We start from the raw sequence: 115,343 nt of genomic DNA on the forward strand, positions 1-115,343 counted from the left end.
AAAGAACTAACATGCTACTATTAACTTCCGCTTTGATTGCTTTCACAACGTCTTTTTCGGGTATTGCTAGCGTCTCAAACACCAATGTCGACTCTTTATCAACATGTGACTTAGAGAAGCCCCAATTCAATGCAGTGCCAAACTCACTTACCTCAGACTCATTAGAAGGTATATATGGGTATAGTAACCTATATTACCTTCCCAATAGTCCTTCCAGAAACGTAGTTTTAGTATCAAATGGTAAAGAGCTAGCAACAAAACAAGGAATGCTAGATGATATTGAAGGGATGGTTTCAATAGAGAGATACATTCAAAGCTGCACAGTAAAAGAGATAATTGTAGTCAGAGCTAGATATTTTGAATCAGGTTTAGAGTCGATCAACGAGTTAGGATATATATACTCCAAGGAGAATAACTCTAACCTACACTTTATCGGCAAATACGAGTTCGTCATTGGTGGATATAAAGAGTACGAGATGCTTATGAATGATGATTCCTTGCTCCCAAGTGACTTCAAGGATCTATTCTCTAAGTTAGACTTTAGAGTAGTAGATAGAGAACTTCATCTAAGTATTACCAACTTTCTACACACTAACACTCGAGTTGACACGTTCACATTGCTAAAACGTTAAACGGGCAAGTAAAAATTAACGACGATTATAAGGCAGAGTTTGCAGCATTTAACGAATGCCTTATAGCTGAGAGAAAAAAGATCCGTCAGTTCTTTGAATCAATGATTGCAATGCCTTATGCACTTTCCAGTATTCCTGTCGGAAGACGCAGGAAAACCCGATTGGAAAAGGTATTGATTGCCACTGCTGGTTGCTATCAGACACATAGAACGCAAAAAGCCCGCTGAAATCAGCGGGCTTTTCAAATGTGGCGGAGAGATAGGGATTTGAACCCTAGATACGCTATTAACGTATGCCGGTTTTCAAGACCGGTGCTTTCAACCACTCAGCCATCTCTCCGATGCGGTGCGTATATTAGGTATTGGTCTCTGGCTTGTAAAGCACTAATTTACCTTCTATGTTTCAAGTGTTGATAATCTATACAAGCATTTTACACATTTTCGTGATTTTAAGCGCACTGAATGAACGATTTATGGGTTAAGTACTCTAAATCATTAATGATAATAAAATAGTGTTTTATTTATATGCCACTGATATTAAAAAGAAATATTACTTTGATGCAACACGTGTACGCCCGAAAGTGATTGCACAATAGTGTGAACTAATTCAAAATTACGGAATTAACTGAGTAACATCGTCTATATCAGAGGTTTTTATGAAAGTCGCTGACTTATTTAAACATCGTGGTGAAACAATTACTAAGCAGCATTCTGAGTTTATGCAGTGGATGACTCCAACTGTAAAAGAGTACTGGGGAGAGATTGTTAACAAGGCTCATAACCGCCACCTGTTTACTCGTCTGCGTGATTTTCAGGCTCCTGCTGTTAATGATGAAGTTCAGCAGCCAAAGCCTATTGAGTTAAAGCCTGAAGCGCAAAAACTCTATCTAGAGCTGCAAGCAAAACTAGGTGAAGTGATCCATACTGGTGAGTGGTTAGACGTTTCTCAAGAACGAATTAACCAGTTTGGGCAAGTGACTGAAGACATGCAGTGGATCCATACCGATCCTGAGCGTGCAGAAGCAGAGTCTCCTTTCAAAACCACTATTGCTCACGGTTTCCTGACGTTAGCTTTATTACCAAAGCTGACTGATAGCGTTGATCCTGACAACAACCTATTCCCTACAGCGAAGATGGTCGTCAACATTGGCTTAAACCAAGTACGCTTCCCTTACCCTGTTAAGGCAGATAACAAAGTACGTGCGGTAAGCACTTTGTCTAAGGTAACGCCAATTCGTAAAGGCTTGGAAATCGAACGTGAAATCAAAGTAGAGATTGAAGGCGTTCGCCGTCCGGGTGCAGTGGTCACATCTGTAATTCAATTGCACTTCTAATCGATACACCGCCTTTAAAAGAAAAGGATACCTGTGGGTATCCTTTTTTTGTTTTACACAATCTCGATTATTTCATCGTATAGCAACACTCTAGTTGATAGTCTTCACCATTTTTAGCGGTGTACTCTTTTTCTTCAGTACAAGCTCTTGGCTTACCTTTTTCGTCGCCTTTTACTAGGCTAATCCAGTGGCGCATCGCCGACATTTCCGCCATTTCTTGCGGGAAGGTAGTACAAGTCTCTAATTGAATATCTTCGATATCTATCAGTTCAATACAACCCGTACCTTTATGGTTGCCAAAGGTCACCTCTACGTGGCTTCCTGTGCCATCTCTAAACAGAATTGACGTTGGGTCTTCTTTTTCGCCCATGTAAGCAACAAAGTGTTTTGGATGCTTAAGGCCGCTATGGCTGCCGTCTTTGAAGTAAGCCATTACATGGCGGTAATCGATAACATAAGCGGTAACTTCTTTATGAGAGCCGTTCTCTAGAGGGAACAAGCGATCAAGTAGCTGTTTAGCTTTTACTTGCTTCTCACTGGCTTGGTTTGCATTGATGGTTTCTACCGCGAAGACTGCTTCAGCGATAAATGGCTTATTTTGTTTTTGGATTTCAGTCTTATCGAATGTCAGCATGTTCATAGCGTTTCCCTCGCGGATATTTCACAACTTTTATGTCCTAGAGCAAAAATTCCAAACTGGCGTTTAATTGATTTGCGAATTTGTGACTTTGCTTACTTTGTATACTAGTGAATTTTTGACTACAATTTCACAACAAAAATTTTACAATGTGAATTTTACAAAATGCCAGTGTCAAAAAGCCTTATTCGCCAATCCCATTTTTTAGGTACTAAGATAAGAAATCTTAGGAAACGCAACCATTTAACTATGGAGGACCTCTCTGCACGCTGTATACGCGTCAACCCAGAGTATGCCCCTTCTGTCTCTTATCTATCCATGATAGAGCGGGGAAAGCGCGTTCCAAGCATTGATATGCTAGAGGTCATTGCAGAGGTGTTCCAAAAAGATCCAGCTTGGTTTTTGGATGATGAACCAGAGCAAGCAGACATCACTCCTGACAAAGGCAATAGAGGCGGCATCAGTGGTATGGCGCTCGAGCCAAGCTTTTTGTTCTCTAATGATATTCTGCAGATAGCGATACCCGAGATGTTGTCACAAACTGGCATTACTGGCCGCCAGTTTGCACACCTTCTTATTCGTGCTCATCAAGAAAGCAACCAAAACCACTTTCCAGATTTAGAGCGTGCAGCTGAAGAAGTAGGATTAAAAAGACTTAATCTTTCAGCCGAAGATTTGATGGATATTGCACGAAGTTTAGGGCTAACCATTCGCTGGATTTCTCGTCCACCTAAAGATGTCGTGGATGAACTAGGAGTAAGTGCAAAACAGATTGTCACCTCATTCTTTGAGCCTCCCGGTAGCATCTACCTAAATGAGGTACTTAAACAATACCCAACGCGCCTTAAATACGATCTGGCGGTCTATATAGGTCACTGCGTGTTACATAGTAAAGAAGGGCTTAAGAGCGTACTCTCCGTTGGGCACGCGAATAGCTGGGAAGAAAATAGCCAAGCCTCTCCTACATCTGAGCTTAATTCCCAAGACATTTTACAAGCATGGAGAGATTTCGAGTCGAGCTTTTTCGCTGGTGCCCTACTGTGCCCTAAAGTTCCTTTTAGGCAGTTACTCGATCGCAGTGGTTATGAAATCGATGTTCACCACAAAGCCGGTGTCTCTCCTTCTGTAGCAATGAGGCGTATGACGGTTGTCTCTCCTTACCCCCACTGGCACTACTTTGATGCTTACGGTCAGAATAAACTCAAAGCTGTATATCGTGGGAATGGTATTCCTCTACCTTGGGGGAACATGAGGAAAGTTAACGATCCTTGTCAGCATTGGGCTGTGTTTAGAAGGCTGTCGGAACCCCAGCAAGGTAGCTCGGCACAGATATCGATATTAAATGTAGGAGATGAGCCAAGGATTTACTGTTGTGAATCAGTCAATATGACTGACCCGGCAGGAAACAACCGTGTTCTTTGTGCTGGTATCGACTTAAACCCAGCTATCGATGCTCAGGGGGGAAATTCGATTGAATTGGCAGAAGAGCTTAAATCTTTATGTGTGAGTAATGGAGGCAGCGCCGCTATACCTCGCTACATGCAGAAAGAGTTTACGACCATTGCCAAAATTCTCAACATCAACTGGATCGAACGCGGAATACAAACCGATGCAAGAGTTATCTGTTCACGTGGGGCAGTGTGTCCTCGTAAACCAAGTTGTTACAACGGTTGCCAGGAGGCTTAGATTCAATCATACATTTACCTAGCCCGAAAAGAAAAAAAGCCAATCACAACAATCGTGATTGGCTACATATAAGTGTGAACAAATTAGGTTCACTAACAACGTCAGTTGGCTAGGTGACCCTCGGCTTAAGAAGGGTCACTAGTAATATAGCATTTACCGTGCCAACTTTAAAAAACACTCAAAACCCTCATTTATGGCTAATTAATAACCTATTTCACAAAAACTATGCGCATAAGGTGTTTTCATTTTGCAATTATGCGCATTATAAAAAACATCACAATTGCAAAATGCAATTATATACTCTCACCCATTTCGATTTGGTAGCCAAGATCTATACATTCTTCCCATGGTGTTTTCCCTTTCAGCCTGTCTATAAGCTGAGTAGCCGCGACACGTCCAATCTCCTCACGCGGTGTCACCACAGTCGCAAGTTTAGGAATCATCGCTTGACTGATGTCGTGACCATGGAAACCTGCAATCGCCATTTGCTCTGGAACCAGAATGCCTCTTCTCTGGCATTCATAAAGCGCCCCGATGGCTAAATCATCGTTCGTACACACTATGCCTTCGACCTCAGGATGGCGTTCTTTAAGCTCTCCCAGCAACTTAGCTCCAAGGGTAAATGAAGAAGCTTCTTCCGTTTGCAAACTGATAGGTTCAAAACCTGCACTCTCCATTGCATTTTGATAGCCCTGCATTTTTAGCCGAGTCCGTTCATCCATTCGCGCAGCAAAGTATGCAATCCGTTTGCGCCCTTTGGCCAAAATGGCCTCTGTCATCGCTTGTGATGCTTTTGCGTTATCGAAGCCGACGGCTTGTTCAATCCGAGGAGAAAAGCAGTCCATTATCTCTACGATGGGTATTGAAGCGGTTTCAAGCATCTTGCGTGCTTTGTCTGTGTGGAAATTTTCAGACAAGATGATTGCATCCACGTTATAGGACAGTAATGAAGCAATACTTTTTTCTTCAAGCTCTGCGCTGTAGCCATAGTGAGCAATCATAGTTTGATAGCCCGCTGGAGTAGTGACAGATTCAATACCTCGTATGACTTCAGCAAAGACTTGGTTGGTTAAAGAAGGCACCAAGACACCAATAGCATTCGATTTGGCATTTGACAGTATGTCTGGTGCTCGGTTTGGAATATAGCCAAGCTCTTCTACTGCTTGATTAATTTTATCTTTGATTGCTTCAGACACTTGGGAAGGATCTCGTAAGCAACGACTCACGGTCATTTTTGTCACTCCGACCCTGTCGGCAATATCTTGAAGCGTTGGTCTTTTTTTCTTATTCGCCATGAAGTGTTACTTTGCGTTGTTCTGATTTTGTTACTGGTAACATAGTACCGAGTATTTAATTCTATTTTATTGTTGAACCTAACAAAAAAGCGCTCACATTAGTGTGAGCGCTCTGATTTATACGGAAATCTGTTGTTTTTGCTCGCTGCTCCAAGTCAAATGGTAGCGAGATTCCTCTGGCTCATCGATTCTCGCATAACTGTGAGAACCAAAGTAATCTCGCTGGGCTTGGAGCAAATTCGCAGGCACTATCGCGCTGCGCAGTCCATCAAAATAGCTCAGCGCTGAGCTCATCGCTGGTACTGGTACTCCAGTTAGCGCTGATTTTGCAATGCACCCTCGCCAACCAGAAGAGCGCGAGTGTAGCTGTTCAACAAATTTTGGAGCAAGTAACAAATTCTCCAGCTGTTTATTCTCTTGATAAGCTTGCGTGATATCTTGCAAAAAGATTGCTCGGATAATGCATCCCGCTCGCCATATCTTTGCGATATTGGCAAAATCTAATGCCCATTGTTCTTTGTCTGAAGTCGTTTTAAGCAGATCAAAGCCCTGAGCATAAACGGTTAGTTTTGAGCAATAGAGCGCATCATGTAACTCTGCAAGTAACGACTCTTTATCCAACTCATTTTCTGAGTAGAGGTCTGTTTTGAGAACTCTAGAAGCTAAATCGCGAGTCCCTTTTTGGCTACTCTGAGCACGGGCAAATACGGCTTGAGCAATGGTTGGAGCTGGAGCCCCTTGTTGCAAAGCATCCACCGCGGTCCAAAGCCCCGTTCCTTTTTGGCCTGCTTTATCTAGAACAATTTCAACAAACGGTCGCCCTGTCACCGGATCATCCGTGCGCAGGATATCTGCACTGATTTCCATTAAGTAGCTATTGAGTACGCCTTGGTTCCACGCCTCAAATACATCGCCAATCTCGTGTGCAGGCATGTTTAACGCGCTCGACATAAAGTGGTACGCCTCACAGATCAGCTGCATGTCCGCATACTCAATACCGTTGTGCACCATTTTAACGTAATGTCCTGCCCCTGCTCTTCCTAGATAGGCTGCGCATGCCTCCCCAGATTCAAACTGTGCAACCGGGAGACCTTTTGCATCAACCTTTGCTGCAATCGCCTCCCACATCGGCTTCACATAATTCCACGCTTCGCGGTCTCCACTTGCCATTAATGACGGTCCAGTACGCGCCCCGACTTCACCACCTGAAACAGCGGTACTGAAGAATCGCAACTGACCCATGAACTGCTTTTCACGACGTTCACTGTCGGTCCATAAACTGTTGCCTGTATCGATGACAATATCTTCACGGCTTAAGCCTGCACTAAATAAATCTTCGATGACTGAATCAACGATCTCACCAGCAGGAACAGACAGAGCAATGACTCGTGGGCTCTCTAGGCTTTTCAACAACTCAGTTAAGTTTTCTACGATATGTAGTCGTCCTTTGCTTGGTTGCGTTGATAGCTGTTCACCTTCTTCATTGGCACGTTCACGGTTTTGTTGATTGATATCGAAACCAGTAACATTGAAACCATTATCAAGCAGGTTAAGTGCGAGGCTTTTCCCCATCACTCCAAGGCCAATCATGGCGATATTTGACTGAATCATGAGAGTGACTCCTCAATCGCCTGCAAAGCTTGTTCAACGACCTCTTCAACTGAATGGCGAATATCAATGTGTAGCGCTTCCTCCAATGTTGGCTCTCGAAGTGCTTCAAATTGACTCCTCAACATACTTTCACCGTTGAAGTAATGGTTATCGCGTTTTTGATGTCGAGACCAAATGGTGTCGAAATCGCCTTTGAGAAACACGATCACTAGATCTTGGTTATCTAGCCTTAAGATGTCGCGGTACTCAGGTTTTAGCGCGGAGCAAGCGATAACCGCAGCTTCATTCTCCACGTAAAGACGATTTAAAGTATGCAGCCAACCAATTCGGTCATCATCGGTGAGCGGCGTGCCTTGACGCATTTTATCAACGTTTGCTTGCGGGTGGTAATCATCACCATCATAAAACGGTAAATTGAGGGACTTCGCAATCTCGCTACCAATCAAGCTCTTACCGCAGCCTGATACGCCCATCACTAATATTTTCTTTGCTTTCATTGGACAATACTATCCTTAGCCTTCAACTCTCACCGAAGGCTGTGTACCAATTCAAAATGTGTAATCGTTCGCTTATGAGGTGGTTATTTCCACCACATCGCTAATTCCGGGAAAATAATCACTAAGCTAAGTACAAACACCTGCAATGCGATAAATGGCAGCAGTGAAGTGAAGATTTCTCCAAGGCTTATGTCCTTCGGCGCTACGGATTTTAAGTAGAATGCAGCAGGGCCAAACGGTGGTGACAAGAAAGAAACTTGCATGTTCAAACAGAACACGACACCGAACCATACTGGGTCAAAGCCTAGGCCAGTAATAATTGGCACAAAGATTGGCATGGTTAGTAGCGCTACGCCAACCCAGTCAAGAAACATACCCAAAACCAATAGAATCACCATCATGATCAATAGAGTGCCAATCGCGCTACCACCGCTCAGACCAAGAATCACCTCTTCGACAAAATCAATGCCACCCATTAGGTTGTAGATACCGACCAATGCACTTGCGCCGATACCAATCCACATAATCATGCCGCAGGTACGCATCGTCGCGATGGCACTTTCCTTAAGCATTTTGAAGTTCATTTCACCACGAATGATCGCAGAGAGCATGATACCGACTACGCCTAATGCCGACGCTTCAGTCACCGACGCCACACCGGTATAAATACTGCCTAATACAACCGCGACAGAGAGAAGAGGGAAAAACAACGCTTTAAAGTAGCTGACTTGAGGTTCATCCTCCTCGTCGCTATCACTGGGAATCGGCGCAAGAGAAGGGTTCAGCTTACAGCGAATCAAAACGTATGCGATGTAGCAGCCAGCTAAGATAAAGGCGGGCAAAAATGACGCTTTAAACAAGTCACCAATTGATACGCTAGCTGTCATACCATAGATGATCAATACGATGCTCGGAGGCAGCATGGTTCCCAACGCTCCACCAGCACAAGTAGTACCGATAGCGAGTTTACGGTCGTAGCCTAAACGCAACATTTGAGGCAGTGCTAGAATACCAAGTAGTACGGTTTCACCGCCGATAACACCAGACATAGAAGCAAGCAATACCGCAACCAATAGTGTCTGAACCGCAACGCCACCGCGCACCTTTCGACCGACTGATTTCATTGCATCAAACAGGTCTTTCGCGATACCAGAACGATCAAGCAGCGCCGCCATTAAGACAAACATCGGAACCGCTAAGAACACGTAACCAGAGGCGAAGCTATAGGTACGACTCGCGATAAGAGGTAGAGCATCTGGCCCAAACCAACATAAGGTGAAGAAGATGGCGACAAAACCTGTCACGAAAGCGAGCTGCATGCCGGTAAGCAGCAAGCCAATCATCATCACTAGCATGAGTACACTGCCCCATGCGATGCCAATTGAAGAGAGATCAAACATCGTCATTCTTCCTTAGCCCCATAATCTCTTGGATTAGGTGCAATACAAACTGGACAACAAGAATACTGAGAACAACAAAGATCAGACCTTTGAGTAATGCAGGGTAAGGGGCGTTGAGGACTGAGCCAGACGTTTCTAATCTAAGTTCCCCCCAAGGAGTAAACCAAGCTTCCTGCGCTAGGAAATACGCGGCATAGGCCAGCATCCCGGCGAAAGCTAGTCCTACAATATGGTGAACTAGATTAAGATACTTGCGGGTTTGAGAAGAGACCGCATCGTAGATTAACACCACACGAACATGCTTATTGGCGGCGAATGCGTATATACCCCCTACAATGAACAGAGACCCACCAATAAATGATGCCGTTTCGTGAACCCAAGTCGTTGGTGCATCAAATACATAACGCATCACAACTTCGTAAAATGAGATAAGTACTGTCGCGATAAAGAGCCAGCTCAACAGGTTGCTGATTTTTATAATGATTCTGTCCAAAACGTTTCTTGGCTGTTCATCAGGCTCTGGTGGCGTATGGGGTGTTATATCAGTCATAAAAAATGTTCCCAAAAAATTAGGAGGGCGCTAGCCCTCCCGAGAGAAGCTAAACAAGGACGGATAGCTTAAAGAAGACCATTGGTTTCTAAGAATGTTGTTACTGAGTCATACACTTTTTGTGCATTTGGAGAACGCTCTGCAAACACTTTCCATTGAGTCTTGGCAATTTCACGGAATTTCTTACGCTCTTCGTCAGACCAGTTGTGAATGGTGATGTTAGGGTTGGCTTGCGCTTCCTTCACTGCGGCTTGGTCAGCCATTTTTAGCTGAGTCGTCATATCGTAAGAGAAATCGCGTACCGAAGTCTGAAGAATGGTTTGCAAATCTTCCGGCATCTTGTCCCATTTCTTTTGCGAGATAGAGATATCAATTAGAGGCAAAGAGTGGAAACCAGGTTGAACTGGATGCGTTGCAATATCGTTCATACCCGCTTTTTGGTTGGTTGAGAAAACTGTGTAGTCTGCAGCATCGATAACCCCTTTGCTTAGGCCGGTAAAGACTTCAGAGCCTGGCAAGTTAACTGGCGTCGCACCCGCTGCCGCAAAGACTTGCTGAACCAGACCTTCTGGCGCGCGAAGCTTCAAACCTTTTAGATCATCAACACCATCAATCGGCTTCTTAGAAATAAAGGATTCAACGCCTGTGGTTGAAGCGCCAACAAACTTAACACCGTAAGGCGCATACAGCTCAGTCATCAACTCATTACCGCCGCCATAGTTCATGTATTGCAGTAGCTGTGTTGTATCTGACCAAGCACCTACCATGTTGCCGATAAGGCCGAACGCTGGATCTTTACCTGAGAAATAACCGGTAGCCGTCACTTGACCATCTAGGATACCCATTTTGATCGCGCCTAGGGTTTCGGTGTGTTTAACCACTGCACCTACTGGTAATAGGTCGATTTCGATGCGGCCGTTAGACATTTTCTCAACACGCTCTACCCAGTTTTGCTGAACCTTGTAGTTAAGATCGCCAGACGGATCTGATGATTGAATCTTTAGATTAAAATCTGCAGCGAACGCTGAGGCGGAGAAAAGACCGGTAATCGTGGCAGCAAGCAGAGTTTTAGTCATCGCTTTCATAGTAGGGGTATCCTTTATTTGTTTCAGTTTCCAATCTAGCCGATATGACCTAGGTAAACTACCGGTTCTAATTTTTATGTTACCGGTAACGTTGAGATTAATGTTACCGGTAACAAATGGCGTTTTACTATGACTATTGTCACATTTGTTATTTACTAACCCAAAAGAATTAACATCAAGATCAGACTCTGTGATCAAAGTCTCGCTTAGCTAGATCACGATCATCTGTTATCGCTTTCTGAACACCCAGATCGGGCCAATCAGTAGGAACTGAACGTCTTCGAAAAATGATGGCTTTTTCCCTTCGATTTTGTGACCTATAAACTGAAACAGCCACAGCACGGCAAACAGCACCAAAGAAACAAGCAAAACCGACAACTGCATGACTTCAATAGACCAAACCAGAGAGATACAAGCGAGGGTAAAACCCAACATCATAAGAAACACGCTGAGTGACAGTCGGAAATAGAACACCATTACAGGTAAAGCAGCCACCCAAACCCAGTTGAGTGTTAAACCAAACAATTCAAGCGGCGGTATTGACCAAATCAGCCCGACCACTGATAAAAAAATTCCGGGGACGGCAACTTTATGTATCTTTTGATTGATCGGGTTCTGATGGCTTTCACCATATTCAGCAAGCCACTGAGTGAGATCCTTCATGCTCTTTCACCTGTAAAATCATCCTATTATTTCTATAGCATGGCTTTACATCCCCTGCCTTCAATAAAGACTAATTTGTGATAGTTCTTTGCAACTGGCGACGTTTTTCTTGATACATACGAGAATCCGCCAACTTGAGCATATCGTCTATGTCATTGAATTCAGGCTTATAGATCGCGTAGCCGACACTCACTTGTAAGTTGATCAAGTGCTGTTCGAATATGACAGGGGTATGACAAATCGCTTTTTGCAATTCGATGTTGATTACGTCGATGTCATTGGAGTGTTCAATTCGTGGCAAAAGGATTAAGAATTCGTCCCCACCAATTCTCGCCACGACGTCGGATGTTCTCAACACGCTCTTTAAACGCTCTGCAGTGGCAATTAAGACCTTATCACCTGCCGCATGTCCATAGGTGTCGTTGATCGCTTTAAATTTATCAAGATCGATATTTAGAATCGCAAACCTATCAGGCTCATGGCGCTTCTTCACAGAATCAAAGTGTTCACGCAAGGTATACATAAAGTAACGTCGATTCGGTAGTAACGTTAACTCGTCTTGCAGCGAGCGCTTACTTGCCGCAGCGTAAAGGCGATACGTCAATGCAAACGCACCAAGTAGAATAAGTATCATTGGGTAGCCAAGCAGCCGAACTGCATGGACTTGATACCAAGGTTTACTCGCGAGTAAGTCTTTCTTCGTCGAAGCTGCGATCACCCAGTTTCCATAGGGAAAGTGAACCGATTCAATAGCAAATGCGTTATCGAAGGTTGATTGCAAGCCATAAAAAACTTCCCCATCTAAACCTGTACTGTCCCTTCCTCGAATTGCAATATTGTATCTGTGTTCAAATGATGAAACCCCAGCATCAAGAAACAACGATTCAAGCGAGATGACTACACTGCATACCCCCCAATATCTTGAGTTATATGGTGGATCTGAGAAGATCGGAACGCGGGCAATAAGAGCCAAGCCACCTTGCACTAAGTTGACTGGGCCCGCGATAAAGATTTCTTGTAGGTCTTGAGCTTTCTTAACCGTCCGCCATTGGCTTGGAATCGTTCGGTAATCCAAACCCAATGCTTTTTCATTGCCTTCTAAAGGGTAGATGTATTTAATCACATCATCTGGAGCTAAGCCCAGCAACTGCACATGGCTGCTTTTTCTGATAACGCTTGAAGCAATCAGATCCCAACCTGAAAACTCAAATTCAGGGTTAGCTGCGACTAATGCGGGCAAACTGTTAACAACGTAGATATCTGAAACAATGGCCGATTCTAATTCAGATCGAACAATAGAGACTTCTTCTTTGGCTCGGGCCAATAAACTATCGCGCAAGAAAGACTTTTGGCTGCGATCAAGTGATTCAACCAATCCGATAGAGATAACAAAAACAAACAAACATATGGCATTAAGATAGAAATGCCTGCCTGAACTTAAGGCCATTCGCCCCCCACAACTAGTCATGCAACAAAACACTCGGTAGCACCCGAGCAAAGTAAGCCTGTTATTTGTATTGTTATTATTTGTATTGGTTATATAAAAGTTACATTAAATCGACCTATTTTTCATCGACAATAGATAAAATTATCGACAATGAGGCCATTTTTCTCGAGTGTGACGACGAAAATCAGCATGTGATGGACCAATGATCATCTTTTGTAAGGCGATTATCTTATTGACCGGTTTTGCATCCAGCTCACGTTAATAACTTGTAGACTCCAATTCAATGCAATATTTGACCGAGAGATAACATCGACGTTTAAAATATCTGTTAACCTTAATGGTTATATTCATTGGGTTTTATCGGGCTTTTAGAATGCGCAGAAAGTTGATCGGATTATGTCTTGCTATTGTTTTTTCTAACTCGGCAATAGCTTCACCGCCACAAAGCTACAAAGACTCTGCGGATATTATTAAAAATACCTATGAAAGCCAGCTGTATACCCTTCCAGCCTTTAAGGAAGGGCACTATGGGTTGCGCATGTTCCGCCAAACGCTAGACCGCAAATATTCGGCCGCGGTGTGGACTGATATGGCCCGTGTTGCCAGTCGACTCAACAAGTTTGCAGCAGAAATAAATACACCAGAACAGATACTCCTTTACTCTGAAAAGCGCGTTTCTGGTTACATTGGTGAAACCGATGAACGCAGTGTAAGACGTTATACCGTCACAAAACATATGCCTGAATACCTCTACCTTGGTGTTGATCTGTTAGGCTCCATGGCAAGGGCAAATGAATATGGCCTAAAACACAAGCAAGACGATAAGTTGCGTTCTGTCATTCGCCGATATGATTTTGCTAAATATGCGACTGATCAAGAGATGATTAAAGCTTGGGCTGCACAACTTGCTAATCAAGTATACTGGCTCAGACAGCTAGGAGAGCAAGATGTTGTGGAGCCTTTCACAGAAGCTTTCAAAACTGCATACCCAGACAGTGAAGACAAAAAGCTTTCCAAACAGCAGTATGGCAATAAGCTTTATGGCATGACCCATATCATTTTCGGTGACTCGGAATACTATCAGCACAAAGTCAGCGAGAAACAGCATCAGTGGATTTACGACTATTTCCGCAAAAACATCGACACGATTCTGGTTCGAGCAAAAGAAGATGTGATCGCGGAAGTAGGCATTACTTTCTTGCTAGCCGGGCTTGAAGACGATCCCGTCGTCGAAAAAACCCGCAAGGCAATTCAAAGCTCAATTGACCCAGACAAAGGGATGATTCCTTCTGTCACTGGTGATTTCGATGTCACATATGGTGAACACCGCAATGTTCTTGCCATCATGTTGCTTGACTGGCAGCAAGTTAATGAAGCTCCAACAGTGAAAGATCAACCAAAGATGTTCTCTAACCCACCATATGGACTTATCCCACAATAAACTTCGCATAGCCCCGCAACCGCGGGGCTATTTGTTTAGGCCATAGATGCTTGTCTCTTGGCTAGAAGTCTTGGAGCAAAGACGACAAACATATTGGCAAGCACGATCAAAGTCAGTCCCATCACTTGTAAATAACTGTAGCTTTCTGCATAAAATAGCCACTGCCATATCGCGGTGAACAGCAAGTTAGTAAAGATTAGCGGAGCCAATTGCGACCCTGACTCTGCCAACTTGTATGCTTTGGAACGAAATACCTGCGTATTGATGATTAGGAACGAGACCCCTAGCATCGCAGCAAAAAGCAATTCTAGTTTAGTCCCTGACGTAGTGAGCATCTGTTCAGTCGTAAAGTAGCTAAAACCAACGTAAGGGGATAATACTATCGCCGCAAATAAAAACGTCCAGTAGTTGATTTCAAACGCGTTTAGGTCTGACTGACTAATGCGATATAAGCTAAGCTGCGAGCCCGCGTTGAATAGGCCGGACGCTAGCCCAACCAACAATTCTAGTCGTAGATTAATCCCTGAAACGTCTCCCGCGAGTAGAAGTACTCCCGTAAACGTCAGTAATAGCCCCCAAATTGATATCCACTTTAAGTGAGTATTAAATATTAGCCTTTCTAACAAAGGCAAAAACAGTGGACCTGTGCCAAATAAAACGACACTTTCAACTAGGCTCAAGTGATTCAGCGAATAGATAAAGCAGACTTGGCACGCGGCAATACATAACGCTCGAATCCAAATAGCCTGACATAATGGCCCTTTTGGTCGGCTGTATACCGTTCTTGTCATTAAAACAATGATGAGTGCAGGCACCATGAACCTTAGAAAGCTAAGTAAGCTTGGTTCAAGGTATTGGCCTAAGAATTTGGAAAGTAGCCCGGTTAATGACAGACTAAAGGTTGAGGCCAACATAAATAAAACTGGGTACAACTGGTTCGACATAACTCCCTCCCTTAAACTTAAGGGTAGGGCTAGAAGGCCGAAATAAATAACGAGTAATATTGACACCACCAGTAAGAAAAACTTACATATGAAACGTATCGTCCCAGCTCCAATTAAATCTCTCTATGCCTTCGTTGCGGTCGCCGAGACTGGTAGCATGACAGACGCAGCCTCTGCACTGCATGTCAGTCACTCCGCTATCAGCCAAGCAATCAAGTCTTTAGAGAGCCACATAGGGCAATCTCTGTTTAACCGCATCGGTCGCAACGTAACTCTCAATGCCACCGGACGCCAATACTATAAAAGTATTGCTCCTGCACTTGAGCAAATTACTCGCGCGACCCACCAGCTCATTGAAGACAAGCAATCCCACCGCTTGACTCTCAATATGGTCAACTCACTGGCAATGCACTGGTGGATCCCAAGAGTAAACCAGCTCAACCAATACGCTCCGAATCTAGATGTAAGAATCTCTACCCTCATTGGTACGTTTGTTATGGAAGATGAAGGGGTCGATGTTGCGGTGATACACGGTAAGGTAGAAGACTGGCAAGATTACTATTGTGAAAAGCTCTCAGATGACGAGCTGATCATGGTGGCGAGCCCAGAGTTAGCCGCTGACTATGACAGCCCAATAGCATTACTCGAAAACTACCCGGCGATAATTGCAGCCAACGATAGAAGAAAGCACGACTGGCAAGTGTGGTGCGAGGCGAACAATACTTCAATTCCTAATCCGGCTAACAATCTAAAATTTGGTGCTTCTATTCAAGCGGTTCAAGCTGCTATTCGCCATCTGGGTGTGTTTGTTACCCACCGAATTTTTGTTCGTGACGATGTACAACAGGGCTATTTAGTTGAAGTCGGAAAACCAGTATTGAATCCGTATCAAGAGTTCTACTTCGCTTGTCAGCCGGGCAAACTAAAAAACGAAAACGTACTGCTGCTTAGAAGTTGGATAAGACGTGAGTTCGGTAAAAACTCTCATCTAGAACAATAGATTCTTTTGTTATAAGAATCCTCAATTCCATACTCATTTAGTGTTACGACTATAGATTTTGTGAGCGTCAATAATCTACCGTATAAAAAATTTTGGAATTCAACACAGTGAGTTACCTATGCGTCAAAATTAACGTCATAGTTAAAAAAACACTCAATATACACCAATATTCATATAAGTTGCTGAAGTTACTAAATTCTTTATAATTCTTTCCTCGTTCAGACTTGAAAATTTCTTCTAGACTTTGCTTGAGGGACTGTAATTTTAGTAAAGGTAAGATATGCCACAGCCTGCTGGTCAGCAAATAGAAGAAATGGCAGACATCCGTGCTACTCGTAAGCGGAAAATTGTCTTGCTTTGCTCTGCAGTGTCTTTAATCATCATTTTTACTTTCAGCTTGGTTCGTTTTATTGAACAAAACTTCCTATTCGCATCTATTAACTTATTCACATCCGTTATCCTTGCTCTTAATATTGCCTATCTAGTTCGCCATCCTTCTCCAAAGTATTGTGATCTTGTGTTAAGTGGCGTGCTTCTTTTTCATGGCGTCATTCTGCTCTTCTATGGACAAAATCTAGGAGATAGACTTCTCTGGCTATACCCCATTACGGCCATCATCATATTCGCTAACGAATTTAAAGTAAGTGCTATTCTCAGTAGCGGTTTCTTCTTAGTTGTCTTAGCTTCGGTAATGTTGTCTGACGCTGCACTAGAAGCTTCTGGGAGTTCTCATGGAATCTTCTTAATTAGCCTATTCGCCTTGTATTTACTGTGTAACATTTACGCTTTTCAGTATTCAAGAGTGATGACTTACATCCAATCTCTTTATAAGGAAGGGATTGAAGATCTTGCCTATCTTGATCACCTTACCGGTCTGGCAAATCGTTGGAGTTTCGAAACCTGGGCACTCGGTAAACTAGAAGAGAAGAAAGATAGTGACGCTGTGACAGCGATGGTATTCCTCGATATCGATAACTTTAAGTTCATCAATGATAATTATGGCCACGATGTCGGTGACCGAGTTCTACAACATTTTGCAAGACGATTAAAAAATAACATTCGCAATAAAGACCGCAATACCGATAAACATGATTACTCCATCGCTCGATTCGCGGGAGATGAATTTGTTTTGCTGCTTTATGACGTCAAGTCGAAGCAAGACCTCGAAGGTATTCTTAAACGAATTTGCGGCTTATTCTCGCACAGTTATCAAGCGTCGGAACGAATCAACGAGCTAACTGTCAGCGTAGGAGTCGCCCTTTATCCAGACGACGCTGAAACGCTCTCAGAACTAACTCGATGCGCCGACAAAGCTATGTATGCCGCTAAACACGGAGGGAAAAATCAATACCGCTTCTATCGCGTTGACAATCCAGCGGGTATAAAGAAAGAAACGAAAGGAACACTAGCAAGTGTCACCTCACTAAAGCAAGGTTAACCACTCATATACATCAGCCATAAGCAAACAGCCATCACGACGAGCATCCAAGCTGCGTATCGTACCGTGTTGTGCTTTTCTCTTCTTGGAGTGACCACAGGTTTGAAAGCTGCATCTTTAGCTGCTCTTGCAACAGCAGACACTGTGCCTCTCTCAACTTCTTCTTTTCGTCTTTCACGTGCCTTTTGAGCAACTTTACCAAAACGATGAAGCTGGTCTGCGGTTAACTCCTGTTTTGGGTCGTATCGACCATGGGAGTCAGTGTGTTTTGGAACAACAGCCATAAGCACCTCCTCTCTTTTGACCGCCTTTATCTAAGTATAGCCAAGACTTACAATAACAATTTTGATTATAACTGTTGAAATCTTCGGCATTTCCGAAAGCTCACTAAGGAATCTATTCCTCAATAGGCTTACCTTATGCACAGCAATCCTCGTGCCAGTTATTGCACATATTGCTAACCATATGATTAAACAGGAGTCGCAAGCCTTTGACACATTAAGTGAATTTAATCTTTATCAAATCGACAATCAAAATGGGAAATCATCAAAATGTTGGATTAACTAAGCCAAGATTTCATCTTATCGACAAAAGACGTGTTCTTGCGCCATATCCAATATATCCCCTCTTCAAGCTCGTTCGGGGTCATTTTCTTGGGCAAATAGACTGCGTGGCTGCCATCATATTTCGACCAATCTTTGGTTAGAATTCTTCCTTCTTGATCCAGTTTCTTAAACGTTTCCGAACCAGGGAAAGGAATCATGTAGTGCGGGATCACCTTGTCGACTTTTATCTCTTATACAAACTGTTGAGTTTGCTCAAAAATTGACGTGTCGTGCTCGTCAAATCCGAATAGGAAGTCTCCCCACACTTCAATGCCATACTGCCTTATCTTGTTGATGTACTCCTTCATTTTTTCTGGTTTTACAAATCCTTTTTTCTGCGCTTTCAAAGCCGCTTCCGATGGTGTTTCTATTCCAAGCAAGACCGCTTTAAAGCCCGCTTTTTTGGCCGCTGAGAGTAGCTCTTCGTCACGTGCAATCAAAACCGTTGTCTCACCATAAAAACTCATTTTCAGTGGCGCAATGGCTTCGAATAGTTGAATAGCAAACTCTCGATTATGAGTGAGATTATCTGAATGTAGCTCGACCCATTCAACCCCAAGCGACTTTAGGTGCTTTAACTCATCAACAATATGACTAATCGGCCTTGTCTCGAACTTGTTAAAGAACCTAGGGACTAGGCAAAAATTACACTTAAACGGACATCCACGCGTCACCACTACTGACCATGTGTAGTGGTAAGTCGAAGGCGAAATGATATCTGTTGGGTAAGGGTTAATCTGACTAAGGTCAACCGGTTCCTTGCTTTCATACCTAGGTTTCAACTTACCAAGTTCGGCGTGATTGAGTAATTCCAGCCAATAGTTTTCAACCTCGCCAATGATAATCGCATCTGCATGGTCGGCTGCTTCGTCTTGATTGAACTTGGTATGTAATCCGCCCAGTACCACCAGCTTACCTTTCGCTCGGTAGTTTTTCGCCAGCTCATACGCTCTATATGCATCCGGTGTAGACATAAATATCACGATCAACTGCGCATCTGTCTTCAAGTCTGCCTTCATGCCGATGGTTTCATCAACCATATCTAAGCTATACCACTTAGGCGTTGCAGCTGCCGCTGCAAATATGTTTTGCGGCGGGCCGCCTGTCTGCGCTTTGTACTTTGAATAATCGCTTCCTGATGACGCTTTGATTAAATAAACCTTCATGTCACACCTCTTGATGGCTAAAGTGCATAGATAAACTGGAAGATACGGTCGTCCATATAGAAGTAGAGCGCGCCCATAAAGAACCAACTCAAAATGATACTGGTAAAGAGTACCGGGTTTTCGCTCAGTTTGACGCGCTCGACGAAGTAAGCCTCTTTGTTCCTCAGGTTCTCAAAACCCCAAAAGCAACAAAAGACACCCCAAATAACAAACAAGTTAAACTTCAAGGCAATCATGGCAAGCGACAGCGCTACCATTGTTTTCCATTTTTTAGGAACCGCTAACTTAAAATCGAATCGCACTGAGTGACCTTTCAATACCTTGTTACTTCAAGCAGCAACAGTAACAAGGTATTGGTTAACATTGGGTTACCAAGTGGTGTTGACGAAGAGAACTTTCAGGCACAAAAAAACCACGCCGCTGCGTGGTTTTGTCAGGTACTAAAATGATTATGATTACTCACTCAAGTATTCACATAAGTACGCGGTTGATTCTTTCACTTGCAGATCAAAAGATGAATCACCAGCAACATTAAAAGACTCACCGGCGCCATAAGTTACCCAATCTTGAGCACCCGCTAGTTTGACGGTCAACGCACCTTTAACTACCGTCATTTTTTCCGCTGCAACGGTACCAAATGTGTACTCGCCAGCAGCCATGACACCAACACTTGAGTCGCCATCTTTCTGTGTAAAACCGAGTGACTGAACATTGCCTTCAAAGTAACTGTTTACCTTGATCATTTATCTCTCCTTGAGCTTAACTACTTTCCATCAAAACATTTGTTTTATCGAATTTTTTTAAATCAGGCAACAACATTTATACCAATCGGGATAAATAGCTGATCAGATAATTGCGCAGGAAAAACCGCTTAGAGCAAGGCATAGATTGCGACTAGCTATTTGATCTACCTACACCATTCTTTGCAAACATAGCTATAACGAAGCTATCAGCGATTTTAACTAGCAAGAATGGCCAGATATTTATTCTGGTTGGTATTAGTCACTCGATGATAATACGGATGACTAAACAACACGGTAACCTTGATTTCAACAACGACGATCAATTCGTTAATTAGCTTGAAGTCGGCTAAAATAATATGTAGGACACATTCGTTACCTCAACAATTTTGGGCTGGAGTTCAAAGTTCTCTCAGGCGTTATTGCGCTGAGTTATAATCTCCGACAATCTATGTGTCCGCAGTAAATTCACCCCTATGACGAAGACAGCAGGTTGAAATGACTAAAAGTTCCGCTATCAGAACCGCCTTCGTGTTCATCTTCGTCACTCTGGCTATCGCGTTCAGTGCACTGCTTTATTTTAGCTATAAAGACTATACCCACCCTAAACATGTTTACGGCAGGTGGATAGAAATCGGTGCGCCGCCTTATCAGACTGAGGTGCTTACCTTGAATTCGCGCGGCGTCTATCGTAACGACCGATTAATAGCGACCCAATTTGATTTCGATGGCAAGCGCATTACCGTTCAGACAGGAGGTGGCGATTCCATCTATCAACTGGCGGGAACCTTCAAATCTCCTCAACTTAGGCGTTTAGAACCCAACAGCCCTACCCAGCGTTTTATCAAAGAGGGCTATGAAAATACTATCGATATGTCAGGAGGAGGCTCCGCTAAAAATCGTCGCGCAGCGCTCTCGGATCATTTCGGCAATAAGTGAGAATCAACGCTCGTCTCTTTGTCACACACTCCATTTCACGTTAGTCGGTTGATAACCTCTAGTTTGACTGTGATATAACACATATACTTGTGCCATACCGACCAAATTAGAATCGAAAAATGAACGAGTTACTCACGCAATTACCGCAACCACTCGCCAACATGCTGCAAACTTGGGATACCAATGTTTTGCTTATCACGTTGGCAAGTTTTCTAGTGTGGATCGTATGGCGCATCGTCTACAGCCGACTAGAGGTATTGGTTGGAAAAACCAGTTTTCATTGGGATGATCTAACGCTAGAAGCATTAAAGACCCCAGTAAGTGCATTGATATGGTGCTGGCCAGCAACTATCTCAGCAGGTTTTCTTCTCCAAGATTACATGGGCTCCAAGCTTAACTGGCTGAGTACTCTTAAGCTCATTTTAGTGATTGGTATTTTCGTTTGGATCACCATGCGTCTTATCAACAACATTGAAGAGTACGTACTAAAACAGAACAACAGAGACGAAACAACTGTACAGGCGGTTGCCAAAGTTGCTCGGTTGTTCTTTATCGTCATTGGTGCGCTAACTGTCATGCAGGCATTTGGTTTAAGCCTGTCTGGCCTACTTACGTTTGGTGGTGTCGGTGGTTTAATTGTTGGTCTCGCCGCCAAAGATCTGCTGTCTAACTTCTTCGGTGGAATGATGATCTACTTTGACCGACCATTTAAAGTTGGTGATTGGATTCGCTCTCCAGACAGACAGATAGAAGGAACGGTAGAACGCATCGGATGGCGTATGACGATCATTCGAACCTTCGACAAGAGACCCATCTACGTTCCTAACTCTGTTTTCAGCAACATTGTCGTAGAAAACCCGTCTCGCATGCTCAACCGACGTATTAACGAGAACATTGGTATTCGATACAAAGATGGAGCAAAAGTCGAAATCATCGTATCAGATATTAAAAGCATGCTAGAAAACCACCCAGATATCGATACACAGCAAACCCTGATTGTTAACTTTAATGGTTTTGCTCCATCCTCTCTGACCCTAATGGTTTATACCTTTACAAAAACCGTTAACTGGATTCGCTACCACGAAGTGAAGCAAGATGTACTGCTCAAAATCTACCAGATCATTCAGCAGCATGATGCCGATATCGCCTTCCCGACTCAAACGATACAACTTGATCCTCAGCGAGCCGGCGAAGAAGAGGTAATCGCGCGCTAAACATTCGATAAGTAGCCCAGACTTGGGCTACTGCATTGCAACCTCACGCTCTACAGTGTCTTCAATATTGGAGGCAACGTAATAAAGCCAAATCATTCCTAGACAGGCAACAAAACAGAGCGCGAATAACCAAGTGGCACCAAACCATTCAATCATTACCCCACCAAGCAGCGGCCCTATCGCGAAACCTAGCGTGTACAGCGCAGTGGCGCCAAAATAAGAACCGCGTAAATGGTCAGGTGCAAGACGATCAATCTGTACATTGATGGTTGGGAAAGTGATCACTTCACCGACACTAATAATAAAGCACGCGATAGCCCAACCAAGTGCAGAATCGTTTGGTGACACGATAAAGCCAACCTGCCCCATCGCTATCAGTACCATACCAATTCTAGTGCGACTAAACAGCGGCAGCTTCTCCATTAGCTTAAGCAATGGGAACTGGAAAATAACTATCGTTGCAGTATTAACGACCATCAGCATAGCAATGAGTTTAGCGGCATCTTCAATACCACTACGTACAATCACTTGAGGCACTGATGATTCCAATTGAGCGTAGACAAACATCAGCAGCAAGTTAGCAAATAGGAGCAAAACAAATATTTTGTCTTGGCTTATCACTTTTAGGGTTTGCCTAAAGTTTGGTAGTACAGAAGACTCCTTGCCTTTATCCGCTTTGTGGCTCTTTCTCTCAATACCAAACATAATCCAAAAGGCATACACAAGGTGGGTAATCCCTGTCACCAAAAATAGGCTTTGCGGATCAGCCAGTGCCAATGTAACGCCGATTAATGGCCCAACAGCACCACCTATGTTTAACAGGAAGTAACGTGTGTTAAGCGCCAATTCTCGGTCTTTCAAATCAGCCAAGGAGTCACCGAGTACCGCTTTTGCTGGACCATCAATCATTGGATGCATCAAACCGGTCAGTAATACTAATAGATGGAAATGCCACATTTCTGTCGCTAGAGCGATACCACAGTAGGCAAAGAATGCAATAAAGCAACCTGCTACCATCAACCATTTTCGACCGAACTTATCGGATAAGTACCCCGAGTAAAGACCTGTCGAAGATCCGATAAATGCAGACGCTGCTAGCATACCGCCGACTTCAATTGCCGACGCGCCGTAGTCTTGATACAGGAATACGACTAAGAATGGCCAAGCCATAAAGAAGCTGGTTCGCGCGATAAGAACACCTATAAGGACAGTCCAGACGGGAAGGTTAAATCGCTTCACCCTTTCCCATTGAAACAAGCTTTGTTCTCTTTCCATACCACTCTCCTCAAACCAACTTGTTGCATAATCGTTATTTAGCCAGTATACAAATAATCAATAAAAACAAAAGGCTTTATAGAGCGAGTAGAGAGAAAGCCTGCAAATTGTAGGAAAAACCGCAAAAGGCATTAAAAAATAAATAGTTAAAGATTCTAGTTTCGATAGCTAAGAGTCATTTTTTTCAGTTGAACTTCTTGCTCAAACCACCAATATCTTGTGTTAATCTCGTTTTTGACATTAAGCATCTATCTCACTAAGATTAATCACAATTATGAAGTAAACGATGGTGTATACTTTTAGCATCACCAATTATAAAGTAAGTGCCATCGTTTACTTGAAGTCTGTTGGATACTTTTCATGGTAAAAAGAAGCGATATAAAACAAGAAGATATCATTAGATCTGCCATCGACGTTTTTTCTCAAAAAGGCTTCGAACAAGCAAGTATGGAGGGTATTTCCAAGCATGCTGGCGTATCTAAGCGCACGCTTTACAAATACTACCCAAACAAAGAGGCTCTATTTGAAGTTATTGTGGATAAGCTTATGTGCCGCTTTGATGACCAATGTGAGGTGGCGTTTGAACCTTCTGTATCAATTGAAGAGCAATTAACCGAATTAACGTTGAAGCAGATGTGTTACATCAACAATGAGGATTACCAGATTACCGCAAGGCTTGTGATGGCCGAATGTATCCGCAGTCATGAAACCTCAAAGGTATTGGTGTCTAAGTTCGAGTCGGTTGGAGATTCATACGGCTTACAAACATGGGCGAAGCAAGGAATAAAAGCAGGCGCATTGGAAATATCCGATGTATCTATTGCCATAGAACAATATATTGGCAGCATTAAAGCGGTGATTTTCTGGCCACAATTAGTCGCTCATTTGCCTCCACCAAGCTGCGAAGAAGTTCAGCAAGCCATCGAGCACGCAGTCACGAGTTTTGTTGCAACCTACAAAGTGAAGTAACTATACAAGTTGAAGCAACTATCAATTAAAACAACGCCCCTCATCAGGGGCGTTGGTGTATTCATCGCTAACTAAGTGGTTCTAGTTGTTATCATGAACCATCACATGCTGCAGTAGTGAAGAAACCATATCTTCATGAGACATACCACTAAAACCACTATCAAGCTGAGGCACAAGATTCTCAACCAAGATACCTTGGTCTTGGGTTCCGTCTCCACCTGGGTGAACATGCAGTTCAACATTGTTACCATCGACTTTGACATCAAGATGCTCAAGCAACGTATCCATATCCAAAGAACCTGATTTCAGTTCAGGAAGCACCTCACGTAAATCGATCTTATCACCCTCACTGACACTGAAGTCTTTGATGGTATCAAGTGAACCATCGTCGATTTCACGCCAGACGAAAACATCCATTCCAGTGCCACCCACAAGAATATCAGAGCCCAGACCACCTTCTAAGGTATCGTTACCTTCGCCACCCATTAGTGTGTCGTCTCCCGCTCCACCGATGAGGGTATCATTGCCGGCTCCACCAACCAGTAAGTCATCGCCACTACCACCTGTTAGCGTACTATTCGAGCCACTGCCATCAAGGTGTACGGCTTCTGTTTGCGATGACTTGTTAATCTCTAACGCAGTGACGTTATCTACCACATTAAGGTCGATCGCGATATGGTTAACTGACTCTGCTCTATCTAGAGGTTGGCCATTGCCATCAAGCTCTTCCGACACAGCGGTAATATGCAAAGTATGATCGCCTACCGTCACACCTTTCACTGTCAATGTGTCAATCGCATCCTGCGACACATGCCAGACTCCGTTTTCGAAAGAAACTGTACCGTTGGTGCTTTCCAACGTCGCACCTGGAGGCACATCTTTAACTTCTAAGGTGAGTGCTTCTGTGGTGTCAGTTAGCGCTGCCATAATACCAAGTACTGCAATACCGCTGGTGCTGGCACTTTGAGTCGCGGTAATGTTCTTGTTGAAAGCATATTTACTGTCAAACGCCAGTGTTGGCGCATTCGCCACCGGATTAACCGTAATGTCATAGTGCTTAGGTTCTGCTTCCAATCGAAGACCTGACGGGTTCCAGCTATCTTTAGCAGTCACATCAAGCGCAATGGTATTTGAAGGCGCTAAACTCGCGTCAATAAACACCCCTGTCGTGCTTGTCGGCGTATCAAGTAGCGCATTAAGATCCGCTAGAGTTCCTGATAGCGTTAGTGTGCTGCTTCCTTCTCCAGTAGCCGTTACACCCGAGCCCGCAGGTAATACGATAGACAGCTTGCCGTAATCCACGTTAAGCGTCACTGTCATCAAGTCATTAGCAGACGCCCCGACATAGTCGACATCTGAAACATTGATTCCACTGAGCTGTTGGCTCGCCGCTTCGTCTATTGATGAAGTGATATCGTCAATATCCAGTACTGGTTTGTCGTTAACAGGAGTCACATCAAAGTTTATTTCCGCGCTTCCTGTCAGGTGATCCGATTGACCATTGGTCGTGCCGTCATCTTTGACAACATAACTGATTTTCACTGGGCCATTGTAATCTTTAGCCGCTTCAAATACCCAGTTACCTCCTTGCTGCGTCAAAGTGCCTTGTCCCTCAACTAGAGTAAGGCTTTCAACAGTAATGGTGTCACCTTCTTTGTCGAAAGTTCCATCAATAAGATCTTGTACGTTGATGGTTATACTGCCCTCTTCTGGCAGATCAGCTAAGTTGAAATCTTTCGGCTCTGGCGCATCGTTGACTTCTGTTACGTTGATCAAGAAGGTGGTTTGATTGGTCGATGATGTACTGCTATCACCTGGGTCGATCGCACCATTATTACCACCATCATCCACTGTCGCGGTCACAGTCACAGGACCACCCGAGTTGATGTCGTTACTGTCAGCATCTGGTTTGAAGATGACTTTACCCGCAGCGATCGCAGCGTTGATATCCGCCAATTTACCTGTTGCGATAAGACTGCCATCAGCAGCAAGAGTAAAGTTAACATTCGCATCATTAACAAACTCAAGCGTACCTTTATCAACTTGCAAAGTGAGCGTATAAGTCGCATCGGGATCATCGTAAGTGGCATCAACATCAGCAAGAGACAACTGATTGATTGCTAAACCACCCGCGACATCTTCCGACGTTTCTAGGTTTACAACGTTCACGAAAGTAGGTTGATCATTGATTGGGTCAACAACTAAATCGACATCAAACTCAGACTTCGGTCCTAATGCGCCATTGTCGTTTGACTGCACAGCAATATGTATCGGCCCATCGATACCTAAAGCATTGCCTGTGTCGCTGTTGTGCTCACCTGAGTTAAACACGATCTTATCGAGCTGCTGCGCCGGGATATCAAGCGTCCACACCTTAGTTACTGGATCGTAACTCGCGAGAGTCGTCCCATCTGGGTAGAAGATCTTCGCATCTTGAGGAACATTGGTCACTTCCACACGAATCGTTTCAGGCGCGTTCTCGGTGTATGTACCAGTTCCTGTCGCGGACATCGCTTTATCAATCACGGAAGCGTTAATGGCAATATCGATATTCTGACCTTCAGAGCCCGTTGCCGAATCTGTAGGATCAGTATCGACAATATCACCAACAGGGTTAACCGTAAGCTTGAAGTTAGGCAGGTTTTTCGCTGCGGTAGGTACACCAAGTAACGATTCCTGAGTAAAGACCGCCACGCCAAACTCAGCGCTACCACTAAAGTGCCTTGGAGGTTGAACCGAGATTGCACTTAGATCCAATGAGTCTGTTGAACCTGCAGGCACTTTAACGCTCCACTCACCATTGCCGTTATTTTTCACGGTGTAGCCGGTAGATGGATCAGCGATAAGCAAGAAACCATCTGGCACATCAGTGAACTTAATCGACACAAAGGATTCTGAGCCATCAGTATCAGTCAGTTCGATGGAAACAGCACCGGAGTTACCGAGCGAAATGGTTTCGTCTTCATTGCCCGTTATCTCGATGGTTTGGCTAGGATCAGATCCTGGTCCTGTCACCTTCACATCATCCACTACTGGCGTCACCTCAAAGCTAACACTAGTAGTGAAACTATCTGAATGGCTAGATGATGTACCTAGCTCGTTAAATGTCGCGGTGTCGGTGACTGTGCCTGTGACATTGATCGTGACTTTGTTGTCATCGTTGCCCGTTGGGTAGTTCGCTTTCGGCCTAAACAAGATATTGTCTAGCGCACCAGCATCGATCTGAGCCTGAGTAAAGGTTACTGATGTTCCTAAACTCGTCCCTGCTTGGTCATAAAACTCGCCGATCGTTGTGTCCGCTAAAGTTAGCGTCACAGAAGAGAGCACTTCGTTACCACCTTCAACGCCTGATACTTTATCAGCGATGTCATAACCTAGGTCTAGTTGAATGTAACTATCTTCGTAGCCAACTTTATCCGGCCCACCTTGACCATCTTGATCAATCGGGTTCATTGAGTCATCCAGTGAACCTTTCACCTCTAATGTGATCTCTGGCTCTGGGTTCGCCCCATCTTTAACATCCGCGATAGGATCAACTTTGATGATGACCGACTCTGGTCTCGAAACCTCATCACCAGATACCTTGTCTGTGGTAATCACGGTAAGCGGTAACCTAAAGTCACCGGAATAATCTTTAGGTGGGGTAATGGTTAGCCCATCTAGCCCTTCAATGTCTCCGCTCGCGGTGAGCGTTGCCTTAAAGACATATTTTCCATTGGTAAAGTCAACGTTAGACCCACCCACACCTATCGTGAAGTTTTGGCCGCCTACTGTCACTGTACTGTCGATGACAATCGTAATGATGTCTTCATGACCATCATGCGAGGTGACTGAAATTATCGGTTTAAGCTGATTACCCAAATCTATTACGGTATCTTCGCTACCAGTAATGACACTGTTATCGACAATATCAATAGTGCCCGCTTCATATTCATTGCCGCTCACGTGTTCAGGGAATGAAAGCGTAACGTCTGTCTCACGCGTTTCCGCAACACTTCGCTTGCTGCCATCATCACCAATGTCGACAACCTGAGTAATAATTTTCAGCTTGATATCATTGAAGACGTTAGGGTCACCAGCATCATTAGGTGTGTAATCTAAACCGTTCGGGGCCTTAATCTTAAAGTTATCTTCATTGGTCACAACCCAGCGGCCGTTGCCTTCATACAAAGCGCCTTCCACAACCAATTGATCAAACACTGCAGACTGGGCAGGATCAAACTGAATGACGATCTCAGTAACCTGTTCATTCGGCTCATCAACAGGGCCTGAATCATCGGTTTCTTGATAACGAATAACAAACTCATCGGTTAAGCCGTCTTTGTTAGTATCCGTAGTAAATTGAATCACACCATCTTTATTGGCAACGGCTTTAGCAATATCATCACCAACCACTTTACCGGATTCATTTTCCACAACTAACTTATTATTGGCATCTTCAGGCTCAACGACTGGATTCACCTTAACGGTGATGGTGCCATTGAGTGTTGCTTGTGCACGACCGACTTCATCGGTAGGTTGACCAATAGCATGCTCGTGATTGACCTCTTCTATCTCAATCGTCGTTTGCAGATCAAAGTTAGTACTTGAGTCCTTCGGAGGAGTTATCTGGATGAAGCCATTTTGCAGGGCTGCTTGAGTAAATGCCTCTGGAGATTGACCCGCACTTGGAACAACCTCAATGCTACCATTGGTTACCGTTACGACTTGGCCATCAACATAAACCGTTGAGCCATCAGGAATACCGCTAATTTTAATCGATGTCACGTGTTCATCAGTATCGGTATAGTCTTGGCCTACCTTAGGATGCCACTTAATGTCGATTGGGCTATCTTCATCACCCACAGAGGTATTCTTGTAGTTATCTGGTGTATCGATAACCGGTTGAACTTTAACGCGAATCTCACGTTCAAAGCTCTTAGAGTGACCATCATTTTCCGTGACGATTATGGTCTCTTTGATATGGATGTTTTCTGTAGAAGACGAGACCGGTCTAATCACAATACCTGAATTAGATCCTGCTCCTAGGTTGGTGATATTCGCTTCATAAATTGGTTGGCCATTTGAGTCATAACCCGTGAAGTTTAAATTCACCGCATTGCCACTGGCGTCTTCTATCACCACACCATCTGGTATGTTGGACAGAAGAACAGTAATCGACTCAGAATTATCCGCCGGACGCTGGGCAAACTCTCCTGATTCCACCGAGAACTTAATCTCTGCTGAGCCATTCTCATCAATCGTTGTTTCTACACCTGAGGTGCTACCATCAGTAAACGCTTTCCAGTCAGCTGAGTTGCCCGTGTTGTTCTCAGGCGTATCTGCGACACCTTTAACCGCAACATTAACGGTTTTGGTGCCCATAATCGCTTCATCAACATGAACGACATTACCCGATAGGTTAGCGGTATCCTTAACTACACCCGTTACATCAAACTTGAAATCTACATTGCTGTGCAGATCAGGGACCACTTCCACATTGCCGAGCTGGTCATAAGGAATTTCTTGGTATGTTACGCCATTGACCGTCACGGTAGTGATTTGACTTGAGCCTGAGCCAACCCAAACCAAACTTGCACCTTCCGTAATATCTGAGATACGAACATGCAGAGTCTCAGAACCATCAGTATCAACCGAAGGGTTCATTGTGATAACTTCGTTGAGCGTGAAAGGTTCATGGTTTGGTCCAGTTCCTGTGTAATCAGGATCAGCGATATTATCTTCGTTAATTTGGATACGATTGACACTAAAGCTACCCATATCGGCGTCTGGAGTGACATCTATAATGATTTCTTTAGGCTCTGAGCGTGCACTTTCCTTATCAAGGGTGCCATCGTTATACGGGTTAGATCGCTCAGTCGTAACCGCAGTTGCTTCAAATCGAATTTGACCCGAGTAGTTATCTGCTGGATTAACCTGAATACGGTTTATGTCTTGGGCCGAAATGGTATAGACACCGTTAACAGGCGAGATCGGGTCACCATTACGATCAAGCAACTCAAAGTGTCCTTCGCCGTCCGTGACTTTCAGCTCGTATGTGATCGTCTCTGGTCTACTGGTATCTTGAGTTTCCGCGCGAAGTTGGATGCGTACATTGTCTCCATCTTCTTCCACTTGGTATTGGTAAGTGCTACGACTATCGTTCCATGTAGCAATATCTGCCACACTTTCTACTTCAATCCTAAAGTTTGAATCGACGGTATGATCAGCCGTGCCGTTATTGTCGATTTGCAATTGATAGTTAATGCGAACGCCGCCGTTACCGGTTGAATAGTTACGATCAGGAACAAAATAGAGATTGTCGATTGTCGCTATTGTGTTGTTACCACTTTGCGTAAAGCTTTGCTGTAGCACAGTGCCATCAAAAATAATGTCGCCATTGGCATCAGCCTTAAGCTCATGGAAAACACCATTTTCTTCATAGTAGAAAGTGCCACGATGATTACCCGCTTTAATCGTCAATTGACCAATGTCTTCGGCATTATCTCTATCAAAAAGGTTGACCGACAAAGAAACTTTAACTGGCTCATTTGGTAGACCTGCTTGATTATCCAGAGCGTTTTCCCAAGCGGGTTCATCGCCAGGTGCATAATTGATGCTACTGTCGCGACCTGCATCTTCGAATGTCGTCACTTTAAGCGTAATTGGGCGCGCTTCACGGTCAGTAATCGTGATATCAAGAGGGGCAATAGAGGTATCATTGTCCCCATCTGTCGCAGTTACATTGACCTTGAAGTTAATCTCGTCACCATTGTGTTCAAGATAGTTGGTTGCTCGGAATTCAATCTCACCGTTTGAGTTAATTCTCAAAATACCTAACTGACGAGTATCAGTACCGCCATTGCCATCATCTGTTTGTTCGTAAACACGCACATTTTGGCGGCCATCGCGCAGATCGACTGAATCTAAGTAGGTGCCTCTTGGGCCACCAAATACAATCTCTGCGCCATTCGCATCAGTTGTACCTTCAATCTTGGTAAGCGCAGCATTGTCCGCACCCTTATCTGTTTCATCAGCGAACATATCCACTTTGGAGCCACCAAAGTTTTGGCCTTCGATACGTGTGATTGACTGCCCCGTTAGCTGCGGAATGTCATCGGTCACTTGTATCGGCAGCGCAATGACGCCACTTTCATCGCCATCAAAGTCTGTTGCTTTGACTTTGAAATTGATGTCGAGGCTATTCTGACCATCACCATCCGGATGATCCAAAGGCTTAAGAAGATTAAAGGTATAGCTGTTATCTGCGGTATCAAACTTGATCGTGAACACAGGCACGCCTGAGGTGGTTTGTGCCGTGTAGGTAAACACAGTTCCGCTATTTGTAACGGCCGCCCACTCTAAACTTTCACCACCAGATTCAAGCCCATTTAGCGTATTATCTGCATCCACAAGCTCATACTCAACGACACCATCAGCCCCTTCGTTTACAACGAAGTTGCCAGAGATTTGAGTATCCTGAGATTGATCCGAACCAATTCCAGACAGATCGTCTTCGTCGACAACTTTCTCTCCCGTTGTGCCTGTTAATATTGGCTTGTCATCTTTCACTTCAATAGCAAGAGGAACCGATGGAGAAACGTCTCCGTCTCGGTCAATCGCCACAACATCAAACGGAACCGTTAGTGAATCAGAGCCCGGTGCATGATCTAGGGCCTTAATTTGGGTGTAGGTGTAGCTACCATCGCTGTTCAGCTCTAAGGTGAAGACCAGCTCACCATTCGCCTTACCTTGATATATCGCGGGATCAGAAGTCCCTGTCTGTTTAGTAATATCAACGTCAAAACCACCTGACTTAAGGCCATTCTCCGTCGTATTGATATTTACGAGTTCATACTTAACAACGGTATCTGCACCTTCAGTAGTGATAAAGCTACCTGTTGCAATTGCACTGCCCGGCGAAGACCCAGAGCTAGTATCATCTTCATTAACCGAGAAGGTACTGCCGATCTTGAAGCCATCAATAGTCGCGGTATCGTCGCCAATATTGACCTTCAGGTTCACATTCGCTGAATTGTCGTTGTCTTTATCCACCGCGTAGACAGGCACATTCACCGCCAGTGAATCCATGCCTTGTGCACCATGGTCGACTTCTTGCGACAAGGTCACGGTGTACTTGCCTAAGTTGCTCTGGTCAAGGGTCACGTTGAGCACCTCAACCTTAACCCCATTCTGCGTAATGTAACCAGCGTACTGACCGGTGAACTCGCCATTCGGGCCAGTGATTTCTTCTAGTACGACCTTTTGACCTGCTGACTCTAGCGTCGAAGTGCGGTTGAACTCAGCCACATCGACTTTCATCGCCACTACAGTGTCACTGCCAGTAGTAAAGCTAATGTCACCCGTGGCCGTGGTTGCTGTATCGCCGACTTTGGAGCCATCCGTTAAGCCCGCTTCATACACATTGGCTTGATCAATAGTATTAATGACTGGGTCTGCGCCATCTTTAATCGTCAGTTCAACGGTACTGGTTAGCTCATCACCGTCGTTGTCCTTCACGGTCACAACAATAGTGTGTTTAACCTCTTCACTCGCGGAGTGGTCAACATTGCTGTTAGGAATAAAGGAAATCTTACCGTCCGCAGACACCACCAACTTACCATCGGTAACCGGGTATTCGTTTTGATTCTCGTTGAAGTTGATACTCTGACCGTCAAACGTCACCGTCGACACTTTACCTTGGTCGGCACCCGCTTCGGTAATGACATCAATCTCGTTGCTTTGCGCCGATTGGCCAATCGTTGGCTCAACCACGCTCAAACTACCATCGGTGACAACTTGGATGTCATCACCAATATTGACCTTCAGATTCACATTCGCTGAATTGTCGTTGTCTTTATCCACCGCGTAGACAGGCACATTCACCGCCAGTGAATCCATGCCTTGTGCACCATGGTCAACTTCTTGCGACAAGGTCACGGTGTACTTGCCTAAGTTGCTCTGGTCGAGGGTCACGTTGAGCACCTCAACCTTAACCCCATTCTGCGTAATGTAACCAGCGTACTGACCGGTGAACTCGCCATTCGGGCCAGTGATTTCTTCTAGTACGACCTTTTGACCCGCAGACTCCAGCGTCGAAGTACGGTTGAACTCAGCTACATCGACTTTCATTGCCACTACAGTGTCACTGCCAGTGGTAAAACTAATGTCTCCAGTCACCGTCGTCACTGTATCGCCAACTTTGGAGCCATCGGTTAAGCCCGCTTCATACACATTGGCTTGGTCAATGGTATTAATGACTGGGTCAGCACCATCTGTAATCGTCAGTTCGACGGTACTGGTTAGCTCATCACCATCGTTGTCCTTCACGGTCACAACAATGGTGTGTTTAACCTCTTCACTCGCGGAGTGGTCAACATTGCTGTTAGGAATAAAGGAAATCTTACCGTCCGCAGACACCACTAACTTACCGTCGGTAACTGGGTACTCGCTTTGATTCTCATTGAAGTTGATGCTCTGACCGTCAAACGTCACCGTCGACACTTTACCTTGGTCGGCACCCGCTTCGGTAATGACATCAATCTCGTTGCTTTGCGCCGATTGGCCAATCGTTGGCTCAACCACGCTCAAACTACCATCGGTGACAACTTGGATGTCATCACCAATATTGACCTTCAGATTCACATTCGCTGAATTGTCGTTGTCTTTATCCACCGCGTAGACAGGCACATTCACCGCCAGTGAATCCATGCCTTGTGCACCATGGTCGACTTCTTGCGACAAGGTCACGGTGTACTTGCCTAAGTTGCTCTGGTCAAGGGTCACGTTGAGCACCTCAACCTTAACCCCATTCTGCGTAATGTAACCAGCGTACTGACCGGTGAACTCGCCATTCGGGCCAGTGATTTCTTCTAGTACGACCTTTTGACCTGCTGACTCTAGCGTCGAAGTGCGGTTGAACTCAGCCACATCGACTTTCATCGCCACTACAGTGTCACTGCCAGTAGTAAAGCTAATGTCACCCGTGGCCGTGGTTGCTGTATCGCCGACTTTGGAGCCATCCGTTAAGCCCGCTTCATACACATTGGCTTGATCAATAGTATTAATGACTGGGTCTGCGCCATCTTTAATCGTCAGTTCAACGGTACTGGTTAGCTCATCACCGTCGTTGTCCTTCACGGTCACAACAATAGTGTGTTTAACCTCTTCACTCGCGGAGTGGTCAACATTGCTGTTAGGAATAAAGGAAATCTTACCGTCCGCAGACACCACCAACTTACCATCGGTAACCGGGTATTCGTTTTGATTCTCGTTGAAGTTGATACTCTGACCGTCAAACGTCACCGTCGACACTTTACCTTGGTCGGCACCCGCTTCGGTAATGACATCAATCTCGTTGCTTTGCGCCGATTGACCAATTGTTGGCTCAACCACGCTGATTGCGCCATCGGTCACGACTTGGATGTCATCACCAATATTGACCTTCAGGTTCACATTCGCTGAATTGTCGTTGTCTTTATCCACCGCGTAGACAGGTACATTCACCGCCAGTGAATCCATGCCTTGTGCACCGTGGTCAACTTCTTGCGACAAGGTCACGGTGTACTTGCCTAAGTTGCTCTGGTCGAGGGTCACGTTGAGCACCTCAACCTTAACCCCATTCTGCGTGATGTAACCGGCGTACTGACCAGTGAACTCACCATTCGGGCCCGTAATCTCTTCCAGCACGACCTTTTGACCCGCAGACTCCAGCGTCGAAGTACGGTTGAACTCAGCCACATCCACTTTCATTGCCACTACAGTGTCACTGCCAGTGGTAAAGCTAATGTCTCCAGTCGCCGTCGTCACCGTGTCACCGACTTTGGAGCCATCGGTTAAGCCCGCTTCATACACATTGGCTTGGTCAATGGTATTAATGACTGGGTCAGCACCATCTTTAATCGTCAGGTCGACGGTACTGGTTAGCTCATCACCGTCGTTGTCCTTCACGGTCACAACAATGGTGTGTTTAATCTCTTCACTCGCGGAGTGGTCGACATCGCTGTTAGGAATAAAGGAAATCTTACCGTCCGCAGACACCACCAACTTACCGTCGGTAACTGGGTACTCGCTTTGGTTCTCATTGAAGTTGATACTTTGACCGTCAAACGTCACCGTCGACACTTTACCTTGGTCGGCACCCGCTTCAGTAATGACATCAATCTCGTTGCTTTGCGCCGATTGGCCTACCGTTGGCTCAACCACGCTGATTGAGCCATCAGTGACGACTTGGATGTCATCGCCCACATTCACCACTAGGTTCGAACGCGATGATTGGTCATTATCGGCATCGATCCCAAAGACTGGCAATGAGATCGCCACGAAGTCTTGGTCTAGTGCACCGCCTTGTTGGCTTTGATCGACCTCTTCAAGCAGTTCAATCGAATAACCTGCATTAAAAGTGGGTGACGTGTCAGTCCCACCTTTAACGACATCATTAAGCGTAACGCGAAGTACATCTACTCGATTTCCTTCTAGCGTAATATAACCAACATATACGCCAGGCTGGCCTGCAACCGCTTCTAATACAACGGTTTCGCCTTGCGAAGTAATTGGTGATGTTTGCTGAGAGGAATTGAATGCATCGACATCAATCTGTACCTGAGTAACTTCATCGCTTCCCGCAGCAAAAGTGATGGTTCCACTTGCCGTAGTGCTTGTATCACCAACCTTCGAACCGTCGTCCAAACCCGCTTCATAGACATTGGTCTCAGTAATATTTGCAACACTAGGATCGGTACCATCCCCAATGGTTACCTGAGCGTCAATCGGAGCTTGGATTGGGTTTCCACCCGTATCTGTACCTGTAATATCAAAGGAAACGGTAATTTGATCGCCTGTGAAAGCGACTTGGCCTCCACCAACAGAAGGCGTGTGATCAATTGGCTGTGAAATTGTGGTGGTTAGCTCTAGATTTACATCTTTACCTACGCTAGTCGCATCTATATCTATAGTGAGGACAGAGTTACCATCACCATCGATACCAACAATGGTGTTAGTTGTAGCGTTATATGTAAATGTAACCGCTTCGCCATTTGAAGTAATGTCGGAATTAAGTTCACTCAGTAGCGATGCTAAAGAAGTAGGAGCGGGAACAAACGTCGTAGGATCTAAAGAAAGGTCAGCAGCCACAACGGTCACAGAGCTTGTGACAGATTGCGGGTAGGTTCCATCAGACAAAGAACCCTCAATCAGCGACTCACTGATACTTTGCCCGCCACCTGCAAAAATAATCGGTCTAATTTCATCATCTACCTGTTCGGTAGAGTCTGTAGAAAAACCCGACGTTTCAAAGAAAGTACTCGCCAGAACTTCAGTGCCGTTGTAGTCGATAGTAACGAAGCCACCGTTTGCTGAGCCTGCGGCACCTGCACCTGCCGCCGTAGCTTCTAGCAACTCTGTAGGGTCAGCGCCTGCCAAGATAGCATCTTGAATGGCTGCTAATTCATCTTCGCTGATCGCACCTTCACCCAATTGAGCAAGGTCAAAGTTCACTTCTCCGGCAACCGGGGCAACTCCCCAACCACCGAGGTCATCTTCTGTAGCCAGAGTGTTCGCGTCGAGATTAATGGCAGCCTCAGAGGATTCCATTAAAATTGTCGAATGGTTGGCTGTAATAACGATTTCACCACTAGGAATGGTATCGCCTACAACGACTTTCTTAGCACTTCCATCTGGTTTGACAGCAACAACATCACCAGAAACTTCTTTTACTATCGCGGCTTGGCGTAATACTTCTACGTCCATAAGGTCTCCTAATCACACTCCTGCAGGCTGAGCAAGAAGCTAGAAACGTTTTGTTATAGTTTTTGTCAGAATATACGCACAAAATATCAAATATAGCTCGCATTTCCAGCATTTTATATTCGACACAATTATCAATAAGCAAGATATAAGTATAGGTTACATAAGGGGTTTCGCAGGTTAAAGGTGATTAGAATTTAGTTTCGGCTGAAAAACTTTGTCATTTGTATCAGTTATGAGAATAAAACGCGCCACCAACGCTTAATTGCTTAAAGTTTACTCACCATTTCTACAACAACAGTTTGCACTGCAGTTCGAGGGTAATTTCCCAAGTTTGAACCAAGATCAACTTCTATCGACGCTATCAATAATCCTTACTCCTCCCCTAGCAATAAGGAATGTGATGAACATCTTTGTTTAAGGCGTAGACGCTGGGAATGATGTTACGTCTGCGAAGCTCAGTTAGGGTAGTGGGGTATAAAAATAACAACCTCAAGGATGTAACGTGAATAGTCTGTTTAAACCCAATCCAGTCATGCTTGCCGTTTTATTCAGCGTGCCTGCTATAGCAAGTCCAACTTTAACTTTATCGACCACCACTACCAGTCGCGATGTTCCATTGTCAGCCTCTGAGCCCGCAGTCATGTCGTTGAGCAAAGAAACATATCAACTCACCGTGTCGGGTATTGATGGTAACTGTTCCGCGGTTGAAGGTCAGAAAGTCAGATTTCGTCGACCTTTGTCACTTAACTGCGGAGAAGATACCGTCCTGCCACTGAAAGTCCGCTTCGGTGGCGACTACTCGTTTGCCTTCGATAAAGAGAACAACACGCTGACCATTGCGCGAGAAGCAAAGAAGAGCAAACAGACATTCAGCCGACCTATCCCTGATGTAAAATGCGAAAAGTACACTGGTGAAGAAGTTACCTTAAATCTGGGTGATACATTCCCAGACGGTGCGGAGCTCAAAGATGCCTTAAGTGGGCAAGTTGTGACGGTTAACAATGGTTCGGTCACCATCACTCCGTCAAAGCACAGTGGCGGTTTAGTTCTGCTTGAACCAACTGTTCCCGTTGGTAAGCCAGAATTTACCTATAAGAATGCCAATATTTACTTTGTGATGGTCGACCGATTCAGCAATGGAGATACCAGCAATGATCAGAGTTACGGGCGCCAGAAAGACGGTAAACAGGAAGTCGGTACCTTCCACGGTGGCGACCTTAAAGGTGTGATTGAAAAGCTCGACTATATAAAGAGCCTTGGTACAGATGCGATCTGGCTCTCTCCGATTGTTGAGCAAGTACATGGCTTTGTTGGCGGAGGCGAAAGTGGCAGCTTCCCATTCTATTCTTACCACGGCTACTGGACACGGGACTTCACTAAAATCGACCAAAACTTTGGTAACGAACAAGACCTGAAAACCTTGGTTGAGGAAGCGCACAAACGCGGCATTAAGATCCTTCTCGATGCCGTCGTTAATCATGCTGGTTATGGCACACTTGCTGATATGCAGTTTGATAATCTCGAAGTGGTCGATCGTTCGAAAATGCCAGAGCAGTGGGCAAAATGGACTCCTGAACAAGGTCAAAACTGGCACAGTTTTAATAACGCCATCGACTATCAAAGCAAACAATGGCAAAACTGGTGGGGCCCAGATTGGGTTCGAGCAGGTTTACCGGGCTATACACAACCCGGTAGCAGCGATGCCACAATGAACTTAGCAGGCTTACCAGACTTTATTACTGAATCAACAAAACCGGTTACACCTCCTAAGTGGCTACTCAACAACCCAGATACTCGCGTTGTCGCTAAACCTGACTACACAGTGGCGGATTACTTGGTTGAGTGGCAGTCGGACTGGGTAAAACGTTTTGGTATTGATGGCTTTAGGGTCGATACAGTAAAACACGTTGAAGGGGACGTTTGGCTTAAGCTAAAACAAGCCGCAAGCGAGAACCTAGAGCAGTGGCGCAGTGAAAATGGCAAGTCTGGTCAACCGTTCTGGATGATGGGAGAAGTATGGGGCCACTCGGCTTACCGATCACCGTATGCGGATCAAGGTTTCGATGCGCTAATCAATTTCGATATGCAGAAGAAACTCGATAAAGGTGCAGCCTGCTTTAGCCAGATGCAAGACGTCTACCAGAACTATGCAGACTCAATACAATCTACCCCTAGCTATACACCTGTGAGTTATATGTCCTCTCACGATACTGAGCTGTTCTTCAACCGCTTTAAATCTTTTGACATGCAGCGAAACGCCGCCAATGCCCTACTCCTTAGCCCCGGTGCTATTCAGGTTTATTATGGTGATGAAATCGGCCGAGAACTTGGCCCATATGCAGACGACTTCCACCAAGGGACTCGTTCCGATATGGTCTGGCAGCTTGATGATAAAAGGAAAGCCTTACTTTCTCACTGGCAAACCGTCGGTCAGTTCCGCCACAACCACCCAGCAATTGGTGCGGGGAAACATCAGCCAATAGACAACGACAACGCCTATGTATTCTCTAGATCACTAGATGACGATAAGGTTGTTGTCGCTTTTGTGGGGAAATAGATTAGTTCTCCCCTTACAGCTAGAGCAAAGGAGGAGTCGTCTCCTCTTTATTTAGCGATGATCACTCCTTTGCGTTATCCATTATCAACTCGATAAAACTTCTCACTTCGCACTTCTCTAACTAGTAAGTAGTAAAAAACTCAATAACCCTTGATAACTCACTGTATGTACTAAACTTGTTCTTAAGTGCAACTACGTGAGTATAATCAATGAAGAAACCAGTACTCTTAGTCGATGATGAAGTGAATATTCTCAACTCATTCCGTCGGACGCTGAGAAGTCATGTTGATATTGATCTTGCAAACAGTGGCGAGCAAGCACTCGAACTCGTCTCCAAGAAGCAATACGCTGTGATTGTGTCTGATATGCAAATGCCTGTAATGAATGGCCTGCAATTGCTGCAAGCGGTGAAAGAAAAATCACCTGACACCGTACGCATGATGTTTACCGGTAATGCTGACCAACAAACAGCGGTCGATGCGGTCAACTTGGGTGACGTATTTCGTTTTATTAATAAGCCATGTACGCCTGAGCAACTGCTAGGATTTATTAATTCAGCAATAAAGCAATACGAACTCATCGTCGCAGAGAAAGTACTGCTTAACAAGACGTTAAAAGGCGTCATTAATGTCCTCAGCGATGTCGTTTCTCTTGTCAGCCCTGAAATCAATGACCGTAGTAATAAGGTTCAATTCCATATGCAGCAGTTAAGTAAAGCACTTAATTTGAAGCCCCATTGGAGTTTTGAACCTATGGTTCAGTTGTCTCAACTCGGCTTCATCATTTTTCCCCAGAGTACCTTAGAAAATATTAGTAGTGGGCAAGTTGTCACTGAAGAAGATCGTCAGCTTTTTGAGCAGCACCCTTGCCTTTCATCGGATTTACTCAAACAAATCCCAAGGATGAGCGGTATCGCCAAGACTATTCTCTACCAAGAAAAAGGCTTTAACGGAGAAGGTAATCCCATTGATGACGTTCAGGGAACCGACTTACCCTACGGTTCAAGAATGCTTAAGGTTGTCTGTGACTATATAAAACTTGAAAGTGCCGGCTATACCATCCCTGATGCCGTTGAACAGCTCGACAGCCAAGAACATCTTTATGATCCGAATATACTCAGCGCTTTTAAGTCAACGCTCGATTTTGAACCGCCGAAAATTTTCGTCGATGTTAGCTTCCTAAACCCCAACATGATTATTGAGCAAGAGATTCGAACCAACCGTGATCAGCTTATTGCGAGAAAAGGGCAGAGGGTGACTCAAACCTTGATGAACATTGTGCACCACTGCCTAGAGAACAAAGCGGTAGCCGGGGAAGTTTGGGTAACCATGATAGAGCCAGAAGAACACGAACAAGCTAAGAGTGAAGAGAAAGCGCAGAGTATGTAATCAGCGCCTTAATGGAATAACTAACAACGTAAACAAAGGGCAGGTTGGGCTATGGTAGAGTTTTGGCGATTTAGATCCGTTGATTTAACGGAGTACAATTTACTCCAAGGAGAGTTCCACTACTCTTTGGTCTTACTTTCCATTCTTGTCTCTAGCTTAGCCGCTTACTCTTGCTTGATCGTCATTGAGCGAATGTGGAGTTCAAATGAGCACAAAACAGTAAGCTTATGGCGATTGTTTGGCAGCATTGTTTTTGGACTTGGTGTTTGGGCAATGCATTTCACAGGCATGTTGGCTTTCATGGTGCCTGCTCAAATGACCTATCACCCCGGTATAACTGCGTTGTCCTTTGTTCCTCCTGTCGTTGGTGCCTACTTCGCTTTTCAAGTCCTTTATAGTCAACGATTTTCGCTGTTAGATATCCAGCTTAGCGCATTGTATTTAGCATTGGGCATTGGCTCAATGCATTACCTCGGTATGGAAGCAATGCAGATGGACGCCCTGATGGTCTATGACTTCACTTGGTTTGTTCTCTCTATTGTGATTGCATTTTTATTTGCTTGTATCTCTATTTACATGATCAAGCTTCGCAATCGTAACTATGGTGAAAACGTTACCCATAGAGCTTTAATTGCCCCTGTAATGGGCCTGTCGGTTGCTGGTATGCATTACACTGCCATGGGCGCTGTGAGCTTTTATGCCTTAACCGATACCCCTGCAGCTCATAACCATATGAGCGACGCTCACAACATTGCCTTGATCGTAGCTTTATTTGTGCTGCTAATTTGTGCAGCAACATTCGTTGCTTCCATTGTCGACCAAAGACTCCAACGAGCTGAGCATTCCATTGTCGCCAGTAAGCTACGTGAACAAGATATCCTCAATAATCTCGCCGACGGCGTCATTATTGTTGACCAGGATGGCATCATAGATAGCATCAATGACATGGGATTGAGAATGTTCAGCTATGAACAAGAGATGATCGACCATAAAAACATCGAAGACTTAATGCCAACCTTTGATAAAGTTTCGTTGCAAAATGGTGCCAACAACGACTTGGAGCATCGAAACAATTTAACCACAGAAGGGATAAAACGAGATGGGCGCTCGTTCCCTATTGAAGTTAGCCTTTCTGCACTTTCAATCCGAAATGAAGAGAAAAAGCTGTTTAACTGTGTTATTCGTGATATTTCGACGCGTATGGAGCTTGAGCAGCAATTAAGACAAGCGCAAAAATTGGAGTCGATGGGGCAACTTGCCGCTGGTATCGCTCATGAGATAAACACGCCAACTCAATATGTCTCTGATAACACAATCTTCTTGAAAGACGCCTTTCAAACCTGTCTTAACACTATCAACCAAATTACAGAAACCATTGAAAAGTCAGAAGATGAACCTATCGAAAAGCTGAAAGCCCAAATTAAAAGTGAAATTGTTGAAAGCGATATGGACTTTATCGCCGAGGAAATCCCTCTCGCACTGGATCAGTCCTTAGAGGGGCTGCAACGCATTAGCCGAATCGTAAAAGCGATGAAATCTTTCTCACATTCTAGTAACCACGAAATGCACCAAGTCGATATTGCTGAAGCCATTGAGTCGACCATCACCATTGCACGCGGTGAGTGGCGATATGTCGCTGAAGTAGAAACCAATTTTGACTCTAGATTACCGGCTATCCCTTGTTACCGTGATGAATTTAACCAAGTTATGCTTAACTTCATCATTAACGCGGCTCATGCGATTGAAGAAAGATTTGGTCGCCAAGATGGCACTTTAGGCACAATTAAAGTCTCCACACATCTTGAAGAAAATGCTGCTCAGATTCGCATCCAAGACAATGGCACAGGTATACCGAGTAACATTATTGACCGGATATTCGATCCTTTCTTTACCACAAAAGATGTCGGTAAAGGTACAGGGCAAGGGCTAAGTTTAGCCTACTCAGTTATCGTCGATTTACACAAAGGAGCAATTAACACCGAGAGTACTGTTGGTGAGGGAACCACCTTTACGATTTCACTACCGTTAGACAACGTAAGCGTTGGCACAGAAGAGAGACTAGATAATGAAGCTGCTGCTAGTTGATGATGAACGCATGATCCTAAACGGATTAAAGCGAGCCCTTTTTGGAACTGGATGGAAGATATTTACCGCAGAAGGCGGTGAGGAAGCTTTGCAGTTTTTAGAGGAGCATGAGGTGGATTTAATCATCTCGGACATGCTTATGCCTAAGATGAACGGTGCTGAACTACTTGAAGAGGTGAGTAAAAGACACCCAGGTATTATTCGTGCTTCGCTTTCCGGATATTCGGATCCTGATGTCACTATAAAAGGTGGTTTTTTCGCCCACCAAGCTTTTATGAAACCCTGCGATCCTAGCGTCATCAAAGCAGAGGTCCAACGTATTGAAGAGATTCTTGAATTATTCCCGGATCGAGTGATTCAAAATGCAATTGGTACAATTACTTCGTTGCCAGTTGCACCTAAGCTATTCTTTGATGTTAAGCGCACCCTTGCCGATCCCAACTCCTCGATGCATGACGTAGCGAAACTCATCAGTGAAGAGCCGGCAATGTGCGCTAAGATCATTCAGATCTCTAATAATGCCATCTTTAGAGGACGCAAAGAGATCAAGAGTATCTCTGAAGCAATCACTCGTTTAGGTGGCCAAGTGGTCACTAATATTATCGGCATGCTTGAAGTCTATTCTGTCTCCATGAATGAACCGAGCAAGCCATTGGAAAAGATCCAATCGCACAGCCTTAAAGTCGCAAATCTCGCCTCAACCTTAGTGGAACCGGATCTCAAAGATACGACTTTTTTAGTCGGCATTCTTCACCGTATTGGTGAGTACGTCAGAATGAAAATAGCCCCAGATTTAATGAGCGCGTTTCTAAATCCTAAAACTAAAGGCAACGATAAATCGCACCTAGAGCGATATCTGTTTAAAACCAAATCAGAACAGCTTGGAGGTTACCTACTGCACTTTTGGGGCTTTCCTTTGCCCATCATTGAGGGAGTTTTAACCCACGATGACCCAGAAAAACTGATGGAGTCTGATTTTAGCCCAGCTTGTGCAGTGTATGTCGCCAACTGTATTTTGAGTGGAAAAACGGTCAATGAAGAGTTTGCTGTCCACTTTGATTTAACCAGTACGCTCGCCGTGTTAGAGCAGAATCATCAAGTCTAGTTAATGAGTAATTATTAGCGATTTCATTGTAGATTGATTTAAAACACTTGAGTCGTCACAAAAGTTAGGTAACGTATCGCGTTTACACACAGTCCGAAGAGACGACAATAGCCACTATGCCGACACCCGATATTAAGTTCATTGCCACCGATATGGATGGCACGCTTCTCGATGAAAATAGCCAGCTCAATCCAGAGTTTTTTAACCTATACCAACAGTTAGAAGATAAAGGCGTTATCTTCGCTGCGGCTTCAGGGCGACAGTATTACAGCCTAATGGAGACCTTCTCACCAATTAACGATCGCATGATGTTCATTGCTGAAAATGGCACTTTAGTCATGCACAAGGGTGAAGAGTTGTATAGCTGTGAGATCGATAAGCCTTCTATCAAATCAATCATTGAGGCAGCTAGAGGTATTTCCGGCGCGCAAATTGTCTTGTGTGGTAAACATTCCGCTTATATCGAAACGCAAGACCCGCGAGCGCTTGAGGAGTTCGCTAAGTACTACCACAAGTGCCAGTACGTGAACGATCTACTCGACGTAGATGATGATTTCATCAAGGTCGCCATCTGCCACTTTGACGGTACAGAAGAGTTGGTTTTCCCTACGTTCGACAAAGCATTTGGTCAGACGCACCAAGTGGTTGTAAGTGCAAAAATCTGGCTCGATGTCATGAACTCAGAAGCTTCGAAGGGCGCAGCGATCGAGCACCTGCAACAAACACTCAACTTTACTCACGAGCAAACCATGAGTTTTGGAGATTACCTTAATGACTTGGAAATGCTGGAGGCGAGCTATCATTCATACGCAATGGACAATGCTCACCCTAAGATTAAAGAGATTGCGCGCTTTCACGCTCCAAGCAACCGTGAAGCTGGCGTGTTTACCGTCATTAAGCGTGAACTACTAAGCTAAGCTTGATAAATCTCTAAAGGTAAGCCGTCTGGATCTTTAAAAAAGGTAAACGGCTTACCGGTAAACTCATCAATCCGAATCGGCTCGACCTCCACGTCACACTTGATTAGATAAGCGGCATACTGCTCTACTGAATCGACGCTAAATGCCAAGTGCCTTAAGCCCTGCGCTTCTGGGCTGGTTGGTCTTTGAGGCGGGTTGGGAAAAGAGAACAACTCAATCTGTCCTCCATCTGGTAAAGCAAGATCAAGCTTGTAAGAATCTCGCTCTGCGCGATAATTTTCAGCGATTACGGCTAACTTGAGAACTTGAGTATAAAAGCGCTTCGAAGTCTTGTAGTCAGAACAGATGACTGCGACATGATGTATTCTTTTGAGCTCCACGAATCCCCCTAATCAATAACCAGCGAACCGTCTGGATTGAACTGCCAAAAATCGGCATACGCCACTTCCCATAAATAACCATCTGGGTCTGAAAAATAACCGCTGTAGCCACCCCAGAACACATCCTGAGCCGGCTTTTCTAGCTTGGCACCAGCACTGACCGCTAACGCTAACACGTCATCCACTTCCTGCTTTGAACGCGTATTATGTGCGAGTGTCACACCACTAAACCCCTCTTTAACAACAGCCATATCAGACGAAACATCTTTTGCTAGTGCATCCAAAGGATACAAGGCTAAACACACGCCACCTGTTTTGAAAAAGATAATCCCCTCTTCGGGATTTTTGGAAGAGGGAAAACCTAGCTTGGAGTAAAACTGATATGAGCGTTCTAAATCTCGCACCCCTAGAGTAATTATGCTGACACGTGGTTCCATGGTTTGTTCCTTAACCTGTGATTGACGAGCAGCTGTAAGTATCTACCAAAGCGCAGGATTATTAAATCCTTCCACACATATTGGTCGACCTTCAAGACTTTGAATCGTGTCCGAAGATAAAGTTTGTACCATCCAACCATGAGGAAAACTCAGTTTTAACGGTGCCTTAAACAGCTCTTCAGAGGTGGGATTAAAACCCACTCGAGTGTAGAAGTTTGGGTCACCATATGTGAAAGCTAACTTCACACCTTGGCTACGCATCGCCTCTATACCATGACGGATCAATGCTTGCCCAATCCCCTGCCCTTGATACTCAGTATCAACTGCGACCGGAGCCATCAAAAAACTTGCATGTTCCTCCTCAAAAGCAAGTCGAGTAAATAGAATGCTCGCCACAATCTTGTGCTCATCTCTCGCAACAAAAATTGCGATGTCTTGCTCTGGTGTCGTCTCTACGAGTGTGTTCACTAGAGTGCCAATGACTTTTCCTTCTTCGACGCCTTCAGAATCTCCAAAGGTTTTAGTGAATAACTGAACAAGTTCGTCTGTCTCTTGCTGATTAAATAGACCATAGTTCATAGTGTGTTCCTCTTTAACGTTTATGCGCGCAGCTTAAACTGTAAAGCTATAGACAGGTCAACACTAACTAATCAAAAAATTCACCCCGTTTTGAGAATGAATATCTGATAGTTGAACTCACCGTTGCGGTTGTCATAAACAGTGATCTCGCGCTTCAAATCTGCGAGAGCAGATGATCCCGTTAACTCTTGCGCGAGCTCATTAATCCGATCTTTTAGCGGTTGGTAGTAGTTGTCCCAAGCTTTATCACTGACAGGGAAAGAATCGACTAGCGTATATCCCGCTCGCTTAGCTTGCTCAATGCGCGTCTCTTCAGTGGTCATGTCTGGGTACTCTTTGTGCCAAAAGCTCATGGCACCGGACGATGGCCCCTCTACACTCCAGATCAAATCACTCAGCACTAGATAACCATCATCGGACAAGAGATGTCGCCACTCTTTAAAAGCATTCTCAACCCCCATAATGTACGCACTGGTCTCACACCAAATCAGATCAAACTGCTTAGATTCAAATGGCAGTTTCGCCATATTGGCACACACGGTGGTCACACGTTTTGTTTCACCGAGTTGCTGCATAGTTTGATTAATGTTCTCTAGAGCATACTCTTCATTATCGACCGCGGTTATATGCGCTTGGGTATGATCTAGCAGTGTTCGGGTCGCAATGCCCTGCCCACAACCAATTTCGAGAATACGCTTAGGTGAAAAGGGCAGTTTCTGAATCGCTAAACGTGTATCTTGTTGGCTTCCCGGCCCCCAACAAGTAAGTTGGCTGAAAACCAGATCAAAGTCTCGCATATAGCGATCGTGTTCATTCATATCTTTTGATAGCCATTTCAAACGCATAGCCTGCTTCTCATCAAAACCTTGTTTGATCAGCCAGTCTAAATGCGCATCAGGAGCAAGCTGGTCGAGAGTATCGTGCCACTCGCTAAGAGAACTTTCGCCTAATAGCGCGGCGAGCAGTTCGCGTGATCTTTGTTTTTGCGAGATTTCTAGATCGAGCTGAGTCAGCCTGTGTTTCAATAAATCACGATTGATTTGTGCGTCTAAGCAAGCCTGACACTCTTTCAGCGTCAAACCACCAGCCTGCAATTTTTGCAGTAAGAGCAAGCGTTGGAGATCTTTTTCACTGTAGGAGCGATAGCCGTTCGCTTGTCTTGCTCCCTTAATGATGCCTAGCTTTTCGTAATAAAGCAGAGTGGTGCGAGAAATGCCCGCCCGCTCTGCTAATTGAGAGATCTTGAACATCCGTCCACTCATAGCTTTTATTCGATACCATCAACTCTAAACTATAAAGCTATAGACGGGTCAAGATAGCTGACTATTTTCTGCTAGGTATCTCAGCTTGAGTCAAATAACCATCATTGTTTCTATCAAATCGGCTGAAATCTTTTGCCAACTTGCCTTTTGCTTCAAGGCGAGAAATTTTCCCGTCACCATTTCGATCCATGCGAGAAAAGTGTCCGTTGTTCGAACCAGCCATATTTTGCTTGCCTTTTGACGACATAGAAGAAGCGCTACCACTATTTTGGTAACTTTCTGTTGGTCGCTTCGCTAAAGTTGGCTGCTGAACAAATTCGACTTCACCACCAGCAACACATCGAACCATGTTATCAATTCGAATCGCATCTCCCTGAGGGCCATGTCCAGTCGGGTATTGACTCGCGTCTCCAGTTTTAGGGTCGCTACGCTGAGAACCCGCGCCATGAACATCAATCCAAGCATTGCGCATATAACCTAACGATGATCCGAAGGCGACATACGCACCATGCCCGCCGTTTCTCATGTTTTCGTGAGTCGTGCTACTCCAGTAGTTCGCGTAATCCTTGCGGTTTGCTTCACTGGTGATCGCAGTCGTATTGAAAATTGGATCAATTGCCGCGCTGTTACTTGTGGCAGGCGAACGCGTGTAATCAACAATAGATTGCAGTTCCTTCACGCTTGGTAGTCTCCAGTCGCTGCTGCCCGCCAGTTCAAGATTTTCACAGTAGGCTAAGGCTTGAGGAAAATCCATCTGTGACTGACTATCAGACTGCTGCCAGATAAGGCTCGTTGCACTATCAGTGATGGTGCCGTTGTTATTGTCTGTAAATTGGTTGATGCCGTAATCTGGGTTACCGCGTACTGCTAGAACATAAAAGGTTTTATCGCCACCACGGGGGCTTGCAATACCATAACCCTTAATGCGTCCATCAATAAAGTTAACGCCAAACACCGTTTCATCTTTGTTCATGGTGGTAGAAACATACTTGGTGCTCGACACAAACTGACTGTCAATCAACCTTTCGCCTGAATGAACATCCCCCGCATTCATATCGAAGTATCTCGCATCAAGGAATGGGACCATCTTAACTGTGCCTGACTGATTAACACCACTTGGGTCTTGACCATCAAACAAAATCAAAGAATAGAGTTCTTTAATAGAAGGTAAGCGCCAATCACTATAACCACCGTGATTCAATGACGCGACGTATTCCAACGCATCGTCATAACTCAGCTTATCTTGTGCATCTATCTTGCCATCACCATTGAGATCGGTGGACTGAGTCCACATGAGACCCGTCACGTTGTCACTGACTGTACCATTACTGTTTTTGGTGTAGCTCGGAGTATTGCCTTGGTACTGAGCATCTTGTCCAAAAGTGGCATCAGAAGAAGAAGGACAAGTGCTCAATGTGTTTCTAAGCCCAAAACATTGGCTTTGGTTGGTATCTACAATCGGTGTGGTCAGCTCGTTTGCACTAGCCGTACTAGACCAAGCGGCTAAACTAGCCATAGCTAACAAACTATTTACTGGCGTATTTTTCATTGTCGTTCCTTGTTTACTCAGCGTAATCATAGTCTAGATAGCGGGAAGTAAAGAAACACATTGAGAAAGTAAATGTATGTAAAGCTAACTCTATGCAATTCGTCTTACTTGAGAACACAGCAGGCCAATTGCGGCGAATAATTGAACGAAAAAACAAGTTATAAAGATAACTTCTATGCCAAAGTAAGCAATCACATAGCCCGATGCAGCCAAGCCAAAAGGCATCAGTAGCTTAAATAGAGAACCCGTAATCCCTGCTACCCTGCCTAAATATTTCTCTTCAAATGCTTCCTGTCGGTAGCTCCAAATACAAATACTGCTATACAAACCAACCGCTGAAATCCATAAAAATGCCGCTGCCATACCCCAGACATTATTGATGACCAGTGGGAAAACAAAACCGAGAGACTCGAAAACTATCGAGCCAATCAAAACCACGCCTAAACCAAATCTAGCTCGTAGCTTATCTGCACTGAACGATCCCAAAAGACCGCCAACTCCCGATGCCGCTATCAAGTAACTCACCTCTAAAGCGTTAAACTCAAGCTCTGATTTCGCGTAGAATATCGCTTGGATCCAGAAAACGGCTCCTGTGGTGTTAATCACCATCACCGCAAGAGTGATAATCCACATATTATGTTCAGCTCGTAATACCGTCCAAGCTTCTTTTAATGCCGCAAAGACACTCTGCTTTTTTGGCGGTTCACTTGGAGCAAGCGTTAACCTTTCTAATTGCCAATACGAAAGCAATAGAAGTACCGCCACAGCTAGAAAAACATTGTGGATTGTCGACATTAGCATCAATGCTCCCGATAACACTGGCCCTACCGTTTCCATCACGCTGTTTAACGAACTCATCCTCGCTATCGCAGTATTTTGTGTTTCAGGAGCCAATGCCCTTTTCATCATCGTCATGCGCGCATTGTGATAGCCATAGTTAAACGCCATCATCAAAAAGGCGGCGGGAAACAGGACCCAAAGTGGCTCACTTAGCCACTCAACTGCCAGATACGAGCACAAAACGACCACCAACTGACCCAACAACATCGCTTGAGACCAGCGCTTCTTATCAACGCGATCGACTACCACACCAATAAACAGCGCCAATAGTAAATTTGGTAAAAATTCCACAGCGCGCATCCACCCCATCATCTTGGATGATTGCGTGAGTTCATAAACCAATAGCGGTAATGCTAGGTTATAAATCTGCGCTGAAAACGCAACAAACAGCGCGCTGGAAAACAGAATTTGAAATGGCCTGTTACGCCAGATTGAAGTTTGAGGCTTAGCTAACGTATTCATTTATTTTTCCTTTCATCCTGAACAGAACCTCCTATTATCGAGATTAAAAGATGAAGAAAAATAGAAATAAAAAATTAGGATTTCACCTTTATGCGCTATTGGAATGCTCTGGCATTTTGCCGTGATAATCTCTCGACCCAACATTGGACTCAAATATCATTAGATCAATTCAGCCATGCTTTACGTTGTACACGTCGTAACGCGCAGCTGCTAATTAAACGATTGGTTGAAGAAGAGAAAATTGAATGGCAATCGGGAATTGGGCGCGGAAATTTACCGCAGGCGAAACTAAAACAACCACTTGATGGTCTGCTAGAGCAAAAAGCAACTAGCCTACTTAAACAAGGCAATGTAGAAGCAGCACTTGATCTCGTTGATACACAAGAAAGAGAGAGTTTTCTTAGTCAGTATCTTTCCCAATATCAGGTAACACAAACTCAGCAAGACATCTTACAAATTCCTTTTTATAGAGGCACCCATTGCCTAGATCCAGTCAAGATTAATCGCCGCACCGAACTCCACATCGCCAGTTATCTATATGCCAACTTGGTTCGAACTCAACCTAGTCTGCATGGCGATCTCGCACACTCATGGCAACAACTTGATGACAGCCTGACGATAACCTTAAGGAAGGGGCTCAAGTTTAGTGATGGAAGTCCATTATGGGCAAAAGATATCAAGGTTCATTTTCAACGTTTGATGGAACATGGCGGTGCGCAAGTCGAGCTTTTTCGATTGATAGACCAAGTGGAAGTAATCAACCCGCTTTGTATTAGATTCACCAGTCATGCTATGCCTTCTCTTCTGCCGAGGCTACTTAGCCATAGCGCGATGGGCATAACGAAAGTTAAGGACGGGAAGTTACTCGGTAGCGGCTCATTCTTACTGTCAGAGCAAACAGAGTGGCGCACATTACTCAGCGTTAACCCGAACTATCACGGCTTAAGACCTTGGATCGATGGCGTCGAAATTTGGAACGTGGGTGATAATGCTAAAACCCTAGAACTTAACTGCGATGTGGTTCATGGTCACCACTTAGTGGAAAGATCAGCTGCGAAATTTACCTCAAAGCAAAAATGGGAACAGGGTTGCACCTATGCAATGCTGAACCCCCACCATCATACTTGGATGCGAAATCGAGCTCATCGTAAGTGGCTGCAACAACTGATGCTCAGTATAGGGACACCTAGCGGGGTTCATTGCGAAGTGGTTGCGCGTGCAAAAGGTATGCTGTCAACGCCAACAACCATTGCCGAGCAAGATTTATCACACGCCAAACGCGCACTAGCGGAACTTAAAATCCCAGCAAAACCCTTAACGATTCTCACCTATCAGCTTGGAACCAATATCGCGACAGCACAACTCGCCACTGATTGTTTGCATCAACTCGGTATAAAGTGCCAACTACAAGTTTTGGAGTATCCAGAGTTCAATCGGCCCGAAACGTTTAAAAGTGCGGATATTGTCATCAGTGGGGAGGTATTTGGTGAAGATACCCTGCTTTCTTGGGTTGATTGGCTACTGTGTAATTACTGCCACCAAGCGTGTCTGTCCAAAAAAAATAAACTTTGGTTGGAACAAAAAGTCATCGAGGCCGTTGCAGAGCAAAGCGAAAGTAAGCAGCTAAGAATGTTAGAGAAAATAGAAAAACAGCTGATCACCAAGCACCTATATCAGCCGCTGTATCACACAATGCAAGATTTAAATATATCTGACCAAATATCGGCACCTGAACAACTTGCCAACGGTTGGATTGATTTCAATCATATCGTGATGTGAACTATAGTACTAAGGCAAGCTATTAAAATAATGCAATAAAAATGGGAATGACTGGACAAACCATTGTTAAATATTGCCCACAATGCCGTACAGGTTATTTATAAGATGATAAACTAAAGCATTAATCTTCTAATATGTTGAGATCACCTGATTTAATGAAACGCCTTATTACCATAATGGTTACCATTTTGGCATCGATTGCCGCAGCACCCTCTATTGCTGCCTGCAATGTCGCGGCTGATCAGGATTTTCTTTACTCACATATTGAGACTCAAGACCGCCCAATGCTTGAGTTCTATTACCAATCTCTTTGTCGCCCAAGGTCCGTCAGCTTAGATGAATACCAACTAGCGGCTGATGCATCTCCATCTTCTACGGCACTCTACTACTTCGCCCTTGGCAACCTCAGAAAATACGAAGGGATTAAAAACACCACTATTCCCGATATGGAGAAGATCGGGCGAGATAACCATGTCGACTGGATAGTGGCTGAGGCCAAGCTCAATCAGGCACTAAAGCTAATAGACTCCGACTTGTTACTTCAAGCGGAATACCTTCTCAATGAAGTGGTGCCAATAGCAAGAGAAATCGGCTATCGACGCCTGCTAGCACGCGCGTATCGTTGGTTAGGCAATGTCAAAATTCAGCGTTCGAATATCAAAGCTAGCTTGAACTACTATAAAACGGCATACGAGCTTGTCAGCGAGATTGGGGATGACTTTCAGAGCACCATGACCCTGAACAACATCGCAACCGTCTACATGCTTTCGGAAGATTGGGAGCGTGCAGATACTTATATTCAACGTGCGCTTAAACTCTACAATGACAACCAATACGATAATAGCCTGTTTGAAGCCATATTGTTTGCTAATTCTAGTGCAGTCTATTTCGCGACCGAACAAAATGAACAAGCCAAGTACTATTTGCAACGTGCTTTAGAGGAAGCAGACAAAACAGGATCAAACAGAATCAAAATTTCGACTCTGTCCAATATGTCACAAATGTTCTCGAGGGTCGATCAGCCTAAAGAAGCCTTAGCTATGGCTAAGCGCTGCGTCCTGCAAGCGGAAAATAGTTCAACAAGCCTGATGCTAGCAACTTGCTATGAAGCCTATGCCGCGGCTTATTTATTAGAGAAAAAGTATCAACAGGCAATCACTTACGCGCACAAAGTCATGTATATCCTGAAAGCGTCAGAGAGTAACGAAATCATCTGGGAGATGGACATACTGTCAAAGCTTGTCGAAGCGCACGAAGCACTGGGTGACTACGAAAAGGCCCTTAAGTTTATGAAACAAAAATACTTAGTGCGCAAAAACTTCTATCGTCAGACCTACAATGAAGACATACTCAGCGAAAAAAGTGCCCTGGAAAGACGACTAAACAAGCGAGAAATTGAGTTACTAGAAGCACAAAATGAATTACAAACCATCACGCTCAAAGAGCAACGCTCGCGTGAGATTCTTTATGCCGCACTATTTTGTGTGCTCGCCTATTTTGTGATCCGAAGTGTGGTCAACCTAAAACGTACCAACCTAGAGTTACGTAACCAAAATACCACCGATCCATTGACCGGAGCCTACAACCGACGTTTTTTAGAAAATTGGTTGGAGCAAGCCCCTTCAACGATGCAAAGCCCTGTCTACGTGGTAAGCGTGATCGATATTGACCACTTTAAGCAATTTAACGATCAGTACGGCCATGAAATTGGGGATTTGGTACTCAAGGAAACCGTAGAGACACTACAGAACAACTTACGCAAGAAAGACATCTTAGTTCGCTGGGGCGGCGAAGAGTTTGTCTTAGTCATGCCTATGGAAGATTTAAGCAAGCTAGAAGAGACCCTAGAGCGACTAAAAACCAATGTCGAAACGCATATCGCGTATCATAACGGCCAACAATTTAGCATTACGGTTTCCATTGGTGCATCTTCTTGTAAAAGAGAATATCTTGCCGATGATTGGGAAACGGTGTTCGGGCAAGCCGATACCGCCCTATATCAGGCGAAAGATGCAGGGCGAAATCGCTATCAGATCTACTCCAATCAAGCGTAATTTAACACGTTATTTTTTAACCGTTCCTGCTACCCAAAATTCGTTTTCCCTCGACTGAACCTGCTCAGCAAGGAAGTCAACAAAGCAGCGAATTCGCGCCGTTCTGCGCAGATCGCTGTGCATCAATAACCAAATGCTGCGATAGGGCATTGGCTTCTGGAAAGGCGCACGAACTAAGTTTGGATGCCTATCCCCCAGATTACACGCCAGATAAGCCATCCCTAGCCCTGATGCTGCTAAAGAGACCAGTGGCACAAGTTCTGAAACGCGATGCTTTAATGTTGCTTTGGGGTAATAGCTCTCCTGTAACCACTTCGCCGTGATATCCCCTTCAGGCTCATGCCAACCAATGAATGACAAACCTTCACCTTGGTTGTCTTTGACCTTTTCAGCATATTCTCGAGTGCAATATGCCGCTTGCGACATTTGAACCAGCCTTCTTCCTACCGCTTCATCATAAACTTCGTTTGCTACCCGAATAGATACATCCGCTTCTCGGCGACTCAAATTGGCAATATCATTGCCAAACTGCAAATTTAAAGTAATGTCCGGATAACGCTCCGAAAACAGCGCCAAATCATCCATTAGTGAAGTCAAAGCCATCCCATGAGGCATTGAGACATAAACCGTTCCCACAGGGTCAGAGTCTCTGCCGATGATCATTCTCGACGCAGATGTCATCTCGTCTTCAACTCTTTCTGCGTAAGGCAGTAGCTCTTCACCGATCTGGGTTAGTACCAACCCTTGTTTAGAGCGATCAAACAGCCGACTCCCTACCTGTTCTTCCATCACTGAAATTCGCCGAGTTAAAGTGGTGTGATTCACACCAATGTCATCCGCCCCGCCTCGCAAAGTCCCGCTGCGTACCACGGCCAAAAAATACTTAAGATCATCCCAGTTGAAGGCATAGCTATCATTCTTCTTCACGTCCATTCTCCTGTGGTTCATTTTTGAAGCACAGTGTCCACTTTTACCTATATACAGTCCATTTTTCAACCATGGTAACTTAATCCTTAGTCAGCAATCACACCAATGGAGAAAGACATGGGTACTATTCAAACGGTATTAATCACTGGCGCTAACGCAGGTCTTGGGTTCGAAGCGGCACGCCAACTCGCTCAAGAAGAAGGCATTAATAAAATTTATCTCGGCTGCCGTAATCTCACCAAGGCACGCGAAGCGAAAGCCAATTTGGTTCAGTTATCCGGCCGAGACGTTTTTGAAATCTTAATCCTTGATGTTTCGGATTCATCGTCGGTGCGCAACGCCGTTTCAACACTGTCTGCACCTCTTGATGCCGTTGTACTAAACGCGGGTGGCACTGGAGGACGCACACCGAATGCTCTTACTTCAGATGGCGTAACCAATATCTTTGCGGCAAATGTGTTTGGGCATTCGGTGTTGGTAGAAGAGCTCATTAAAAGGCAGCTGATTACATCAACCGTGCTCTACGCGGGCTCGGAAACCGCAAGAGGTGTGCCTAAGATGGGTGTTGCCAAACCCGAGTTGAGCAGTTCATCCGTCGAAGAGTTCGCGTCTATCGCTAACGGCAGCAAATTCGGCGCGAAAGCAGATCCACTGGATATATATGGAACCATCAAGCTTACCGCTGCGCTATGGATGTCTTCAATGGCACGCCAGCACCCTCATCTACGATTTGTCACTATGAGTCCAGGTGGCACAACGGGCACCAATGGTATGGATGACCTTCCTTTCCTTAAAAAAGTGTTCTTCAAATATGTTGGCGGGCTACTGATGCCGATGCTAGGCATGATGCACAGCGTCGAAAAAGGGGCAAAACGCTACCTTGATGGTCTGTTCGATCCAAGGTTTGAGTCTGGGCACTTTTACGCCAGTCGACAAGGTTCCCCAACTGGACCCGTCGTCGACCAAATCACGATTGAACCTTCGCTCGGCAATATCGCTGCGCAAGATAACGCGCGCCAAGCTATCGAACAATTTTCGTAATAATAACAACGAATAGGAGAATCATTATGGATACTACACTGCAAATACTAGTAGGAATTTTCACTTTGATGCTAACTGGACTCGGTGTGATGTCGATGTTCGCCCCTCAAAAAATGTTAGCTAACTTCTCGCTTGAGCCCATTGGTAAAGCGGGTCTCAATACCGTTCGCTCCGTCATGGGCGGTCTATTTTTAGCCAGTGTGTCAATGCTGGTGTTTGGACTAACTTCTGGCGATACAGAAGGCTACTTCTTTGTTGCAGTCGTCATGCTAGCTGTCGCGATAGGTCGCGTAGTCGGTATTGTACTTGATGGATTTGATAAAGCTGTTGTGCCGCCGCTGGTTCTAGAGCTCGTCATTGCAGGCGTATTGACCTTCGCACACTTCAAAAATGGCGGGTTTTATTGAGTTTCCCTCAGAGTGAATACAAAGGCAGTACTCATTGTACTGCCTTGTTCAATAAAACTATGCTTTCACCGCTTCAATCGATACCTTTTTAAAGGGACTTGAGTTGCCAATAAACACCCCAATACCGACCAAAACAATACCTAAAACATGAACCCATTCAACATGCTGACCAAAGTAGATCGAAATTAGTAAAGTAAACACAGGCATGATATTAAACAACGATGCAGTTTTATCCGGTCCAAGGACTATCGCACCTTTCATCCAAAAGTAATATGCAATCAAAGTTCCGAATAGGCTCATATAGGTTATTAGTGTCAAGTCCTGAACACCAATTGAATCGATACTTTTGCCAAAATCACTTTGAAGAGTTGCGATAAATAGCATCTGCATAGCACCAATGCTCAACACCCATCTCAGTTGCTGTCCTACAGGTATATGAGGTGTCAAACGCTTCGCTAAAATCGTATATAAACAACCACTCAACAAGGCGCACGCCATAAGAATGTCACCAATATTCAGTGCTATTGACGTCATTTCCCCACCAGTAATGACAATAATCACTCCAACAAAGCTCACTAACGCACCTAAGATTGTTTTATACGAAATGGGGGAATTAAGAATGAGCCCTGAGAGCAAAATAGCTACTAGAGGCATATTTGCTTGAACGACTGCCGCATTGACGGGAACAGTGAAAGTCATCGCATAAAAAATTGAACAGTTTTGTAGAGTGACTCCGATTGTCGCGATGATAAACAACGAGAACATGTCTTTACTCTTAAGCTTTACTTCATGTGGATATCGCATACCCCATCTCAATATCAGTAAAATCAAAGCAGCTATTGAAAATCTTAAAGCTGCGGAAACTAGCGGCGATATATTTCCATCGATAGCTTTAATGACGTTAAAGTTGCTAGACCAGAAAAAGATAGCGATAACAACGCCGCCCCAAACAGATAAATGTTTAGACATAAAGTCTCCTTATAAACTTGACTCAGCAAGGTTATATATTTCATAGTTGCCTTTTAATAGACACTTATGGGAGGGGTAATTTCAAATATGGAATCTCATTCTCTAGACGATTTATATTTATTTGTTTCCATAGCGCGTTATCGCAGCCTTACACAAGCCTCTGAGCACTTAAATATTCCTCTTGCAACCTTGAGCCGAAAGCTTAAAAAGCTAGAAACTAGCTTAGGATGTCGATTACTCAACAGAAGTGCGCATCATTTCGTATTAACACCAGATGGAGAAAGGTATAGGCAGCAATGTGAACCTTTACTTCAAGGTTTAGAAAACGTTACAACTCGCATTGCAACCGAGCGCCAGTCCCTATCGGGCACACTCAAGATATCAGCCCCAATCAACATGACCCAAATGTGGTTAAAGAGATGTGTCTATGAATTTTCGGAAAAGCATCCCAACATATGCATTGATTTAGATGTGCAAAATGAAAAGGTCAACCTAGTTTCCAATCGTATCGACGTCACATTTCGTCTCGGGGATCTCATCGAGCAGGATTGGATTGCTCGTAAACTTTGGTCAATTCCTTTCGGGCTATGCGCATCACGGAGTTACTTAGAGCAGTACGAACCAATCACTCATCCTAAACAACTGGTTAATCATCGACTAATTACTTTAAACAACGACCGCACTTGGACGCTAATCAACCAGCTAACCAATGAAACATATTGTGAGCAGCCTAAATGTCATTTCGCTTCTAATGATGTTCTACTTGTCCGCGATGCAGTCATTCAAGGACTTGGGATTGCTTGGATACCCACCTATTATTTTCATGACCTTAATCAGGAACACTTCAACCTACAGCCGTTGTTGCCTGACTGGCTGGCTCCCGGTAAAGAAGTCTATATGATGTATAGAGACAGAGGAAATCGCCCAGCAAGAGTCGATGCTTTTATTGAGCATGTTATTGATTGGAAAAACCGATTTAAAATGTTTATCTAGCCCTAAGTAAATACTTAGATGGCTATGGTTAAAAAGCCGATACTGGGTAGTGCTTGCTCTCAAATAGCCCTAGCTAAAGAAAACACTTTTACTTTCTACTAGTACAACCACCCAACTCGAAAAGATACGCCAACAATAACAAACAGTATTGAGAAAACAGTAACCGGAATAATGTGCAATGCCATATCAGTGAGATTAGATTCTGATAATTTAGGAATCACTCGGAACCTTGCATCTAATGCGAATAGAAAAGTGAGTAAAAGCAGAGTGAGTTTAGCGACAATCCCGCGCGAAATTGGAATAGACATATCAAACCATAAACTCACATCAGGTAACATTCTGTATGCCAACATTAGCCCTGTAATGATTTGAATAACTAGCGCAGGCATACCTATTTTTTCATAGACAGATTCAAAATCTAAAAGTCGCTGGGCAGAGCGTTCTCGTAGCACCCTAGGCAGCACGACCACCGCTAGTACAATATGCCCCCCTGTCCAAATAGTCGCCGCAAGTATATGTAATGTGACTAACAAACCATACATGTTTTGTCCCTTTTCTACTGGTTAGGCAGACCGCATTGAGCGATGCGAGATCGATTACCTTCAATAGTGACACCTCATAAAAATGAGAACCATAATCAATATCAATTAATTGGCAGTTAATTAATCCTCTACCTGAACCTTTTGACAAAAATCTACCCAGTAAAACTATTCAGCTACAGCAAGTTAGTGGGATTTTGATTACACTAAACTTTTAGAATTTGTAGAGCCGTTCCATTGCTGACCAATAAAACGCTGACTTTCGCTACGGCGAATCTGTTTAACTTTGTAGAGCCTCCACAGGCGTTTTACGACTTTGAAAACATCTATGATGGCGAAGCATGGAAAGAGAAGTGTCGCTGGACTCAAGAAAAGCTCAACATCCTAAAAGCGGACATTGTTGGTGTTCAAGAAGTGTTTAGTATCGACGCCGCGCGAATAATGTTTGAAGAGCTGGGCTACCCTCATTTTGCCGTCGTTGATGAGCCTCATTTGGAGCAGGACTATATTTGTTCTCAACCAGTCGTTGCCCTAGCTTCAAAATATCCAATCGTGAGCCTAGGCGCTGTTACGCCGCTCAATTCAATTAAAGAACACTATCAAGTGGATACGCCTGAGTTTAGCCGCAAACCGATTTATGCGACGGTTGATGTACCAGATATCGGCGAGGTAGCCGTTTATGTCTGTCACCTTAAGTCACAACGGCCAACAGACAGCCTTGACGCTGAGAATTCTCACTCCCTTGTAGGTCAATGGTTATCAAGCCAGCAAAGGGGATGGGAAGCCGTGATGCTACGACTGTTTATGGAACAACAATATAACAACCACCCAATCCCAACCGTTCTGATGGGAGATATGAACCAAACGATAAGCAGTAATATTACTGGCTTACTGATCCAGCAAGTCAATGAAGATGATAAACAACTCAGGCTAAGAGACAGCTGGCAACTTCAATCTGCATCGGCAATTGAAAGTGAGCGACCATCCACTCACTATCATTTTTCAAAAGGGAATGTGCTCGACTACATTCTGCTGTCACAGGAGTTTCAACCGGACTCCCAATATTCGATGGCTGACGTCACAGAGTACCAGACACTGGATGCCCACTTGATCAACCCCAGTTTTGAGAAAGATAAGCAAGCCAGTGACCATGCCTTTGTTGCCGTAACCCTTCGTTTTGTTCTGTAAGCAAAAGCGAGTGGCATCAACTCATTTTATTTTCGCTTAGCTGCACTCTAGTTTTGCTTCCTCTCCCATAAACCAAGAGATCCATCTCCTCTTCGAGTTCAATATAAACCCTTCATCTTTACTGATCCCCCCAGCAATGAAACCGTCGATAGGAGACTCACTTGCGTTAGGTGAAAAGCGCCATTTTTCACTGTTGATTCGTTGTCCACGTTGAATTGCCTGATTGAGTTTTTCACTAACCACATAAAGGGTGAAGCCTTTTGTCTCGCTGAACCCTAACCCAGAATCTGACACACTGCCGATAGCCACTGGCAGCTCCATTGTACAATCGCGACCATCTGGATCTGAAAAACGGTAGATGGCATTTCCAACTCTTCCTTTTAACCAAACTAATTGCCCTTGGGTCATTTGCTCTGCGACGATAACGCCTAACGAGTTGGATGGCACTTCCTGCGAGGCAACAGCAACTGCGGATACCGAAATTAGAAATAGAAGCTTGATGACGTTTTTCATGCTGACGCCTCCTCAGTCATATGCGTAAGAGTCGGTTGAGCCAACAAGTAAGCCAACCAAAATGGTCCAATGATTGGCACGATAAACACCCAGCCCCACAAGCCTGACTTGCCAATATCATGGAGCCTACGAACTATTGCTGCTAGTGTTGGAGCTAAACTCAACACGCTGTAGCTAACATCGAACCAACCACCCATCGCTAAACCAACATCAGCCCATATACACACCACAGTGACTACGATATGAACCAATAAGAACCACCAAAATTCTTGCCTTGATGAGTCGCCTAAGAAGTCAAAACTACGTTTCCAAGCCAATATATAGAACTGCATAAATATCCTCTCTATGTATAAGTGACGAGGCTATTTTCTCGCGGCATGAAAAGTAAAAAGACCTAAAACACGTTCTAGGTCGTCTCAAAACTGGTATTTGTCCTATTATTGGTTTTAATTAAATTTCAAAGAGTTATCCTTATTGGTACTCGAAACGGACTCAAACTTCATCTAGGACCGATTATGCTTGCCATTCCTGTGCCTTTTGTTGTCTCAATGCTACTTGGGCTATTGGCGATGACTCTATATATGCGTTTCGGGACACAAACCAAAGCAGCTTGTTTTTTTCTGGGTTTGTGCGCGACAACAACCGCGATGGTAGGTTTGCGATGGACATTTGATATCTCGCTGTTTAGCTTTCTGCAACCCGTTCTAGCCTCCGTAATACCTGTCGTTGCGTGGTTCACATTCTCAACAAGCCGAAGAACCAATCGATGGTCATTCGCAAAACACTTCGTCGTGCCGACGTATATACTGATCAGCTCCGCCACTCAGCAGTGGTTTTCGCTTCCAATAGATGAATCCCTCACTCTGATCTATGTCGGCTATGGTTTGGCTCTGATTCGCATTTCTGGAAAAGATTCGCTAATGCTCAATGTTTCACTAGGAAACTGGGAAGGCGTTAAAAAAGCAGAGAGCATAGCGGGTTGGATGCTACTGTTTTCAGCACTCGTCGATACATTAATGTCATTAGACTTTGCTTATAACGACGGGGAAATGTCGCTATATATACTGACTGTTGCCCACCTAGTACTACTACCAACGCTCTCTATCGCTGTTGTCATTGTCGGAATAAACACACCTGTCTCAGAGGCTGATAAATCCAAAGCACAATCAGATGACTTGGGGAGTGATACCGCTTCTTCTGTAACCTTGTCAAAAGAGCGCGCTAACGAGATTACTTCAATGTTAGATGAGAAAATACGCCGTGAGTTTCTCTATCTCGACCCTGAACTGACGCTTGCGAAACTCAGTCGTAAAATCGTGGTTCCTGCAAAACACATTTCCATCGCGGTAAACCAAGTACACAATCAAAATATCTCAAAGCTAATCAACTCTTACCGAATCGCTCATGCGCAACAGGCGTTACGCGGCTCGCAAGATTCCATAACACAGATTTTCATGAATTCGGGCTTTCAGACTAAGTCTAACTTTAACCGAGAGTTTTCACGCATTACGGGTATGACCCCTAGCCAATATCGAAAAGCCAAATCAAACCAACCAGCCTGATCCGTTAGGCCAATGAGAGAGAGAAGAGACTCAAACTTAAGTACCATTCAACCCTCCTCCACCTGACTAAAGTTGCGACTGCTATACTAGAGAAAACCCATCATCTAAACGGTACTGATGAAGCTTTCCGTATTGCTGTTGTTTTTTTTGTTGTTACCTTTTCAGGTTATAAGTACAGAGATAGCACTGCTTGTTCCTCGTACCGAAAGCGCCGCATGGCAGTCGCAAATTCGATTCGCCCAAGCAGCGGCCAGCGATCTTGGCGTTACCTTGCAAGTCTACGATGCCGAAAACCAACCCAAGACCATGTTACAACAAGTCTCCCAAGCATGTGAAAAAGGTGTAGATGGTGTTCTATTCATGAACTACGAACAGATAGGCGAAAAGCTCCTTGCCATTACTGAGAAGTGCAAAATACCTAGTGTGCTTTTCAACACAGGCTTCGACTCTCGTGATTTCCTCCCCCGAACCAAGTACCGCTACTGGATTGGAGAAATAACACCCAACGATACCAAAGCTGGCGCTGTACTTGCGGAACAACTGCTACTGAAGGCTCAAGGTCAAGTCGACAAGGTCAACATGCTGGTTCTCAATGGCAACCTAAAGGAACTATCTGCCCAAAAACGCAATCAAGGGCTTTACCAGTTCATTCGCCATAACCCCATTGTCACGGTTGCCGCAGAAGGGGATTCCAACGTGAGTTGGAGTAGAGAGGAGGCGAAACGGCAGTTTAAATGGTTTTACAAACTTCACCCTGAGATCAATATGATCTGGGCAGCATCCGATACCTTAGCCCTTGGGGCGAGAGACGGAATGCAAGAACTCGGTATCCCTATGGATTCGATCTTTATAGGCGGAATTGACTGGTTACCGGAAGCCCTTCGAGTCATTGAGAACCGAGCCCCCTATATTTCCATCGGTGGTCACTTTACGGAAGCGGCATGGAGTTTAATCATGCTGAAAGACTACCTTGATAAACATGACTTTATCGCCGAATCTACCCAGTTTAACTCGACGTTCTATTCAATAAACCATGATAACGTCGCGAAGTTTCAAAGCTTTATCGATGATAATTGGCAAAGAATAGACTTCAGAACACTTTCTAAACAGCAAGATAGCGATAAGCTGTATAACTTCAGTATCAAGTACTTATTGGATACTTACTACCAAAGTACGAAAGCCCTTAAACTCACTGCAGAAGAAACCAAATGGCTAAAGCAACATAACCAGCTTAGGCTCGCCATTGATATCGACTGGCCCCCTTTTGAGTATGTTGACGGCAGCGGAGAATATCTCGGCATAGCCGCAGACTACATTAAGCTCATCGCTCAACGCCTCGGGGTTGAGTTAATCCCCAGTACCAATATGAGCTGGTCTGAGGTTGTTGAAGCTTCAAAACAACGCGCACTAGACATTTATCCTGCCCTTCCTATCACACAAGATCGCGAACAGTATCTGGATTTCACTCGCCCATACCTTAGCTTTCCACTCATGATTATTACCAATCAAGACATTCCTTATGTTCGTGATATAAAAGCGCTCGACGGCATGAGAGTTGCGGCGGTTGAAGGCTATAGCTCGTACGAATTGCTTCAAGAGAACCACCCTGACGTGCGGTTAGTTGGAGTTGAAAGCGTCTCAGATGCCTTAGAGTCTGTCTCGTCAGGCAAAGTTGATGCTTATGTGGGTAACATTGCAACCTCAAACTATGTCATGACGCGAGAAGGTTACACCAACTTAAAAGTGTCTGGTCTTACACCCTATCGCATCGATATTAGAATGGCGGTCAGAAGTGATTGGCCAATACTAAGCAGTATTTTGCAAAAGTCGCTCGATGCTTTGTCTGAAGAAGAGAAGCAGACCATTTACTCACGTTGGGTAACCGTTCGATATGAACATGGCGTTGACTACAACCTAGTGTGGAAGATTGTTCTTGTCTCACTCTCGGTACTCATCTTACTCAGCTACTGGACGAGCAAGCTGTCGAAGTTAAATGACAAACTCAACAGTGAAATCACCGAGCGCAAGCAGATAGAACAGCAGCTATTACACGAAAAAAACAAAATCGAGCAGCTGTCGATTACTGACCCATTAACAGGGCTGTTTAACCGTCGTTACTACAACAAGAAGGTACCTTCAGAAATTCTAAGAGCACAAAACAGCCAAGATTGGCTGAGCTTTGTGATCATTGATGTCGACGATTTCAAACAGTACAACGACCATTACGGACACCTAAACGGCGACAAGCAGTTGATCGAGTTCGCCAATGTCCTCAAACAGCAGTGCCAACACGTGTCTGACTACTGTTTTCGTCTTGGCGGGGAAGAATTTGGGGTGCTCTTTATAGGAAAATCCCCACAAGAAGCTAAAAGCTTTGTCGAACAAATTAGGCTAGCCATTGAGTCTTTGCAGATTGAGCATCAGTACAGCCGCGCTACGGACGTGATCACCGCTTCATTTGGATTAGTCACTACCAATAAACCGAATTACAGCTTAGAACAACTCTACGAAACCGCCGATGCCGCTCTCTATGATGCAAAAGAGAGCGGCCGCAATAAAGTGGTGGTTAAAGAGTTAAAGTAGAGATTTAATCAAAGAGAGCTAACCGTTCAATCTGTAAGTCTCATTAACCCCGCTTTCTTGCACGAAATCCTCATCGTGACTGACCAAGACAAATGCTCCACTGTACTGATTTAACGTCTGTGCGAGTAACTGCTTAGACTCCAGATCAAGGTGGTTATCAGGCTCATCCAACAAAAGTATCGGCTGAGTTGGCTGATGGCTGACCACCAGCATTGATAACTTCATTTTCTCACCACCACTTAGCTGCTTGACTGTGCGGAAAACCGAATCACGCCGAAAACCGATACCTGCTAACAAAGTTCTAGTCTCCGCTTCCAATAGTCCACGGCACATTTCCATCACCGTCTCTAACAGAGTCTTGGTGTTATCTAACAAGCCAAAGTGTTGGTCTAAGTAAAATAACGGCGTATTGAGGTAACAGTCACCGCTGAGCAAAGTACTTTTGCCCCGCAAGATATTAAGCAAGGTAGACTTGCCTGACCCATTGCCACCATGCAACCAAAGTTTGCTAGTTCCCGTTAGCTGCAAATGAATAGGCTCCTGGCAGCCATAAGGCAAGACGCCATTAACTATCGAGACTAGCTGCCCTTTACGGCCTCCATGACTTTCACCCATATAGAACTTTTGCGCTTTTAACTGCTCACTCCTCTTGTTCAAAGCGTGCTCTTTCTTATCAAGCAAGTCTCGACGACTGTTTTCGTTTTTCAGCTTGTTGGACATGGTTCGCTCAGCACTGTCTTTCATACCATCAAGCAAGATTTTAGGTTGGCTGCCACTTCTACGCGCTTTCATTCCTTTTGCTTGTCTTTGCTCGGCTTTCTCTTTGTTCTTCTGTGCTTGTCGCTCAAGCCTTTTTTGCTCCTTGTGGACACTGTCTAGTTGACGTTCAACCGCAGTGACTTCTAGCTCTTTTTGATTTCTATAGTCATCATAGTTACCACCATATTGGGCTAACCCCAAGGTTGAAAGCTCCCAAATTTGCTCCATTTCTCGCAATAAAAAGCGATCATGGCTTATAAGCAATATATGACCCGTGAAGGCATTCATTTGCTCGCGAAGCCACTCGCGACCTTGTTTGTCTAAATGGTTGGATGGTTCATCAAGCACAAGCAGCTGCGCTTCAGATTGAAACAGTTGCCACAACTGCAAGCGTGCGAGTTGCCCACCACTTAGCTCTGAACAGAGAAAGTCCGTGTTTCGCGGTAACTGCATCTCACCAAGCTGGGATTCGAGCTCTTGTTTCAAAGACCATTGCTCTCCGACAATTTCGAACAACTGTTCGTCGCAATCCCCTTGCTCAATTTTCGCCAAAGCGCGAAGAACACTCTCGACCCCAAGGTACTGCGCAACCGTGATATTGCCATCCAGTAGCTTTGAAGGTAATTGAGTGTAGGTTTTCACGATCGCATTTAACGCGACTTCACCCTGAGTGGGACAAAGAGCCTTGGTTAGAATAGAAGCGAGAATTGATTTCCCCACCCCATTACGTCCGACTAACCCGACTTTAGATTGCGTTAACGAACAAGAGATATCACTGAAAAGCACCTCGCCATTGTCGAAGTGGTAACTGATTTTATTGGCTTGTAGAACTGGCATAAACTGCCTCCTGTTAGACAGGATTAGGCATTGCACGTAGCAAACAGATCGCAAAAAAATGCGATAAAAAAACAATCTTGTATAAGAGAAGTCATGCTCGATTGAGCACAGACGGAGCTACGCCGACTAACCCTGTGGAATCCTAATAACGATGTAAAACTGGATAACAGGTGTTAGTTATTCATATTGGCGTAATCTCCTAAAGAAGTGATGGCCGGAGTATAGGGTAATCTTTGTTCAAACTTCAAGCGCTAAAAAATAAAGAGATGATCAACCGCACACATAAGCTTGTTCATCTCTTTATCTCGAATGCTATTAATCAACTTGCTGAACCGAAATACGGTTTTTGAACTCGAAGACCTTCTCTGCACACACATCAATGCAACGTCCGCAGCTCATACAGTCTTGGCTCATGACTCGTCGGTCACCTTCTTTTAGCGGTTGACGCAAAATCTCTGGCTCTGGGCAAACATTGTAGCAATCCATGCATTTGGTGCAGTCTTCACGACGCACTGCTGAAACACGAAGTAAGCTCTTTGAACCAATCACACCATAGGTTGCACCTAGCGGGCATAAGTGACCACACCAGCCGTGTTCAACAAGCAACAAGTCTAGCAAAAAGACCATAACAATCAGTATCCATCCGGCACCCATTCCAAACACCAAGCCACGATGAAGGGTGGCAACCGGATCAATCCACGCCCAAAGCACGCTTCCCGAGATTGCACTGCCAATAAGTAGTACTGGGATCAACCAGTAACGAAGTTTAGATGACCAGCGGTAGCTCGCCTTTAAATTGAGCTTTCTTCTCAACCAAGCGGCGAAGTCGGTAACGATATTAAGGGGGCAAACCCAGCCGCAAAAAGCACGCGGGCTCACTACAGCATAAAATACCACCACAATGGCGAAGCCAATCAAAGCGGTGAGTTCAGGCATATGCCCTGCTGCGAGTGTTTGAAGAACAATTAATGGATCACTAAACGGAATGACATCAAACAGATTGCTAGACGATAGGTTGCCCTTTAGTACACCTAAGGTTGGCCCTGCCATGAACAAGGCAATGATGCTGAGCTGACAAACACGGCGCAGCAGCAAAAAGCGATGAGCCTTCCACCAGCCGAGTTCTCGGATTGCGTCTTTTCCTGCATCTTTCGCTAGATTCTTAGCCATTAGAGCTTACCTCCTAACGTTTCTAACGCTTCTACAGGCACTTCCGGCGCGCTATTTTCCAGTGACTTGGTTACCTCTTCCCAACCCAATTGGTAGTGAGCTCCCATCTTGCCTTTCGCAAGCTCTGTTGGAATGATCTTGATTGCGGCAACTTCGGTCACACAGGCCTGCTCACATTTACCACAACCTGTACATTTGTCTGAATGAACGGTTGGGATGAGCTTCGCGTGATAGCCCGTTCGTTCATTGCGAATATGCTCAAGGGTTATTGCTTCATCGACCAGTGGGCAAACACGATAACAGACATCACAGCGCAAACCTTGCCAGTTAAGACAGCTTTCATGGTCAATCAAGACCGCGGTACCCATACGAGCATCATCGATATTGGTTAGATTAGGGTCAAGCGCTCCGGTTGGACAAGCAGGCACACAAGGGATGTCTTCACACATCTCGCATGGAATTTTGCGTGCATTAAAGTAAGGCGTTCCTGCTTCAACAGAAGAGAGTAGCGTTGCCAATTTCAAGGTATCATAAGGGCAGGCTTGAACACATAAACCACAACGAGTACATGCGGCTTCAAATTCCCCTTTAGGCAGCGCTCCCGGTGGTCGAACCGGTACACCTTCACCGTTTCTTGCCTGACTTTGCGTCGACTGAAGTCCCAATACTGTCGCAGCGACTCCAACCCCAGCGGCCGTTCGAGCGGCATCGCGTAAGAACCGACGTCGACTCTCTGATAGCTTTGAATTAGACGAACTCATGACCCAATACCTCTCGCCTTCGCTTACAGTGTAAGGTGACTTACAACCTACTTAAGCATAGCAACCATAGTAAAATTGCGGTTATTTTTGCGAGCAATGAGATCGAGATACATACCTCTAAAGAGGTGTATCAAACTTCAATTGATGCTTATCAACAAACCGCAGTGATAAAGCGCCCATATTGAAAAATTGCAGGGAAAGCACAGCTCACCTTATCCAACAAATATCTAAAGATTGAGTTTTTTGTCACACGAACTTTCCTTGCGACATATTATCCTTATAGAATGTGTGGCTATATTTTTGCTGCGGGGGTCTTATGATTGAAATCGTAATAGACGGAAAGTATCGAATTGTTGAGCAAGGCTCGACCCTACTAGAAGCGGCCAAAGTGTGTGGTGTAGACATCCCCTCACTATGTGGCCTGAACAAATCTGACCAAAAAGTCCCTTGTGACTTATGTGTTGTCGAAGTCGAAAGTGGCGGAACAAAGCGTGCTTGTGAATTAGAAGTCTATTCTGGGCTTAATGTCATTACCCAATCAGAGCAACTCAGCGCCCATCGTAAGCAAGCACTCAACCGGATCATGCTAGATCACTACGCCGATTGTGAAGCGCCATGCAAAACTGCTTGCCCTGCGGGTGTCGATATACAATCTTACTTATATTTCATCGCACAAAACGATCATCAAAAAGCGATTGAAGTGATCAAAAAGACGCTGCCAATGCCGCTTTCAATTGGGCGTGTTTGCCCTGCATTCTGTGAGAGTGAATGTCGCCGCTCATTGGTTGATGAGTCGATAGCCATTCGACAACTTAAACGTCACGCTGCTGATGCTGACCTTGCAGCGCAAGAATCTTATGTACCAGAGAAAAAACCAGCCAAAAACCTTTCCATTGCGATTGTCGGAAGTGGGCCGGGTGGCCTAACCGCAGGCTATTACTTGTCCAATGAAGGTTACGATGTCACGGTATTCGAGTCTATGCCTCAAGCTGGCGGCTGGCTTCGATATGGGATCCCTGAATACCGACTCCCTAAAGCGATTCTCGACAAAGAGATCGAGTTAATGTGCCGTAATGGCATGATGGTGAAAACGAATCAGAAACTGGGTGAGAATTTTAGCTTATCTCAATTAAGCGAAGATTATGACGCGGTGTGTCTTGCTGTCGGTGCGTCACTCGCTGTGGAGATGAACTATCCGGGTAGTGATTTAGATGGCTGCTACCTAGGTGTGGATTACCTCAAAGATTATGTCACTGAGCAGCACTACACCACTGGCAAAAAGGTCGCAGTGATTGGCGGTGGCAACACAGCAATAGATTGTGCTCGAACTGCACGCCGAGCCGGAGCAGATACCACCCTGATTTATCGCCGTACTCGCGAAGAGATGCCCGCCGAAAACTACGAGATTGAAGAAGCCGAACACGAAGGTGTGAAGTTCTTATTCTTGACCAATCCTGCCGAAAATATTGCCGACTCAAATGGTCGTGTCAGTTCAGTTCGGTTAGAGAAAATGGCGCTAGGTGCTCCAGATTCTTCAGGGCGTCGTCGACCACAAGCCACTGGTGAGTTCTTCACTGAAGCGTTTGATACCGTGATTGCCGCAGTTTCGCAAAAACCTGATTTGAGCTTTCTGGAGAACGATTCACTCTCTATCCCATTGACTCGTTGGAATACCGCGCAAACAGATGACGCCACCATGCACACGGGCACAGGCAATATTTTCAGCATTGGTGATTTCAGGCGCGGCCCTGCTACAGCTGTAGAAGCAGTGGGAGATGGCCACATTGCTGCGAAAGCGATTGATTTATACCTCAATGGCGACATGGCAGATATGCCTAAGCCAGAGTTCAACTCGCGCAAAGAGCAGAAACTCTCTCAAGTTGATCCGCTTCACTTCGAACATATCGAGAAAGTCGCGCGAAGCATTATGCCCGAGCTCACTCCAGAGCAACGTGAGCAGAGCTTTGCCGAAGTCGAGTTAGGTTTCGATAACGATGATGCCATTCAAGAAGCACTGCGGTGCCTTGAATGTGGCTGCCAAGTCAACACCCAATGTGATCTACGTGACTACTCAACAGAATATGGTGCCGAGCAGCAGTTCAAAGTCTCGCTGGAGGTGAAATCTCATCAAGATTGGTTAACACTGCGCAGTAAAGATGCTAGACACAAGTTCAGCGTTGACCGTAGTTCGCAGTTTATCGAGTTCGATGCTAACCGCTGTATCAGCTGTGGTCAGTGCATTCAGGCATGTAGCGAACAAGCCGTTCACGGCATTCTCAACTTTGTTCACGATGAGAAAGGACGCCCTGCCCTTCGCCCCGATGATAGACCGCATTTTGGCTCAGCGAGAAATGGTCGTTTACTCATGGGGGACTCCAACTGCGTGCAATGCGGAGCATGTGTGCAAGCCTGCCCGACAGGCGCAATGGTCGATAGCCGAGATCGCTCTCAAGGTCGCAGCGAACAACTTAAACAAGTCGATACCATTTGTACTTATTGCGGGGTTGGCTGCAAACTCACCATGCATGTCGATGAGGCGAGCAATCAAATCCGCTACGTTAAAGGTGCAGAATCTCCCGTTAACCAAGGCATGCTGTGCGTCAAAGGCCGTTTTGGCTTCGACTTTATCAATGATGATTCAAGGCTTACCACACCACTCATCCGCAAAGATGGCTGGTTACAACCCGCCACTTGGCAAGAAGCGATCGATTTAGTCGCGAAGAAGTTCTCTTCGATTAAGCAAGACTTCGGTGGCAATGCGTTGGCAGGTTTCTCGTCAGCGAAAACCACCAACGAAGATAACTATGCATTCCAGAAGTTTATCCGTCGTGAGCTTGGCACTAATAACGTCGATCACTGCGCGCGCTTGTGTCATGCCTCTAGCGTTACCGGTCTTGAAGCCTCGTTAGGCAGTGGCGCAATGACCAACGACATCCCAAGCATTAAACATTCAGATGTTATCTTTATCATAGGCTCAGACACCACGTCTGCGCACCCGATTATCGCTTCGCATATCAAGCAGGCAATTCGTCATCATGGCGCTCGACTGATCGTCGCCGATCCAAAACGGATTGATATGGTCGACCATGCTGAGCTGTACCTCGCTCATAGACCGGGGACAGATGTCATGCTGTTAAACGGTGTGATGCAGCAGATCATTAAAAACGGTTGGTACGCTCAAGAGTACATAGAAGAGCGTGTGGATGGCTTCGATACCTTACTTCAAGAAGTGATGTCCCCTGCTTACGCCTTAGATAAAGTCGAGCTAGTCACTGGAGTCAGCGCTGAAGACATCTTTGCCATGGCGCGCACCATAGGCACCGCCAAACGTACCGCAGTCTACTACTCTATGGGCATTACCCAACATACAACGGGGCACGACAACGTTCGCTCAATCGCCAACTTGCAGCTTTTGTGCGGCAACATTGGTATCGAAGGTGGCGGCATCAACCCACTACGCGGTCAATCTAATGTTCAAGGTGCCTGTGATATGGGTGCACTACCAAACAACTACCCTGGCTATCAAAAGGTGTATAACCCAATGATACGCCAAAAGTTCTCTATTGAGTGGAACGCACCTGACCTGCCAGCAGAACCTGGGTTAACACTCACCGAGATCATTGATGGCGCATGCCAACGTGATGTACGCGGATTGTACATTATGGGTGAGAATCCAGTATTGAGTGACCCGAACCAAGCCCATGTAATTGAAGGGTTAGAAACGCTCGACTTCTTAGTGGTGCAGGACATTTTCTTAACTGAGACAGCCCAGTACGCAGATGTGGTTTTACCTTCATGCTCGTTTGCCGAGAAATCGGGTCACTTCACCAATACAGAACGTCGCGTGCAACGAGTCAACGCCGCAGTCAACGCTCCGGGAGAAGCAAAAGAGGACTGGTGGATCATCCAACAAATCGCCAATGCAATGGGCAGTGACTGGCACTATCAAAATGTCGCTGACATAACAGCGGAAATTACCCGTGTCACGCCACAATATGCAGGCCTCAAGTGGGATAACATTACGCCGGAAGGTGTCCAGTGGCCGAGCAATAAGAACAACCCGAACGGCACACGCATCATGCACCAAACCCAATTCACTCGCGGTAAAGGGCAGATGGTTGGGGTTCCATTCCGCTACGCAGCCGAACTGCCTGATGAAGAGTTCCCGCTCGTGCTTACCACAGGCCGAGTGTTAGAACAGTTCCACACCGGAACCATGACTCGTAAAACCAAAGGGCTCGACAAGCTCGCTGGGCCAAGAGCCATGATCAGTGTACAAGACGCCGAAGCACTAGGGATTTCAAATGGTCAAAGATTGAAAGTCTCGACCCGAAGAGGAGAGATAGAGATCGACGCGTTTGTGACCAAACGAATTCAGAAAGGGGTCATTTTTATTCCTTTCCACTTCGTCGAGTCACCAGTAAACAGACTCACCACCACAGCCACCGATCCACACGCTAAGATCCCAGAGTTTAAGGTCGCAGCTGTAAGAGTTGAGGCGCTAGACACCGCAGACAACCATGCCTAACTAGCCGTTTTAAATAAGGAAAGAGAGTCAACCAGAAGGTTGGCTCTTTTTGTTTATCCGTCTAACCCCAACATGATACGATATAAAATAGATTGGTGAATATTAAATACGAGTTGTAGTAGAAATACTCTCCCAACAGTAGTTTTAGCGCTTTGCAAATTTACGGAAAATAATCAGAAAGGAATTCGAAAAAATGATACGTAACTTTTACACTTGCGAAAAAGAAGTGGATGAAAATAGCCATGACGGAGAAGGCTCAATAGACATTTTTCGTGCGTTCAAGCGTAAAGATTTCGACGGTGCATGGGATTTCGCTATTCGTGTCGTTATGCCACCGGGAAGCTCTATGGGCGAACATACTCATGGAGACGATGAAGAAATGTATATCATTTTGAAAGGTGAAGGCACTATGACCATCGAAGGTAAGGAAAGAAAGGTGTCTTCAGGAGATATGATAGTTAACAAACGTTTTGGCACACATGGTTTGGTAAACACATCGAGCAATGAAATTGAGCTATTAATAATTCAAGCAAGTCTAAAGTAAATAGCAATTGCAAAACGTTTAAACGGATTCCAAACGCTCGGCTTTTTTTGTTCAGCGAAGTTGGTAATGACAATCAATTTACTGGTTTTTGTGGTTGGACGATTATAGCTTCAAAGGGGCAGATGTAATGAATAATTTGTTTACGTATGTATCAGCAATGAAAGAAGAGCTTGACGGCCTATCGATAATTGAGAGAGTACATACGCAACAGACTACCGAAGAAGACGGAATACTTATAGAAAACAGTGAACTACTCGTAACGTTTAACAATGGTGTAGGTGTGAGAAAGTTGACCGAACGAGAGCTGTCAGATCATGACTCGGATACAGTCTGTGAGGAATGCTGGATTTCATACGAAGTCACTGAGCAACCGAGTACACTAAACATAACCCCCAAGAAAAAATACTTTACGAATCAGTGCCAAGAATCATTCTGGCTGAAAATCAATAATGCACAGATAAGCACATGAAAAGGAATCTCATTTGGAGAAAGTTTTAGTTAGCTCGTGTTTGGTTGGCAATAAAGTTCGATACAACGCCAGTTGTTTATCCATTCCTGAATCCGATTTCCATTGGCTTCAATCAAATTTAGATCTCGTGATATTTTGTCCTGAAGTGTCGGCTGGCCTTCCCACTCCAAGAGCGCCTGCTGAAATCATCTTCGGAAGAGGGATTGATGTGCTTAGTGGCTCCGCCAATGTTGTTGGAGATGATGGTATTGATGTCACAGCTCAATTCGTAGTAGGTGCTGAGAATGCTCTGAAAATATGCCAGCAACAACAAATAGAGTATGCAGTACTGTCTGAGGGCAGCCCCTCTTGTGGTAGCTCCAAGATTTACGATGGAACATTCAGTGGCACCAAAATCACTGGCTCTGGCGTAACGGCTGCTTTATTGGAGCGTAACGGCATCAAGGTGTTCAGCCAACATACAATCGACCAACTTCGAAGCGTACTGAAGAGAGCTCGCTAGCGAGCTTCGACATTAGAATACTCGATGGAAATCAGCGACAATGCATTCTTGTCAGCATCCCCATTACTATCATCTGGTACCTCAACGTTTCATCATCTCCATTCACACTTTACGGCAAATAACGCTTAGCTGATTTCATCAGTTTTTTGAAAGATGGGCACTCTAGATGAGACGGCTGAGGGCAGTTCGCGACGTGATTAAGGTTATCGCGTACGATTGCCAGCCTTTTGATTTGCTCATCAATTTCTTCCACTTTTTGAGTAAGCAAATTTCGGTTAATAGCCAATTCATCATCGACATCAAACATGGATGCGATTTCTTCTAGCGATAACCCCGCAGCCCGACCCAGTGAAATAATATTTAATTTATTCAAAATATTAGGTGAGTATTGTCGACGTAAGCCATTTCTTCCAATCGAACGAATCAGCCCAATCTTTTCATAATACCTGAGTGTGGACGGCGCCAAACCTGACTCTTTAGAAACGACTGCAATATCCATAAATATTCCCGTTGACTTAAAGTTAACTTCAAGTTGTAACATGATTCAAAACTAACAGGTTAAAAACGAATTACAACAGGGAAAACGAATGGAACTATCGATTTGGCTACAAGCGATTTGGGTTGGTATCGGCGCCACGGTGATCATGGATATGTGGGCTTTAATTCAGAAGCGAGAGCTTGGCATTCCACCTCTTGATTACGCGTTAGTCGCGCGTTGGGTATGTTTGATACCAAACGGACAATGGGTTCATCGTCCGATTATGGCGACTCCATCCGTCAAGGGAGAAAGGCTGTTGGGTTGGGCTCTACATTATTTGACTGGTATCGTTTTTGCTTTGGTCCACATACTTATTTTGGGCGAAACATGGCTGATGAATCCGAGTATCGTACCTGCACTTATGACAGGCATAGTGACACTAGCGTTTCCACTCTTGATCATCCAACCTTGCTTAGGATTTGGTATTGCCGCAACCAAAACACCCTCGCCGTGGAAAGCACGAGGGTTAAGTTTGTTAGCGCATAGCTTCTATGGCTTGGGCTTGTATCTAACAGCGCTTGTGATCCTATATTAACTAACCCGCTTGAGAATCAACGCAGTACCCATACCACCGCCGATACACAGTGAGGCGAGACCGAGTTGAGTTTTAGAGCGGATCATTTCATAGATCAGCGTAGTGACAATTCGGCCACCCGATGCACCGATTGGATGCCCAAGGGCTATCGCACCGCCATTGACGTTGGTTTTACCTTCAAACCAATCGTAAGGCACTTGATGCTGTTCAGACAGCCCTTTCATCACGCCAATGGCTTGCGAAGCAAAGGCTTCGTTGAGCTCTAACCTTTGAATATCACTCAGCTCGAGCTCAGCGCGTTGCAATGCCTGTTTTACCGCCGGGATTGGGCCTAATCCCATCACCTCAGGCTCAACACCACCCTGCCCTGTTGCGACTACCTCAACCAGAGGAACAAGTCCATGTTGCTGAACCGCTTGTTCACTGGCAACAATCAAGGCTACCGCGCCATCATTTAAGCCGGAGGCATTACCTGCCGTTACGCTACCTTGCTTATCGAATGCTGCGCGAAGCCCAGACAGGCTTTCTATGGTAGTGCCGAATCTCGGATGCTCATCAAGATTCACAGCGCTTTCACCTTTGCGTGATTTAATCACTACCGGAACGATTTCTTGTTCAAAGCAACCAGACTTAATTGCCTGCTCGGCTCTTGATTGGCTGCGAAGGGCAAATGCGTCTTGCTCCTCACGGCTTATCTCATAGCGCTTGGCAATGTTTTCAGCAGTAATACCCATATGAAAACTGCCAAAAGCATCCGTTAAGCCATCTTTGAGCATGGTATCAACCATGGAGATATCGCCCATTTTATTGCCTTGGCGACATTTCCCATCCATCACGAAAGGAGCATTACTCATACTTTCGGTGCCTGCAGCAACCACAAGGTTTGCATCACCGCTTCGTACAGAGTTTATGGCGTTGAGTATGGATTTCATGCCACTGCCGCAGATCATGTTCAAGGTATAAGCAGGGGTTGTAACAGGTATCTCTGCGTGAATAGCCGCTTGCCGACCCACCCCCTGCCCTAAACCTGCACCGAGCACATTACCCACCACTACTTCATCAATCATGGTCGGGTCAAGTTCGGCTTGGGCAAGCGCACTCCTAATGGTTAAGCTCGCTAATTCAACGGCAGATTGGGAGCTCAGCCCGCCAAGGAAGCTGCCAATCGGAGTCCTCTTGGCAGCAACAATATAGACTTTCTCGGTCATCTTAGAGTACCAACCCACCATCTATTTTAAGAACTTGCCCAGTGATAAAGCTTGATTTGTCACTGGCTAAAAACTCGACACCATTAGTGATATCTTCGGTTGTCCCCATACGGCCAAGTGGTGTTTTGCCTTTCATCATATCGAGAACTTTCTCTGGCAAATCAGCGGTCATAGGCGTTTCGATAAAGCCAGGTGCAACACAGTTGGCACGAACTTGAGCCCCTTTACGAGCAAACTCTTTCGCCCACCCTTTTGTCATGGCGATAACTCCACCTTTTGTGGCCGCATAGTTGGTTTGCCCAATGTTGCCGTCGGTCCCAACTACTGAAGACATAGTCACTATCGAGCCGTAGTTGTTTTCCATCATTAATGGCGCGATGGCTTGAGTCAGGTTGAATACGCCTTTTAGGTTAACATCCAACACAAAGTCCCACTCTTGCTCTGTCATTTTGTCGATCAGTGCATCTCGGGTAACACCCGCGTTATTCACTAACACATCTACGCGCGAGTATTGTTGTTTAATTGACTCCACCAGCTCAGCAATCGCTTGTCGGTCACAGATATTCACCGTAACAGCTTCCACATTCTCTATATCAAAAAATGCCGCGGCTAATCCGTCCGAATTCATATCTAAGGCATATACCTTTTCTGCTCCGTTTTGAGCAAATCTCTCAGTGATTGCTCGACCTATTCCTTGCGCTGCGCCTGTTACCAGACAAATTTTGTTCTCAAACATGTCTTAATCCTTATGGGCAAAATAAAAAACTGACGAGTAAAACCAATCAATTGCAAACGCACTTAGCCTACCGATTTATCGGTGTCTGCCTTGATTGGAAGTCGATGAACGATTAAACCGCTATTCATCTTTACTAATTTTGAGTCGAAACTGCGTGTCAAAGATTGCAGTATCCATAAATTTTAATGACGAACTGACGACAGGAGCGAAATCCATGTGCTGCAAGATGTCTCGCTCTAAATCCATACCCGGAGCTATTTCTATTAGCTCTAATCCATTCTCCGTTAAGCGAAACACCGCTCTTTCGGTGATGTACAGAACAGGCTTATTACTCATAACGGCTTGCTTAGCACTAAACGTAATTTGTTCTACTTGGTTAATGAGCTTTTTCTGTCGACCTTCCTGAATAATAGTCAAAGCTTGATGATTTACCTCAACTTGTAAACCTTGTGTGGTAAAAGTGCCGCAAAAGTAGACCTTCTTCGCGTTCTGCGTGATGTTGATGAAACCACCACAACCTGCAATTTTGCTTCCAAAACGAGAGACATTAATATTGCCGCTTTTGTCACATTGGGCTAAGCCAAGAAAGGCTTGATCGACGCCGCCACCATCGTAGAAATCGAACATCTGATCTTGGCTGATAATGGCTTGTGGTAGACGAGAAGCACCAAAATCCAATCCACTTTGCGGCGTTCCACCCACAGCGCCCGGCTCAACCGTTAAAGTGAAATGCTCCAAAACCCCCGCTTGCTGCGCGACTTGTGCAATATACTCCGGAGCACCAATCCCTAGATTTAAAATCGAGTTGGCTTCTAGCTCCATCGCGGCGCGGCGGGCAATAATGGTTTTCGCATCAAGCTTAGGAGACTGGTTAGAATCAGAAGGTATTGTGTGCTCTTGAGGAGTAGGGATTCCTACAAACTCAGGATTCATCATGGTGGCGAAGGTTTGCATATGCTCTGCCTCGTCTTGGCACACAACCACAGCGTCAACAAAAATACCGGGGATCTTCACCGCATGTGGATCGAGCGTTCCAGCTTCGACGACACGTTTCACCTGAACGATCACTTTACCTCCGTTGTTCTTTGCTGCTTGCGCCGCTGCTAAGCTTTCAACAATTAGGCACTCATCTTCCATCGTGACGTTGCCATTCTCATCGGCTGTTGTACCACGCAGTATGGAAACATTGACGGGCAGTTTATGATAGAACAGGTGTTCTTCTCCTAGCAGATCGATCACTTCTACCCAATCTTGTGTGGTTGCTGAGTTGATCTTTCCACCTTCGATTCTAGGATCAACAAACGTACCTAACCCGACTTTGCTAATCGTGCCCGGCTTACCTGCTGCAGTGTCACGTAATAAGTGAGAGATAATACCTTGAGGAAGGTTGTAGCCTTGAATCAGGTTGTCGACCGCTAGTTGTTGTAGCTTAGGGACTAAACCCCAGTGCCCACCAATGGCTTGTTTCACTAGACCTTGTTTTGCAAGATGATTAACAGCGCGGCCTTGCCCATCGCCCTGCCCTGCGGCAAAAATCAGAGTAAGGTCTTTCGGTTGCTGAGTGTGAGTAAAACGCTCACCGATGGCTCTTTCAATGGCTTCAGGCACCACACTGCCAATGAACCCCCCAAGTAATACTGAATCACCGTCATTAATCCATTGCGTTGCCTGTTCTGGCGTAAGCTTTGCAACCACTTCAACCTTCCTTGTTGTCTCTGCCCGAGTTTATTTCTACCAAATCAGCTTAGTTCCTGTCGGCGCTGTTGTTAATTGCACAAATAGAGATTGTGAATTTCATATTAGGAATTATTCAGCTAGGGGAGTGAGCGGCGCAGATCTCTTCGACCCTCTGATAGAGGTACTGTTTAAAGCCGAGGCAACGTTCTGGCATTGGCGTTCTTGGGCGGAAAAACAGGTCGATATCAAAACTCGCGCACTGGTAATCTTGCATTATGTGTTGCAGCTCGCCGTCTTGAATCTGCTTGCTCACCAAGGAATGAGGTAAGTAAGCAATCCCAGCATTTTCTAGGGCAAGATCAAGCAGCATTTCGCTGTTGTCACACTCTAGCGTGTCTTGAATGGTGGCTATCTCCGTTTCTCCCTCACGCTCAAAGCACCATCGGTTGCCACCAACCAAGGTTCGCGCATAAAGGCAACGATGCTGACCAAGCTCATTGGGATTTTCTGGCATACCATGTTTAGTAAGGTATTGGGGAGAGGCGCATAAATATAAGGGCTCACGCAGCAGCCGTTTACGCACAAGTAACGAATCTTGTTCTGGCTCACCGTCATAACTGGCGCTGGCACGAAACGCGAAGTCGATACTGAGTGGATCAAACTCTCCTGCCTCGATAAAGATCTTAAAATTCACCTGAGGGTGCATTTCAATATACTCGGCGACAATCTTGGTCAAATATTGACGTGCAAATAAGGGGGTGGAAGAGAGCTTTATCTCACCACGTTGCTCTTCCGCTAGATTTTGCACCTCTTCACACAAGCTATGAATGTCGGGCAGTAGCGGAGAAAAGCGCTCATAAAGTAATTGGCCTGCTTGAGTGGCGATCAACTGCCTCGTACTGCGTTTAATCAGCTCGACTGACATCGCTTCTTCCAGCTCTTTAACCCACCGACTGCCCGCCGCAGGAGAAATACCCTGTTGAATGGACGCCTCACGAAAAGAGCCGAATCGAATCACGGCACAAAAAAAGACGATCTTATCCAGAATAGGCTGTCGGCTTGAAAGCAGATTCGTTGTCATTCACTCACCAACCCTTTTTGCAGAGCGAGTTTGACTAACGCGGCTGTTGAGGTAGCGCCCAGCTTCTTTTTGATTCTGAGTCGATGCGTTTCTACCGTACGAACACTGATATGAAGCGAGTCGGCAATATCTTTATTGCACGCGCCATTAACAATCGCCTTCAGCACATCTGACTCGCGGTTAGTTAGCGTATCGTCTTTTGGCTCTGGCTTATCGTTTATCTGCTCAAGCAATCGATCTGATGCCTGAGGACACAAATAAGAACGCCCTTGCGCCACTTGGTTGATTGCCATGACCAACTCTTCAGAACCCACATCTTTGAGCACATACCCTTTCGCCCCTGCTTTGACAGAGCGAACGACATAGTCACGGCTATCGTGCATCGACAACATAATCACTGCCGTGCGTGAATGGCTTTTTTCGAGCTTCTCTAAGACTTCAATCCCATTGAGACCCGGCATATTAATATCGAGCAACAACACATCGGGCTTAAGTGACAGTGTGGTGTCCAGTGCATCGATACCTGTTCCCACACAAGCGAGGATATCTAGGTTGTCTTCCCTTTCAAGTCGCGACTTTAGCCCGTCCTGCATCAAACGATGATCGTCGGCTAATACAAGTCTAATCATACAAACTCCATGTTTAAGCTCACTCGTACTTCTGTACCTTGTCCCTGCTCACTGGTTACGGCAAATGTGCCACCAATCGCCTGAATCCTTTCCTTCATATTCTGCAATCCCATATGCTCAAATATAGGTTGTTTGCGCTTTCCTGATTTTAGTTTCTTGGCCGGAATACCGACTCCGTCGTCACTGACGGTTAAAATCAACATTCTGCCTTCTCTTTGCATAATCACGTCGACACCTTGTGCATTGGCGTGTTTTTCGACGTTATGCAGTGCCTCTTGCACAACCCGATACAAGGTTGTTTCTACTTCTGGTAAAAACTCTTCTCCATCAATATCGTGTTCGAACACGAGCTCTAACTGCGTGCGCTCCCTTAGCTCGTTTATATAGGCTTCAATCCCCGCCACCAGCCCTAAGTCATCCAGTTGCGGTGGGCGTAAATCGCGCGAAATTCTTCTTAACTCGACAATCGCCTGCTCCATCGCGTTTTTGCTCGCATCGAGCTCAAGTTCTTTTTTCTCTTCATTCGCTTCTTGGGAAACATTGTCTAAACGGTATTTAGCGGCGACCAACAACTGGTTGACGCCGTCATGCAGCTCTCGCGATACGCGGCGACGTTCATTCTCTTGCGAATCGATAATCTGTTGATTCAATACGCTTAACTGTTGATTCGCTAAACGACGAACATTGAGGTTAAGCGAGGCACCCAATGCGGCAATTACAGATACTGCAACAAATACCAAACCAAACAAGGCAGTACTGGTTTTGCCAACATTCTGGTCAAAGCCGTTTTGCATATGTTCAACTTGTCGTTCAATATCGTCGAGATAAACCCCTGTGCCCACCATCCACTGCCATTTATCAAGCGAGACCGCATAGCTCAGCTTGGGTAATGGTTCTTTCTTCGACGGCTTATGCCATAGGTAATCGACAAAACCGCCACCGTTTTTTCCCGCTTCGATGAGCTCTTGCAGCAGTTTTTTTCCTTGAACATCTTCGACGTTCCACCAGTTCTTTCCTATTCTATCTGTTTGATATGGCAACACGAGCGCATCGCCTTCCCAGGTATAGGCGAAGAAATAACCATCACTGCCATATGTGAGGCTGCTCAACTTTTCGGCAACAATTTGCTTGGCGAGCTCCTCAGTTAACGAGTCATCTAGGTAGTAAGGCTCGATACTTTTGACTGCCATTTCTACGTACTGTTTTAATTCTTGCTTCTTGACCGCGAGGACATTATTTCGGGTCAAGGCAACCTGCTCCTCAACTAGCTGTTTTGCTTGACTAAATAGGATGCTAGCAACAATCACCACTACGATAATTAATGGAACTATCGATAGTAGAATGATGTTGAGTGTCAGCCTTCTGTTACTTACAAATCCCATTTCGCCATCCATGCTTGTACGTAGTTTTACTGAAACTTTATTCGGAAAATTGCACTTAATACCGACTAAATTTGCGCAATTCTCCCAATAGAGAGCAATAAATCCCCTCTCTAAACTTAAGCCCAAATGTAACATTGCATTAACACAAATTACTACGCGATGTTCACATTTCTCAATATTGACAAGGAACTCAGCTTAACAAGGAGACACCCCCATGAACCTTAAGAAAGTTGCCATCGCTACTGCACTCACTCTTGCAGCTTCAGGTCTTTCTATCAGCGCTCAAGCCGCAGATAAAAAGGTACTACTGAAAACCCCAATCGCTTTTGGTAGCCACTTACCTGCTCTCGGTACACCAATTCAATGGTACGCCGATCACATCACCAAAACCTCGGGCGGTACGATCAAAATGAAGATCTATGAGCCAGGTAAGTTGGTCAATCCAGCTGAGATCTTAGACGCAGTATCTACAGGTAAGGTCAACTCAGGCTATTCAACTGCTGGTTACTGGCAAGGTAAGCTTCCTGCATCCGCACTTTTCTCAGCAGTACCATTTGGCCCAGAAGCGGGGGAATACATGGCGTGGCTGTTCTTCGGCAACGGGCTAAAGCTCTATCAAGAGATGTATGACCAAGGTGGCTACAACGTAAAAGTGATGCCTTGTGCGATCATTTCCCCGGAAACATCGGGTTGGTTCCGTAAGCCTATCGAGAAGCCAGAGGATCTAAAAGGTCTTAACATGCGCTTCTTCGGCCTTGGCGCATCGGTGATGGAAAAACTTGGTGTTGGTACGGTTCAACTACCTGGCGGTGAGATCTTCGGCGCTCTAGAGAAGGGGGCGATTGATGCTTCAGAATTCTCTCAGCCTGCCATTGACCAACGTTTAGGTTTCCACAAAGTGGCTAAGTACAACTACTTCCCGGGCTGGCACCAACAATCGACCGTATTCGAGCTGCTGATCAACAAAGATACGTGGAACAAGATGAGTGACACTCAGCAAGCTGCGGTTGAAACCACTTGTATGGCAACCATGACCTACTCAATTGCAGAAGGTGAAGCACTGCAATTTGCTGCGATGGAAAAAGCTAAGGAAAACGGCGTAGAGATTCGTTACTGGAACAAGGAAATGCTCAGCCTGTTTGAGAATACTTGGCTAGAAGTGGTTGATGAGAAAAAAGCCGCCGACCCATTCTTCGATAAAGTCTGGAGTGATCTAAGCACCTTCCGTGAAGGATACGCGCTGTGGGCAGCCAACGGCTTCTTACCTCGTGAAACCCAAAGCCAATAAGCTTGCGTAAATTGGACTTAAAGGCCGACGTGAAAGCGTCGGCCATGGTTGTAAGGAGTAACCAATGAGCAAAGTATTGTATTCAACCCCGACAATACCTATGTACTGCCACATTGAACGCTTAATCACCACCGCAAGTAAGGCCTTGGCTTGGACGAACCTAGCCCTAGTTGCAGTGATCATCATTCAGGTAGTGCTGAGAAAAGTCTTTTCAAATGGCCAAATCGCGCTTGAAGAGTTGCAGTGGCACCTGTACGCAACGGCGGTAATGTTCGGTACCGCTTACGCGCAAATATCCAACTTACATGTACGTGTCGACCTGTTTTATCACAAGTTCTCGGAACGTAAAAAAGCACTCGTTGATCTGTTTGGTCTAACCCTGCTAGCGATACCTTTTGTCGTGATTGTGATTCTTCACTCTTATGATTTCGCTTATGAGTCTTGGCGCGTGAATGAAAGTTCTGCGTCCCCATCCGGACTGCCTTATCGCTGGCTTATCAAAAGCGTTATCCCACTCAGTTTTACGATGTTACTGCTGTCGATACTGGCGAGAATTCTGCGCAATTTAGAAACTTTGTTTGGCGGCGAACAATCAAAAGGAGCAAGTCATGGAAGCGAATGAATGGATTGTGATCGCCATGTTTGGCTCGTTTATCCTGTTACTGTTTACCGGCATTCCAGTTGCGTACGTACTTGGCGGTATTGGTGTTGTGTTTGCAGCAGTGGGGTATTTCGCGGATATCTATCTCGATACTTTTACTGGCCTCGATTACACCAGTTTAGGTTTGGTGGTTAACCGTATCTACAAGATCATGGACAACTGGATCTTGGTTGCCCTGCCTATGTTTATCTTCATGGGTAACATGCTCGATAAATCAGGAATCGCGGAAAAGCTCATGGCTTCAATGCAGGCTCTGTTTGGTAAGGTACACGGCGGCTTAGCCATTACTGTGATGGCAATTGGTATCATCTTAGCGGCTTCTACCGGGATCATCGGTGCTTCTGTGGTGCTATTAACTGTGATGTCACTGCCAAGCATGATGCGTCAGGGCTATCACCTACCTCTTGCTCTCGGCACCGTCGCATCAGCAGGCACGCTGGGTATTTTACTTCCCCCATCCATTATGCTCGTCATCATGGCGGATCAGCTTGGTCTCTCGGTCGGTGACTTGTTTATGGGTGCCATCATGCCGGGCTTGCTACTGGGTAGCTTGTACATTATCTACATATTGGTTGTAGGTAGAATGAACCCAGACAAAGCGCCTGTACCAGAAGACGTCGAGCCCGTCGATTGGAGCTTGATTCTGCAAGTTTTCAAAGACATCACACCAACCGTTATGCTGATTTTCTGTGTACTGGGCTCTATATTCGCTGGAGTGGCTACGCCAACTGAAGCGTCTGGCATTGGAGCAATGGGGGCGACTATGCTCGCGGCTTACAATAAGAAGCTTAACCTCAAAGTACTGAAAGAGGTGTTACTGGCTTCTTACGGCACTACGGCTTACATCTTTATGATCTTTTTAGGCGCTTCGTGTTTTGCTCTAGTGCTGCGAGAGCTAGGTGGGGATGAACTCATTGAGTCATTCTTAAGCGGCTTACCGTTTGGTCCTTATGGCATTATTGCTTTCATCTTGATGATCGTCTTTCTGCTTGGCTTCTTCCTTGATTGGATTGAAATCACCTTGATTGCGCTGCCGCTACTTGCACCAGTCATCGCAAGCCTAGGAATTGAACTGGATGGTCACGGTGTGGTGGATAACCCAAGCTTGGTTTGGTTCGTGATGCTGGTTGCTATGGCACTGCAAACGAGCTTTCTAACCCCACCGGTTGGCTTTGCGTTGTTCTACTTAAAAGGGGTTTGCCCAGAGGGTGTCGCACTAAAAGATATCTACCGCGGCGTTATTCCGTTTATCGCCATTCAGTTGGTCGCACTTATCTGTTTGGTTGTTTGGCCGCAGTTAGTTCTTTGGTTCCCGAGTGTTGCCTACGGTTAATCTTAATCGCAAAGTATAGTGTTCCAAAAGCCAACTCATTTGTTTGAGTTGGCTTTTTGTTTTATATCAAAACATTTATTCAAAGTGCAAAGTAGTGCGTATACTAGGGCTTATACCCAACATCACATTACAGAGACAACTTGGATGAATAACAAACTCATTGCCACAGCATTAATCTCCGGCTCACTATCTTTGTTTGGCTGCTCATCAACTGGCGACATCGAAAATGCGGCCGATAAAAATGCTGATGCCCAGATTGCAGAATGGGTAGACTCACAGATTTTAGCCCCAGAAGGACTCTCGCTAGCCACTGACAATGTCGAATATCTATCAGGGAAAGCGGACTTAAACAGCGATGGTAATCCCGAGTATTTTGTTCTAATTCGAGATCCTTACTTTTGTGGCAGCGGCGGCTGTAGTGCGACCATCTTTGACAATGCAGGCAACATCATCACCAACATGACGGTCACTGATACGCCAATCTTACTCGCTGATAGCTACCGCAATGGCTGGCGAGACTTTATCGTTTGGAGTAATGGCGCATACCGACTGATGAGCTTCAATGGAGAGTCTTACCCAAGTAACCCATCTGTAGAGCCAGTGGCAGATCTGGAGTCACAGCGGCAAAGAGCCATGGAGAAAGTCATGGCAACAGAGCTTTACCAGCAAGATGGTTACGATATTAAAGCGGTTTATGATGTCGAGATTTGGGCACCTGCCGAAGAGTTTCGCTTCACCTTCAAGCACTACGGTGATCCCGGCTTCACCTACCATGCAAAAGTAAATCAAACGACTGGCGAAGTGGATGTTCATACCAAGCCAGTTAAGTAAGCTAAACAGGGCAACCAAACACCATTGGTAGCCCTAAATAGGCACAACTCACCAGTAAAGGTTTCCCTATTTAATCTGCGACAGCTTAAGATAGGAGTGAATTTCGCCATTCTTGTGCTCTACCGCAGAATGAATATTGATCTCAGCGTTACCGACAATGCAAAAACTGTAGGTATTCTCCCCTTTGTAGATCTCTACCGAGACGAGCCCCTGTTTCAATGACCATTTCCCCGTAGTATGGAAACGGTCAAACAATCGATACTCGTCTAAAGTACCATCACAATGAAAAGCGACTTCGGTAATGTAGCCACCAGTGCAGGTCTTAATCCAATGATTGCCCGCAACATCGTCAAGCGTAAGTTCACGCTTACCTTCAAGCCAATGTAGATACTCACTACTCTGCATTTGCGTTGGTGATAAGGCTTCTTTGTTAACCAAGGCTTGCTGCTCAGCTTCCCGATTAAATAGTTGCAGTAAAACCTTATCTGTATCCATCTTTATACCGTTAGTTCTAGTCGATTACCATCTGGGTCAAACACACAGCTTTCGTAGTAGCCATCGCCAGTATGCCTTGGACCGTCAACTCTCTCATACCCATCCGCAACCAAGCGAGCCGTTAACTCGTCAACTGCCTGTTCGCTACCCAATGAAATCGCGAAATGAATCAATCCAGTAAACTGTTCATACAAATCATCTTTTGATTCTGGTACCCCTGCCATCTCCATAAGTTCTAGTCGACAACCGCTATCAAAGGAGAGAAAGTACGAAGAGAATTTCTTGCTTGGGTTATGGTACTTTTCATTGGCCGTCGCATTAAAGTACTTAATGTAAAACTCTTTAAGTACTTCAAGTTGTTTTGTCCAGATTGCGATATGTTCGATTTTCATCACTTTGCCTCTTCAGTCTCGATAAACATCAGATTAAAGACGAACGAGAAGGTAAAAAAGAGATGAGATTTGAGGCGAAAATTTCCCATTATCACTTACTTTTCTGCTTGAAAACTAAACGCTTAAATCTTAGCTTTCTCGGCACGATATTGATTTCCCTGTCAAAACCGATACAATCTCTGCGCTATTTAAGCAAACGTTTATTTATTCTCAGGGCGGGGCGAAATTCCCCACCGGCGGTATTCCCTTCAGAGTTTAGGGTGAGCCCGCGAGCGCTCGATACGTCGAGGTCAGCAGATCTGGTGAAAACCCAGAGCCGACGGTCATAGTCCGGATGAGAGAGAATGAAAACACACCACCATGCAGAGAGCGATTGATCTCAGTGTATCGTGGTGCATTTCGTTTTGGCTGGGGTTTACACCTCAGTGCTCATGTATGCCCTGATTCTGGTGATATTTAGGAGTTAACCATGAATCAGTCATCTCTACTTGCCGAATTCGGCGAACCAATTGCTCGTGTTGAAAACGCACTTGTTGCCCTTAAAGAGGGCCGTGGCGTGCTTTTGCTTGACGATGAAGATCGTGAAAATGAAGGCGACATTATCTATTCAGTTGAATCACTCACAACACAACAAATGGCGTTAATGATCCGCGAATGCAGCGGTATCGTATGTTTATGCCTTCCAGAAGAGCAAGCAGACCGCCTTGAACTAACCCCAATGGTAGAAAACAACAACAGCGCAAACCAAACTGCGTTTACCGTTTCAATTGAAGCGAAAGTTGGGGTGACGACAGGCGTTTCAGCTCAAGACCGCGTGACGACTATCAAGACTGCTGCAAACCCAACAGCGCAACCTTCAGACTTAGCGAGACCTGGTCATGTCTTCCCACTGCGTGCGCGCAAAGGTGGCGTTCTGACTCGCCGTGGTCATACTGAAGGCACAATCGACCTAATGCAGATGGCTGGTCTTCAGCCAGCAGGCGTACTTTGCGAAGTGACCAACCCAGACGGTAGCATGGCGAAAACGCCAGAAATCATCGCCTTTGGTAAGCTACACAATATGCCAGTACTGACCATTGAAGATATGGTGATGTACCGCCAGCAGTTTGAACAAAAACTCGCCTAAAGAGATAAAGCCAAGTGTTTTAGCACTTGGCTTTTTAAGCTTGCTCTCGCTCTTGCAACCACATGTTTAGCGCTTCAACAGGAATGGGTTTAGAGAAGTAATAACCTTGTACACAGTTACAACCGTATGAACTTAGCATCATGTGTTGTTCTTTCGTTTCGACCCCTTCTGCGACCACTTTAATTTCGTAAGTCTCTCCGATTGCCAAGATAGCTTTGATCAATGCATTACTTTGCGCGTTGTCCGTTAAATTAGCGATAAAACTCTTATCAATCTTTAACTCATCAATAGTGAACTGATTAAGATGGCTCAAGCAAGAGTAGCCCGTTCCAAAGTCATCCAGTGAAATACTGAATCCATTTGACTGCAATCGAGCAATGATGGGTGTCACTCTCTCCAAATCATGAATAAAAATACTTTCCGTTACTTCAAGCATTATTCGTTTGGTGGTTATTCCCACCTCTTCCGTTATAGCAAGTAAACTTTCGACAAATCCGTCGAGCAGCAGCTGTTTAGGAGAAACATTGATAGAAACATTTAACCCCTCACCGCCATTACCCGGTAAGTGGCAAATATCTTCACAAGCTTTCCTAAACACAAACAGCCCTATTTCGTTGATCATTCCATTTTCTTCTGCAAGAGGAATGAAGACATCCGGTGGGATAAATCCGTGTTTTTTCGAGTTCCAACGGACTAAGGCTTCAACACCCACCGTTTCTCCTCGCTCAGTACATATCTGGGGCTGGTACACCACGCTAAGTTCCTGACGGCGTAGCGCATGCTTTAACTGTTGTTCAATTTGATACTCATCTTTGATCTGCTGATTAATCTCATGATCAAAGAAAAGAACACTGCCTTTCTTGTTTTGCTTAGATCGATAAAGCACCATGTCTGCATTGGTGATTAAGGTTTCTGCGCTATCACTGTCACATGGATACATACTGACACCAATGCTGCAATCAGCTGTCAGTAAGCGTCCATCAATGATCAAAGGCTCATCAAACACGCTTTTGACCGCCGATGTTTTTGCGATCGCATGCTGCTTGTCGTCTAAAGCTGGGAAACAGAAAATAAACTCATCACCACCGAAACGAGCCACTGAGTCTTGAGGTTCAAGCAGTGATTCGAACTTACGACTTAAGCACTCTAATAGCTTGTCACCCACAGAGTGTCCATAAAGATCGTTAACTTTTTTAAAGTCATCTAGATCCAAGAAGATAACGGCAAGCTTTTTCTGGCTATCTTTCGATTGTTTGATTCCCATTTCAATTTGCTCTATCAGAGCAGAGCGGTTGGATAACCCTGTTAGTGGGTCATGCAGCGCCATATACTGCATTTGGTTTTTGGACTCTTCTAAGCGTTCAAAGTCATCGGTAATCCGTTGTTGAAACTTGCCAAATCGCGTCACAATAACATGGCTTGCGACGAAGCTTAGCCCAACCATGAGCAGCGTTGAGGCTAAGCTAATAAGAACGAGGTTTATTAACTGCTGGTTGTGGCTGTCTTCAAGTATCTCTTGTTGCTTCTCTATGTAACGATTAACTTCGTTGATCGGTAACGAGGCACCGATGTACCAACCCCAAGGATTAAACTGCCTTAAGTACGCTATCTTGGACGCCTCTGACACCTCTCCGCTTGGTGGTTCAATAAACTCCCCTTGCTCAAAGTCGTTGCGATTCAACTTCTGCCAAGCTTTAGCCAATTGACCATCTAACTGATATACGTTTTTCCCCACCAAGTTAGTATCTTCATGGACAAGAATGACGCCATGTGTATCAAAGATAAACACCTTCTCTTCTTGGTTAGTTTGATAGTCAGCGATACTTGTAATCAATGCAGATTTAACGTCTCCCTCTACATCAGCTACGTATTCTCCCGTTCCTATAAACCAGTCATACGGCTCAAACGCTTTACCAAACCCAATCTTTTCAAATTCTTGCGTGACAGGGAAACCCGGCTTTTGGTACCACCAGCGATAAAAAGCTTCACCACCATTCTGCTGAATAAGCTTAATATGCTCTCTTAAGATGTAGGTACCTTTAATGTCGACAGCATTCCACGCCGAATTACCTTCTATTTGCGGCTTAAGAGCATGCATGACGTTGATGCCATCCATCTGAAATATGAAGAAGTAACCGCGATTGTTGTAGAAGCGAATTGGCTTGAGGGCATCAGAGATCATTTTCTTGATCTCTGCTTTACTTTTGTTCGGGTTGTTTTGGAAGATACTATCGGCGATCTGATGAGCTTCAATAACTCTTTGCTTTGCCTGATTTTTTAACTCTGATACCGTTTGTGCCTGACGATAGACCACTCGGTTGTAAACCTGCTCCACTTGCTCAAAGACCACTTGCTTTTGGTGATCAAGCATATTGCTTCGTAACGATTCAACACTAACGCGTGCTTTTTCCTTACTGTCGCTGATAAACACCAACATGATGACGGTTGCAAACAAGGCAACAATCAAAGTCGGTACATATCGAATCAACAGCACTAATTTTTTATCGTTAAGAGACGCCAATTCAAACAACCATCATTACTATAGATATATTTAATAACTATACTGCATGGAGTGACGCACACTAGAAAACAATACCAAACTTGAGGCTTAGGTTAGATTTCACCCCAACACAGTTCAAAAATGAAACCAAATGCTTAATTGGCGCACTATTGGAAGCAATTTTCTTAAGGGAAGAACTGCCACTGCTAGTAATGTCAGCGATTACGCATCTCTTTCAATCTAAGACTAAACTCTTAGCTTAAGGCTGCTTCCTTAGATGGAGAATAAATGCACGACGAAGAAAACTCAGACGATGATTTGATGCCAATCATCGACGACGTATCTGAAGTCCCTCAACAAAGTGCGCCTCTACCTTCTTGGCGGGTTCTGATCGTCGATGATGATCCTGAAGTTCATCAGGCAACCATATTGGCGTTAAAAGACCTGATCATTGAGCATAAACCGCTTGAACTGCTTCACGCCTATTCTGCAGCAGAAGCTGAACGCTTATTAAGTAAAGAGCAAGATATTGGTGTTGTCCTGCTCGATGTCGTGATGGAAACTGATAGTGCAGGCCTAGACCTTGTTGAAGTCATAAGAGAAAAGCTCAACCTTGTTGCTATTCGGATTATTTTAAGAACGGGGCAACCGGGTTATGCGCCCGAAATGGAAACCATTCAGCGCTACGACATTAACGACTATCGTACTAAACCTGAACTGACTCGAATTCGCTTGTTCACTATTTTAACCAGTGCGCTTCGCGCGTATAAGCAAATATGCAATCAGAAGGCGATGCGTCAAGGCCTTGAAAAAGTCGTCAATGCCAGTACCGAACTCGCCAATTATCACGGACTGAGAGTTTTTGCTGAAGGTGTCGTAAGACAGATCAGTACCATCATTCAAATTGAAGCGGATGGTTTGATATGCGTACAGGAAAATGAAAATAGCGGCGATTCGATGGCACAAATCATCGCCGCCGCAGGGCGATATAGCCAGTTTGTCCAGTCACCATTGGCCAGTCTTGATTCCCCTAAAATACGTCAACGTATCACACATTGTTTGGAGCAACGTACCAACCAACTCGATGATGGCCTAACTCTCTATTTCGCCACAGAACATGGCCGACGACTAGCGGTCTATGTTGATATCAATCGCCCGTTGGAGAACGTGGACTACAAACTGCTCGAAGTATTTTGCGCTAACCTTTCGGTGGGCTTTGACAATGTGTTGCTTTACAGTCGCTTAGAAGAGCAAGCATTTACGGATCCACTACTCAATATCCCCAATCTCAATCGGTTACTGCAATATCAGTATACGTTAGAGGATACGGCCTCAGCTCCGATGCTCGCGCTCATCGATATTGATGACTTCTCTGCGTTTAATGATAGCTTCGGACACCGCTCTGGCGACAGGCTGCTCCAATCCGTTGCTGACAGACTGTCAGAAGCTTTTCCTCGTTGCTTTCTCGCTCGGGTTGGTAGTGATGTCTTCGCCATTGTCGGTTTAAATCACGATGTCACATCGCAACGGATCGCCGACGTATTTGATCAAAGCTTCTTAGTCGACGATCAACCCTTCAAAATCTTTGCTAGTACAGGGCTTGTTCGCTTGGGAGACAGTTCAACTGACCTTGCGCATCGCTATAAGGATGCTCAAGTCGCTTTGAAACAGGCGAAAATTCATCATCGCGGCGCTGCAATCACCTTTTCAATTGAAATGGGGCAAGATGCCAGAGATAGAATGTTGCTACTCACCGAACTTAAAGAGGCACTCGATGATAAAGGGCTGTTTCTCATGTATCAGCCCAAATATCGGCTTAATTCTATGGAGCTATCTGGAGTTGAAGCTCTGCTACGTTGGAGTAACAAACAAGGCAGCCTTGTTCCACCTGACCAATTCATTCCACTAGCTGAGCAATCCGGTATGATGACAAGAATTGGTGAGTTTGTTCTCCAACGCGCTTGCGAAGAGTTTCGTCAACTCATTGAGTCTGGTTACAACAATATCACGATGGCAATCAACATTTCTCCGGCACAGTTTGATGAACCAAACTTTATCGCTCAGTTACAGCAAGCGATGATTATCAATGCCATTCCAGCTCACCAAATTGAACTAGAAATTACCGAAACGATCGCGGCAAAAGACTTACCCTACCTAAGTCGAATGTTAGAACAAGTCCGAGAGCTTGGATGCAAAGTCGCCATTGACGATTTTGGAACCGGTTTTTCGTCATTGAACGTGCTGCATAAATTACCCGCCACTCGGCTCAAGATTGATAGAACTTTTGTTGATGCCATGGAGCATGACTGCACAATCGCGAAAATGATCGTTAACTTAGGGCAAACACTCGGCATGGAGATAACGGCAGAAGGAATAGAGACGCCATTCCAACTCGAAAAACTCAAGAAATTCCAATGTGAAGAAGGGCAAGGTTGGCTATTTGCAAAGGCAATGAGAATGGAAGAGCTAATCCACTTCATAACAAACGAAAAAGACACTTGAACGGTAGTGAGCGATATGAAAATCTCAAACCAAACCTCAAGCTCTACAAAGCCAAATGCCCCCCCACAAGCACAAGAGTCTCACCTCACGGCAACTTCCCTGATCCAACGCTACCGAACTATGATTTATATTGGCTTGCTGTTGATCATTCTCATCACATTAGGCAATGCTCTTTACCTGAGAGCACAAGTCAAATCTCAACTGTTAAGTCAGCAAGCTCAGTATGGCTTAGAGTCAATGCTGTCGCTAAACAAAACCATTTCTGTGTCACTCAACCATATCGATACGATGCGTAACGCAATAGAAACCGCGTATCTGTATCCTCAACTTGCACCGAACAAAGTCTCACTCTATTTCCTTGCGAGCTACTCTCAACAATCTCCAGCGAATGCGCCTTGGGAAAACCTGCCACAATCGCTCAAAGATAAGATCGGTCAACTTTACGTGCGCTCCAATGCACGCGATTACTCATTTGATCAACTCGCGCTCTTAACTATGGCCTCTGAAGTGGTGTCAACACACGCGCAGCACGATGATTTCCAGTGGAGTTACTACTACGATGCTCACGAGGTCATCACCTATATTTACCCCTGGCTAAGTTACCTGGACCTTATGGCTGCCACCAATACCACCACTTTGGATGATGCACTAGATGTAGTATTTGAAGCCGGTGGAACCTATCCCTTATCGCTGATCAACCCTGAAGCTAACCCAGAGAGAAACAAAGTTTGGACCACGCCTTATATGGATGCAGGTGGCAAAGGAATGATGGTTTCACTGCTTGCCCCTGTCTATCATGATTCAAAATACATTGGGGGGGTAGGAACAGATATCACGCTCAAGGTTCTAGATAAGATACTCACCAAACGCCCACTCGAAACAGGAAGATTAGTCATAGTAGACCAGCAAGGGCTAGTTGTCGGTGACAGCAAGGGAACGCTACAAGGCAAGACCGAGTCTGTCTCTCAACAAAGTGTTCTTGCTTTAAGTGAGATTGGTGATGCACACCAAGCGACACACGGGAGACTCAATAGTCACTCAAATGGCTACTGGATCTCATATACTCTAATGGATACCCCTTGGAGACTCGTGTTAGAGATCACCAACTCTGATATTAATCGACATGTACTTACCACATTGCTGCCGAACTTGATTTTAGCAACAGTGTTTACTGCGATACTGTTGTTCGTTGTTCTATATCAACATTGGAACTTTAGCCAACCAGCGCTTCAGCTTGCTCAATACGTCGAAGAACTACCCACTAAAAATGTGCTTACCATACCTGATATTCCAACTCGCTGGGAATACTGGTTTAAGCGGGCGGCGGATACAGAGCGAGATCGCCGAAATCATCTAGACACCATTGAATTGCAAACACATGAACTGGAGCAGCGCGTCCATGAACGGACAATAGAATTAAAAGAAACACTAGAAACCTTGAAAGCGACACAAGAAGAACTGGTCAGGTCAGAGAAGTTGTCTGGATTAGGGTCACTGGTTGCAGGTGTGGCTCATGAGCTCAATACCCCGATTGGTAATGCTATGATGGTTGCAACTAGCCTTAAAGATTTCAATCAAGAGTTCATTGAATCCACTAAACAGGGTCTAAGACGCTCTGTGCTCGACAACTACATTGCTCAAAGCACCGAAGGGTCTGAAAGTATTGAGCGCAACTTACGCAGAGCATCGGAACTGATCTCAAGTTTTAAACAAGTTGCGGTTGATCAATCAAGTTATCAAAGGCGTGAGTTCGCTCTCGATGAAATATTGCATGAGTTGCAAATCACGATGTCACCTAATTTGTCACGCAGCCAAGTGTCTCTTGAAATGGAGTGTGAGAAGAGTGTCCACATGAACAGTTACCCAGGCCCATTGACACAAGTATTGATGAACCTACTGTCCAATGCCCTTACACACGCATTCAGTGAGCAAGAGCATAAAACTGTCTGTATCCGTGGAACCTTAGTCGAACAAAAAGCCATTATTACTGTTGAAGACAATGGTCACGGAATCAGCCAAGAGAACATTAGCAAAATTTTTGACCCATTCTTTACCACTCGTCTTGGTCAAGGTGGATCTGGCTTGGGGCTAAATATCGTCTATAACTTGGTTACGGATCTGTTAGGCGGCGATATTCGCGTAGAAAGTGAACTCGGATTAGGAACCACCTTTATCCTTACCCTACCTATTTCCGCGCCAAATAGTGATACCGAACCAGAATAGAGATACAGAAAACCCGTTAAGCTGCCGATTGTGCGGTTAATCGCTCTCTTTGACGGACTTTAATCGAGAACAGGCTAAGTAGTATCAAAGCACAGACTGTCCCTATTAACGATACGTATAGGGTAGTGTAATAGTTATACAACTCACCAACCACACCCACAGATAGGCTCGCCACCAACATACTTATATTTAACGTATTCGAGAACAAAGTAGACGCTGTCCCAAGTCGGTCGCGCATCATATCCTGCAATACCACCATCCCCAATGTGGCACAAATACCGATAAAGAATCCATTGAGTAATTGAGCCGCTAACATAGCCGTAAAGCTGGTATTGGTCAGCATCACCGCATAAAAAAGCGTACCACTGGCAATTCCCATAAGCAGTAGTTTTACTGTCCCCACTTTCTCCGATAGTCGCCCCGCCCAAAGCATCACAGGGATCTCACACAGCGCGCCAGCACCAAATAAAAAGCCTAACCAGTTAGGGGCGACTTGTAACTCTTGCGAGAGATAGAGAGGCATACTGGTGATATAGAGATTGTTGGCTCCAAAAGCGACAACCAGCACGAGGCAATACAGAGAAATTAAGCCCCCTTTACCTTTCGAGCTTGGTTTTGTAGGGTCTGCTTCTAGCTCTTCAGCAGCCGTTTTGCATGAGGGTAAGAACAGCAGAATGACAATGATCCCGATAGTGACAATCGTGGCTGACACGCCAAATGCTGCACCAAACCCAAAGCTGGCTTTGAGCATAAAAGCCGCTGGCGGTCCGAATACCCACGCAATTGCAATACCCGCGCGCATGGTCGATAGGAAAGTGGTGCTGTCTTCAACGTTGTCATCTGCATACTCTCGCCCCATTGCAAACAGTTGCCCAAACGCCGCACCTCCAAAGCTGCCAAACAATGTCGCTATCGTGACCCCTACCCAATAGTCTCGGATAAATATAAAGCTCACCACGGTGATCAAATAGCAAGTTAGTGAAACGACTAAGATTGTTTTTCGTTGCCAGTTTTTGTCTGATTGAGCAGCCAACATCTGTGAGACAACGACTGAACTCACGACTGCGAGCACCATATATAAGCTCAACATCATTGGCGAGGCACCAAGCTGTTCAACAATAAACAGACTCGAAAGTGGGTAAAAAAACGCGCCACATAAGCCTGTTACAAAGGCGGTGAAAATAAATAAGATAGCGGTTTTATCTTTATACATCATGAGATAACTCTTGCTGTGTAATGTCATTCAATTAGCGCTAGTTTAATCAAACCGATGCCTATCAATTGATAGTATTCGAGCTACCTCTAATACTATTCCTTCAGTTTTGAATTAGTTTTTGACGGTTAGAGTCATCTAACTTAGCCTAGGTGATGAGAGAGGGGCTTATCGATGAAACCATTTATTGAAAATGTACTCAGCGCACCAAATTACGACTGGTTAGTGCGAGAATTTCATTGTCGTGTGAAGAAAGAAGAGTTTGCTTGTTCATGGCACTATCACTCAGAGTACGAGCTTGTCCTGTATCTTGATCCGGAGAATGTCTTTAATGGCAATTACCTTGCGGGCGATGCAATAGGCCAAGTACATAACAACACGCTTCTGCTTTATGGGCCCGGGTTACCGCATATGATCACAGGCAAACTTGCAAGCAGTGTAGAAAAGCCGCATAGCTCAATCATCGTATGGCTTAAGCATCATTGGATTGAAAAGCTTCAGTCAACGATTCCCGAAGCACGCAATATCAAAGCTCTACTAGAAAAAGCAGCGTTTGGTATCAAATTCAGTAACGAAACGGCCCAAAAGGTGGCGCAGTTGTTAATTGGAACGGAATCGCTTGAGCGCCACTACCAAGCTTTAAAAGTCATGGAAGTTCTTATTCACTTAGCGGATGATTTAGAGTCCCAGAAACTTTCTACGACGCCTTATCGAATTAGCCAAATCTCTGATAGGGATGCCCATCAGAAAGTGGAAAGAGCCACGCACTACATTGAAAAGCACTTCCACGAGCCGATCAGAATCTCTGATGTATGCCACGCCCTCCACATGAGTGAAAGCTCGGCATATAGGCTGTTCGAAAAGCACTTTGGTGTCAGTTTCTCCGATCACTTAAAGCTATTTCGAATTGGTAAAGCGTGTGAGCTGCTTGCTAGTACTCAGTCTCCAATCGCGTTGGTCGCGGAAAAAGCAGGCTTTCCTAACCTTTCTAATTTCAACCGCCAGTTCCGCGCCGTAAAGCAGATGACACCCACTCAGTTTCGGGCTCGGTTTAATTAGGGCAAGCAGGAACTTGCCCTGTAAGGAACATGATTTAGAGATTGTACTTCGACAAATCTGGACGCGTCGCTATCGCTTGTTCAACCAACGCAACAACTTGCGCGCGTTCTTCACCTTTAAGCAGCTGACGAGGAGCGCGTACTTGTTCGCTGCCTCGGCCACACACTTGTTCCGCCAGTTTAATACATTGAACCAAAGTAGGAATTGTATCGAGACGAAGCAGTGGTAAGAACCAACGGTAGATTTCTAACGCTTCAGCATAGCGCCCTTGGCTTGCTAGTTTATAGATAGCAACAGATTCCGCAGGAAATGCGTTGGTTAAACCAGAGATCCACCCGGTAGCACCGAGCATGAGAGACTCCAGTGCGATATCATCAACGCCACTAAAAACGGTAAAACGGTCGTCGAAGCGATTATACAGTTCCGTAATACGACGCGTGTCAGTGGTAGACTCCTTAACCGCAACGATATTTCCACACTCTGCAAGTTGTTCCATCAGATCAAGATTCACATCGACGCCATAGGAAACTGGGTTGTTGTAAATCATAATTGGCATTTCAGGTGTTGCTTGCGCAAGAGTACGGTAGTAGTCCACTGTTTCGCTATCCGATGTGCGGTAAACCATTGCTGGCATCACCATGCAGCCATCGATTCCTATTTTTTGCGCATCTTGCATGTAATCAATCGCCGCAGTGGTTATCGACTCTGCCGTTCCTGCAATCAACGGTACTCTATCAGCAACCACTTCCTTTGCGGCCAAAAGCACCTGACGCTTCTCTTCAGGGTATAGCGCGCAGTTTTCACCAACCGTCCCCAAACAAATAATGCCGTTGACGCCATCATTAATTTGGTTATCGATTACAGTTTGTGTGGCGTCGAGATCAATGCTCTGATCTTTACGAAACTGAGTACTTACTGCAGGGTAGACACCTTTCCAATCTACGTTCATCTTTACCTTCCATTTGTATATTGTATGCAATTTAAGTTTGCAGTCGAAACTGCAATTAAAGCGGGGATTTCCCCTAGTTAAAAATCTCTTTTTCTTGTAGCACAAACTTTACCGCCGCAAGATCAGCAAGAGCACTACCTACTGATTTATATAAGGTTATTTCCTCTTCATCACTGCGACCTTGATGAGATTTACGACACAAGTCAGCCAACTCTGCTTGTATGTTCTTGGCAGCAAAAACTCCCTCTTCGATCGGGATCAACAAATCACCTGCTTCTGCCAATACATTAACTCTACTGTCGACAAACACACTGGACCGTTGAACTGCAGTGCTGTCACACTCTCGCTTGTCAGAATCGTGATTACCAATCAGATCGATATGAGTTCCCGGTTGAACAAGAGCACCACTAAACAAAGGCTTATCTGATCCCGTTACGCATGAAATGATATCCACTTGATCAAGTACTGAGTCGACATCGTTAATGACTTCTAGCGTGAACTGATCAGAACTTGGCAGAGACTGATACTCGTTGCTCGATGAAATAGTATCGAGAGTTTGACGTGCTTTTTGCTCATCGCGCCCCCAAATCAAAACTTTGCGTATCGGACGAATGGCTGAATAGGCGTAAGCAATGTAGGGAGCAAGGTTGCCCGTTCCACAAATCAGCAGGGTTTCAGCATCACGCTTTGCTAAATAATCCGCAGCAAGCGCAGATGCAGCAGCAGTGCGCCAGTAAGTAAGGACTTTGCCATCGAGCAAAGCCAGTGGTTCACCATTAGAGCGATCAAAGGCGAGGATTTTTGACGCTAAACTGTCTTTGCCTTCGATGTAGTTATCTGGGAAATAGGTAAAAGCTTTGACGGTGATCAGCGATTCACTCCAAGCAGGTAACAAGGCAAACGCATCGTATTTATCTTCCTCTAAAGGCATCACGTTACGCTGTGGAATAGTTGCTTGCTCTTGGTAGGTTAGTCGCATTGACTCAATCAGCCCTACCATCGAAAGGCAGTTGACTATTTGCTGTGCGTCTAAGTTAATCATCTCTCGTTCCTTTTGCATTTTCACTGCAACCTTTTGTTAACATAATATGTCAGTATATTTTATACAATATTTAATTTTAAATTTTTTAGCAAAAGCGACTTAGCGCAAATGGAGAAATATTAAGCGATGGTTCACGCTGTCGACTTAGCTCACTGACTAAGTCTGCAGTGATAGCCGCTTGCGTAAGACCAAGGTGTTGATGGCCAAAAGCAAACAGTATTTTTCCATTTTCTACGCTGTCGATGACGGGTAAAGAATCAGGTAATGAGGGGCGGTTTCCCATCCATTTTTCACCATCCAACTCATACGATAACTCCGACTTCAAAAGCCCTTTCGCCAACTCTTTAAGCATGGTTGCGCGTTTCATGTTAGGCGGCGAATTCAGCCCTGCATACTCAACCGTACCCGCTAACCTCAGTCCCTCTTCCATAGGTGTCATTATGAATTTTCTATCCGCAGAACTGACAGGAAACGGGAGACAATTTTTCAGCTCCGGCACCATTAAGTGGTAACCTCTTTCTGCTTGTAGTGGCACCTTAATGCCGGTGATTTTTTTGACCAAGTCTACGGACTCTGCGCCAGTGGCAATGACAATTTTGTCAAACGAGTAGCTTTCATTTTCCGTTGCGACAACACCTAACTCACCGTCAAAAAAAGCCTCTTCCACTTGTTCTTCTACCCACTTCCCTTGTCGAAACTTAAAAGAAGATTCAAGCTCAACGCATAGCCTATAAGGGTTTAGACTATGGCCAGTATCTGGAAAAAACACGCCAAACTTTACTGAATCAGAAAGTTGAGGAACTCGCTCGCGCAGTTTGTCTTGTTGCCAAACTTGGCACTCCACCCCATGCTCTCGTAAGCTGTTTAGCGTCGCACGATACGAATCAAACAGCCGCTCACTTTCAAATGTCAACAATGAACCGTCCATCTCGATTAAGTGTTGCAACCCGACTTCTTCAAGCAGCGCGAACCAACTTTGCATCGCGTTCTGATTGAGTTGAGTCAAGGCTTGAGTAGATTGCTTGGTCGTTTTTTCTCTCGCATTTAATAAGAAACGAATCATCCAAGGAGTGGTTTTGTGAATGTCTTGAAAGCGTATTGATACCGGGCTTTGACGAGACAAGAGCATCTTCGGAAGTTGAGGTAAAAGATCAGGTGTAGCAAGCGGAAAAATTTGTTCTGTCGCGAAGTGCCCTGCGTTACCTTTTGAGCATCCTTGTCCAGCTCCACGCTTATCGAAAACCGTCACATTTTCACCTTCAAGTTGCAACTTCAGAGCGATACACAAGCCAATTATCCCACCACCAATCACTGCAATATTGTGCGAATCTGCTGAATTGTTGCTCACCATTTATTTTGCTCCTTATCACGTTTCAAAAACAAAATTGTATAAAATATACTTAACATCACGATAACATCCAATCTCACCACTTCAACTAATTTCTTATTCAAGGAGCAAGAAATGAGACAAGGAACCTTCTTTTGTATCGATGCCCACACCTGTGGCAATCCTGTCCGGCTAGTAGCAGGCGGTGTTCCTCATTTAGAAGGCAAGACGATGAGCGACAAGCGTCAGTTTTTCTTGGAGCACTATGATTGGATCCGTCAATCGCTCATGTTTGAACCTCGCGGTCATGCAATGATGTCTGGTTCGGTTGTTCTTCCTCCTTGCAGTGAGAATGCTGATGCTTCGATTCTGTTTATCGAAACTAGCGGCTGCCTGCCGATGTGTGGACACGGCACGATCGGTACCGTGACATCAGCCCTAGAACATCGTTTGATTACTCCGCGTGTCGAAGGCAAATTGATCCTCGATGTTCCAGCTGGTCAAATTGAAGTGCATTACCAACGCGATGGCGAGAAAGTCACCTCAGTGAAGATCTACAATGTTCCTGCCTACCTAGCCCATCAAGATGTCACCGTTAACGTGGAAGGGCTGGGTGAGATAACGGTTGATGTTTCTTATGGTGGCAATTACTACGTCATTGTTGATCCACAAGAAAACTATAAAGGGCTTGAACACTACTCATCAGATGAAATTCTAATGCTTAGCCCTAAAGTTAGACAGGCGGTGTCACAGGCCGTCGAATGTATCCACCCTGAAGATCCAACCGTATGTGGTGTATCTCATGTCTTGTGGACAGGCACACCGACTCAGCCAGATTCTACCGCACGAAATGCCGTCTTCTACGGTGAAAAAGCGCTCGACCGCTCACCATGTGGTACAGGAACAAGCGCGCGAATGGCGCAGTGGTATGCCAAAGGAAAACTCAAACAGGGCGAAGATTTTATCCATGAAAGCATTATTGGCAGCTTGTTCACTGGGCGTATTGAAGGTATCACTGAGGTCAACGGGCGCGCGGCCATACTGCCAAGCATCGAAGGTTGGGCTCAAGTCACAGGACACAACACCATATGGGTAGATGATCAAGACCCTTACGCATATGGCTTTGAACTTAAATAACCCGAATCGAATTAGAACAACTAGGAACCCGTTATGAGTACCGCAACTACTTTTTCAGCCATAAACCCTCAAACACAGCAGCCCCTACAAGGGGTATTCGCCGAGCATACTGATCAAGACGTTGATCTGGCGATTACTGCTGCTCACGAAGTAGCAAAAGCATATAGGCAAACCTCTCCCAATATACGTAGTCAATTGTTACAGACCATCGCCGACTGCTTAGAAGAGGCGCGCCAAGCGATTGTAGAAAGAGCAAATCTTGAGTCTGCCCTCCCGCTCGCAAGACTTAATGGTGAGCTAAGCCGCACTACAGCTCAACTCCGTCTCTTTGCCGATGTAGTTGAAGGAGGTCTTTGGCAAGAGGCAATATTTGATACTGCTAATCCATCCCGCGAGCCTTTACCTAAACCAGATATTCGCCGCCAAAACATCGCCTTAGGTCCTGTTGCCGTATTTGGTGCTTCTAACTTCCCTCTTGCCTTCTCAACCGCTGGTGGCGATACCGCTTCTGCACTTGCGGCAGGTTGCCCTGTGATTGTAAAAGGTCATCCAGCCCACCCTGGAACCAGTGACATTGTCGCTAAGTGCATAGCAAAAGCACTCGACGCAGTAAACTTACCTCAAGCCATTTTTGCTTTGTTACAGGGAACCACTCATGAACTAGGACAGGCTGTGGTCACTCACCCTGCAATTAAAGCGGTTGGTTTTACGGGGTCCATTCATGGAGGTCGAACACTGTTTGATCTCGCTCAGCGAAGACAAGAACCGATTCCATTCTATGGTGAACTAGGCGCTTCAAACCCTGTTTTCATTCTTTCGAATCGAATGAAGAGTGGTGCAAGGACTTTAGCTGAAGAGTATGTAATGTCGATGAATATGGGCTGCGGTCAGTTCTGCACCAAGCCTGCGGTCGTATTTGTCGCGAAAAGCAATGCAACCGATGAGTTCCTAGCTGCCGTACGCAAAGGTATTACTGCACAACAAGGGCAAACCATGCTCACTGCTGGCATTAGGCACAATTATCTAGAGCAAAGTGAGCTAAGAGCACAGCAATCAGGTCTTACTCGCACACTATCGTCAGCGGAACAAGGCGTACCGTCAATGCTGTTTGAAACCACCAGCGAGGAGTGGCGCTCCAATCCTCAGTGGCAAGAAGAGATCTTTGGTCCCCAATCCATTGTCGTTTTGTGTGAAGACGACCAAGATATGCTTGAACTTTGCCAAAACTTAGCAGGTAGCCTTACCGCGACCATACAAGCAGAGCCCAACGATCATCCGGTCGCAGCTCAACTATTGTCTGAGTTAGAAGAAGTCGCAGGTCGTATCGTGTTTAATGGTTGGCCAACGGGTGTCGAAGTCAGTTATGCCATGGTACACGGCGGCCCTTACCCTGCCTCGACTATGCCCGCGAGTACTTCTGTCGGTGCAGAAGCGATTAAACGTTGGCTAAGGCCGGTCGCTTATCAGGCCGTGCCTGAAGAGTTATTGCCTCAAGCATTGAAATCAACAAACCCATTTAATGTACGACAGAGCGTTGATGGGAAGTAAATCAGTGTAAAACGAAAAAGCCAACCTCGTTTGAGGTTGGCAAAATCTTACCAATCAGGTGATTTAGGGGGGAAAGGTAAGATCAGGAGGTAGCGAGCACTCCGTGAATTTCAGACTTAATGGTATCTGACTTAGTACCAAAGATAGCTTGCAGACTGTCACCTATCACTAGCACATCGTGGGCACCGAGCTGCTTGAGTTTTTCTACATCAACATTAGCAATATCTTTTACCGACACTCTCAAGCGGGTTATACACGCATCAACAGACTTGATATTCGCTTTACCACCGAGAGCGGCAATCACATCAACCGCAATCTCATCTGGCTGACCCGCGATTTTTACTTCTGCAATTTCAGTCTCACGACCCGGCGTCTTAAGATCCAGTTTTACGATTAAGAAGCGGAACAAGCCATAGTATAGGCACGCCCATATTGGACCTATGATGATAAACATCCAAGCTTTAGTCGACATTGGGTAGTACAAGAAGAACTGAATCGCTCCGTGGGCAAAGTCAGTACTGTGCTTGATCTCCAAGAACGCAGTAATAGCAAAGGCGATACCAGTCAAAAAGATGTGAATGATGTACAGCACTGGTGCAACAAATAAGAAAGTGAATTCGATAGGTTCTGTAATACCTGTTAGCCACGAGGTTAGCGCCGCCGACATCATTAAACCACCGACGATTTTCTTACGCTCTGGTGTCGCGCAGTGGTAGATAGCGAGAGCCGCTGCGGGTAGTGCCCACATTGAATACATAAAGCCACCAGAGAGGTACCCTGCTGTTTTATCTCCAGCAAAGAAGCGAGTTAACTCACCAGTGATCTCTTTGCCTGTCTCAGGATCAATGTAGCTACCGACTTCAAAGAAGAAAGGCGCGTTCCATATGTGGTGCAAGCCAACTGGAAGTAGTGAGCGCTCACCTGCTCCATAAACAGCCCAGGCCAAAACCGGATTCTGATAAGCCGCCCAATGGGAGAATGCATCTAACATTTGCCCTACTGGTGGCCAAGCAAACGCCAAAAATGCACCAACGACAATGGCACTTAAACCAGTTACAATCGGCACAAAACGTTTTCCGGCAAAAAAGCCAAGATACTCGGGTAAACGAATATTGTAGAAACGGTTGTACATTAGAGCTGCGACGGCACCAATGATCACGCCGCCAAACACCCCAGTTTGCAAGGTGCTAACGCCCATAATGGTCGCATCCGTTTCAAAACCTCTAAGCCCAGTAACGATACCGAGCGAGGCGTTCATAATAATCAAACCGACTAAGCCAGCGAGTGCCGCAGCGCCATCATTACCTTTAGATAATCCTAGCGCAACACCGACCGCAAACATCAGCTGCATATTACCAAATACGCCATCGCCCGCCGCTAGCATAATCTTACTTAAGGATTCTGGGATAAAGGCAAATCCGGCATTACCTATCCCGAGCATAAGGCCCGCAACAGGTAACACGGCCACTGGCAGCATCAATGACCGCCCTATTTTTTGTAGTTGTCCAAATAAACTTCCAAACATGGTTCCCTCCTGACTTAAGTCAGTCATTTAGTACCCGAGAAAACCTCGGGTTTTGTGTTTCACGTAAAGTCGGGGAAATTTTATCGAGTCTTGAAATGTTGAAGGTTACAAAACGCTACCAGTTTGTAAGCGATGACTTACAAAAGTGTGGCGTTTAAATCTAGAATTGCTCCATCCTCGATTGAGAAAGGGTGAGCAAAAATGCATCATATTTGAGCGCACAAGCTTGGATGCATGATAATGGAAAACAAACAGATACTGGTTGTAGACGACAATTTAGAGCTAAGAGAAGCCCTATCAGACTACCTTGGCCGGGCAGGGTTTGAGGTCATCGGTGCTGAGAATGGTCACGCGATGTGGCGCTTATTGCAATCAAATCAGCCCGATTTGATCATTCTCGATATCATGATGCCCGGTGAAGATGGCTTTACCCTGTGCCAAAAACTTCGTCGTGACTCGCAGATTCCGATCATCATGCTAACCGCAGTAACGGAGGAAGCCGATCGAGTGGCCGGGCTCGAAATGGGCGCGGATGATTACATCACAAAGTCATTTAGCCCTCGTGAACTGTTAGCACGAATTAAGACTATTCTAAGACGCAGCCAGCACAGCGCTGAGGCAAAGCTAACCCGTAAAGTTATATTCAATGAATGGCAACTCGATACGGTCACTCGTCAGCTTACTCACCTAGATAACAAACATGTCAAACAACTCAGTGGCGCAGACCTCTCCTTGCTTGGTCTATTTATAAACAATGCTCAAGCTATCTTGTCTCGCGACGATATCGCCCGCGAAATATGGGGCAGAGACGCCGACCCGTTTGAACGAGGTATTGATGTTCAAATCAGTCGCCTCCGACATCATCTCGAAGATAAAGATCGCTCTTTGATCTTAACGGTTCGCAACAAGGGCTACATGCTGACAACGGACGTCCACTATGAAAATTAGAGCACTCAGCCAGTCGTTAGCCTTTCGTGCTAGCGCATTCCTGTTGGTGGTGATTCTTGCCGCGCAGCTATTATCTGGACTGATTTGGTATCAGCACGCTAGTGAGCGGGACAGGCAAGGACTCTCCAATACCGTTAAAAGCTTAGCGTTAAGCGCCTCATCAACGATTTCATTTTTCCAGACTCTTCCTGCTGAATATCGCCACTTAGTCCTAAACCAATTGAGAAATATGGGCGGCACGCGCTTTTTTGTCTCTCTTAACAACCACCGTATTGATGTCCCGCCAATTGCTCAAAGCGAAACTAAAACACTGGTCGTCAATCAAGTCGAGCAAGTGCTCAAAAGCGAGTTACAAGGCGTTCCGAATATCGACGTTGAGTTTACTGAAAGAGAAAACCTGCGTGTGTTTAATAACGAGTTACCCATTGATGAGCTACCACTACTCTGGGCACATTACTCACTCTCGTTTGGGGATTTAGATCCGCCAATTCTAGTGATGCAAGTTGAAGTAGCCGAGAATGAATGGTTTTACCTTGCTGCCGTTCTACCCGCTCCCTATGTGAACCTTGAAACCAGTTATTTCGAGCTCAGAGAATGGTTAACACTCTGTTTATCTGCCTTGTTACTTTTGCTCTGTACTTGGTTTATCGTTCGACGCGAGATACTACCTATCCGTGAGCTCGCCAAGGCTGCGACCTTAATGTCGAGCAGGCTCGATGTACCAAAGGTGAAAGAAAGAGGGAGCAAAGAGTTAAAAGCGGCGGTGAGAGCGTTTAATAAAATGAATCGCCGAATAGATAGCCATATTAATGATCGTGAAATGCTATTCGGCGCGATTTCTCATGATCTCAAGACCCCAATTGCTTGTCTGAAGCTAAGGGCTGAAATGCTTGAAGATGAACGAGAACAAGAGCGCTTTACTCGCATCGCCAACGACCTCGACCTCATGGTCAAAGGTGCCCTTCAATGCATAAAAGACATAGATATCCACGAGGAAATAGAACCTATAAACCTTAATGAGTTGATCCAACATATTACCACTTCATTTCCTCATCAAGCCGATAACCTAACGGTCTTAGGGGATGTTGATAAACCCTTAGCAGGTAAGCCTTTAGCCATCAAACGCTGTGTTCAGAACCTAGTCGACAACGCGCTTAAATACGGTGATAAAGCTGAAATCACTTTAATTGAAGAGACCGAGCATGTTGATATTCGGATTGAGGATCATGGTCAGGGGATAGAGCCAGATCTATTCGAAAAGCTCTACCAACCCTATTTCCGAGCCAACACTGAGCATGAGGGCACTGGACTAGGCTTGACCATTTCCCAGAGCATTGCCAAAGCGCATGGCGGCTCTCTCACCTTATCCCGCTCTCAGTTTGGTGGATTATGCGCTACGTTATCTTTCCCAAGAGATTCGCTATGAAAAAACTTGTATCACTATTGTCCCTCTCTCTTCTCTCGCTACCGGCTCACGCTAATGTCGAGTTTCTTCATTGGTGGACATCGGATGGAGAAAAGCAGGCACTCAGCGTGCTTGAAAAACAGCTCACTAGCCACGGCTTAGCGCTCTCCCCTAGCCCAGTATTAGGTGGCGGTGGTGACAGCGCCATGACGGTTCTGCAAGCACGCGCCCTAGCGGGAAATCCACCAAGTTTTGCCCAAACTGAAGGACCGAGTATCAAATCTTGGGATGCGATAGGTATTCTCCATGACGTCAATTCCGTTGCTCAGAAGCATCGTTGGGATGAGACTTTGTACCCGCTCGCAAGAGGTATTAATAAAACGCAAAACGGCTATGTTGCTCTACCGCTGACCTTACACCGACTTAACTGGTTGTGGGTGAACCATAAACTTCTAAACTCTCTCGATCAACCTGTCCCCAAAACATGGCAGCAAATGTTCGCCACGATGGAATTGGCCAAGCAAAGCGGAATCAGCCCACTTGCCGTTGGTGATCAGCCGTGGCAAATCGCCATGCTGTTTGAAAACCTAGTTATATCAACGGGTGGAGTCGAATTTTACACCAAAGCCATGGTTGAGCTACAAAAAGAGAGTATCGACAGTGAACCTTTGAGGCTCGCGCTCCGGCAATTAAGACGAATTAGCTTACTGGTAGAAAACTCGCTACCGGACACCAAATGGGACACAGCAACCCGTGCGTTGGCTTCAGACCAAGCTCTGTTCCAACTTGGCGGTGACTGGATATTAGGCGAGTTAATGGCGAACAACATCGATGTACCCAATGACGTCGGTTGTTACGCCACCCCAGAAAGTGACGGTGTATTCCTGTTTAACATGGATAGCCTTATTTTTATGGCGAGCAAAACCTTTAGCTCGTCTCAAGCCAATCATGCTGCTGATATTCTGGCAGATAAAGACTTTCAACGTGACTTCAATCAGATAAAAGGCTCTATTCCCGTTAGAGAAGATATTGATATCAGTGACTTCAATCCTTGTCAGATACAGTCGTATCAGGACTTCCAAGTAGGGACAACCAATAACAAAGTCGTGCCGAGTATGATTGATTCAATGGCGGTGAACCCAGTGGCTCAACAAGCGATAAACTCAGCCATTTTCCGCTTCTATCGCGACAAAGATCTTAAGCCCGATACGGTGATAAAACGGATTATAGCCATTGCAGAAAGCAATTAGATGATGGAGTAAGTGAAGCAGCCGTGAATGACTGCTTCACTATGTTAACGAGGTTTACATGATACCTCTAGCAACGCCGACGCGACGCCCTTCTTCCATTTCCCACTGCACTCCATACTTGTCAATCCAGTAGAAAAACGAAATTGGGAAACCGTCTAGCTTCTCAGGGTGATAATCATCAGACGGGTCAATCATCGCCACACCTTCTTGCTGCTTAAGGAATCTGAACACCGCAGTACAGTTCGAGACTTCAAGAGCAATATGTCGCGGGCCACCTAGATCATAGGTTCTTGGTTGAGGCGGGATTTCTGATTGACCTATCGGCTTGTGATAACGCATCAGCTCCAAATAGATCGAAGCATAAGGGTGTTTGAGGAAAAGCACATCCAGCTCGACATCTTGGTCTGATAGTCCAGCATCCTGATTGAACTCCGCCATTGAAACATTGCGATAGTCCATCTTCTGGCCTTGGTCATCGATCGCACGGTCGAAACCCAGTACTCTATGATAGTACTCAGCGGCACTGTCAACATCTTCCACAATGATGTTAACGTGAGATAAACCAAGTATAAAACTACTGATATCCTGTTGCGTAAGACGTTTAAAGAGCTCAGGCTCAGCACTAGGTGACAACTCCACCGCGTAGTTAACCAATTTGCCCGTGGTTAGCTGTTCATTGCAGACTAGGTATTCCTTGGTTTCACCTCTATCGGTGTCACTTGGAGCGACTTGAACCTGAGTATGCCATTGCTTTAAAGCAAACCACTCAGGGTTAATCACATAAGCCGCAGCGACCATATCAAAAGGAATAAAGCCTTGGCTTGAACCAAATAGCGCCGCCCATTCAAGTGCCCAAATACGCGACTCTTTTTCTAAGTACTCAGCCAGTGAACTGCCGTTGCGCATCTCTCTCAACTCATGGAAATCAATCCAAATATCATCACAAACTTCAAACGGAATAAGCGTGAGTTGTACGTCACTGTTTAGCAGCACGTTAAACGCCGCTTCGTCGACTTCAAAGTTAAGATCTCTGAAAGGTCGTAACTGCCTCTTACTCGCTACGAAATGTTGGTCTGTATTTCGACGCCCAGCAACACAGACAACTTCTTCAATGTTCGCAACCAACTCAGGAAAGTGTTTAATAAGTAAGGCTATGTTGGTCAACGCGCCGATAGCAAGAATGGTCAATGGGCCTTGCTTTAACTCTTGAGCGAGATTTGTAACGGCTTCTGGTAACTCTTTATCTTGCGCTTCAGAATAGAAAACGGAACTTCCTTTCGATACCCTCAAACTGGTTGGCCCAAATTTGGCGGTAAACTGAGTCGCAATCTTCGTCGTCACGTCAATATCATCAGTATTACCAAGCGTTGAGCTCAAACCAACAATATCGACTTCTTGGCTGCGGAATAAAACACCTAAGGCGTACCCATCATCAACGTCACAAGGGATTAACCCATTGTAGTGGTCGATTGTGATATCTGTATCTATCCATGTACGTTTTTGAGGCTGCATTAAGAAGTCTTTAGAATCAAGACCTTGCATAGACTCTCCTTTGCTTTCTGTTTATTAGTGGGATTATTTTTTAAGTAGGATAAAAAGGAAGGCTTATTCAATGATCAAAGCCTGGCTATACATCACCACATTTCGGCCAGCTTCTTTACCCAAATAGAGTTGCTCATCCGCTTTGACAATAGCGCGTTGGATACATTGGTCTGATTGTTCCACGGTGACATCGTGCAACCCTGAAGATATCGGAACAGCTCCAATAGACACAGTGACAACGTCATGCGGGTAATTCTTGCAGTGCTCAATATTGAGCTCCTGAACGGCGGTTCTTAGTGCGTTGACCCTTTCTTTTAGCTGCGTTTCCACTTTGCTCGAAAGAATGAATACAAACTCCTCTCCACCTAGACGACAACCTAACTCTTGTGGCTCAAGTAAACCGTTCATTGCATTCGCCACATCAGTCAGGACATTGTCCCCTTCCGTGTGACCGTAAGAGTCGTTAAACAGTTTAAAGTTGTCGATATCACACATGACGAAATAGACAAACTCTCCCTGATGCAATGCTTGCTGTACCGTTTTCGCGGCATGTTTCTGATATTTAAAGCGAGAGCCAATACCGGTTAGCGGATCTGTTTCTGTTTGATAATGTAAGATCCGCAGTTGGTTTTTAATCTTGGTGATCAAGCTCGAATAAGAGCGTGCTAAATCACCAATTTCATCCGCTCTTTTTATCTCTGGAATTTTTGATTGATCAATCTTTTCAATATCTTGCTTCATTGACAGCGCTAAAGCTTTAACCGGGCTGACCAACCAAAAAGTCACCAAATAAATCAGTAGGAATGAGATAACTAGCGCAACCAATGCCTCGTACAATACTCGAACTAACAATTCCCTTTGGATCTGCTTGAGCGAGGTGGCATCAACAACTGCTCTAAAGTAACCGCCATTGTTATTGCGTAACTTAACCTGAACATAGAGTAGTCCCGCTTCCTCATCGAGGTAATAACCCGAGTCGTATAGATTCTCAGGTATGGTCGGAATTGGCAATGAGCGTAGCTTAAGATTCTCATTGATAACCGAAAGATCGACCTTTAGCTTATTAATCAGGCGATTAAGCTTCTTAGTATGTATAGCATTGGTGGTTGGTGTTGCGGCTAATTTGCTCTCAAGCTTAACCAATTTGTTTGCCAGTATTTGAGCCTCTTCTTCGGTAACATCCAGCCGCCACCCTTTGCTTTTCGCTATCGAGTATCTCACCTTAACGGTTTGCTTTAGGTAGTCACTGGTACCTGAAACTTCAGCAAACTTTAGGTTCGGTATCGCTTTGAGGTTATCTAACGTCGACTGCATAAGCAGGTTGGCATAGTTTCTTCCGGCAACAGAGCCAGAAAAGAAGGTGTTATATGCCGTAAGATGACTGGCAGACATATCCGCTAGATACTCAACTTTTGTTGACCAGTCATTTTGATAGCGGCTGTAAGACATACCAAAAATGATGGACAAAACAAGAACCAGATGCGAAACAAACAGCATCTGGTTTATTGTCATCCAGCCAAATAAACGGTCACTCAACAGCGTTACTCTTTGCTATCCATATAGGTCGCGAGCACAGGCTCAGTACAGGTACCATTGATACAGATATCTTTGTAAGTGGTGTGGCAGCTAGCGCAAAAGCTAGGCTCTAAAGAAGGGTGCATCGAACTGATGTCCTCGCCTTTACGATTGTAGCTTCCATAAATCGCTAACCCTTCTATATGTTCCGTTACCCATATAATGCCGTCTACTTCTGAAACCGCGACAACCGTTGGGCCATCGGTATAAGGCCCATGAGTCTTGTATTGCTCTAATTTGCTTGGGTTAACTCGAATAGTCAGAGGGGAGCCTCTTCCTTCATTGATCCACGCGTACGCACGAACTGACTCTTGAATAAACAGAGAGGTATCTGGCGGTAAAACGGTATCAGCAGGGAGGTTCATTGACTCTTTCACCACTGGCCAATCTTCCCACCCTTCTGGGTAACTTGCATCTGAATCCGCGTAGGCAAAACCAATAGATGCGATTGAAGACACTGCACACAACAAAGCCCCTTTTAGGCGTTTGGAAACTTCCATATCATTCCTTTGAATTTATACTTATTACTTTCTGTTTCTGCACTTTAAGAAACACTGCTCAAGCCTTGAGCAATCAAGGCCTATACGCATGTTATGAAACTAAAGTTTATACATCAGTTGAATATAGTAATGATATAGATATTAAGTGCAAATTGAATACGACAAAATCAGGGCTTGCATAGAATTCTTCAACGACTACGCACTCTTCTCTACGTTCGAAATGATGGATTAAACGCGGTCATAATTTAAAGGCAAAGAAAGCCCCAATATTTGGGGCTCTAGTCTTCGCGCTAAAGAGTTTATTTGTAGATAGGAGGGTAATGCACTTCTTTGGAGTTATCCGACTGTAGTAGAAGGGCTTACAATGCTTCAAAGCTAACTAGATCCGCAATTTTCGGTCGTGATTCCTTTTCATTATCACAAGACGCAAAAACACCTATCTGAAAATATGAATTGTTTATCCCTGTCACATAGGAGCTATAACAGAAGTTTCCTTCATACACACCATCGTTGTTTACTTGCATTAATAGTTTCAAGATTTGAGCATCCGTTTCATTGTGTGCGACTAAAGTGACATAGCAATTTTCTCTACGATAAATACGGGTATTTCCCACAAAAAAACTAGCTTGTCCATCACCTTTAGCGACTTTAGAAGTAGGAGTAAAGTAACAATCTCGACAAGTTTTCTTTTCTAGCAAGATAAAAGAGTCATCTATATCATTTACAAACAGCATGGTGTTTAGATCATGAACTGAGCCACCCACTCCGTCGCTATACTCATAAAACTCACTAGACTCAAAATCTCCTATATATCGATACTGACTATCTATAAGTATCTTTAGGTTCATAGAGTCAGACGTTACAACGTTATCTACTCTACTAAGAGCATTAGATTGGCAACCCGAGAGAAACACTAAAGAGAATAGCACTAACAACCCACTAATATTTTTCATAAAAATTCCATATACAACTAACGAAAACCTCAATATTAACAATGAAATGAAATGCACAAAGTATTTGATTCCAAAAACAATAACTAAATCAAATCACAATGCAGTTATCGGGAGGATTTGACGACCACTGTTATCATCTATTGACCAATCCCCCAAAAAGCAGCTGTTTTTGAGTCGTAAAGTCGCATTACGCCAATCAAATGGTATATTGAATACAAAATAGTAATAGAGAAACACCGGAGACTTGGATGTCGCAACAACCTGTTTTTAAGACTCGAACCCAATTAGTGGAAGAAGCAATCCGCAGCAAAATTTTAAAAGGCGAGTTAAAAACTGGGCAGCCATTACGTCAAGATGCGTTGGCAAAGGAGTTTAATGTCAGTCGAATCCCAGTACGTGAAGCCTTGATGCAGCTTGAGGCGCAAGGGCTAGTGAGCTTCGAAGCCCATAAAGGCGCAACGGTAACCGAGCTTTCACCAGATAAAATTGATGAGCTGTTTGAACTGCGCGCAGTGGTTGAATGCCACATCTTAGAGCGTGCTATTCAAAATATGACAGATGAAGACCTGGCGCGTGCCAATGAGATTCGCGAACGCTTCGATGATGTAGTGAGCCGCGGGGACGAAGTCGAAGAGTGGAGCAATTACAACTATGAGCTTCACAAAGCGCTTTACGCTCCGGCTAACATGCCTGAGACAATGGATGTAATTTACAACCTCAACACCAAGTGTGATCGCTACATTCGCATGCAGCTCCTTTTCACCGAAGGAACGGCAAAGGCAGATAAAGAACATCAGGCGCTACTGGAAATGTGCCAAAACCGCGATATTGACGGCGCTAAGTACATGCTGAAAAAGCATATTCTTGAGGCTGGTGCTGCCATTCGCGACTTACTGCTTGAGCGTAATAACCATCAATAGAGTGAGAAAAAGCCATGCATCTAGGCCCAGAGTTCTTACTGGCGGCGATTCGCCAGAAAATTAAAGACGAAGGTTTGTGTTACAGCGAATTGTCGGAGAAGACGGGGATACCGCTATCGACAATAAAACGCCAACTACACAATCCATCGCTGGGCTTAGATAAAATCTTGCTCTACACCACGCACCTTAATACTGATTTACAAGGCATATCAGATATCGCGATTCAAATTCAACGCGATAACGAACAGTTTTTATCCGACGAACAAAACGCCTTGTTTGTTGAACACCCTTACCTGCTCGACTTCATCTACCTAGTGACTTCTTGCAATAA

At 45.1% G+C, this 115,343-nt stretch carries 91 protein-coding genes, 1 tRNA gene and 1 riboswitch (1 of these 93 running past the window's edge); of the genes, 41 read left to right on the forward strand and 51 right to left on the reverse strand.

All coding sequences use genetic code 11. The features are described 5' to 3' along the window. A partial coding sequence (locus AC6R16_RS13490; RefSeq protein WP_500674699.1) for a hypothetical protein occupies nucleotides 1-632 on the forward strand: 632 nt, incomplete at its 5' end. Between the two features lie 248 nt (nucleotides 633-880). Here the strand turns inward: AC6R16_RS13490 and AC6R16_RS13495 are convergent. After that, nucleotides 881-971, reverse strand: a tRNA-Ser gene (locus tag AC6R16_RS13495). Nucleotides 972-1,287: 316 nt separating this feature from the next. Here AC6R16_RS13495 and AC6R16_RS13500 point away from each other — a divergent pair. Further along, on the forward strand, nucleotides 1,288-1,965 hold the full coding sequence (locus AC6R16_RS13500; RefSeq protein ID WP_500674700.1) for a MaoC family dehydratase: 678 nt from the start codon (nucleotides 1,288-1,290) through the stop codon (nucleotides 1,963-1,965). 67 nt (nucleotides 1,966-2,032) lie between these two features. Here the strand turns inward: AC6R16_RS13500 and AC6R16_RS13505 are convergent, their stop codons facing one another. Further along, complete coding sequence (locus tag AC6R16_RS13505) at nucleotides 2,033-2,605, reverse strand: aldolase/citrate lyase/malate synthase family protein (protein ID WP_500674701.1); 573 nt, start codon at nucleotides 2,603-2,605, stop codon at nucleotides 2,033-2,035. 162 nt (nucleotides 2,606-2,767) lie between these two features. On the opposite strand from AC6R16_RS13505, the gene AC6R16_RS13510 reads away from it, so the two are divergent. Beyond that, nucleotides 2,768-4,288: a DUF3612 domain-containing protein gene (locus AC6R16_RS13510; protein ID WP_500639619.1), complete on the forward strand. Its 1,521-nt coding sequence runs from the start codon at nucleotides 2,768-2,770 to the stop codon at nucleotides 4,286-4,288. A gap of 293 nt (nucleotides 4,289-4,581) precedes the next feature. Here AC6R16_RS13510 and gntR read toward each other — a convergent pair whose 3' ends face one another. From gntR to AC6R16_RS13550, 8 genes are all read right to left on the reverse strand, one after another. Continuing rightward, nucleotides 4,582-5,583 (reverse strand): gluconate operon transcriptional repressor GntR, encoded by a 1,002-nt coding sequence (gene gntR / locus AC6R16_RS13515; RefSeq protein ID WP_500674702.1) that lies wholly within the window; start codon nucleotides 5,581-5,583, stop codon nucleotides 4,582-4,584. A 117-nt stretch (nucleotides 5,584-5,700) separates the two neighbouring features. Beyond that, nucleotides 5,701-7,194, reverse strand: a complete 1,494-nt coding sequence (gene gnd / locus AC6R16_RS13520; protein WP_500674703.1) for an NADP-dependent phosphogluconate dehydrogenase — start codon at nucleotides 7,192-7,194, stop codon at nucleotides 5,701-5,703. After that, complete coding sequence (locus AC6R16_RS13525) at nucleotides 7,191-7,691, reverse strand: gluconokinase (protein ID WP_500674704.1); 501 nt, start codon at nucleotides 7,689-7,691, stop codon at nucleotides 7,191-7,193. Before AC6R16_RS13525 ends, gnd begins: the two co-directional genes overlap by 4 nt. Nucleotides 7,692-7,774: 83 nt before the next feature. Then, nucleotides 7,775-9,091: a TRAP transporter large permease gene (locus tag AC6R16_RS13530; protein WP_272788064.1), complete on the reverse strand. Its 1,317-nt coding sequence runs from the start codon at nucleotides 9,089-9,091 to the stop codon at nucleotides 7,775-7,777. Continuing rightward, the gene (locus AC6R16_RS13535) at nucleotides 9,084-9,641 is read right to left on the reverse strand and encodes a TRAP transporter small permease subunit (RefSeq protein WP_500674705.1); all 558 of its coding nucleotides are present in this window, start codon (nucleotides 9,639-9,641) and stop codon (nucleotides 9,084-9,086) included. Before AC6R16_RS13535 ends, AC6R16_RS13530 begins: the two co-directional genes overlap by 8 nt. Before the next feature lie 68 nt (nucleotides 9,642-9,709). After that, nucleotides 9,710-10,726, reverse strand: coding sequence for a TRAP transporter substrate-binding protein (locus AC6R16_RS13540; protein WP_500639623.1), 1,017 nt, complete (start codon nucleotides 10,724-10,726; stop codon nucleotides 9,710-9,712). Nucleotides 10,727-10,954: 228 nt separating this feature from the next. Continuing rightward, the gene (locus tag AC6R16_RS13545; protein ID WP_494503837.1) at nucleotides 10,955-11,389 is read right to left on the reverse strand and encodes an Mpo1-like protein; all 435 of its coding nucleotides are present in this window, start codon (nucleotides 11,387-11,389) and stop codon (nucleotides 10,955-10,957) included. 70 nt (nucleotides 11,390-11,459) lie between these two features. Next, nucleotides 11,460-12,836: a diguanylate cyclase gene (locus AC6R16_RS13550; RefSeq protein WP_500674706.1), complete on the reverse strand. Its 1,377-nt coding sequence runs from the start codon at nucleotides 12,834-12,836 to the stop codon at nucleotides 11,460-11,462. A 373-nt stretch (nucleotides 12,837-13,209) separates the two neighbouring features. Here AC6R16_RS13550 and AC6R16_RS13555 point away from each other — a divergent pair, with 373 nt between their 5' ends. Further along, nucleotides 13,210-14,277 carry a DUF3541 domain-containing protein gene (locus AC6R16_RS13555; protein ID WP_500674707.1) on the forward strand — a complete coding sequence of 356 codons (1,068 nt, stop codon included), beginning with the start codon at nucleotides 13,210-13,212 and terminating at the stop codon, nucleotides 14,275-14,277. 35 nt (nucleotides 14,278-14,312) lie between these two features. Here AC6R16_RS13555 and AC6R16_RS13560 read toward each other — a convergent pair whose 3' ends face one another. Continuing rightward, nucleotides 14,313-15,221: a DMT family transporter gene (locus tag AC6R16_RS13560; RefSeq protein ID WP_500639626.1), complete on the reverse strand. Its 909-nt coding sequence runs from the start codon at nucleotides 15,219-15,221 to the stop codon at nucleotides 14,313-14,315. A gap of 88 nt (nucleotides 15,222-15,309) precedes the next feature. On the opposite strand from AC6R16_RS13560, the gene AC6R16_RS13565 reads away from it, so the two are divergent. Together AC6R16_RS13565 and AC6R16_RS13570 are read left to right on the forward strand one after the other, a co-directional pair. Then, on the forward strand, nucleotides 15,310-16,221 hold the full coding sequence (locus AC6R16_RS13565) for a LysR substrate-binding domain-containing protein (RefSeq protein WP_500674708.1): 912 nt from the start codon (nucleotides 15,310-15,312) through the stop codon (nucleotides 16,219-16,221). Nucleotides 16,222-16,501: 280 nt separating this feature from the next. Beyond that, the gene (locus tag AC6R16_RS13570) at nucleotides 16,502-17,659 is read left to right on the forward strand and encodes a GGDEF domain-containing protein (RefSeq protein WP_500674709.1); all 1,158 of its coding nucleotides are present in this window, start codon (nucleotides 16,502-16,504) and stop codon (nucleotides 17,657-17,659) included. Here the strand turns inward: AC6R16_RS13570 and AC6R16_RS13575 are convergent. The 5 genes from AC6R16_RS13575 to ppnP form a co-directional block, all read right to left on the reverse strand. Next, nucleotides 17,656-17,943, reverse strand: coding sequence for a hypothetical protein (locus tag AC6R16_RS13575; protein ID WP_239853355.1), 288 nt, complete (start codon nucleotides 17,941-17,943; stop codon nucleotides 17,656-17,658). The two genes, AC6R16_RS13570 and AC6R16_RS13575, sit on opposite strands and share 4 nt — an antisense overlap. A 275-nt stretch (nucleotides 17,944-18,218) precedes the next feature. Further along, on the reverse strand, nucleotides 18,219-18,422 hold the full coding sequence (locus AC6R16_RS13580) for a hypothetical protein (protein WP_500674710.1): 204 nt from the start codon (nucleotides 18,420-18,422) through the stop codon (nucleotides 18,219-18,221). 33 nt (nucleotides 18,423-18,455) lie between these two features. Beyond that, nucleotides 18,456-19,430 (reverse strand): B12-binding domain-containing radical SAM protein, encoded by a 975-nt coding sequence (locus AC6R16_RS13585; RefSeq protein WP_500674711.1) that lies wholly within the window; start codon nucleotides 19,428-19,430, stop codon nucleotides 18,456-18,458. 17 nt (nucleotides 19,431-19,447) lie between these two features. After that, nucleotides 19,448-19,687: a hypothetical protein gene (locus tag AC6R16_RS13590; protein WP_500674712.1), complete on the reverse strand. Its 240-nt coding sequence runs from the start codon at nucleotides 19,685-19,687 to the stop codon at nucleotides 19,448-19,450. Nucleotides 19,688-19,885: 198 nt separating this feature from the next. Then, the gene (ppnP, locus tag AC6R16_RS13595) at nucleotides 19,886-20,173 is read right to left on the reverse strand and encodes a pyrimidine/purine nucleoside phosphorylase (RefSeq protein ID WP_500674713.1); all 288 of its coding nucleotides are present in this window, start codon (nucleotides 20,171-20,173) and stop codon (nucleotides 19,886-19,888) included. 495 nt (nucleotides 20,174-20,668) lie between these two features. Here ppnP and AC6R16_RS13600 point away from each other — a divergent pair, with 495 nt between their 5' ends. Both AC6R16_RS13600 and AC6R16_RS13605 read left to right on the forward strand, forming a co-directional pair. After that, nucleotides 20,669-21,109 (forward strand): DUF2850 domain-containing protein, encoded by a 441-nt coding sequence (locus tag AC6R16_RS13600; protein ID WP_239853361.1) that lies wholly within the window; start codon nucleotides 20,669-20,671, stop codon nucleotides 21,107-21,109. 119 nt (nucleotides 21,110-21,228) lie between these two features. Beyond that, on the forward strand, nucleotides 21,229-22,323 hold the full coding sequence (locus AC6R16_RS13605; protein WP_239853363.1) for a mechanosensitive ion channel family protein: 1,095 nt from the start codon (nucleotides 21,229-21,231) through the stop codon (nucleotides 22,321-22,323). A gap of 27 nt (nucleotides 22,324-22,350) precedes the next feature. Here AC6R16_RS13605 and AC6R16_RS13610 read toward each other — a convergent pair whose 3' ends face one another. Next, the gene (locus tag AC6R16_RS13610; protein ID WP_500674714.1) at nucleotides 22,351-23,598 is read right to left on the reverse strand and encodes an MDR family MFS transporter; all 1,248 of its coding nucleotides are present in this window, start codon (nucleotides 23,596-23,598) and stop codon (nucleotides 22,351-22,353) included. Between the two features lie 360 nt (nucleotides 23,599-23,958). On the opposite strand from AC6R16_RS13610, the gene AC6R16_RS13615 reads away from it, so the two are divergent. Further along, nucleotides 23,959-24,567 carry a TetR/AcrR family transcriptional regulator gene (locus AC6R16_RS13615; protein ID WP_500674715.1) on the forward strand — a complete coding sequence of 203 codons (609 nt, stop codon included), beginning with the start codon at nucleotides 23,959-23,961 and terminating at the stop codon, nucleotides 24,565-24,567. A gap of 81 nt (nucleotides 24,568-24,648) precedes the next feature. Here AC6R16_RS13615 and AC6R16_RS13620 read toward each other — a convergent pair whose 3' ends face one another. Beyond that, nucleotides 24,649-37,293, reverse strand: coding sequence for a retention module-containing protein (locus tag AC6R16_RS13620; RefSeq protein WP_500674716.1), 12,645 nt, complete (start codon nucleotides 37,291-37,293; stop codon nucleotides 24,649-24,651). A 532-nt stretch (nucleotides 37,294-37,825) separates the two neighbouring features. Here AC6R16_RS13620 and AC6R16_RS13625 point away from each other — a divergent pair. The 5 genes from AC6R16_RS13625 to AC6R16_RS13645 all read left to right on the forward strand — a co-directional run bounded on the left by AC6R16_RS13625 (nucleotide 37,826) and on the right by AC6R16_RS13645 (nucleotide 45,345). After that, the gene (locus tag AC6R16_RS13625; protein ID WP_500675338.1) at nucleotides 37,826-39,850 is read left to right on the forward strand and encodes an alpha-amylase; all 2,025 of its coding nucleotides are present in this window, start codon (nucleotides 37,826-37,828) and stop codon (nucleotides 39,848-39,850) included. A 209-nt stretch (nucleotides 39,851-40,059) separates the two neighbouring features. Then, the gene (locus AC6R16_RS13630) at nucleotides 40,060-41,238 is read left to right on the forward strand and encodes an HD domain-containing phosphohydrolase (RefSeq protein ID WP_500674717.1); all 1,179 of its coding nucleotides are present in this window, start codon (nucleotides 40,060-40,062) and stop codon (nucleotides 41,236-41,238) included. A 51-nt stretch (nucleotides 41,239-41,289) separates the two neighbouring features. Continuing rightward, nucleotides 41,290-43,323: an MHYT domain-containing protein gene (locus AC6R16_RS13635; RefSeq protein WP_500674718.1), complete on the forward strand. Its 2,034-nt coding sequence runs from the start codon at nucleotides 41,290-41,292 to the stop codon at nucleotides 43,321-43,323. Next, nucleotides 43,304-44,428, forward strand: a complete 1,125-nt coding sequence (locus AC6R16_RS13640) for an HDOD domain-containing protein (protein ID WP_500674719.1) — start codon at nucleotides 43,304-43,306, stop codon at nucleotides 44,426-44,428. Before AC6R16_RS13635 ends, AC6R16_RS13640 begins: the two co-directional genes overlap by 20 nt. 116 nt (nucleotides 44,429-44,544) lie before the next feature. Next, nucleotides 44,545-45,345, forward strand: coding sequence for a Cof-type HAD-IIB family hydrolase (locus tag AC6R16_RS13645; RefSeq protein WP_500674720.1), 801 nt, complete (start codon nucleotides 44,545-44,547; stop codon nucleotides 45,343-45,345). Here the strand turns inward: AC6R16_RS13645 and gloA2 are convergent. From gloA2 to AC6R16_RS13675, 6 genes are all read right to left on the reverse strand, one after another. Then, complete coding sequence (gloA2, locus tag AC6R16_RS13650) at nucleotides 45,342-45,728, reverse strand: SMU1112c/YaeR family gloxylase I-like metalloprotein (protein WP_500674721.1); 387 nt, start codon at nucleotides 45,726-45,728, stop codon at nucleotides 45,342-45,344. The two genes, AC6R16_RS13645 and gloA2, sit on opposite strands and share 4 nt — an antisense overlap. Before the next feature lie 8 nt (nucleotides 45,729-45,736). Then, on the reverse strand, nucleotides 45,737-46,165 hold the full coding sequence (locus AC6R16_RS13655) for a VOC family protein (RefSeq protein WP_500674722.1): 429 nt from the start codon (nucleotides 46,163-46,165) through the stop codon (nucleotides 45,737-45,739). Between the two features lie 42 nt (nucleotides 46,166-46,207). Beyond that, nucleotides 46,208-46,744 (reverse strand): GNAT family N-acetyltransferase, encoded by a 537-nt coding sequence (locus AC6R16_RS13660; protein ID WP_500674723.1) that lies wholly within the window; start codon nucleotides 46,742-46,744, stop codon nucleotides 46,208-46,210. A gap of 80 nt (nucleotides 46,745-46,824) precedes the next feature. Then, a complete protein-coding gene (locus tag AC6R16_RS13665; protein WP_500674724.1) occupies nucleotides 46,825-47,994 on the reverse strand; it encodes a methyltransferase domain-containing protein in 1,170 nt (389 codons plus the stop codon). A 73-nt stretch (nucleotides 47,995-48,067) separates the two neighbouring features. Next, nucleotides 48,068-49,555 (reverse strand): Lcl C-terminal domain-containing protein, encoded by a 1,488-nt coding sequence (locus AC6R16_RS13670; protein WP_500674725.1) that lies wholly within the window; start codon nucleotides 49,553-49,555, stop codon nucleotides 48,068-48,070. 90 nt (nucleotides 49,556-49,645) lie between these two features. Further along, on the reverse strand, nucleotides 49,646-50,857 hold the full coding sequence (locus tag AC6R16_RS13675) for an MFS transporter (protein WP_500674726.1): 1,212 nt from the start codon (nucleotides 50,855-50,857) through the stop codon (nucleotides 49,646-49,648). Between the two features lie 90 nt (nucleotides 50,858-50,947). Here AC6R16_RS13675 and AC6R16_RS13680 point away from each other — a divergent pair, with 90 nt between their 5' ends. Together AC6R16_RS13680 and AC6R16_RS13685 are read left to right on the forward strand one after the other, a co-directional pair. Then, a complete protein-coding gene (locus AC6R16_RS13680; RefSeq protein WP_500674727.1) occupies nucleotides 50,948-52,636 on the forward strand; it encodes an ABC transporter substrate-binding protein in 1,689 nt (562 codons plus the stop codon). A 155-nt stretch (nucleotides 52,637-52,791) separates the two neighbouring features. Continuing rightward, entirely contained in the window at nucleotides 52,792-54,690 is a 1,899-nt protein-coding gene (locus AC6R16_RS13685) for a tetratricopeptide repeat-containing diguanylate cyclase (RefSeq protein ID WP_500674728.1), read from the forward strand. A 9-nt stretch (nucleotides 54,691-54,699) separates the two neighbouring features. Here AC6R16_RS13685 and AC6R16_RS13690 read toward each other — a convergent pair whose 3' ends face one another. Then, complete coding sequence (locus AC6R16_RS13690; protein ID WP_500674729.1) at nucleotides 54,700-55,617, reverse strand: LysR family transcriptional regulator; 918 nt, start codon at nucleotides 55,615-55,617, stop codon at nucleotides 54,700-54,702. 117 nt (nucleotides 55,618-55,734) lie between these two features. Between AC6R16_RS13690 and AC6R16_RS13695 the strand changes: the two genes are divergently transcribed. Both AC6R16_RS13695 and AC6R16_RS13700 read left to right on the forward strand, forming a co-directional pair. Then, nucleotides 55,735-56,658: an SDR family NAD(P)-dependent oxidoreductase gene (locus AC6R16_RS13695; RefSeq protein WP_500674730.1), complete on the forward strand. Its 924-nt coding sequence runs from the start codon at nucleotides 55,735-55,737 to the stop codon at nucleotides 56,656-56,658. Between the two features lie 26 nt (nucleotides 56,659-56,684). Continuing rightward, nucleotides 56,685-57,065: a DUF4345 family protein gene (locus tag AC6R16_RS13700; RefSeq protein ID WP_500674731.1), complete on the forward strand. Its 381-nt coding sequence runs from the start codon at nucleotides 56,685-56,687 to the stop codon at nucleotides 57,063-57,065. Between the two features lie 57 nt (nucleotides 57,066-57,122). On the opposite strand, the gene AC6R16_RS13705 is transcribed toward AC6R16_RS13700, so the two are convergent. After that, nucleotides 57,123-58,034, reverse strand: coding sequence for a DMT family transporter (locus AC6R16_RS13705; RefSeq protein ID WP_500674732.1), 912 nt, complete (start codon nucleotides 58,032-58,034; stop codon nucleotides 57,123-57,125). Nucleotides 58,035-58,121: 87 nt separating this feature from the next. Between AC6R16_RS13705 and AC6R16_RS13710 the strand changes: the two genes are divergently transcribed. Beyond that, nucleotides 58,122-59,027, forward strand: a complete 906-nt coding sequence (locus AC6R16_RS13710) for a LysR family transcriptional regulator (protein WP_054961221.1) — start codon at nucleotides 58,122-58,124, stop codon at nucleotides 59,025-59,027. Between the two features lie 98 nt (nucleotides 59,028-59,125). On the opposite strand, the gene AC6R16_RS13715 is transcribed toward AC6R16_RS13710, so the two are convergent. Beyond that, nucleotides 59,126-59,569, reverse strand: coding sequence for a CopD family protein (locus AC6R16_RS13715; RefSeq protein ID WP_500674733.1), 444 nt, complete (start codon nucleotides 59,567-59,569; stop codon nucleotides 59,126-59,128). A 234-nt stretch (nucleotides 59,570-59,803) separates the two neighbouring features. Here AC6R16_RS13715 and AC6R16_RS13720 point away from each other — a divergent pair, with 234 nt between their 5' ends. Next, the gene (locus AC6R16_RS13720; protein WP_500674734.1) at nucleotides 59,804-60,754 is read left to right on the forward strand and encodes an endonuclease/exonuclease/phosphatase family protein; all 951 of its coding nucleotides are present in this window, start codon (nucleotides 59,804-59,806) and stop codon (nucleotides 60,752-60,754) included. 36 nt (nucleotides 60,755-60,790) lie between these two features. Here AC6R16_RS13720 and AC6R16_RS13725 read toward each other — a convergent pair whose 3' ends face one another. Both AC6R16_RS13725 and AC6R16_RS13730 read right to left on the reverse strand, forming a co-directional pair. After that, on the reverse strand, nucleotides 60,791-61,267 hold the full coding sequence (locus tag AC6R16_RS13725) for a hypothetical protein (RefSeq protein ID WP_500674735.1): 477 nt from the start codon (nucleotides 61,265-61,267) through the stop codon (nucleotides 60,791-60,793). Beyond that, nucleotides 61,264-61,599, reverse strand: coding sequence for a DUF805 domain-containing protein (locus AC6R16_RS13730; RefSeq protein WP_500674736.1), 336 nt, complete (start codon nucleotides 61,597-61,599; stop codon nucleotides 61,264-61,266). The genes AC6R16_RS13725 and AC6R16_RS13730 overlap by 4 nt, the downstream gene beginning before the upstream one ends. Nucleotides 61,600-61,782: 183 nt before the next feature. Here AC6R16_RS13730 and AC6R16_RS13735 point away from each other — a divergent pair, with 183 nt between their 5' ends. Together AC6R16_RS13735 and AC6R16_RS13740 are read left to right on the forward strand one after the other, a co-directional pair. Beyond that, a complete protein-coding gene (locus AC6R16_RS13735; RefSeq protein ID WP_500674737.1) occupies nucleotides 61,783-62,829 on the forward strand; it encodes a helix-turn-helix domain-containing protein in 1,047 nt (348 codons plus the stop codon). A 117-nt stretch (nucleotides 62,830-62,946) separates the two neighbouring features. Beyond that, entirely contained in the window at nucleotides 62,947-65,412 is a 2,466-nt protein-coding gene (locus AC6R16_RS13740; RefSeq protein ID WP_500674738.1) for a diguanylate cyclase, read from the forward strand. A gap of 18 nt (nucleotides 65,413-65,430) precedes the next feature. On the opposite strand, the gene AC6R16_RS13745 is transcribed toward AC6R16_RS13740, so the two are convergent. From AC6R16_RS13745 to napG, 3 genes are all read right to left on the reverse strand, one after another. Then, entirely contained in the window at nucleotides 65,431-67,008 is a 1,578-nt protein-coding gene (locus AC6R16_RS13745) for an ATP-binding cassette domain-containing protein (protein WP_500674739.1), read from the reverse strand. A 315-nt stretch (nucleotides 67,009-67,323) separates the two neighbouring features. Beyond that, nucleotides 67,324-68,178, reverse strand: a complete 855-nt coding sequence (gene napH / locus AC6R16_RS13750; RefSeq protein WP_049844757.1) for a quinol dehydrogenase ferredoxin subunit NapH — start codon at nucleotides 68,176-68,178, stop codon at nucleotides 67,324-67,326. Further along, complete coding sequence (napG, locus tag AC6R16_RS13755; RefSeq protein ID WP_500639659.1) at nucleotides 68,178-68,939, reverse strand: ferredoxin-type protein NapG; 762 nt, start codon at nucleotides 68,937-68,939, stop codon at nucleotides 68,178-68,180. Before napG ends, napH begins: the two co-directional genes overlap by 1 nt. A gap of 316 nt (nucleotides 68,940-69,255) precedes the next feature. Here napG and fdhF point away from each other — a divergent pair, with 316 nt between their 5' ends. From fdhF to AC6R16_RS13770, 3 genes are all read left to right on the forward strand, one after another. Beyond that, nucleotides 69,256-73,467, forward strand: a complete 4,212-nt coding sequence (gene fdhF, locus AC6R16_RS13760; RefSeq protein WP_500674740.1) for a formate dehydrogenase subunit alpha — start codon at nucleotides 69,256-69,258, stop codon at nucleotides 73,465-73,467. A gap of 193 nt (nucleotides 73,468-73,660) precedes the next feature. Continuing rightward, nucleotides 73,661-74,011 carry a cupin domain-containing protein gene (locus AC6R16_RS13765; RefSeq protein ID WP_004746114.1) on the forward strand — a complete coding sequence of 117 codons (351 nt, stop codon included), beginning with the start codon at nucleotides 73,661-73,663 and terminating at the stop codon, nucleotides 74,009-74,011. Nucleotides 74,012-74,493: 482 nt separating this feature from the next. After that, nucleotides 74,494-74,982 carry a 2-thiouracil desulfurase family protein gene (locus AC6R16_RS13770; RefSeq protein WP_500674741.1) on the forward strand — a complete coding sequence of 163 codons (489 nt, stop codon included), beginning with the start codon at nucleotides 74,494-74,496 and terminating at the stop codon, nucleotides 74,980-74,982. A gap of 109 nt (nucleotides 74,983-75,091) precedes the next feature. Here AC6R16_RS13770 and AC6R16_RS13775 read toward each other — a convergent pair whose 3' ends face one another. Next, nucleotides 75,092-75,481: a helix-turn-helix domain-containing protein gene (locus tag AC6R16_RS13775; protein WP_500674742.1), complete on the reverse strand. Its 390-nt coding sequence runs from the start codon at nucleotides 75,479-75,481 to the stop codon at nucleotides 75,092-75,094. Between the two features lie 88 nt (nucleotides 75,482-75,569). Between AC6R16_RS13775 and AC6R16_RS13780 the strand changes: the two genes are divergently transcribed. Beyond that, nucleotides 75,570-76,055, forward strand: coding sequence for a DUF2938 domain-containing protein (locus AC6R16_RS13780; RefSeq protein WP_500674743.1), 486 nt, complete (start codon nucleotides 75,570-75,572; stop codon nucleotides 76,053-76,055). Here the strand turns inward: AC6R16_RS13780 and AC6R16_RS13785 are convergent. The 6 genes from AC6R16_RS13785 to AC6R16_RS13810 all read right to left on the reverse strand — a co-directional run bounded on the left by AC6R16_RS13785 (nucleotide 76,052) and on the right by AC6R16_RS13810 (nucleotide 82,768). Further along, nucleotides 76,052-77,263, reverse strand: a complete 1,212-nt coding sequence (locus AC6R16_RS13785; RefSeq protein ID WP_500674744.1) for an acetyl-CoA C-acetyltransferase — start codon at nucleotides 77,261-77,263, stop codon at nucleotides 76,052-76,054. The two genes, AC6R16_RS13780 and AC6R16_RS13785, sit on opposite strands and share 4 nt — an antisense overlap. Nucleotide 77,264: 1 nt before the next feature. Then, a complete protein-coding gene (locus AC6R16_RS13790) occupies nucleotides 77,265-77,999 on the reverse strand; it encodes a beta-ketoacyl-ACP reductase (RefSeq protein ID WP_500674745.1) in 735 nt (244 codons plus the stop codon). 120 nt (nucleotides 78,000-78,119) lie between these two features. Continuing rightward, the gene (locus AC6R16_RS13795; protein ID WP_500674746.1) at nucleotides 78,120-79,694 is read right to left on the reverse strand and encodes an acyl CoA:acetate/3-ketoacid CoA transferase; all 1,575 of its coding nucleotides are present in this window, start codon (nucleotides 79,692-79,694) and stop codon (nucleotides 78,120-78,122) included. Between the two features lie 115 nt (nucleotides 79,695-79,809). Beyond that, complete coding sequence (locus AC6R16_RS13800) at nucleotides 79,810-80,757, reverse strand: LysR family transcriptional regulator (RefSeq protein ID WP_500674747.1); 948 nt, start codon at nucleotides 80,755-80,757, stop codon at nucleotides 79,810-79,812. Then, nucleotides 80,754-81,386, reverse strand: coding sequence for a response regulator (locus tag AC6R16_RS13805; RefSeq protein WP_004746123.1), 633 nt, complete (start codon nucleotides 81,384-81,386; stop codon nucleotides 80,754-80,756). Before AC6R16_RS13805 ends, AC6R16_RS13800 begins: the two co-directional genes overlap by 4 nt. Next, entirely contained in the window at nucleotides 81,383-82,768 is a 1,386-nt protein-coding gene (locus AC6R16_RS13810) for a cache domain-containing protein (protein WP_171320643.1), read from the reverse strand. The genes AC6R16_RS13805 and AC6R16_RS13810 overlap by 4 nt, the downstream gene beginning before the upstream one ends. A 214-nt stretch (nucleotides 82,769-82,982) precedes the next feature. Here AC6R16_RS13810 and AC6R16_RS13815 point away from each other — a divergent pair, with 214 nt between their 5' ends. The 4 genes from AC6R16_RS13815 to AC6R16_RS13830 all read left to right on the forward strand — a co-directional run bounded on the left by AC6R16_RS13815 (nucleotide 82,983) and on the right by AC6R16_RS13830 (nucleotide 86,881). Continuing rightward, nucleotides 82,983-84,056 carry a TRAP transporter substrate-binding protein gene (locus tag AC6R16_RS13815; RefSeq protein WP_049844748.1) on the forward strand — a complete coding sequence of 358 codons (1,074 nt, stop codon included), beginning with the start codon at nucleotides 82,983-82,985 and terminating at the stop codon, nucleotides 84,054-84,056. 64 nt (nucleotides 84,057-84,120) lie between these two features. After that, on the forward strand, nucleotides 84,121-84,678 hold the full coding sequence (locus tag AC6R16_RS13820) for a TRAP transporter small permease subunit (RefSeq protein ID WP_500674748.1): 558 nt from the start codon (nucleotides 84,121-84,123) through the stop codon (nucleotides 84,676-84,678). Then, nucleotides 84,665-86,050 carry a TRAP transporter large permease gene (locus AC6R16_RS13825; protein ID WP_500674749.1) on the forward strand — a complete coding sequence of 462 codons (1,386 nt, stop codon included), beginning with the start codon at nucleotides 84,665-84,667 and terminating at the stop codon, nucleotides 86,048-86,050. The genes AC6R16_RS13820 and AC6R16_RS13825 overlap by 14 nt, the downstream gene beginning before the upstream one ends. Before the next feature lie 144 nt (nucleotides 86,051-86,194). Continuing rightward, the gene (locus AC6R16_RS13830; protein ID WP_500674750.1) at nucleotides 86,195-86,881 is read left to right on the forward strand and encodes a COG3650 family protein; all 687 of its coding nucleotides are present in this window, start codon (nucleotides 86,195-86,197) and stop codon (nucleotides 86,879-86,881) included. Nucleotides 86,882-86,947: 66 nt separating this feature from the next. Here the strand turns inward: AC6R16_RS13830 and AC6R16_RS13835 are convergent, their stop codons facing one another. Together AC6R16_RS13835 and AC6R16_RS13840 are read right to left on the reverse strand one after the other, a co-directional pair. After that, a complete protein-coding gene (locus AC6R16_RS13835; RefSeq protein ID WP_500674751.1) occupies nucleotides 86,948-87,376 on the reverse strand; it encodes a hypothetical protein in 429 nt (142 codons plus the stop codon). Nucleotides 87,377-87,378: 2 nt separating this feature from the next. After that, a complete protein-coding gene (locus tag AC6R16_RS13840; protein ID WP_500639674.1) occupies nucleotides 87,379-87,768 on the reverse strand; it encodes a VOC family protein in 390 nt (129 codons plus the stop codon). A 202-nt stretch (nucleotides 87,769-87,970) separates the two neighbouring features. After that, a riboswitch (FMN riboswitch) is annotated at nucleotides 87,971-88,118 on the forward strand. 119 nt (nucleotides 88,119-88,237) lie between these two features. Between AC6R16_RS13840 and ribB the strand changes: the two genes are divergently transcribed. After that, complete coding sequence (gene ribB, locus AC6R16_RS13845) at nucleotides 88,238-88,894, forward strand: 3,4-dihydroxy-2-butanone-4-phosphate synthase (RefSeq protein ID WP_500674752.1); 657 nt, start codon at nucleotides 88,238-88,240, stop codon at nucleotides 88,892-88,894. Between the two features lie 34 nt (nucleotides 88,895-88,928). Here the strand turns inward: ribB and AC6R16_RS13850 are convergent, their stop codons facing one another. Next, nucleotides 88,929-91,388 carry a bifunctional diguanylate cyclase/phosphodiesterase gene (locus AC6R16_RS13850; protein WP_500674753.1) on the reverse strand — a complete coding sequence of 820 codons (2,460 nt, stop codon included), beginning with the start codon at nucleotides 91,386-91,388 and terminating at the stop codon, nucleotides 88,929-88,931. Nucleotides 91,389-91,682: 294 nt separating this feature from the next. On the opposite strand from AC6R16_RS13850, the gene AC6R16_RS13855 reads away from it, so the two are divergent. Further along, nucleotides 91,683-93,896 (forward strand): bifunctional diguanylate cyclase/phosphodiesterase, encoded by a 2,214-nt coding sequence (locus AC6R16_RS13855; protein ID WP_500674754.1) that lies wholly within the window; start codon nucleotides 91,683-91,685, stop codon nucleotides 93,894-93,896. A gap of 15 nt (nucleotides 93,897-93,911) precedes the next feature. Beyond that, nucleotides 93,912-96,119 carry a sensor histidine kinase gene (locus AC6R16_RS13860; protein WP_500674755.1) on the forward strand — a complete coding sequence of 736 codons (2,208 nt, stop codon included), beginning with the start codon at nucleotides 93,912-93,914 and terminating at the stop codon, nucleotides 96,117-96,119. Nucleotides 96,120-96,135: 16 nt separating this feature from the next. Here AC6R16_RS13860 and AC6R16_RS13865 read toward each other — a convergent pair whose 3' ends face one another. Continuing rightward, on the reverse strand, nucleotides 96,136-97,332 hold the full coding sequence (locus AC6R16_RS13865) for a sugar efflux transporter (RefSeq protein WP_500675339.1): 1,197 nt from the start codon (nucleotides 97,330-97,332) through the stop codon (nucleotides 96,136-96,138). 174 nt (nucleotides 97,333-97,506) lie between these two features. Here AC6R16_RS13865 and AC6R16_RS13870 point away from each other — a divergent pair, with 174 nt between their 5' ends. After that, nucleotides 97,507-98,391, forward strand: a complete 885-nt coding sequence (locus tag AC6R16_RS13870) for a helix-turn-helix domain-containing protein (protein WP_500674756.1) — start codon at nucleotides 97,507-97,509, stop codon at nucleotides 98,389-98,391. A gap of 34 nt (nucleotides 98,392-98,425) precedes the next feature. Here the strand turns inward: AC6R16_RS13870 and AC6R16_RS13875 are convergent, their stop codons facing one another. The 3 genes from AC6R16_RS13875 to AC6R16_RS13885 form a co-directional block, all read right to left on the reverse strand. Next, complete coding sequence (locus AC6R16_RS13875; RefSeq protein WP_500639680.1) at nucleotides 98,426-99,340, reverse strand: dihydrodipicolinate synthase family protein; 915 nt, start codon at nucleotides 99,338-99,340, stop codon at nucleotides 98,426-98,428. A gap of 73 nt (nucleotides 99,341-99,413) precedes the next feature. Then, on the reverse strand, nucleotides 99,414-100,382 hold the full coding sequence (gene lhpI / locus AC6R16_RS13880; RefSeq protein ID WP_500674757.1) for a bifunctional Delta(1)-pyrroline-2-carboxylate/Delta(1)-piperideine-2-carboxylate reductase: 969 nt from the start codon (nucleotides 100,380-100,382) through the stop codon (nucleotides 99,414-99,416). Between the two features lie 85 nt (nucleotides 100,383-100,467). Next, on the reverse strand, nucleotides 100,468-101,733 hold the full coding sequence (locus AC6R16_RS13885; RefSeq protein WP_500639682.1) for an NAD(P)/FAD-dependent oxidoreductase: 1,266 nt from the start codon (nucleotides 101,731-101,733) through the stop codon (nucleotides 100,468-100,470). A 111-nt stretch (nucleotides 101,734-101,844) separates the two neighbouring features. Here AC6R16_RS13885 and AC6R16_RS13890 point away from each other — a divergent pair, with 111 nt between their 5' ends. Next, on the forward strand, nucleotides 101,845-102,846 hold the full coding sequence (locus AC6R16_RS13890; protein ID WP_500674758.1) for a 4-hydroxyproline epimerase: 1,002 nt from the start codon (nucleotides 101,845-101,847) through the stop codon (nucleotides 102,844-102,846). A gap of 33 nt (nucleotides 102,847-102,879) precedes the next feature. Beyond that, nucleotides 102,880-104,394 (forward strand): aldehyde dehydrogenase (NADP(+)), encoded by a 1,515-nt coding sequence (locus tag AC6R16_RS13895; RefSeq protein WP_500674759.1) that lies wholly within the window; start codon nucleotides 102,880-102,882, stop codon nucleotides 104,392-104,394. Nucleotides 104,395-104,476: 82 nt separating this feature from the next. Here AC6R16_RS13895 and ptsG read toward each other — a convergent pair whose 3' ends face one another. Further along, nucleotides 104,477-105,919: a glucose-specific PTS transporter subunit IIBC gene (gene ptsG, locus AC6R16_RS13900; RefSeq protein ID WP_500674760.1), complete on the reverse strand. Its 1,443-nt coding sequence runs from the start codon at nucleotides 105,917-105,919 to the stop codon at nucleotides 104,477-104,479. Between the two features lie 240 nt (nucleotides 105,920-106,159). Between ptsG and AC6R16_RS13905 the strand changes: the two genes are divergently transcribed. Genes AC6R16_RS13905 through AC6R16_RS13915 form a run of 3 tightly spaced genes read left to right on the forward strand, consistent with a single transcriptional unit; the run spans nucleotide 106,160 to nucleotide 109,522 of the window. After that, a complete protein-coding gene (locus AC6R16_RS13905; RefSeq protein ID WP_500639686.1) occupies nucleotides 106,160-106,867 on the forward strand; it encodes a response regulator in 708 nt (235 codons plus the stop codon). Next, complete coding sequence (locus tag AC6R16_RS13910; protein WP_500674761.1) at nucleotides 106,857-108,293, forward strand: ATP-binding protein; 1,437 nt, start codon at nucleotides 106,857-106,859, stop codon at nucleotides 108,291-108,293. Before AC6R16_RS13905 ends, AC6R16_RS13910 begins: the two co-directional genes overlap by 11 nt. Then, on the forward strand, nucleotides 108,290-109,522 hold the full coding sequence (locus tag AC6R16_RS13915; protein WP_500674762.1) for an ABC transporter substrate-binding protein: 1,233 nt from the start codon (nucleotides 108,290-108,292) through the stop codon (nucleotides 109,520-109,522). The genes AC6R16_RS13910 and AC6R16_RS13915 overlap by 4 nt, the downstream gene beginning before the upstream one ends. A 54-nt stretch (nucleotides 109,523-109,576) precedes the next feature. Here AC6R16_RS13915 and AC6R16_RS13920 read toward each other — a convergent pair whose 3' ends face one another. From AC6R16_RS13920 to AC6R16_RS13935, 4 genes are all read right to left on the reverse strand, one after another. After that, the gene (locus AC6R16_RS13920; RefSeq protein WP_500674763.1) at nucleotides 109,577-111,064 is read right to left on the reverse strand and encodes a nucleoside hydrolase; all 1,488 of its coding nucleotides are present in this window, start codon (nucleotides 111,062-111,064) and stop codon (nucleotides 109,577-109,579) included. A gap of 63 nt (nucleotides 111,065-111,127) precedes the next feature. Further along, nucleotides 111,128-112,600: a diguanylate cyclase domain-containing protein gene (locus tag AC6R16_RS13925; RefSeq protein WP_500674764.1), complete on the reverse strand. Its 1,473-nt coding sequence runs from the start codon at nucleotides 112,598-112,600 to the stop codon at nucleotides 111,128-111,130. Between the two features lie 5 nt (nucleotides 112,601-112,605). Then, a complete protein-coding gene (locus AC6R16_RS13930; protein WP_500674765.1) occupies nucleotides 112,606-113,139 on the reverse strand; it encodes a hypothetical protein in 534 nt (177 codons plus the stop codon). A gap of 359 nt (nucleotides 113,140-113,498) precedes the next feature. Then, entirely contained in the window at nucleotides 113,499-114,092 is a 594-nt protein-coding gene (locus AC6R16_RS13935; protein WP_171320615.1) for a hypothetical protein, read from the reverse strand. Nucleotides 114,093-114,340: 248 nt separating this feature from the next. On the opposite strand from AC6R16_RS13935, the gene AC6R16_RS13940 reads away from it, so the two are divergent. Continuing rightward, nucleotides 114,341-115,012, forward strand: coding sequence for a GntR family transcriptional regulator (locus AC6R16_RS13940; protein ID WP_004746148.1), 672 nt, complete (start codon nucleotides 114,341-114,343; stop codon nucleotides 115,010-115,012). 14 nt (nucleotides 115,013-115,026) lie between these two features. Next, on the forward strand, nucleotides 115,027-115,343 hold the 5' portion of the coding sequence (locus AC6R16_RS13945; protein ID WP_500674766.1) for a transcriptional regulator. 448 nt of this gene lie beyond the right edge of the window; 317 of the gene's 765 nt are visible here — the first part of the coding sequence; it begins with the start codon at nucleotides 115,027-115,029; its stop codon lies off the right edge, out of view.

Source organism: Vibrio sp. R10-SG3-ISO10, assembly GCF_059834185.1.

Bases quoted from the DNA above. Each gene is read 5' to 3' on its own strand.
- AC6R16_RS13500 (WP_500674700.1), top strand. From the start codon at position 1,288: ATGAAAGTCGCTGACTTATTTAAACATCGTGGTGAAACAATTACTAAG.
- AC6R16_RS13505 (WP_500674701.1), bottom strand. From the start codon at position 2,605: ATGAACATGCTGACATTCGATAAGACTGAAATCCAAAAACAAAATAAG.
- AC6R16_RS13510 (WP_500639619.1), top strand. From the start codon at position 2,768: ATGCCAGTGTCAAAAAGCCTTATTCGCCAATCCCATTTTTTAGGTACT.
- gntR (WP_500674702.1), bottom strand. From the start codon at position 5,583: ATGGCGAATAAGAAAAAAAGACCAACGCTTCAAGATATTGCCGACAGG.
- gnd (WP_500674703.1), bottom strand. From the start codon at position 7,194: ATGATTCAGTCAAATATCGCCATGATTGGCCTTGGAGTGATGGGGAAA.
- AC6R16_RS13525 (WP_500674704.1), bottom strand. From the start codon at position 7,691: ATGAAAGCAAAGAAAATATTAGTGATGGGCGTATCAGGCTGCGGTAAG.
- AC6R16_RS13530 (WP_272788064.1), bottom strand. From the start codon at position 9,091: ATGTTTGATCTCTCTTCAATTGGCATCGCATGGGGCAGTGTACTCATG.
- AC6R16_RS13535 (WP_500674705.1), bottom strand. From the start codon at position 9,641: ATGACTGATATAACACCCCATACGCCACCAGAGCCTGATGAACAGCCA.
- AC6R16_RS13540 (WP_500639623.1), bottom strand. From the start codon at position 10,726: ATGAAAGCGATGACTAAAACTCTGCTTGCTGCCACGATTACCGGTCTT.
- AC6R16_RS13545 (WP_494503837.1), bottom strand. From the start codon at position 11,389: ATGAAGGATCTCACTCAGTGGCTTGCTGAATATGGTGAAAGCCATCAG.
- AC6R16_RS13550 (WP_500674706.1), bottom strand. From the start codon at position 12,836: ATGGCCTTAAGTTCAGGCAGGCATTTCTATCTTAATGCCATATGTTTG.
- AC6R16_RS13555 (WP_500674707.1), top strand. From the start codon at position 13,210: ATGCGCAGAAAGTTGATCGGATTATGTCTTGCTATTGTTTTTTCTAAC.
- AC6R16_RS13560 (WP_500639626.1), bottom strand. From the start codon at position 15,221: ATGTCGAACCAGTTGTACCCAGTTTTATTTATGTTGGCCTCAACCTTT.
- AC6R16_RS13565 (WP_500674708.1), top strand. From the start codon at position 15,310: ATGAAACGTATCGTCCCAGCTCCAATTAAATCTCTCTATGCCTTCGTT.
- AC6R16_RS13570 (WP_500674709.1), top strand. From the start codon at position 16,502: ATGCCACAGCCTGCTGGTCAGCAAATAGAAGAAATGGCAGACATCCGT.
- AC6R16_RS13575 (WP_239853355.1), bottom strand. From the start codon at position 17,943: ATGGCTGTTGTTCCAAAACACACTGACTCCCATGGTCGATACGACCCA.
- AC6R16_RS13580 (WP_500674710.1), bottom strand. From the start codon at position 18,422: ATGATTCCTTTCCCTGGTTCGGAAACGTTTAAGAAACTGGATCAAGAA.
- AC6R16_RS13585 (WP_500674711.1), bottom strand. From the start codon at position 19,430: ATGAAGGTTTATTTAATCAAAGCGTCATCAGGAAGCGATTATTCAAAG.
- AC6R16_RS13590 (WP_500674712.1), bottom strand. From the start codon at position 19,687: ATGGTAGCGCTGTCGCTTGCCATGATTGCCTTGAAGTTTAACTTGTTT.
- ppnP (WP_500674713.1), bottom strand. From the start codon at position 20,173: ATGATCAAGGTAAACAGTTACTTTGAAGGCAATGTTCAGTCACTCGGT.
- AC6R16_RS13600 (WP_239853361.1), top strand. From the start codon at position 20,669: ATGACTAAAAGTTCCGCTATCAGAACCGCCTTCGTGTTCATCTTCGTC.
- AC6R16_RS13605 (WP_239853363.1), top strand. From the start codon at position 21,229: ATGAACGAGTTACTCACGCAATTACCGCAACCACTCGCCAACATGCTG.
- AC6R16_RS13610 (WP_500674714.1), bottom strand. From the start codon at position 23,598: ATGGAAAGAGAACAAAGCTTGTTTCAATGGGAAAGGGTGAAGCGATTT.
- AC6R16_RS13615 (WP_500674715.1), top strand. From the start codon at position 23,959: ATGGTAAAAAGAAGCGATATAAAACAAGAAGATATCATTAGATCTGCC.
- AC6R16_RS13620 (WP_500674716.1), bottom strand. From the start codon at position 37,293: ATGGACGTAGAAGTATTACGCCAAGCCGCGATAGTAAAAGAAGTTTCT.
- AC6R16_RS13625 (WP_500675338.1), top strand. From the start codon at position 37,826: ATGCTTGCCGTTTTATTCAGCGTGCCTGCTATAGCAAGTCCAACTTTA.
- AC6R16_RS13630 (WP_500674717.1), top strand. From the start codon at position 40,060: ATGAAGAAACCAGTACTCTTAGTCGATGATGAAGTGAATATTCTCAAC.
- AC6R16_RS13635 (WP_500674718.1), top strand. From the start codon at position 41,290: ATGGTAGAGTTTTGGCGATTTAGATCCGTTGATTTAACGGAGTACAAT.
- AC6R16_RS13640 (WP_500674719.1), top strand. From the start codon at position 43,304: ATGAAGCTGCTGCTAGTTGATGATGAACGCATGATCCTAAACGGATTA.
- AC6R16_RS13645 (WP_500674720.1), top strand. From the start codon at position 44,545: ATGCCGACACCCGATATTAAGTTCATTGCCACCGATATGGATGGCACG.
- AC6R16_RS13655 (WP_500674722.1), bottom strand. From the start codon at position 46,165: ATGGAACCACGTGTCAGCATAATTACTCTAGGGGTGCGAGATTTAGAA.
- AC6R16_RS13660 (WP_500674723.1), bottom strand. From the start codon at position 46,744: ATGAACTATGGTCTATTTAATCAGCAAGAGACAGACGAACTTGTTCAG.
- AC6R16_RS13665 (WP_500674724.1), bottom strand. From the start codon at position 47,994: ATGTTCAAGATCTCTCAATTAGCAGAGCGGGCGGGCATTTCTCGCACC.
- AC6R16_RS13670 (WP_500674725.1), bottom strand. From the start codon at position 49,555: ATGAAAAATACGCCAGTAAATAGTTTGTTAGCTATGGCTAGTTTAGCC.
- AC6R16_RS13675 (WP_500674726.1), bottom strand. From the start codon at position 50,857: ATGAATACGTTAGCTAAGCCTCAAACTTCAATCTGGCGTAACAGGCCA.
- AC6R16_RS13680 (WP_500674727.1), top strand. From the start codon at position 50,948: ATGCGCTATTGGAATGCTCTGGCATTTTGCCGTGATAATCTCTCGACC.
- AC6R16_RS13685 (WP_500674728.1), top strand. From the start codon at position 52,792: ATGAAACGCCTTATTACCATAATGGTTACCATTTTGGCATCGATTGCC.
- AC6R16_RS13695 (WP_500674730.1), top strand. From the start codon at position 55,735: ATGGGTACTATTCAAACGGTATTAATCACTGGCGCTAACGCAGGTCTT.
- AC6R16_RS13700 (WP_500674731.1), top strand. From the start codon at position 56,685: ATGGATACTACACTGCAAATACTAGTAGGAATTTTCACTTTGATGCTA.
- AC6R16_RS13705 (WP_500674732.1), bottom strand. From the start codon at position 58,034: ATGTCTAAACATTTATCTGTTTGGGGCGGCGTTGTTATCGCTATCTTT.
- AC6R16_RS13710 (WP_054961221.1), top strand. From the start codon at position 58,122: ATGGAATCTCATTCTCTAGACGATTTATATTTATTTGTTTCCATAGCG.
- AC6R16_RS13715 (WP_500674733.1), bottom strand. From the start codon at position 59,569: ATGTATGGTTTGTTAGTCACATTACATATACTTGCGGCGACTATTTGG.
- AC6R16_RS13725 (WP_500674735.1), bottom strand. From the start codon at position 61,267: ATGAAAAACGTCATCAAGCTTCTATTTCTAATTTCGGTATCCGCAGTT.
- AC6R16_RS13730 (WP_500674736.1), bottom strand. From the start codon at position 61,599: ATGCAGTTCTATATATTGGCTTGGAAACGTAGTTTTGACTTCTTAGGC.
- AC6R16_RS13735 (WP_500674737.1), top strand. From the start codon at position 61,783: ATGCTTGCCATTCCTGTGCCTTTTGTTGTCTCAATGCTACTTGGGCTA.
- AC6R16_RS13740 (WP_500674738.1), top strand. From the start codon at position 62,947: ATGAAGCTTTCCGTATTGCTGTTGTTTTTTTTGTTGTTACCTTTTCAG.
- AC6R16_RS13745 (WP_500674739.1), bottom strand. From the start codon at position 67,008: ATGCCAGTTCTACAAGCCAATAAAATCAGTTACCACTTCGACAATGGC.
- napH (WP_049844757.1), bottom strand. From the start codon at position 68,178: ATGGCTAAGAATCTAGCGAAAGATGCAGGAAAAGACGCAATCCGAGAA.
- napG (WP_500639659.1), bottom strand. From the start codon at position 68,939: ATGAGTTCGTCTAATTCAAAGCTATCAGAGAGTCGACGTCGGTTCTTA.
- fdhF (WP_500674740.1), top strand. From the start codon at position 69,256: ATGATTGAAATCGTAATAGACGGAAAGTATCGAATTGTTGAGCAAGGC.
- AC6R16_RS13765 (WP_004746114.1), top strand. From the start codon at position 73,661: ATGATACGTAACTTTTACACTTGCGAAAAAGAAGTGGATGAAAATAGC.
- AC6R16_RS13775 (WP_500674742.1), bottom strand. From the start codon at position 75,481: ATGGATATTGCAGTCGTTTCTAAAGAGTCAGGTTTGGCGCCGTCCACA.
- AC6R16_RS13780 (WP_500674743.1), top strand. From the start codon at position 75,570: ATGGAACTATCGATTTGGCTACAAGCGATTTGGGTTGGTATCGGCGCC.
- AC6R16_RS13785 (WP_500674744.1), bottom strand. From the start codon at position 77,263: ATGACCGAGAAAGTCTATATTGTTGCTGCCAAGAGGACTCCGATTGGC.
- AC6R16_RS13790 (WP_500674745.1), bottom strand. From the start codon at position 77,999: ATGTTTGAGAACAAAATTTGTCTGGTAACAGGCGCAGCGCAAGGAATA.
- AC6R16_RS13800 (WP_500674747.1), bottom strand. From the start codon at position 80,757: ATGACAACGAATCTGCTTTCAAGCCGACAGCCTATTCTGGATAAGATC.
- AC6R16_RS13805 (WP_004746123.1), bottom strand. From the start codon at position 81,386: ATGATTAGACTTGTATTAGCCGACGATCATCGTTTGATGCAGGACGGG.
- AC6R16_RS13810 (WP_171320643.1), bottom strand. From the start codon at position 82,768: ATGGGATTTGTAAGTAACAGAAGGCTGACACTCAACATCATTCTACTA.
- AC6R16_RS13815 (WP_049844748.1), top strand. From the start codon at position 82,983: ATGAACCTTAAGAAAGTTGCCATCGCTACTGCACTCACTCTTGCAGCT.
- AC6R16_RS13820 (WP_500674748.1), top strand. From the start codon at position 84,121: ATGAGCAAAGTATTGTATTCAACCCCGACAATACCTATGTACTGCCAC.
- AC6R16_RS13825 (WP_500674749.1), top strand. From the start codon at position 84,665: ATGGAAGCGAATGAATGGATTGTGATCGCCATGTTTGGCTCGTTTATC.
- AC6R16_RS13830 (WP_500674750.1), top strand. From the start codon at position 86,195: ATGAATAACAAACTCATTGCCACAGCATTAATCTCCGGCTCACTATCT.
- AC6R16_RS13835 (WP_500674751.1), bottom strand. From the start codon at position 87,376: ATGGATACAGATAAGGTTTTACTGCAACTATTTAATCGGGAAGCTGAG.
- AC6R16_RS13840 (WP_500639674.1), bottom strand. From the start codon at position 87,768: ATGAAAATCGAACATATCGCAATCTGGACAAAACAACTTGAAGTACTT.
- ribB (WP_500674752.1), top strand. From the start codon at position 88,238: ATGAATCAGTCATCTCTACTTGCCGAATTCGGCGAACCAATTGCTCGT.
- AC6R16_RS13855 (WP_500674754.1), top strand. From the start codon at position 91,683: ATGCACGACGAAGAAAACTCAGACGATGATTTGATGCCAATCATCGAC.
- AC6R16_RS13860 (WP_500674755.1), top strand. From the start codon at position 93,912: ATGAAAATCTCAAACCAAACCTCAAGCTCTACAAAGCCAAATGCCCCC.
- AC6R16_RS13865 (WP_500675339.1), bottom strand. From the start codon at position 97,332: ATGTATAAAGATAAAACCGCTATCTTATTTATTTTCACCGCCTTTGTA.
- AC6R16_RS13870 (WP_500674756.1), top strand. From the start codon at position 97,507: ATGAAACCATTTATTGAAAATGTACTCAGCGCACCAAATTACGACTGG.
- AC6R16_RS13875 (WP_500639680.1), bottom strand. From the start codon at position 99,340: ATGAACGTAGATTGGAAAGGTGTCTACCCTGCAGTAAGTACTCAGTTT.
- lhpI (WP_500674757.1), bottom strand. From the start codon at position 100,382: ATGATTAACTTAGACGCACAGCAAATAGTCAACTGCCTTTCGATGGTA.
- AC6R16_RS13885 (WP_500639682.1), bottom strand. From the start codon at position 101,733: ATGGTGAGCAACAATTCAGCAGATTCGCACAATATTGCAGTGATTGGT.
- AC6R16_RS13890 (WP_500674758.1), top strand. From the start codon at position 101,845: ATGAGACAAGGAACCTTCTTTTGTATCGATGCCCACACCTGTGGCAAT.
- AC6R16_RS13895 (WP_500674759.1), top strand. From the start codon at position 102,880: ATGAGTACCGCAACTACTTTTTCAGCCATAAACCCTCAAACACAGCAG.
- ptsG (WP_500674760.1), bottom strand. From the start codon at position 105,919: ATGTTTGGAAGTTTATTTGGACAACTACAAAAAATAGGGCGGTCATTG.
- AC6R16_RS13905 (WP_500639686.1), top strand. From the start codon at position 106,160: ATGGAAAACAAACAGATACTGGTTGTAGACGACAATTTAGAGCTAAGA.
- AC6R16_RS13910 (WP_500674761.1), top strand. From the start codon at position 106,857: ATGAAAATTAGAGCACTCAGCCAGTCGTTAGCCTTTCGTGCTAGCGCA.
- AC6R16_RS13915 (WP_500674762.1), top strand. From the start codon at position 108,290: ATGAAAAAACTTGTATCACTATTGTCCCTCTCTCTTCTCTCGCTACCG.
- AC6R16_RS13920 (WP_500674763.1), bottom strand. From the start codon at position 111,064: ATGCAAGGTCTTGATTCTAAAGACTTCTTAATGCAGCCTCAAAAACGT.
- AC6R16_RS13930 (WP_500674765.1), bottom strand. From the start codon at position 113,139: ATGGAAGTTTCCAAACGCCTAAAAGGGGCTTTGTTGTGTGCAGTGTCT.
- AC6R16_RS13935 (WP_171320615.1), bottom strand. From the start codon at position 114,092: ATGAAAAATATTAGTGGGTTGTTAGTGCTATTCTCTTTAGTGTTTCTC.
- AC6R16_RS13940 (WP_004746148.1), top strand. From the start codon at position 114,341: ATGTCGCAACAACCTGTTTTTAAGACTCGAACCCAATTAGTGGAAGAA.